The 112,346-nt window shown below is 64.9% G+C and carries 102 protein-coding genes, 2 tRNA genes and 1 riboswitch (1 of these 105 only partly in view); of the genes, 51 read left to right on the forward strand and 53 right to left on the reverse strand.

Features of this window, described 5'->3' with window-relative positions; genetic code table 11:
* Positions 1–79 precede the first annotated feature (79 nt).
* From F3J45_RS05930 to F3J45_RS05970, 9 genes are all read left to right on the forward strand, one after another.
* Entirely contained in the window at positions 80–391 is a 312-nt protein-coding gene (locus F3J45_RS05930) for a hypothetical protein (protein ID WP_167058818.1), read from the forward strand.
* On the forward strand, positions 388–1,122 hold the full coding sequence (locus tag F3J45_RS05935) for a YkgJ family cysteine cluster protein (RefSeq protein ID WP_167058821.1): 735 nt from the start codon (positions 388–390) through the stop codon (positions 1,120–1,122). The genes F3J45_RS05930 and F3J45_RS05935 overlap by 4 nt, the downstream gene beginning before the upstream one ends.
* Positions 1,123–1,822: 700 nt before the next feature.
* A complete protein-coding gene (locus F3J45_RS05940) occupies positions 1,823–2,986 on the forward strand; it encodes an efflux RND transporter periplasmic adaptor subunit (RefSeq protein ID WP_167058824.1) in 1,164 nt (387 codons plus the stop codon).
* Positions 2,983–6,075 (forward strand): multidrug efflux RND transporter permease subunit, encoded by a 3,093-nt coding sequence (locus F3J45_RS05945; protein ID WP_167058827.1) that lies wholly within the window; start codon positions 2,983–2,985, stop codon positions 6,073–6,075. Before F3J45_RS05940 ends, F3J45_RS05945 begins: the two co-directional genes overlap by 4 nt.
* A gap of 9 nt (positions 6,076–6,084) precedes the next feature.
* Positions 6,085–6,759: a heavy metal response regulator transcription factor gene (locus F3J45_RS05950; RefSeq protein WP_167058830.1), complete on the forward strand. Its 675-nt coding sequence runs from the start codon at positions 6,085–6,087 to the stop codon at positions 6,757–6,759.
* Positions 6,734–8,125, forward strand: a complete 1,392-nt coding sequence (locus F3J45_RS05955) for a heavy metal sensor histidine kinase (RefSeq protein ID WP_167058833.1) — start codon at positions 6,734–6,736, stop codon at positions 8,123–8,125. The genes F3J45_RS05950 and F3J45_RS05955 overlap by 26 nt, the downstream gene beginning before the upstream one ends.
* 241 nt (positions 8,126–8,366) lie before the next feature.
* Complete coding sequence (locus F3J45_RS05960; protein ID WP_167058836.1) at positions 8,367–8,588, forward strand: hypothetical protein; 222 nt, start codon at positions 8,367–8,369, stop codon at positions 8,586–8,588.
* A 204-nt stretch (positions 8,589–8,792) separates the two neighbouring features.
* The gene (locus F3J45_RS05965; RefSeq protein ID WP_167058839.1) at positions 8,793–10,127 is read left to right on the forward strand and encodes an OprD family porin; all 1,335 of its coding nucleotides are present in this window, start codon (positions 8,793–8,795) and stop codon (positions 10,125–10,127) included.
* A gap of 214 nt (positions 10,128–10,341) precedes the next feature.
* A complete protein-coding gene (locus F3J45_RS05970; RefSeq protein WP_167058842.1) occupies positions 10,342–11,838 on the forward strand; it encodes a diguanylate cyclase in 1,497 nt (498 codons plus the stop codon).
* On the opposite strand, the gene F3J45_RS05975 is transcribed toward F3J45_RS05970, so the two are convergent.
* Positions 11,835–12,311, reverse strand: coding sequence for a PA2169 family four-helix-bundle protein (locus F3J45_RS05975; RefSeq protein WP_167058845.1), 477 nt, complete (start codon positions 12,309–12,311; stop codon positions 11,835–11,837). The genes F3J45_RS05970 and F3J45_RS05975 overlap by 4 nt on opposite strands.
* 201 nt (positions 12,312–12,512) lie before the next feature.
* Here F3J45_RS05975 and F3J45_RS05980 point away from each other — a divergent pair, with 201 nt between their 5' ends.
* Complete coding sequence (locus tag F3J45_RS05980; protein ID WP_060512540.1) at positions 12,513–12,734, forward strand: DUF3820 family protein; 222 nt, start codon at positions 12,513–12,515, stop codon at positions 12,732–12,734.
* Positions 12,735–12,844: 110 nt separating this feature from the next.
* Here the strand turns inward: F3J45_RS05980 and F3J45_RS05985 are convergent, their stop codons facing one another.
* The 3 genes from F3J45_RS05985 to ptsP are packed head-to-tail and all read right to left on the reverse strand — an operon-like array spanning position 12,845 to position 18,372.
* Positions 12,845–14,575 carry a PTS fructose-like transporter subunit IIB gene (locus tag F3J45_RS05985; protein ID WP_167058848.1) on the reverse strand — a complete coding sequence of 577 codons (1,731 nt, stop codon included), beginning with the start codon at positions 14,573–14,575 and terminating at the stop codon, positions 12,845–12,847.
* On the reverse strand, positions 14,572–15,519 hold the full coding sequence (gene pfkB / locus F3J45_RS05990) for a 1-phosphofructokinase (RefSeq protein WP_167058852.1): 948 nt from the start codon (positions 15,517–15,519) through the stop codon (positions 14,572–14,574). Before pfkB ends, F3J45_RS05985 begins: the two co-directional genes overlap by 4 nt.
* Complete coding sequence (gene ptsP, locus F3J45_RS05995) at positions 15,520–18,372, reverse strand: phosphoenolpyruvate--protein phosphotransferase (protein WP_167058854.1); 2,853 nt, start codon at positions 18,370–18,372, stop codon at positions 15,520–15,522.
* A gap of 298 nt (positions 18,373–18,670) precedes the next feature.
* Here ptsP and cra point away from each other — a divergent pair, with 298 nt between their 5' ends.
* Both cra and F3J45_RS06005 read left to right on the forward strand, forming a co-directional pair.
* Positions 18,671–19,666: a catabolite repressor/activator gene (gene cra, locus F3J45_RS06000; protein ID WP_167058857.1), complete on the forward strand. Its 996-nt coding sequence runs from the start codon at positions 18,671–18,673 to the stop codon at positions 19,664–19,666.
* Between the two features lie 2 nt (positions 19,667–19,668).
* On the forward strand, positions 19,669–20,445 hold the full coding sequence (locus F3J45_RS06005; RefSeq protein WP_167058861.1) for a TatD family hydrolase: 777 nt from the start codon (positions 19,669–19,671) through the stop codon (positions 20,443–20,445).
* 87 nt (positions 20,446–20,532) lie between these two features.
* Here F3J45_RS06005 and F3J45_RS06010 read toward each other — a convergent pair whose 3' ends face one another.
* From F3J45_RS06010 to F3J45_RS06025, 4 genes are all read right to left on the reverse strand, one after another.
* The gene (locus F3J45_RS06010) at positions 20,533–22,545 is read right to left on the reverse strand and encodes a methyl-accepting chemotaxis protein (protein ID WP_167058864.1); all 2,013 of its coding nucleotides are present in this window, start codon (positions 22,543–22,545) and stop codon (positions 20,533–20,535) included.
* Between the two features lie 211 nt (positions 22,546–22,756).
* Positions 22,757–23,587, reverse strand: coding sequence for a regulatory signaling modulator protein AmpE (gene ampE, locus F3J45_RS06015; protein WP_167058867.1), 831 nt, complete (start codon positions 23,585–23,587; stop codon positions 22,757–22,759).
* A complete protein-coding gene (ampD, locus tag F3J45_RS06020; RefSeq protein ID WP_370526321.1) occupies positions 23,584–24,150 on the reverse strand; it encodes a 1,6-anhydro-N-acetylmuramyl-L-alanine amidase AmpD in 567 nt (188 codons plus the stop codon). Before ampD ends, ampE begins: the two co-directional genes overlap by 4 nt.
* Positions 24,151–24,245: 95 nt before the next feature.
* Positions 24,246–26,399, reverse strand: coding sequence for a DUF1631 domain-containing protein (locus F3J45_RS06025; protein ID WP_167058874.1), 2,154 nt, complete (start codon positions 26,397–26,399; stop codon positions 24,246–24,248).
* 244 nt (positions 26,400–26,643) lie between these two features.
* Between F3J45_RS06025 and nadC the strand changes: the two genes are divergently transcribed.
* Positions 26,644–27,492, forward strand: coding sequence for a carboxylating nicotinate-nucleotide diphosphorylase (gene nadC, locus F3J45_RS06030; RefSeq protein ID WP_167058877.1), 849 nt, complete (start codon positions 26,644–26,646; stop codon positions 27,490–27,492).
* Positions 27,493–27,648: 156 nt separating this feature from the next.
* Here the strand turns inward: nadC and trxB are convergent, their stop codons facing one another.
* Entirely contained in the window at positions 27,649–28,611 is a 963-nt protein-coding gene (gene trxB / locus F3J45_RS06035; RefSeq protein WP_167058880.1) for a thioredoxin-disulfide reductase, read from the reverse strand.
* 330 nt (positions 28,612–28,941) lie between these two features.
* Between trxB and cysZ the strand changes: the two genes are divergently transcribed.
* Positions 28,942–29,670, forward strand: a complete 729-nt coding sequence (cysZ, locus tag F3J45_RS06040) for a sulfate transporter CysZ (protein ID WP_167058882.1) — start codon at positions 28,942–28,944, stop codon at positions 29,668–29,670.
* A gap of 93 nt (positions 29,671–29,763) precedes the next feature.
* On the forward strand, positions 29,764–30,174 hold the full coding sequence (locus F3J45_RS06045) for a hypothetical protein (RefSeq protein WP_167058885.1): 411 nt from the start codon (positions 29,764–29,766) through the stop codon (positions 30,172–30,174).
* Between the two features lie 54 nt (positions 30,175–30,228).
* On the opposite strand, the gene F3J45_RS30370 is transcribed toward F3J45_RS06045, so the two are convergent.
* Entirely contained in the window at positions 30,229–31,545 is a 1,317-nt protein-coding gene (locus F3J45_RS30370) for a PAS domain-containing methyl-accepting chemotaxis protein (RefSeq protein ID WP_167058888.1), read from the reverse strand.
* A 177-nt stretch (positions 31,546–31,722) separates the two neighbouring features.
* Between F3J45_RS30370 and F3J45_RS06055 the strand changes: the two genes are divergently transcribed.
* Complete coding sequence (locus tag F3J45_RS06055; RefSeq protein WP_167058891.1) at positions 31,723–32,940, forward strand: glycosyltransferase family 1 protein; 1,218 nt, start codon at positions 31,723–31,725, stop codon at positions 32,938–32,940.
* Here the strand turns inward: F3J45_RS06055 and F3J45_RS06060 are convergent.
* From F3J45_RS06060 to F3J45_RS06075, 4 genes are all read right to left on the reverse strand, one after another.
* Positions 32,909–33,763, reverse strand: a complete 855-nt coding sequence (locus F3J45_RS06060; protein WP_167058894.1) for an RHS repeat-associated core domain-containing protein — start codon at positions 33,761–33,763, stop codon at positions 32,909–32,911. The genes F3J45_RS06055 and F3J45_RS06060 overlap by 32 nt on opposite strands.
* 93 nt (positions 33,764–33,856) lie before the next feature.
* Positions 33,857–34,960: an NADH:flavin oxidoreductase gene (locus F3J45_RS06065; protein WP_167058898.1), complete on the reverse strand. Its 1,104-nt coding sequence runs from the start codon at positions 34,958–34,960 to the stop codon at positions 33,857–33,859.
* Between the two features lie 165 nt (positions 34,961–35,125).
* Positions 35,126–35,608, reverse strand: coding sequence for a glutathione peroxidase (locus F3J45_RS06070; protein WP_167058900.1), 483 nt, complete (start codon positions 35,606–35,608; stop codon positions 35,126–35,128).
* A gap of 146 nt (positions 35,609–35,754) precedes the next feature.
* Positions 35,755–36,240, reverse strand: coding sequence for a peptidylprolyl isomerase (locus F3J45_RS06075; RefSeq protein WP_167058903.1), 486 nt, complete (start codon positions 36,238–36,240; stop codon positions 35,755–35,757).
* Here F3J45_RS06075 and F3J45_RS06080 point away from each other — a divergent pair.
* Together F3J45_RS06080 and pta are read left to right on the forward strand one after the other, a co-directional pair.
* The gene (locus F3J45_RS06080) at positions 36,239–36,541 is read left to right on the forward strand and encodes a DUF3565 domain-containing protein (protein WP_167058906.1); all 303 of its coding nucleotides are present in this window, start codon (positions 36,239–36,241) and stop codon (positions 36,539–36,541) included. The two genes, F3J45_RS06075 and F3J45_RS06080, sit on opposite strands and share 2 nt — an antisense overlap.
* A gap of 32 nt (positions 36,542–36,573) precedes the next feature.
* Entirely contained in the window at positions 36,574–38,661 is a 2,088-nt protein-coding gene (gene pta, locus F3J45_RS06085; RefSeq protein ID WP_167058909.1) for a phosphate acetyltransferase, read from the forward strand.
* A gap of 113 nt (positions 38,662–38,774) precedes the next feature.
* Here pta and F3J45_RS06090 read toward each other — a convergent pair whose 3' ends face one another.
* From F3J45_RS06090 to F3J45_RS06125, 8 genes are all read right to left on the reverse strand, one after another.
* A complete protein-coding gene (locus F3J45_RS06090) occupies positions 38,775–39,491 on the reverse strand; it encodes an OmpA family protein (RefSeq protein WP_370526322.1) in 717 nt (238 codons plus the stop codon).
* Between the two features lie 119 nt (positions 39,492–39,610).
* Positions 39,611–40,255 (reverse strand): MBL fold metallo-hydrolase, encoded by a 645-nt coding sequence (locus F3J45_RS06095; protein WP_167058915.1) that lies wholly within the window; start codon positions 40,253–40,255, stop codon positions 39,611–39,613.
* Between the two features lie 137 nt (positions 40,256–40,392).
* A complete protein-coding gene (locus F3J45_RS06100; RefSeq protein WP_167058918.1) occupies positions 40,393–41,085 on the reverse strand; it encodes a sensor histidine kinase KdpD in 693 nt (230 codons plus the stop codon).
* The gene (locus F3J45_RS06105) at positions 41,082–42,689 is read right to left on the reverse strand and encodes a tetratricopeptide repeat protein (protein ID WP_167058921.1); all 1,608 of its coding nucleotides are present in this window, start codon (positions 42,687–42,689) and stop codon (positions 41,082–41,084) included. Before F3J45_RS06105 ends, F3J45_RS06100 begins: the two co-directional genes overlap by 4 nt.
* A 163-nt stretch (positions 42,690–42,852) precedes the next feature.
* Positions 42,853–45,570 (reverse strand): LuxR C-terminal-related transcriptional regulator, encoded by a 2,718-nt coding sequence (locus F3J45_RS06110; protein ID WP_167058924.1) that lies wholly within the window; start codon positions 45,568–45,570, stop codon positions 42,853–42,855.
* Between the two features lie 386 nt (positions 45,571–45,956).
* Positions 45,957–47,321 (reverse strand): DUF1329 domain-containing protein, encoded by a 1,365-nt coding sequence (locus F3J45_RS06115; protein ID WP_167058927.1) that lies wholly within the window; start codon positions 47,319–47,321, stop codon positions 45,957–45,959.
* Between the two features lie 25 nt (positions 47,322–47,346).
* Positions 47,347–49,233, reverse strand: coding sequence for a DUF1302 domain-containing protein (locus F3J45_RS06120; protein WP_167058929.1), 1,887 nt, complete (start codon positions 49,231–49,233; stop codon positions 47,347–47,349).
* A 330-nt stretch (positions 49,234–49,563) separates the two neighbouring features.
* The gene (locus F3J45_RS06125) at positions 49,564–51,246 is read right to left on the reverse strand and encodes a fatty acid--CoA ligase (protein WP_167058932.1); all 1,683 of its coding nucleotides are present in this window, start codon (positions 51,244–51,246) and stop codon (positions 49,564–49,566) included.
* 165 nt (positions 51,247–51,411) lie between these two features.
* Here F3J45_RS06125 and F3J45_RS06130 point away from each other — a divergent pair, with 165 nt between their 5' ends.
* From F3J45_RS06130 to F3J45_RS06140, 3 genes are all read left to right on the forward strand, one after another.
* Positions 51,412–52,377 (forward strand): 2-hydroxyacid dehydrogenase, encoded by a 966-nt coding sequence (locus F3J45_RS06130; RefSeq protein ID WP_167058935.1) that lies wholly within the window; start codon positions 51,412–51,414, stop codon positions 52,375–52,377.
* A 64-nt stretch (positions 52,378–52,441) separates the two neighbouring features.
* Positions 52,442–53,440 carry a class I SAM-dependent methyltransferase gene (locus F3J45_RS06135; RefSeq protein WP_167058938.1) on the forward strand — a complete coding sequence of 333 codons (999 nt, stop codon included), beginning with the start codon at positions 52,442–52,444 and terminating at the stop codon, positions 53,438–53,440.
* Positions 53,441–53,481: 41 nt separating this feature from the next.
* A riboswitch (yybP-ykoY riboswitch) is annotated at positions 53,482–53,602 on the forward strand.
* Between the two features lie 89 nt (positions 53,603–53,691).
* Positions 53,692–54,276, forward strand: a complete 585-nt coding sequence (locus F3J45_RS06140) for a TMEM165/GDT1 family protein (protein ID WP_167058941.1) — start codon at positions 53,692–53,694, stop codon at positions 54,274–54,276.
* A gap of 76 nt (positions 54,277–54,352) precedes the next feature.
* Here the strand turns inward: F3J45_RS06140 and F3J45_RS06145 are convergent, their stop codons facing one another.
* The 4 genes from F3J45_RS06145 to F3J45_RS06160 form a co-directional block, all read right to left on the reverse strand.
* Positions 54,353–55,171 (reverse strand): M48 family metallopeptidase, encoded by an 819-nt coding sequence (locus F3J45_RS06145; RefSeq protein WP_167058944.1) that lies wholly within the window; start codon positions 55,169–55,171, stop codon positions 54,353–54,355.
* Between the two features lie 158 nt (positions 55,172–55,329).
* A complete protein-coding gene (locus F3J45_RS06150) occupies positions 55,330–55,950 on the reverse strand; it encodes an SOS response-associated peptidase (protein ID WP_167058947.1) in 621 nt (206 codons plus the stop codon).
* A 15-nt stretch (positions 55,951–55,965) separates the two neighbouring features.
* Complete coding sequence (locus F3J45_RS06155; RefSeq protein ID WP_167058950.1) at positions 55,966–56,226, reverse strand: putative signal transducing protein; 261 nt, start codon at positions 56,224–56,226, stop codon at positions 55,966–55,968.
* Positions 56,226–56,408, reverse strand: coding sequence for a CPXCG motif-containing cysteine-rich protein (locus F3J45_RS06160; RefSeq protein WP_010225771.1), 183 nt, complete (start codon positions 56,406–56,408; stop codon positions 56,226–56,228). Before F3J45_RS06160 ends, F3J45_RS06155 begins: the two co-directional genes overlap by 1 nt.
* Positions 56,409–56,531: 123 nt before the next feature.
* On the opposite strand from F3J45_RS06160, the gene F3J45_RS06165 reads away from it, so the two are divergent.
* Positions 56,532–57,698 (forward strand): 1-acyl-sn-glycerol-3-phosphate acyltransferase, encoded by a 1,167-nt coding sequence (locus F3J45_RS06165; RefSeq protein ID WP_167058953.1) that lies wholly within the window; start codon positions 56,532–56,534, stop codon positions 57,696–57,698.
* A gap of 99 nt (positions 57,699–57,797) precedes the next feature.
* Here F3J45_RS06165 and F3J45_RS06170 read toward each other — a convergent pair whose 3' ends face one another.
* On the reverse strand, positions 57,798–58,061 hold the full coding sequence (locus F3J45_RS06170; protein WP_240164545.1) for a hypothetical protein: 264 nt from the start codon (positions 58,059–58,061) through the stop codon (positions 57,798–57,800).
* A gap of 157 nt (positions 58,062–58,218) precedes the next feature.
* On the opposite strand from F3J45_RS06170, the gene F3J45_RS06175 reads away from it, so the two are divergent.
* A complete protein-coding gene (locus tag F3J45_RS06175) occupies positions 58,219–58,425 on the forward strand; it encodes a hypothetical protein (protein ID WP_167058956.1) in 207 nt (68 codons plus the stop codon).
* 62 nt (positions 58,426–58,487) lie between these two features.
* Here the strand turns inward: F3J45_RS06175 and F3J45_RS06180 are convergent, their stop codons facing one another.
* Positions 58,488–59,072 carry a YajG family lipoprotein gene (locus F3J45_RS06180; RefSeq protein ID WP_167058959.1) on the reverse strand — a complete coding sequence of 195 codons (585 nt, stop codon included), beginning with the start codon at positions 59,070–59,072 and terminating at the stop codon, positions 58,488–58,490.
* A gap of 145 nt (positions 59,073–59,217) precedes the next feature.
* Between F3J45_RS06180 and F3J45_RS06185 the strand changes: the two genes are divergently transcribed.
* Together F3J45_RS06185 and mqo are read left to right on the forward strand one after the other, a co-directional pair.
* Complete coding sequence (locus tag F3J45_RS06185) at positions 59,218–59,451, forward strand: hypothetical protein (RefSeq protein ID WP_167058962.1); 234 nt, start codon at positions 59,218–59,220, stop codon at positions 59,449–59,451.
* Positions 59,452–60,055: 604 nt separating this feature from the next.
* Positions 60,056–61,561: a malate dehydrogenase (quinone) gene (mqo, locus tag F3J45_RS06190; protein ID WP_167058965.1), complete on the forward strand. Its 1,506-nt coding sequence runs from the start codon at positions 60,056–60,058 to the stop codon at positions 61,559–61,561.
* 179 nt (positions 61,562–61,740) lie between these two features.
* Here the strand turns inward: mqo and F3J45_RS06195 are convergent, their stop codons facing one another.
* The 3 genes from F3J45_RS06195 to F3J45_RS06205 all read right to left on the reverse strand — a co-directional run bounded on the left by F3J45_RS06195 (position 61,741) and on the right by F3J45_RS06205 (position 63,181).
* On the reverse strand, positions 61,741–62,031 hold the full coding sequence (locus F3J45_RS06195) for a PA4642 family protein (RefSeq protein ID WP_167058968.1): 291 nt from the start codon (positions 62,029–62,031) through the stop codon (positions 61,741–61,743).
* A gap of 67 nt (positions 62,032–62,098) precedes the next feature.
* A complete protein-coding gene (locus tag F3J45_RS06200) occupies positions 62,099–62,569 on the reverse strand; it encodes a hypothetical protein (protein WP_167058971.1) in 471 nt (156 codons plus the stop codon).
* 54 nt (positions 62,570–62,623) lie between these two features.
* Complete coding sequence (locus F3J45_RS06205; RefSeq protein ID WP_167058974.1) at positions 62,624–63,181, reverse strand: hypoxanthine-guanine phosphoribosyltransferase; 558 nt, start codon at positions 63,179–63,181, stop codon at positions 62,624–62,626.
* Positions 63,182–63,341: 160 nt separating this feature from the next.
* Between F3J45_RS06205 and upp the strand changes: the two genes are divergently transcribed.
* Together upp and F3J45_RS06215 are read left to right on the forward strand one after the other, a co-directional pair.
* Positions 63,342–63,980, forward strand: coding sequence for a uracil phosphoribosyltransferase (upp, locus tag F3J45_RS06210; protein ID WP_011532223.1), 639 nt, complete (start codon positions 63,342–63,344; stop codon positions 63,978–63,980).
* 2 nt (positions 63,981–63,982) lie between these two features.
* The gene (locus F3J45_RS06215) at positions 63,983–65,257 is read left to right on the forward strand and encodes a uracil-xanthine permease family protein (RefSeq protein WP_167058975.1); all 1,275 of its coding nucleotides are present in this window, start codon (positions 63,983–63,985) and stop codon (positions 65,255–65,257) included.
* 116 nt (positions 65,258–65,373) lie between these two features.
* On the opposite strand, the gene hemH is transcribed toward F3J45_RS06215, so the two are convergent.
* Entirely contained in the window at positions 65,374–66,387 is a 1,014-nt protein-coding gene (gene hemH, locus F3J45_RS06220) for a ferrochelatase (protein WP_167058976.1), read from the reverse strand.
* 13 nt (positions 66,388–66,400) lie between these two features.
* Positions 66,401–67,306: a TIGR01777 family oxidoreductase gene (locus F3J45_RS06225; protein WP_167058977.1), complete on the reverse strand. Its 906-nt coding sequence runs from the start codon at positions 67,304–67,306 to the stop codon at positions 66,401–66,403.
* Positions 67,307–67,494: 188 nt separating this feature from the next.
* On the opposite strand from F3J45_RS06225, the gene F3J45_RS06230 reads away from it, so the two are divergent.
* The 5 genes from F3J45_RS06230 (at position 67,495) to F3J45_RS06250 (ending at position 72,570) form a co-directional block, all read left to right on the forward strand.
* Positions 67,495–68,481 (forward strand): NAD(P)/FAD-dependent oxidoreductase, encoded by a 987-nt coding sequence (locus F3J45_RS06230; RefSeq protein WP_167058978.1) that lies wholly within the window; start codon positions 67,495–67,497, stop codon positions 68,479–68,481.
* A 107-nt stretch (positions 68,482–68,588) separates the two neighbouring features.
* Positions 68,589–69,557, forward strand: coding sequence for a DUF523 and DUF1722 domain-containing protein (locus F3J45_RS06235; RefSeq protein ID WP_167058979.1), 969 nt, complete (start codon positions 68,589–68,591; stop codon positions 69,555–69,557).
* Positions 69,547–70,446 (forward strand): MerR family transcriptional regulator, encoded by a 900-nt coding sequence (locus F3J45_RS06240; protein ID WP_167058980.1) that lies wholly within the window; start codon positions 69,547–69,549, stop codon positions 70,444–70,446. Before F3J45_RS06235 ends, F3J45_RS06240 begins: the two co-directional genes overlap by 11 nt.
* Positions 70,437–71,870, forward strand: a complete 1,434-nt coding sequence (phrB, locus tag F3J45_RS06245; RefSeq protein ID WP_167058981.1) for a deoxyribodipyrimidine photo-lyase — start codon at positions 70,437–70,439, stop codon at positions 71,868–71,870. The genes F3J45_RS06240 and phrB overlap by 10 nt, the downstream gene beginning before the upstream one ends.
* A gap of 1 nt (position 71,871) precedes the next feature.
* Entirely contained in the window at positions 71,872–72,570 is a 699-nt protein-coding gene (locus F3J45_RS06250; protein WP_167058983.1) for an SDR family oxidoreductase, read from the forward strand.
* Between the two features lie 23 nt (positions 72,571–72,593).
* Here F3J45_RS06250 and murI read toward each other — a convergent pair whose 3' ends face one another.
* From murI to F3J45_RS06280, 6 genes are all read right to left on the reverse strand, one after another.
* Entirely contained in the window at positions 72,594–73,391 is a 798-nt protein-coding gene (murI, locus tag F3J45_RS06255; protein WP_167058985.1) for a glutamate racemase, read from the reverse strand.
* Positions 73,384–74,139, reverse strand: coding sequence for a molybdopterin-synthase adenylyltransferase MoeB (locus F3J45_RS06260; RefSeq protein WP_167058987.1), 756 nt, complete (start codon positions 74,137–74,139; stop codon positions 73,384–73,386). The genes murI and F3J45_RS06260 overlap by 8 nt, the downstream gene beginning before the upstream one ends.
* Positions 74,133–74,963, reverse strand: a complete 831-nt coding sequence (gene prmC, locus F3J45_RS06265) for a peptide chain release factor N(5)-glutamine methyltransferase (RefSeq protein WP_167058989.1) — start codon at positions 74,961–74,963, stop codon at positions 74,133–74,135. The genes F3J45_RS06260 and prmC overlap by 7 nt, the downstream gene beginning before the upstream one ends.
* Complete coding sequence (gene prfA / locus F3J45_RS06270) at positions 74,963–76,045, reverse strand: peptide chain release factor 1 (protein ID WP_167058991.1); 1,083 nt, start codon at positions 76,043–76,045, stop codon at positions 74,963–74,965. The genes prmC and prfA overlap by 1 nt, the downstream gene beginning before the upstream one ends.
* On the reverse strand, positions 76,042–77,319 hold the full coding sequence (hemA, locus tag F3J45_RS06275; protein ID WP_167058993.1) for a glutamyl-tRNA reductase: 1,278 nt from the start codon (positions 77,317–77,319) through the stop codon (positions 76,042–76,044). The genes prfA and hemA overlap by 4 nt, the downstream gene beginning before the upstream one ends.
* A gap of 192 nt (positions 77,320–77,511) precedes the next feature.
* On the reverse strand, positions 77,512–77,853 hold the full coding sequence (locus tag F3J45_RS06280) for a hypothetical protein (protein ID WP_167058995.1): 342 nt from the start codon (positions 77,851–77,853) through the stop codon (positions 77,512–77,514).
* Positions 77,854–78,121: 268 nt separating this feature from the next.
* On the opposite strand from F3J45_RS06280, the gene F3J45_RS06285 reads away from it, so the two are divergent.
* The 8 genes from F3J45_RS06285 to ychF all read left to right on the forward strand — a co-directional run bounded on the left by F3J45_RS06285 (position 78,122) and on the right by ychF (position 84,923).
* Positions 78,122–79,843, forward strand: a complete 1,722-nt coding sequence (locus F3J45_RS06285; RefSeq protein ID WP_167058997.1) for a tetratricopeptide repeat protein — start codon at positions 78,122–78,124, stop codon at positions 79,841–79,843.
* A 4-nt stretch (positions 79,844–79,847) separates the two neighbouring features.
* The gene (gene lolB / locus F3J45_RS06290; protein WP_167059000.1) at positions 79,848–80,465 is read left to right on the forward strand and encodes a lipoprotein insertase outer membrane protein LolB; all 618 of its coding nucleotides are present in this window, start codon (positions 79,848–79,850) and stop codon (positions 80,463–80,465) included.
* A gap of 3 nt (positions 80,466–80,468) precedes the next feature.
* Entirely contained in the window at positions 80,469–81,329 is an 861-nt protein-coding gene (ispE, locus tag F3J45_RS06295; RefSeq protein WP_167059003.1) for a 4-(cytidine 5'-diphospho)-2-C-methyl-D-erythritol kinase, read from the forward strand.
* 20 nt (positions 81,330–81,349) lie between these two features.
* Positions 81,350–81,424, forward strand: a tRNA-Gln gene (locus tag F3J45_RS06300).
* 48 nt (positions 81,425–81,472) lie between these two features.
* Entirely contained in the window at positions 81,473–82,414 is a 942-nt protein-coding gene (locus F3J45_RS06305; protein ID WP_003247410.1) for a ribose-phosphate pyrophosphokinase, read from the forward strand.
* Positions 82,415–82,535: 121 nt separating this feature from the next.
* Positions 82,536–83,135, forward strand: a complete 600-nt coding sequence (locus F3J45_RS06310; protein ID WP_167059006.1) for a 50S ribosomal protein L25/general stress protein Ctc — start codon at positions 82,536–82,538, stop codon at positions 83,133–83,135.
* 80 nt (positions 83,136–83,215) lie between these two features.
* A complete protein-coding gene (gene pth / locus F3J45_RS06315; RefSeq protein ID WP_009686183.1) occupies positions 83,216–83,800 on the forward strand; it encodes an aminoacyl-tRNA hydrolase in 585 nt (194 codons plus the stop codon).
* 22 nt (positions 83,801–83,822) lie between these two features.
* Positions 83,823–84,923, forward strand: coding sequence for a redox-regulated ATPase YchF (ychF, locus tag F3J45_RS06320; protein ID WP_167059009.1), 1,101 nt, complete (start codon positions 83,823–83,825; stop codon positions 84,921–84,923).
* Positions 84,924–85,065: 142 nt separating this feature from the next.
* Here ychF and F3J45_RS06325 read toward each other — a convergent pair whose 3' ends face one another.
* From F3J45_RS06325 to F3J45_RS06345, 5 genes are all read right to left on the reverse strand, one after another.
* A complete protein-coding gene (locus tag F3J45_RS06325) occupies positions 85,066–86,085 on the reverse strand; it encodes a transporter (protein ID WP_167059013.1) in 1,020 nt (339 codons plus the stop codon).
* Positions 86,086–86,370: 285 nt separating this feature from the next.
* Complete coding sequence (locus F3J45_RS06330) at positions 86,371–88,797, reverse strand: TonB-dependent siderophore receptor (RefSeq protein WP_167059016.1); 2,427 nt, start codon at positions 88,795–88,797, stop codon at positions 86,371–86,373.
* Positions 88,798–89,061: 264 nt separating this feature from the next.
* Positions 89,062–90,006 carry a FecR domain-containing protein gene (locus F3J45_RS06335; protein ID WP_167059021.1) on the reverse strand — a complete coding sequence of 315 codons (945 nt, stop codon included), beginning with the start codon at positions 90,004–90,006 and terminating at the stop codon, positions 89,062–89,064.
* The gene (locus F3J45_RS06340; RefSeq protein WP_167059025.1) at positions 90,003–90,506 is read right to left on the reverse strand and encodes a sigma-70 family RNA polymerase sigma factor; all 504 of its coding nucleotides are present in this window, start codon (positions 90,504–90,506) and stop codon (positions 90,003–90,005) included. Before F3J45_RS06340 ends, F3J45_RS06335 begins: the two co-directional genes overlap by 4 nt.
* 93 nt (positions 90,507–90,599) lie before the next feature.
* Positions 90,600–91,589, reverse strand: a complete 990-nt coding sequence (locus tag F3J45_RS06345) for a Fic family protein (protein WP_167059028.1) — start codon at positions 91,587–91,589, stop codon at positions 90,600–90,602.
* 193 nt (positions 91,590–91,782) lie between these two features.
* Between F3J45_RS06345 and F3J45_RS06350 the strand changes: the two genes are divergently transcribed.
* The 4 genes from F3J45_RS06350 to F3J45_RS06365 all read left to right on the forward strand — a co-directional run bounded on the left by F3J45_RS06350 (position 91,783) and on the right by F3J45_RS06365 (position 96,806).
* Complete coding sequence (locus F3J45_RS06350; RefSeq protein ID WP_167059032.1) at positions 91,783–92,172, forward strand: nuclear transport factor 2 family protein; 390 nt, start codon at positions 91,783–91,785, stop codon at positions 92,170–92,172.
* A gap of 94 nt (positions 92,173–92,266) precedes the next feature.
* Positions 92,267–93,766 (forward strand): cytosine permease, encoded by a 1,500-nt coding sequence (locus F3J45_RS06355; RefSeq protein ID WP_167059035.1) that lies wholly within the window; start codon positions 92,267–92,269, stop codon positions 93,764–93,766.
* A gap of 13 nt (positions 93,767–93,779) precedes the next feature.
* The gene (locus tag F3J45_RS06360; protein WP_167059038.1) at positions 93,780–95,210 is read left to right on the forward strand and encodes an aldehyde dehydrogenase family protein; all 1,431 of its coding nucleotides are present in this window, start codon (positions 93,780–93,782) and stop codon (positions 95,208–95,210) included.
* 378 nt (positions 95,211–95,588) lie between these two features.
* Positions 95,589–96,806 carry a DUF3422 domain-containing protein gene (locus F3J45_RS06365; protein WP_167059041.1) on the forward strand — a complete coding sequence of 406 codons (1,218 nt, stop codon included), beginning with the start codon at positions 95,589–95,591 and terminating at the stop codon, positions 96,804–96,806.
* A gap of 89 nt (positions 96,807–96,895) precedes the next feature.
* Here the strand turns inward: F3J45_RS06365 and F3J45_RS06370 are convergent, their stop codons facing one another.
* From F3J45_RS06370 to F3J45_RS06380, 3 genes are all read right to left on the reverse strand, one after another.
* Complete coding sequence (locus tag F3J45_RS06370; RefSeq protein WP_167059044.1) at positions 96,896–99,298, reverse strand: DUF3772 domain-containing protein; 2,403 nt, start codon at positions 99,296–99,298, stop codon at positions 96,896–96,898.
* Positions 99,299–99,354: 56 nt separating this feature from the next.
* The gene (gene ada / locus F3J45_RS06375) at positions 99,355–100,404 is read right to left on the reverse strand and encodes a bifunctional DNA-binding transcriptional regulator/O6-methylguanine-DNA methyltransferase Ada (RefSeq protein ID WP_167059050.1); all 1,050 of its coding nucleotides are present in this window, start codon (positions 100,402–100,404) and stop codon (positions 99,355–99,357) included.
* A gap of 149 nt (positions 100,405–100,553) precedes the next feature.
* Positions 100,554–101,180, reverse strand: coding sequence for a DNA-3-methyladenine glycosylase (locus F3J45_RS06380; RefSeq protein WP_167059054.1), 627 nt, complete (start codon positions 101,178–101,180; stop codon positions 100,554–100,556).
* 173 nt (positions 101,181–101,353) lie between these two features.
* Here F3J45_RS06380 and F3J45_RS06385 point away from each other — a divergent pair, with 173 nt between their 5' ends.
* On the forward strand, positions 101,354–101,869 hold the full coding sequence (locus F3J45_RS06385; RefSeq protein WP_167059058.1) for a sigma-70 family RNA polymerase sigma factor: 516 nt from the start codon (positions 101,354–101,356) through the stop codon (positions 101,867–101,869).
* A complete protein-coding gene (locus F3J45_RS06390; protein ID WP_167059061.1) occupies positions 101,856–102,812 on the forward strand; it encodes a FecR domain-containing protein in 957 nt (318 codons plus the stop codon). Before F3J45_RS06385 ends, F3J45_RS06390 begins: the two co-directional genes overlap by 14 nt.
* A gap of 120 nt (positions 102,813–102,932) precedes the next feature.
* On the opposite strand, the gene F3J45_RS06395 is transcribed toward F3J45_RS06390, so the two are convergent.
* The 3 genes from F3J45_RS06395 to F3J45_RS06405 all read right to left on the reverse strand — a co-directional run bounded on the left by F3J45_RS06395 (position 102,933) and on the right by F3J45_RS06405 (position 105,689).
* A complete protein-coding gene (locus tag F3J45_RS06395) occupies positions 102,933–104,093 on the reverse strand; it encodes an MFS transporter (protein WP_167059064.1) in 1,161 nt (386 codons plus the stop codon).
* 94 nt (positions 104,094–104,187) lie between these two features.
* Positions 104,188–104,325 carry a hypothetical protein gene (locus F3J45_RS06400; RefSeq protein WP_167059066.1) on the reverse strand — a complete coding sequence of 46 codons (138 nt, stop codon included), beginning with the start codon at positions 104,323–104,325 and terminating at the stop codon, positions 104,188–104,190.
* A 152-nt stretch (positions 104,326–104,477) separates the two neighbouring features.
* Complete coding sequence (locus tag F3J45_RS06405; protein WP_167059068.1) at positions 104,478–105,689, reverse strand: MFS transporter; 1,212 nt, start codon at positions 105,687–105,689, stop codon at positions 104,478–104,480.
* Positions 105,690–105,869: 180 nt separating this feature from the next.
* Between F3J45_RS06405 and F3J45_RS06410 the strand changes: the two genes are divergently transcribed.
* The gene (locus F3J45_RS06410) at positions 105,870–106,802 is read left to right on the forward strand and encodes a FecR domain-containing protein (protein WP_205300006.1); all 933 of its coding nucleotides are present in this window, start codon (positions 105,870–105,872) and stop codon (positions 106,800–106,802) included.
* 95 nt (positions 106,803–106,897) lie between these two features.
* Positions 106,898–106,974: transfer RNA gene (locus F3J45_RS06415), tRNA-Met, on the forward strand.
* A gap of 88 nt (positions 106,975–107,062) precedes the next feature.
* On the opposite strand, the gene F3J45_RS06420 is transcribed toward F3J45_RS06415, so the two are convergent.
* Positions 107,063–107,647: a D-Ala-D-Ala carboxypeptidase family metallohydrolase gene (locus tag F3J45_RS06420; RefSeq protein WP_205300422.1), complete on the reverse strand. Its 585-nt coding sequence runs from the start codon at positions 107,645–107,647 to the stop codon at positions 107,063–107,065.
* Between the two features lie 67 nt (positions 107,648–107,714).
* On the opposite strand from F3J45_RS06420, the gene F3J45_RS06425 reads away from it, so the two are divergent.
* Positions 107,715–108,872: a hypothetical protein gene (locus F3J45_RS06425; protein WP_167059071.1), complete on the forward strand. Its 1,158-nt coding sequence runs from the start codon at positions 107,715–107,717 to the stop codon at positions 108,870–108,872.
* A 575-nt stretch (positions 108,873–109,447) separates the two neighbouring features.
* On the opposite strand, the gene rimI is transcribed toward F3J45_RS06425, so the two are convergent.
* Both rimI and F3J45_RS06435 read right to left on the reverse strand, forming a co-directional pair.
* Complete coding sequence (gene rimI, locus F3J45_RS06430; protein ID WP_167059075.1) at positions 109,448–109,903, reverse strand: ribosomal protein S18-alanine N-acetyltransferase; 456 nt, start codon at positions 109,901–109,903, stop codon at positions 109,448–109,450.
* Positions 109,900–110,688: an energy transducer TonB gene (locus F3J45_RS06435; protein WP_167059079.1), complete on the reverse strand. Its 789-nt coding sequence runs from the start codon at positions 110,686–110,688 to the stop codon at positions 109,900–109,902. Before F3J45_RS06435 ends, rimI begins: the two co-directional genes overlap by 4 nt.
* 280 nt (positions 110,689–110,968) lie before the next feature.
* Here F3J45_RS06435 and mksB point away from each other — a divergent pair, with 280 nt between their 5' ends.
* Both mksB and mksE read left to right on the forward strand, forming a co-directional pair.
* Positions 110,969–112,246, forward strand: coding sequence for an Mks condensin complex protein MksB (gene mksB, locus F3J45_RS06440; RefSeq protein WP_205300423.1), 1,278 nt, complete (start codon positions 110,969–110,971; stop codon positions 112,244–112,246).
* A protein-coding gene (mksE, locus tag F3J45_RS06445) for an Mks condensin complex protein MksE (protein WP_167059083.1) crosses the window boundary here: on the forward strand, positions 112,236–112,346 show its 5' end (the start). It continues 597 nt past the right edge of the window; the window shows 111 of its 708 coding nt (coding positions 1–111); it begins with the start codon at positions 112,236–112,238; the stop codon falls past the right edge of the window. The genes mksB and mksE overlap by 11 nt, the downstream gene beginning before the upstream one ends.

Consider the following 112,346-nt stretch of genomic DNA (forward strand, 5'->3'; position numbering starts at 1 on the left):
AGCGACAAACTCCCTGGCTTGCCGCCAGGGATGACTCGGGCATAATTCGCGCCCCTCGGATAAATTCCCGGAACCGCGTATGAAGTTTCTTAGCTCCCTCCTGATCGCCTGCGCACTGTTCAGCGGTGCCGCCCAGGCTTCCAGCAGCCAGGCCTGGAACGAGCAGCGCCAGCAGATGCTCAAGGCCTGCCTGGCCGCCAGCCAGTTCAAGGACGCCCACGCCCGTGGCAAGCCTGCCGAGTTCGATGACCAGGTGGGTTTCAGCGCCCTGCTGATTGAAGGCGTGTACCCGCAAAAGCACATGCAGCAGCGCACTGGCACCGAGCTTTGCCTGTATGACCGTAAACAGCAGCATGCGTACGTCAGCGAATGGAACCCGGGCGCCCAGTGAACGACAGCCTGCGGTTTGCCTGTACCGGTTGTGGAAAGTGCTGTACCGGCCACCATGTGCCGCTGACCCTGGACGAAGCTCGCCAGTGGGCAGCTGCCGGTGGCCAGGTGGTGGTGCTGATCGAAGGCTGCGTGGCCGATGGGCCGGGCATGCCGCCAGCGCAGCGCGAGCACGTGCTGCGCCGCTCGCACCCGGTGCCCTGCGGCCAGGGTGAAATCCGTGTGTCGGTGACATTCGCGGCGTTCAACCCCGGGCGTTGCCGCAACCTTGACGACAACGACCTGTGTCGGATCTATGAGAACCGGCCGTTGGTGTGCCGTATCTACCCGGTGGAGATCAACCCACATATTCCGCTGCGGCCCGAGAACAAGGATTGCCCGCCCGAGGCTTGGGAGCAGGGGCCTGAGTTGATTCATGGGGCAATCCCAGTGGACCCGGCCCTGGCGGCGCTGGTGCAGGCCTCACGCCAGGCCGATCGGGATGACATTGCGGCCAAGGTTGCCGTTTGCCAGGCACTGGGGATGACCACCAGTGCGTTGAAGGGCGACGGGTTTACCGCTTACCTGCCGGACATGTCGGCTTTTGCTGCGGCGTTGGCCCAGATTTCGGAGGGGGCCGAGGGTGGCTGGACGCTGCATGTGGAGCGGCCTGAGCTGGTTGGCGAGTTGCGGGGGCTGGGCTTGCGAACCACCGCTGAGGCGCCGGTTTTTTATGCGTTCATTGGGTTTTAGGTAGGCCGGGGCGGTGCATGCCTTGAGGTTTGCGGCGGCGCTCGATCTCAAACCCAACCAACCTCTCAAGGCGAACACCCTTCAGGCGCCGCGATTCGTTCTCACGGATAGGGTGGCAGCCGTACGCGAGGTGAGAAAACCGCGCGCCATCACCGCGGCTCAGACCGAAGTCTGCACGCGCACGGCTGCCATGACTCGATGGCATTGAAATGGTCGCAACGCAGCTTCTCACAGCCGCTCGCCGTTGTTGGCGAACCATGAAGTTATCGCTGAAACAGTTCCCTGAATATCAGACGCCATCCGACAGAGTTCGTAGGATAATTCGTCATGGCCTGGGTCTTGAAGCGTTTGGTTTTAGATTCGGAATGTTCGTACAGGTGCATGCCTTGAAGCGGCGCATCGCGAGCTCCGCTCGCTCCTACGTTTTTTCGGGCCAATTACGCCTGCGCCATTGCGCGCGGTGGCCACATGAACACTGGCCCGAAACAGACGTAGGAGCGAGCAGAGCTCGCGATGCGCCGCGCGGGCGGCGCTCGATCTCAAACCCAACCAACATTTCAAGGCGAACACCCCGGCCCCACCCAGAACCCACCCCCAACCTGTCACCGCTGTCAGCCAGCCGTCACGCTCCCGACCCGTTCAAACCGCTATAAGCTTGCAATACACCCCTCCATCCCCCATGGCCAAGGTCCCCGCACCGATGCGACGTCCATCCCGCCCCCTCCTTCTCGCCGGCCTCACCCTGCTCGCCCTGGCAGCCCTGGGCGTGTGGTACGGCCAGCGCCGGGAGGCACCCGCCAACCATGCGCAAACCGCCATCCCGGTGCGCGTGGTCAGCGTCGCCCAACAGGACGTCCCGCGCTTTGCCAGCGCCATCGGCTCGGTGCTGTCACTGCACAGCGTCGACGTGCGCCCCCAGGTCGAAGGCGTGCTCACCCAGGTGCTGGTCAAGGAAGGCCAGTGGGTCAAGGAAGGCGACCTGCTCGCCACCCTCGACGACCGCGCCATTCGCGCCCAACTCGACCAGGCCCAGGCCCAGCTCGGCCAGAGCCAGGCGCAAATCCAGGTGGCCGGGGTCGACCTCAAGCGCTACCGCCTGCTCAGCACCGACGACGGCGTGTCAAAACAGACCCTCGACCAACAACAAGCCCTGGTGAACCAGCTGCAGGCCACGGTCAAGGGCAACCAGGCCGCCATCGCCAATGCCCAGGTGCAACTCTCGTACACGCAAATCCGCTCCCCCGTGACCGGCCGCGTGGGCATCCGCAATGTCGACCCCGGCAACCTGGTGCGTACCAGCGACACCCAAGGCCTGTTCAGCGTTACCCAGATCGACCCCATCGCCATCGAGTTCGCCCTGCCGCAACAGATGCTGCCCACCCTGCAAACCCTGCTCAAAGCCCCCACCCCAGCGCTGGTGCAGGCCTACATGGACGCCGACGGCGAGCGCAACCTGCTCGGCGAAGGCCACCTGGCGCTGATCGACAACCAGATTTCCGCCACCACCGGCACGGTGCGGGTAAAAGCCGAGTTCGACAACAAGGACGGCCGCCTGTGGCCCGGCCAGCTGGTGACCATTCGCCTGCGCACCGCCGTCGAGGAAAACGCCCTGGTAGTGCCGCCACCGGTGGTGCAACGCGGCATCGACGGACACTTCGTGTACCGCCTGGACGGCGACAAGGTGACCAGCGTGCCAGTCAAGGTGATCTACCAGGACAGCGACCAAACCATCATCGCCGGGGTCAAGCCCGGTGAACGCCTGGTGCTCGACGGCCAGTCGCGGCTCAAGCCCGGCGCCCGGGTTGAGGTAGCGCCCGACGCCCCGGCGCCTGCGCAAATGGCCGATGGCGGGAACCAGCCATGAACAGCCGCAACGGTGTTTCCGCCTGGTGCATCGACCACCCCATCGCCACCCTGCTACTGACTTTCGCCCTGGTGCTGCTGGGCGCCATCGCCTTCCCGCGCCTGCCAGTGGCGCCGCTGCCGGAAGCCGACTTCCCGACCATTCAGGTCACCGCCGCCCTGCCCGGCGCCAGCCCGGAAACCATGGCCTCGTCGGTGGCGACGCCCCTGGAGGTGCAGTTCAGCGCCATCCCCGGCATGACCCAGATGACCAGCAGCAGCGCCCTGGGCTCGACCACGCTGATTCTGCAGTTCACCCTCGACAAGAACATCGACACCGCCGCCCAGGAAGTACAAGCGGCGATCAACACCGCCACCGCGCGCCTGCCCCAGGACCTGCCCAACCCGCCCACCTGGCGCAAGGTCAACCCGGCTGACAGCCCGGTGCTGATCCTCACCGTCAGTTCCGCGCAAATGCCCGGCAACGACCTCAGCGACTACGCCGAAACCTTGCTGGCGCGCCAGCTCAGCCAGATCGACGGGGTTGGCCTGATCAACATCACCGGCCAGCTGCGCCCGGCCATTCGCGTGCAGGCGCAGCCTGAAAAACTAGCCGCCATCGGCCTGACCCTGGCCGACGTGCGCCTGGCCATCCAGCAAACCAGCCTGAACCTGGCCAAGGGTGCGCTGTATGGCGAGCACAGCGTGTCGACCATCGCGGCCAACGACCAGCTGTTCCACCCCGAGGACTACGCCCAGCTGATCGTCTCGTACCGCAACGGCGCACCGGTGCACCTCAAGGACGTGGCCAAGGTCATCAACGGCGCCGAGAACGCCTACGTCAAGGCCTGGTCGGGCGACCAGCAGGGGTTGAACTTGGTGGTGTTCCGCCAGCCCGGGGCGAATATCGTCGACACCGTCGACCGGGTGCTGGACGCCCTGCCCAGGCTGCAGGAAATGCTCCCGGCCTCGGTCGAGGTGTCGGTGCTGCAGGACCGTACCCAAACCATCCGCGCCTCCCTGCACGAGGTGGAGCTGACCCTGATGATCGCCGTGGCCCTGGTGATCGGGGTGATGGCGCTGTTCCTGCGCCAGTGGTCGGCAACCCTGGTGGTGTCCAGCGTGCTTGGCGTCTCGCTGATCGCCAGTTGCGCGCTGATGTACGTGCTCGGATTCAGCCTGAACAACCTGACCTTGGTGGCCATCGTCATCGCCGTGGGCTTCGTGGTCGACGACGCCATCGTCGTGGTGGAGAACATCCACCGCCACCTGGAAGCCGGCGACGACAGCCGCACCGCGGCGCTCAAGGGCGCCGGCGAGATCGGCTTCACCGTGGTGTCGATCAGCTTCTCGCTGATCGCCGCGTTCATCCCGCTGCTGTTCATGGGCGGCGTGGTAGGCCGGCTGTTCAAGGAATTCGCCCTCACCGCCACCTCCACCATCCTGATTTCGGTGGTGGTATCGCTGACCCTGGCTCCCACCCTGTGCGCGCTGTTCATGCGCCGGCCACCGGGTGAACACCAAGGCGGCTTCGGTGAGCGCCTGCTGAAACGGTACGAAAAAGGCCTGGACCGTGCCCTGGCCCACCGCCGCCTGACCCTCGGCGTGTTCGGCCTGACCCTGGCCCTGGCGGTGGCCGGCTACATTGGCATCCCCAAAGGCTTCTTCCCGCTGCAAGACACAGGCTTCATCCTGGGCACCACCGAGGCAGCGGCGGACGTGTCGTACCCGGCCATGGTCGAGAAGCACCTGGCGCTGGCCAAGATCATCGGTGACGACCCGGCGGTGCGCGCCTATTCCCACTCGGTGGGCGTCACCGGCAGCAACCAGACCATCGCCAACGGCCGCTTCTGGATTTCCCTCAAGCCCCCTGGCGAGCGCGATGTCACCGCCAGCGAGCTGATCGACCGGCTGCGGCCGAAACTGGCCCAGGTGCCGGGCATTGTCCTGTACATGCGCGCCGGGCAAGACATCAACCTCAGCTCCGGCCCGTCGCGCACCCAGTACCAGTACGTGCTCAAGAGCAACGACGGCGTGGCGCTGAACCTGTGGACCCAGCGCCTGACCGAGCGCCTGCGGGAAAACCCAGCCTTTCGTGACTTGTCCAACGACCTGCAACTGGGTGCCAGCGTCACCCGCATCGACATCGACCGCCAGGCGGCGGCGCGCTTCGGCCTGACCACCACCGACGTCGACCAGGCGCTGTACGACGCCTTCGGCCAGCGCCAGATCAGCGAATTCCAGACCGAAACCAACCAGTACAAGGTGATCCTGGAGCTGGACGCCCAGCAGCGCGGCAAGGCCGAGAGCCTGAACTTCTTCTACCTGCGCTCGCCGCTGACCAACGAGATGGTGCCACTGTCGGCCCTGGCGCATGTTGCGCCGCCCAGCACCGGGCCGCTGTCGATCAGCCACGACGGGCTGTTCCCGGCGGCCAACCTGTCGTTCAACCTGGCCCCCGGCGTGGCCCTGGGCGATGCGGTGCAAATCCTTGAGCGCACCCAGCGCGAGCTGGGCATGCCCGACTCGATCAGCGGCAACTTCCAGGGCGCAGCCCAGGCCTTCCAAAGCTCGCTGTCGAGCCAGCCATGGCTGATTCTGGCCGCGCTGGTGGCGGTGTACATCATCCTTGGCGTGCTCTACGAGAGCTTCGTGCACCCGCTGACGATCATTTCCACCCTGCCCTCGGCGGGCCTGGGTGCGCTGATTCTGCTCTGGGGCATGGGCCAGGACTTCAGCATCATGGGCCTGATCGGGGTGGTGCTGCTGATCGGCATCGTCAAGAAAAACGGCATCCTGCTGATCGACTTCGCCCTGGAAGCCCAGCGCCACCAGGGCATGACGCCCGAGCAGGCGATCCGCCAGGCGTGCCTGACGCGCTTCCGGCCGATCATCATGACCACCCTCGCCGCCCTGCTGGGCGCGGTGCCGCTGATGTTCGGCTTCGGCGCCGGCGCCGAGCTGCGCCAACCGCTGGGCATTGCCGTGGTGGGCGGGCTGCTGGTGAGCCAGGCGCTGACGCTGTTCACCACCCCGGTCATATACTTGGCCCTGGAGCGCCTGTTCCACCGCCGCCAGGCTGCCCGTGCGGCGGCGCCCAGTGCCAGTTAGGACAAGACCATGCGTGTGCTGATCATCGAAGACGAAGAAAAAACCGCCGACTACCTGCATCGCGGCCTCACCGAGCAGGGCTTTACCGTGGACCTGGCGCGCGATGGCATCGACGGCCTGCACCTGGCGCTTGAGGGCGACTACGCGGTGATCGTGCTCGACGTGATGCTGCCGGGCCTGGACGGCTACGGCGTGCTGCGTGCGCTACGGGCGCGCAAGCAGACGCCGGTGATCATGCTCACCGCCCGCGAGCGCGTGGAGGACCGTATCCACGGCCTGCGCGAAGGCGCCGACGACTACCTGGGCAAGCCGTTCTCGTTCCTGGAACTGGTGGCCCGGCTGCAGGCCCTGACCCGGCGCAGCAGCAGCCACGAACCGCTGCAGATCCAGGTGGGCGACCTGTGGATCGACCTGATGGCACGCAAGGCCAGCCGCAGCGGCCAGCGCCTGGAGCTGACCGCCAAGGAGTTCTCGCTGCTCAGCGTGCTGGCCCGGCGCCAGGGCGAAATCCTCTCCAAGACCGCCATCGCCGAGCTGGTGTGGGACATCAACTTCGACAGCGACGCCAATGTCGTCGAAGTGGCCATCAAGCGCCTGCGTGCCAAGCTCGACGGGCCGTTCGACAACAAGTTGCTGCACACCATTCGAGGCATGGGCTATGTCCTGGAAAACCGTGCCGGTTAATTCCATTGCCCTGCGCCTGTCGGCGCTGTTCATCCTGGTGGCGCTGGCGGTGTTCGTACTGATTGGCTCGGCGTTGTACCGCCAGGTCGACCGCAGCCTCGACCTGCTGCCCGAGGCCGAGCTGGATGCGCGCTTCAGCGTGCTCGAATCCACCCTCAACCGCTTCGGCACCCCCGAGCATTGGGCCAAGATCAACAACAAGCTCAACCTGCTCAGCGAGGAAGACAAGCGCATTCGCTTCTGGGTGGTCAGCAGCAACCCGGCCTACGAATACGGCCACCCCAGCGAACTGGTGCGCGCCTTTGGCGAAGGCCCGCAAGGCATGCGCGACCTGCGCCTGCCCGACCGGCCCTACCCGTACAAGGTGCTGGTCAGCGAGCTGCCGGCTCTGGGCGAGCGCCCGCCGCTGCGCTTTCTGATCGGCATCGACACCGAAACGTTCTGGCAGGCCCAGCACAGCCTGCTGGTGGCCATCGTCGGCCTTGCCGTGCTCGGCGTGCTGCTGGCCTCGGTGCTGGGTTACTGGGTGGCGCGCATTGGCCTGCGCCCATTGCTGGCGCTGTCGGTGGAAGCCCAGGCGCTGGCCCCGCCGCGCCTGGACGGGCGCCTGCAAACGGTGAACCTGGCGCCGGAACTGGCGCAGTTCGCCGGAGCCTTCAATGCCGCGCTGGACCGCGTGAGCCAAGCCTATTCGCGGCTGGAGGCATTCAACGCCGACGTGGCCCACGAACTGCGCTCGCCGCTGACCAACCTGATCGGCCAGACCCAGGTGGCCCTCACCCGGGGGCGCAGTGCCGAGCATTACTTCGAGGTGCTGCAGTCGAACCTTGAGGAGCTGGAGCGCCTGCGCAGCATCATCAACGACATGCTGTTCCTGGCCAACGCCGACCAAGGCAGCAAGGCCACGGCGCTGACCCAGGCGTCACTGGCCGAGGAAGTGGCCACCACCCTGGACTACCTGGACTACATCCTCGAAGACGCCCAGGTCAGGGTCAGCGTCAGCGGCGATGCCCAGGCGCCGATCGAAAAGGCCCAGCTGCGCCGGGCGCTGATCAACCTGCTGAACAATGCCGTGCAGCACACCGCGCCCAACCAGGTGATTCGCGTGCAGATCGAGGCGGCGCCGGAGCAGGTCAGCATTGCCGTCAGCAACCCGGGGCCGGCCATCGATGAGGCGCACCTGCCGCTGCTGTTCGAGCGCTTCTACCGCGTGGATGCGGCGCGCAGCAACAGCGGCGGCGGCAACCATGGGCTGGGGCTGGCGATCGTCAAGGCGATTGCCGTGATGCATGGCGGCGAAGTGTTCGTGCGCAGCGGCGCCGGGGCCAATACCTTTGGTATCCGCCTGCCGGCAAGCGCCCTGTAGGAGCGACCGGAGGTCGCGATCGGGACGCGCAGCGGCCCGCTTCCGTGCTGTGGCGAACATTGCTGGGGCTGCACGGCAGCCCATCGCGACCTACGGTCGCTCCTACCCGGGTGTGACCTGAGCCATCCTTACCTTTTGCGCAACAGTGCTTATCGCCAAAGAGGCTGTTTCCGCAGCACTTAACGGACTAACTTTAGCCCTGTCCTCATTCACACTTGCCCGCGCAAGAAGGTAGTTTCAAATGTCCAACAGTATGGGTATTGCCAGCGTTTTCGTCCTGTCGTCCCTGTTGTTGTCGCCCCTGGCCATGGCCGAAGAATCCCCGGCGTTCGTTGCCCGTAACGCAGAACTTGCCGCCGTTCATCAGGAATCGCGCGACGCTATCGCACACAAGGCCGACGCTGGCAAAGATGCAGAGCAGACTGCTTCGAAAGTCGCCAGCGACGCCAATGCCGACAGCTGATCGCACGCCGCTCCCGCTCCGTTTTTCCCTTGGCTACGCCATGGGCACCGTCGGTGCCGTTATGTTAGCCTTTTAAAGCCGCTGCCGATCAGCGGCTTTTTTTATGTGCCTTAACTCTCAGCCCGGCTGTACGTTCACCCATAAGAAAGCTGCACATTCAAAAATAAAAACTGCCCCACCGTCAGACCAAAGGAGCTAGTACCGGTGCCTTCCGCGTTCCGTTTTACCCCGCTGTTCATTGCGTTGACTGCAACGATCCCGTTCGCCGCCCAGGCAGATGAAGACAAGGCTGATGGCTTCATCGAAGGTTCGTCCCTCAACCTGCATTTTCGTAATGCCTACTTCAACCGCGACAGCCACAACCCCGGCGCCCGCGATACCCGCGAGTGGGGCCAGGGCGCAGTCGCACGCTTCGAGTCGGGTTACACCGCGGGCACCGTCGGCTTCGGCATCGACGCCCACGGCATCCTGGGCCTGAAACTCGACGGCGGTGGCGGCCATGCCGGCACCAGCATCCTGCCTGAGCACATCAAGGACGACGGCGAACTGGGCGCAGCCCCGCATTCGTTCTCTACCGCAGGCGCGGCGGTGAAGCTCAAGGCCTTCGACACCGAACTCAAGGCCGGTGACCTGTTCCTCACCAACCCGGTCATCGCCGGGGGTGAAACCCGCATGCTGCCGCAGACCTTCCGCGGCGTAAGCCTGACCAACCACAGCATCGACGGGCTGCTGCTCGAAGGTGGCCAGGTCAGTTTCACCCACCCCTACAACCAGAGTGGCCACCGCCGTATCGACACCTACTACGGCAGCCTGGACGAGCACGAAAAGAGCAAGCACCTGAGCTGGGCGGGCGCCTCGTGGAGCGGCACCGAGAACGTCACCACCAACCTGTATGCCGCCGAGCTCAAGGACATCTGGAACCAGTACTACGCTGACTTCGACTACACCTACGTGGTCAACGACCTGGTCAGCCTGAACCCGGGCGTGCACTTCTACCACACCCAGGACACCGGCCGGGCGCTGCTGGGCAAGATCGACAACAACACCTACAGCCTGCACTTCACGGTCAATGCCGGTTACCACAGCATCACCGCCGCCTACCAGCGGGTCAACGGCAACACGCCGTTCGACTACATCAACCTGGGCGACAGCATTTACCTGGACAACTCGCGCATGTACTCGGACTTCAACGCGCCGAACGAGCGGTCGTGGAAGCTGCAATACGAGTACAACTTCGCCGGCCTCGGCATTCCGGGCCTGAGCAGCAGCCTGTCGTACTCGCGCGGTGAGGCAGACCTGACCAAGGCCAGCCAGGACAACCCCCACTACAGCTACTACAGCGCCGATGGCAAGAACGCCATGCACTGGGAGCGCGACCTGGACGTGAAATACGTGTTCCAGGAAGGCGACCTGAAAGACCTGGCCGTGCAAGTGCGCTATGCCACCCACCGCGGCAGCCAAGGCTACGCCGCCATCGACGGCTCCAGCGACAACGACGAAGTGCGGGTGATCGTCGATTACCCACTGAACATCTTCTGATCCCTGCTGTAGAGCCTTTGTAGGAGCGGGCTTGCCCCGCGAACACCGGCACAGCCGGTGCCAAGCCTCGGGTTGCCTGCTTCGCGGGGCAAGCCCGCTCCTACAATTCGATGGGTAGGCTCCATACGATTCCGTCGGACAAATCTTGTCCGACAATCCGCGCTTCCCTAAAATGTCGCCCGCCGAAAATGGCCCTGCCTCAGCAGTAGCGCGCATGCCCACTTCAACCTCGCGTTTCGCACTCTACAGGTCGCACCCCGAGCTGTTCCTCAACCTGGGCAGTTGCCTTGCCGTGCTCGCCATCGTGGCCATCGTCAGCTATTTGCTGGGCCGCGAGCGCGATAATGTCGAACAGTCGGCCATACGCTCGTCCGGCAATATCGTGCAGCTGATCGAAAGCGACATCCTGCGCAACGTCGAGCTCTACGACCAATCCCTGCGCGGGCTGATCTGGGCGGTGCAGCACCCGGAGCTGCTGCAGGTCAGGCCACGCCTGCGCCAACAGATCCTGTTCAACCAGACCTTCGCCGCCCCGGTGCGCGGTGACATCCTCTGGCTCGACGCCAACGGCGATGTGGTGGGCGATTCGATCAGCGTGAAACCGCGCCAGGCCAATTTTGCCGACACCGAGGCATTTCGCGCCCACCGCCACAACCCGGGGCTGGGCCTGTTCATCAGCCCGCCATTCAAGGCGCGCCTGGGCAACCTGGACTGGTGCATCAGCTTCAGCCGGCGCATACCGGGGGCAGACGGCAGCTTTGCAGGCCTTGCCGCCGGTGCCCTGCGCCTGTCCTATTTCAACGAGCTGTTCCAGCGCCTGGACATCGGCGAGGAAAGCAGCATCAACCTGCTCAACACCGACGGCCAACTGCTGGCCCGGCAACCCACCCGCAGCCAAGACCCGCTGATCGGCACCAATTTCGCCGACCGCCCCAACTTCAAGCGCATCCTGGGCGAACACAGCGGCAGCTTCACCGCCCGCTCCAGCATCTATGGCACCCAACGCATGTACACCTTCGCCCGGGTGGCCGACCTGCCGCTGATTGTGCTGGTGGTGCATTCGGCCGATGAGGTGTTCCAGTCGTGGCGGCGCACGGCCATTGTGGTCAGCGTCGCCACCGGAACGCTGTGCATCGGTATCCTCTGGCTGACGTTGCTGCTGGGCCGCGAGCTGCGCCGCCGCCATGAAGCCGAGCAAGGCCTGGAAGCACTGGCCGCCACCGACAGCCTGACCGGGCTGGCCAACCGCCGCCGCCTCGACCAGGTGCTGCGCCAGGAATGGTCACGCGCCCAGCGCAATCGCAAGCCGCTGGCGGTACTGATGGTGGATGTGGATCACTTCAAGGCGTTCAACCAGCGCCACGGCCATGCCGGTGGCGACCATGCCCTGCGCGAGGTGGCCAAGGCCATGGAGCAGTGCATACGCCGGCCTGCGGACCTGGCGGCACGCTATGGCGGCGAGGAGTTTCAGGTGGTGCTGCCAGAAACCGAACAGCACGGTGCAGCCATGTTGGCCGAGCGCATTCGCGCGAGGGTGGAAGCCTTGGCGCCGTTTGCCGACGATGCCCACTCGGTGACGGTGAGCATCGGCATCGGCGTTTACACCCCCGGCACCCAGCAGGACCTTTCACGGCTACTGGGCGCCGCGGATGAAGCGCTCTACCGGGCCAAGGCCAATGGCCGCAACCAGGTAGAGGGGCCGCTGGCCTAGGACTGGGCGCGGGCCGCGTTACGCAGCGCCTTGACCTGGTCGTGGTTGCGCTGCACGCCTTGCAGCTGTTTTTCCACCAGTGCATAGCTGCTGTCGCTGGCCATGCGGCCCAGCTTCACCAGCTTCTCGCGGGCTTCCTTGTAGGCTTTCAGGGCATGGTCTTCACCACGCTCCACTTCGTTGAGCACCGCTTCTTCGTCCTTGCCGGTAACCATCGACTTCAGGTTCACCCAGCCTCGGTGCAGGTCACCGCTGATGCTGGTGGTGGTTTCCGGGTCGCCGCCCAGGCGACGCACTTCGCTTTGCAGCTCAGCGGCTGCGTTGGCGCATTCGCCGGCGCGCTGGACGAAGAACGCCTTGAGGCTGGGGTTCTTCACGTCATCGGCCGACGCCTTGAAGCCCTTTTCGCCGTCCTTGCTGTACTCGATCAGGTCGTTGAGTACGTCGATTACGTCTTTGTTGGGGTTGCTCATGGCACAGACTCCTAGGCAGGTGATAGTCATCTGTAATGGAGCAGCCTTCGTGCCAGGCTTGTATTTTTCAATAATTCTTTAAAAAACAATGACTTATAAAAAGCCTAACGAACACCGGAAGCGGTGTTATGCATGATTACCGCTTGGGTGCCCGTGCAGATTGCAGTATGGTCGGCGCTCATTCACTGCCAGGGCTGCGCGATGAAACCGGAAATGCTCGAACTGCTGGTGACCCGCACCATGCCATTTGGCAAATACCAGGGGCGGATCATTGCCGACCTGCCGGGGGACTACCTGGCCTGGTTTGCGCGCAAGGGGTTTCCAGCGGGGGAGCTTGGGGGGTTGTTGGCGTTGATGCATGAGGTTGACCATAACGGGCTGGCCGACCTGCTGGTGCCGTTGCGGCAGAAGCATCGGCGCTAGCCTGGGCCGGCCCTTTCGCGGGGCAAGCCCGCTCCTACAAGGACCGCCGGTGTTAATCCTGTAGGAGCGGGCTTGCCCCGCGAAAGGGCCGGCAAGGCCACCACAAACCGCTAACCTTTAACCGGCGCCACCGCCAACTCCACCCGCTCGCTCTTCTTGATCACCGCATACACCACCGCCGTCACCAGGCTCCCGGCCACGATCGCCAGCAAATACAACAACGCGTGGTTGATGGCATTGGGAATCAGCAACACGAACAGCCCGCCATGGGGCGCCATCAGCTTGCAGCCAAAGTACATCGACAATGCCCCGGTCAACGCGCCACCGGCGATGCTCGCCGGAATCACCCGCAGCGGGTCCTTGGCGGCGAACGGAATCGCCCCTTCGGAGATGAAGCACAGCCCCAGCGCCAATGCCGCCTTGCCCGCCTCGCGCTCGCTCTGGGCGAACTTGCGCCGGGCCAGGAAGGTGGCCAGGCCCAGGCCAATCGGCGGCACCATGCCCGCGGCCATGGTCGCCGCCATCGGGGCATAACTGGACGAGGCCAGCAGCCCCACCGAGAACGCATACGCCGCCTTGTTGATCGGCCCGCCCAGGTCGACGCACATCATGCCGCCCAGCAGCAGCCCCAGCAGAATGGCGTTGGTGGTGCCCATGCTGTCGAGAAAGTGCGTGAGGCCTTCGAGCATGGCCGCGACCGGCTGGCCGACCACGTAGATCATCACCAGGCCCGTGAACAGGCTGGCCAACAGTGGAATGATCAGAATCGGCTTGAGCGCCTCCAGGCTACTCGGCAGCTTGGCCCAGCGGGCAATGGCCTTGGCGCTGTAACCGGCAAGAAAACCGGCGACGATGCCGCCAATGAACCCGGCCCCGAGGGTGCTTGCCAGCAAGCCGCCGATCATCCCCGGCGCCAGGCCCGGGCGGTCGGCGATGGACCAGGCAATGTAGCCGGCCAGCAACGGCACCATCAGCTTGAACGCCGCTTCGCCGCCGATCTGCATCAACGCCGCTGGCAAGGTGCCAGGTTCCTTGTAGGCCTCGATGCCGAAGACGAACGACAAGGCGATCAGCAAACCGCCGGCCACCACCATCGGCAGCATGAACGACACGCCGGTCAGCAGGTGCTTGTACACCCCGGCCTTTTCCGCCTTGGCGCTTGGCGCAGCGGCTGCATCGCCTGCACTTTCCACCTTGGCCTCGGCCAGCGCCTTGCCCAAGGTCGCCTGGGCCTGCTTGAGGGCGATGCCGGTGCCGCAGCGGTAGATGCGCTTGCCGGCAAAGCGTGCCGTGGGCACCTCGATGTCGGCGGCCAGCAGCACCACGTCGGCTTCGGCGATGGCCTGGGCCGACAGTGGGTTGCGTGCCCCCACCGAGCCCTGGGTTTCCACCGTCAGTTGGTAACCCAGTTGCTGGGCGGCCTGCTGCAAGGCTTCGGCGGCCATGAAGGTGTGCGCCACGCCGGTCGGGCAGGCGGTTACCGCGACGATGCGTGTGGCGGCAGCGGGCGCCTGGGCGAGCGGCTCGGCAACCTGCACCTGGGCGTTGGCCGCCGCTTCATCAAGAAAATGCTCGCGGTCTGCCAGGGCCTGGGCCGGGCTGCTCTGGTACAAGCGCTTGCCGGTGAAACGGGCCAGGTCCACGGGGCCGGTGCTGACCACCAGCACCCAGTCGGCCTCGGCGATCTGCGCGGCGCTCAGCTGGCGTTCGGGGTGTTCGGCGTCCTGCACTTCAACGCAGGTCTTCCAGCCACGGCGCTGGGCGGCGGCCGACAACAGGCGTGCGCTGAGCACGCTGGACACCTGCCCATTGGGGCAGGCGGTGACAATGGCAATGTTCATCGGCAACCCTCTTGTTGTTCTGTCAGTTGCACGGCGGCTTCCAGCTGCGCCAATTGCGCGCGGTCGTTGATGCCGAAGCCCACCTGGGTCACGGCCTGGGCGGCAATGGCGGTGGCGTGGCGCAGGGTGTGTTGCGGGGCTTGCCCGGTGAGCAGGCCATGAACCATACCGGCCACCAGCGAATCACCGGCGCCCACGGTGCTGGCCACCTGCACGTGCGGCGGGCGTGCCTGCAGGGCAACGCCTGCGGCGAACCAGCTGACACCCTGCTCGCCCGCCGACACCACCACATGCTCGACGCCACTGCCCAACAGGCGCTCGGCGGCGGCACGCTGCGCGGCCAGGTCATGCACCGGCAGGCCAAGCACCTCGCCCAGTTCCTCGGTGTTCGGCTTCACCAGCCACGGCGCGCTCTGCAGGCCGGCACGCAGCGCCTCGCCGCTGCTGTCGAGGGCAACCTTCAACCCCAGTGCCTTGAGCTGCAGCAGCAAGTCACGGAACCAGGCGGCGCTGATGCCGCGCGGCAGGCTGCCCGCCACCACCACCGCCGCGTGCCCCGGCGCGGCCTGTGCCAGGCGTTGCAACAGCTCGGCGCGGGCAGCTTCGCCAACCTCCGGCCCCTGGCCGTTGATGTCGGTGACCCGGCCGTTGGCTTCGACCACCTTGACGTTGCTGCGGGTTTCGCCGGGCACGCGTACGAAGCAGTCGGTAAAGCCACGGCGGGCGATCAGCGCTTCGAATGGCTGCAGGTTGTCCTGGCCGAGGAAACCGGCCACGGTCACCTGGTGGCCCAGGTCGGCCAGCACCTGGGCGACGTTCAGGCCCTTGCCAGCGGCATGGCTTTGCTGGGCCTGGGTGCGGTTGACGTGGCCGGGGCGCAGGGTGTCGAGGCTGAGGGTGAGGTCCAGCGCCGGGTTCAGGGTCAGGGTGAGGATCTTGGCCATTCAGTAACGCTCCACCAGCGCGCGTACCGCTGCGGCGCTGTCTTGTTGCAGGGCCTCGCGCGCCAGGGCGCGGGCCGTCTGGTGATCGGCCTGGCGAACCAGGGCCTTGACTTCGGCAATGCTGCGGGCCGCCACGCTCAGTTCATCCACGTCCAGGCCCAGCAGCACGGCCACGGCCTGCGGGTCGGTGGCCAGCTCGCCGCACACGCCTACCCACTTGCCGTGGGCATGGGCGGCGCGCACGGTCATGTCGATCAGGCTTAGCACCGCTGGGTGCAGGCCGTCGGCCTGGGCCGACAGGCTCGGGTGGCCGCGGTCGATGGCCAGGGTGTACTGGGTGAGGTCGTTGGTGCCGATGCTGAAGAAGTCCACTTCACGGGCCAGTTGCGCCGCCATGAGCGCCGCGGACGGCACCTCGACCATGATCCCGACCTGCAGGTCGGCCACCGGAATTTCCTGGCGCAGGCGCTCGACCATGGCGCGTGCCTCGCGCCACTCGTGGGCCTGCCCAACCATCGGGAACATGATGCGCAGCGGGCGCTGGTCGGCCGCGCGCAGCAGGGCGCGCAGCTGGTCTTCCATGATCTGCGGGCGCTGCAGGGTCAAGCGCACGCCGCGCACGCCAAGGAAGGGGTTTTCCTCGGCCGCGATCGGCCAGTACGGCAGTGGTTTGTCGCCGCCGACATCCAGGGTACGCACCACCAGCGGCCGCCCGCCCAGGCCGTCGAGCACGCGGCGGTACTCGGCCTCCTGGGTGGCCACATCCGGCGCTTGCGGGTGGGCCATGAAGATCAGTTCGGTGCGCAGCAGGCCAACGCCTTCGGCGCCCTGCTCCACCACCTTGGCGATGCCGTTGCTGTCGCCAATGTTGGCGAACACTTCAACCGCATGGCCGTCGCGGGTGACGGCCGGCGCGTGGCGCTCGGCCCAGGCGGCCTGCAGGCGCTGCTCGCGCGCGTCGCGTTCGGCCAGGGCGCGTTGCAGCTCGTCTGCCGCGGGTGCCACCGTGACCTGCCCACGCTGGCCATCGAGCAACAAGGGCGTGCCAGGTTCGAGCAGCAGCACCGCGGCGCCAGCGCCAACCACTGCCGGAATGCCCAGGGCGCGGGCGACGATGGCACTGTGTGCGGTGGCGCCGCCATGGGCGGTGACGATGCCGGCGACCCGCTCCGGGTTCAGGCGGGCGACGTCGGACGGGCCAACCTCGCCCATCACCAGCACGTAGGGTTGCTCGGGTTCTGCCTGCGCCTGCACGCCGCACAGCTGCACCAGCACCCGGCGGCCGATGTCGCGCAGGTCGGCGGCGCGTTCGGCAAGCAAGGCGTCCTGCAGCGCTTCCTGTTGGCGTGCGGCAGCTTCGATCACCGCCATCCAACCCGCTTGCGCGCTCTCGCCCTGGGCCAGGCGCAGTTCCACGTCATCGCCCAAGGCCGGGTCGGCGAGCATTTCCTGGTGGGTGACGAAGATCTCGCCAATGGCCTTGTCGCTGCGCTGCACCAGCGCCTGCAGGTCGGCGTTCACCACGGCCAGGGCCTCACGCAGCTTGCGGCGCTCCGCTGCTGGCGATTCGCCGCGCAGCGGGTAGTCGATGTCGCGCTCGACACACACATGCGCAGGGCCACTGGCAATGCCTGGGGAGGCGCTTACGCCCTGGATGTGGCTGCCGGCGGGCGGTGCCTGCAAGGGCTGCGCGGCAACCTCGGCAACCGGGCTGGTTGCCGTGGGCAGCGGCTCGACGTCCTCGCCCAGCCCCGCCTCGATGGCCGCCAGCAGCACCGGCAGCGCATCAGCGGCAATCGACGGCTCGGCAATCAGTTCAAGTTCCTGGCCACGCCGGGCGCCGAGGCTGAGCAATTTGCTCAGGCTTTTCACCGACACCGCCGGCTGCCCGCTGTCGGGCAGGCGCAGGCGCAGCTCGCCGTCGAAGCCCTTGGCCAGCTGCGCGAGCACCTTGGCCGGGCGCGCATGCAGGCCATGCGGGTTGGCCAGCACGATGCGTGCACTCGGCCAGTCGGCCGGGGCCTCGCCACCGAGCACTTCGAGCACGGTGCGGCTACTGGTGGCCTGGTACAGGGTTTGCCCGCGGCCTTCGATCAGCACCTCGCACAGGCGTTCGAGCAGGGCCTGATGGGCGGCGCCCAGGCTTGCCAGGCAGAACAGGCCGTTAAGCGGCTGGTCGCGGTAACGCAGTGGCTGTTGCGGGGTGATGAACGCCAGGCCTGGCTGGCGCACCTGGCGTTCACTGTGCAACCACCAGAGGCCTTCACCTAGCGGCAGCGGCTCGGCCTGCTGCAACACGGCGGCAAAGCCGCTGTCCACGCATCCGGCGCGCTGCAACAGGCGTGCACCGCGCCAGGCCAGCTCGTCGAAATCTTCGGCGGGCAGGTTCAGGCCAACCAGCTGCGCGTCCAGCGCCAACGCCTGGGGCGCACCTTGCAGCAACTTGAGCAGGGCCTCGGCGGAGCTGGCCCGGCGCAGCGCCTCGGCCAGGTCGGTTTCGCCCAGGGCGCGGGTGAGCAGTTGCAGCAGGCGCAGGTGTTCATCGGACCGGGCAGCGATGCCGATGGCCAGGTAGACGATCTGGCCATCGCCCCAGTCCACGCCCTCGGGGAACTGCAGCAGGCGCACGCCGGTGGCATACACCAGGTCGCGGGTTTGCGGGGTGCCGTGGGGAATGGCGATGCCCTGGCCGAGAAAGGTCGAACCTTGCGCCTCGCGCGCCTGCAAACCCTGCAGATACCCCTCGGCCACCAGGCCGTCGGCGACCAACTGGTCCGCCAGCAGGCGCAATGCCTGGGCCTTGTCGGCGGCCTGCTGGCCCATGGCAATCTGCTCTTTGGCGAGCTCGAGCATGACCTTCTCCTTTTGCAGCCCCGGGCTTGGTTTTAGAGCCGGGTACTGAGGTATTGTTGTGATATTCACGCAATCAGCCAGTTCGGCAGCCGGGTATCGGCAGTTGTCGGGGCAGAAAATTTACTGGCTGAAACGTTTAATCTGACCAAGCGGCCACGTTACTCGATAATCTTCCAAGGAAAAAGCCCCATCCTGTCGGACAATTGCGACAATGGTCGCCTGCGCGTGGGGGCCAATCCGGGTCAAACTACCCGGTCCTGGTTCCGTAGCCAGTCCCGGTAATAACAAGGAAAATTCGGTGAAACTCAGCGATATCGCCCGCCTGGCCGGTGTGTCAGTGACCACTGCCAGTTACGTCATCAACGGCAAGGCCGAGCAGCAGCGCATCAGCAACAGCACTGTCGAACGGGTGCGTGCGGTGGTCGAAGCCCATGGCTTCACCCCCAACCCACAGGCCGCCGGCCTGCGCAGCCGCCACACCCGCACCCTGGGCTTCATTCTCCCGGATCTGGAGAACCCCAGCTATGCCCGCATCGCCAAGCAGCTGGAACAGGGTGCCCGTGCCCGTGGCTACCAGTTGCTGATCGCCAGCAGCGACGACCAGCCCGACAGCGAGCGCCAACTGCAGCAGCTGTTCCGCGCCCGGCGCTGCGACGCGCTGTTCGTCGCCAGCTGCCTGCCGCCGGAAGATGACAGCTACCGCGAGCTGCACGACAAAGGCCTGCCCGTCATCGCCATCGACCGGCGCCTGGACCCAGCCCACTTCTGCTCGGTCATCAGCGACGACCGCGATGCCAGCCGGCAACTGGCCGGCAGCCTGCTGGCCACCGCGCCGCGCAGCATTGCCCTGATTGGCGCACGCCCGGAACTGTCGGTCAGCCAGGCCCGTGCCGGCGGCTTCGACGAAGCCATGCAAGGCTTTGACGGCGTGGTGCGGCGTTACCAGGGCGAGGCCTTCAGCCGTGAGTGCGGCCAGCGCCTGATGCAGCAGTTGATCGATGACCAAGGCGGCCTGCCGGATGCCCTGGTCACCACCTCCTATGTGCTGCTGCAAGGGGTGTTCGATAACCTGCAGGCGCGCCCGGCCGATTCGCGCCAGTTGCACCTGGGCACCTTCGGCGACAACCAGCTGCTCGACTTCCTGCCGCTGCCGGTCAACGCCATGGCCCAGCAGCACGGTTTGATCGCTGCCACCGCGCTGGAACTGGCCCTGGCCGCCATCGAGGAAAAACGCTACGAGCCTGGGGTGCATGCCGTGGGCCGTACCTTCAAGCAACGCATCGCCTCGGCCTGACCATGCGCCTGATCGACACCCACACCCACCTGGACTTCCCCGAGTTCGACGCCGACCGCCCGCGCCTGCTGGCCAACGCGGCGGCGCGCGGGGTGGAGCGGATGGTGGTGCTGGGGGTGTACCAGGCGAACTTCCAGCGGGTGTGGGACCTGGCTTGCGCCGAAGGCAGCGTGCATGCGGCGCTGGGGCTGCACCCGGTCTACCTGGAGCAGCATCGGCCAGAGCACCTGGTGCAATTGCGCCAGTGGCTGGAACGGCTGCGCGGTGACCCGCGGCTGTGCGCCGTGGGCGAGTTCGGCCTGGACTACTACCTTGAAGACCTGGACAAGGAGCGCCAGCAGGCGTTGTTCGAGGCACAGTTGCAGATGGCCTGCGATTTCGAGTTGCCGGCCCTGCTGCACGTGCGCCGCAGCCATGCCCAGGTGATCGCCACGCTCAAGCGCTACAAACTGGCCAGAGGTGGGGTAATCCATGCCTTTGCCGGGAGCTTCGAGGAGGCACGGGAGTACATCAAGCTGGGCTTCAGGCTGGGTTTGGGTGGCGCGGCGACCTGGCCGCAGGCGTTGCGCTTGCGCAAGACGGTTGCGCGCCTGCCGCTGGAAAGCATCGTGCTGGAGACCGACTCGCCCGACATGGCGCCGGCGATGTTTGCCGGGGAGCGCAATAGCCCCGAGCATTTGCCGGAGATTGCCGGGGTGTTGGCCGAGCTGATTGGGGTTGAGGTTGCAGTGCTGGCTGAGGCCAGCAGCCGGAATGCCTGTGAGGTTTTTGGCTGGTAGTGCCGGCCCTTTCGCGGGGCAAGCCCGCTCCTACACAGGCTGTAGGAGCGGGCTTGCCCCGCGAAAGGGCCGGAACAGGCTACCTCCTCAAACCCTGAACGCCCCGATCAACCGCTTCAACTCCACCACCTGAACCGACAACGCCCGGCTGGCATCCTCGGTCTGGCAGGCCCCTTGGGTGGTGTCCTGGGCGGCTCGGTTGATCGCCACGATGTTGCGGTCGATATCATGGGCCACTGCCGTCTGCTGCTCCACCGCCGCCGCAATCTGCTGGTTCTGTTCGACGATGCCACCCACCGCCCCCAGGATGTTGCCCAACGCCTGCTGCACCTGGCGCGCTTCATCGACGGTACCCGCGGCCATCTGGTGGCTGCTGCCCATGGCCTGCACCGCCGCCCCCACACCTTCCTGCAGGCGCTGGATCATCTGCGCGATCTGCGCGGTGGAGTCCTGGGTACGCCTGGCCAGGGTACGCACTTCATCGGCAACCACGGCAAAGCCACGCCCCTGCTCGCCGGCCCGGGCGGCCTCGATGGCGGCGTTGAGCGCCAGCAGGTTGGTCTGCTCGGCAATGCTGCGAATCACCTCCAGCACCTGGCCGATGGCTTGGCTGTCAGTTGCCAGCTGGTTGATCGCCAGCACCGTCTGGTCGATTTCCGCCGCCAGCCGGCCGATGCTGCCCTGCTGGCTGTGTACCAGGGAGCGGCCCGTGGCGCTTTCCTGGTTGACCTGCTGCGCGCCTTCGGCCGCCAAGGCCGCGCTGCGTGCCACTTCCTGGGCGGTAGCGCTCATCTGGTTCATGGCCGTGGCCACTTGTTCGATCTGCTCGCGCTGGCCGCTCACGGCCTGGTTGCTGCGGGCAGACACCGCCAGCACCTGCCCGGCTTGTGCTTCAACCGCCACGACAGTGAGCCCCACTTGCTCGATCAGGCCACGGATGCGCCGCACGGTTTCGCTGAAGCCCTGGCCCAGGTCGCCGAGTTCATCGCGGCTGTGGGCCTTGAAGGTGACGGTCATGTCGCCCGCGGCAACCCGGTCCATAGCACCGCCAAGCCGGCGCAGGGTGGCCCGGGTCGAGGCATAGAAGCCGCCGTAGAGGTAGAGGATCAGCGCGAAGGCACCGGCAAGCGCTGCGCCAAGGCCAAGCATGCGCAGGCGCTGCTCGGCAAGGCGCGCCTGCAACTGGGCCTGCAGGTGGTCCAGGGTCGCGTCGTTCAGCCGGTAGGTGTGTGCCATCAACTCGCTGACGTGCTGGTAGAACGCCGGCCAAGGGGCATCGAGTGCTTGCGCCACCACCACCTGATCCTCGAAAAAGGCCGCCGCTTGTTTGAGCGTCGCCTGGCTGGCCTGGGCCACGTCCGCCAACCGGGCCTCGGCGCCGGGGTCGCTGGCCAGGGCGTCGTCCAGGCGCAATGCGTAGTCCGCCGCCAGGCGCTCCAGGCGCTGCAGCAGGTCTTCGAAGCGCGCACTGCCGGAGGAGTCGATGAAGCCGCGGCCCAGGGCCACCGCCCCCATCGCGCGGCCTTCGCCCAGGGCCTGGGTGACCTGTGCGGTGGCGACCGTGATCAATTCGCCCAGCTGGCGCACCGAGGCCTGGCTGTCCTGGCTCAGGCCCGCCTGGCTTGCCACTTGCTTGCCGAGCATCTGGGCCTGGGCCAGCAGCTTGTCGAACAGCGCGGTCTTGTTCTGCAAGGACGACTCGTTGCGCGCGCGGGTGAAGGCAGTGGCCAGTTCATCGAGTTTGGCCTGGGGCACCGCTTCGCTGCCCTGCAGCGCCTGCAACTGCGCCTGGACCTTGTCCTGCAGCGCGGCGATGCGCGGCTCCAGGTCACCGGGCTGGCCCGACTGGCCGAGCACGGCGTTGACCTGCAGCAGGTTGCCCAGGGCTTCCAGGTCGGCGCGCAGGGCCAGGCTGCCGGCCAGGGGCGCGATGCCGCGCAGTTCGGAACCGGTGCTGTGGAATTGCTGGTAGGCGTCACGCACCAGGTAGAAGCTGGTGGCCAGCATGGGCAGGAAGAACAGGACGCTGATGAGGCTGAACTTCTGGCCGAAGCTCAGGCGGTTCATCAGTGCGATGGCCGGGTAGAGCAGACGCTTCACGGGGGCACCTCCTTGGATTCTTGTTGTTCTGCGGGGATAGCACTAGGCCATCTGTATAACGCAGATCGAATCGGAGGTTTGTAACTTAAGGTTAACCGTTGGGGGCGCCGCTGGCGCGGCGCTTCGCGAGCTAGCGCTCGCTCCTACCGGGGCAGTGTTGGGCTTTGGTAGGAGCGAGCGAAGCTCGCGATGCGCCAGCGGCGCCCGCACATCAAACCAGCACCGTCCACAGGGCAAACCCGGCATACCACAGCACCGCACAGCGCAGCAGCAATTCCCACAGGCTGTCCAACCGCCCCAGCCCGCGCTGGGCATCTTCTTCCTCAGGAATATCGTCGGCAATGCGCCCAACCCGCGCCACCAAGTGCGCAGCGCTGATGTGCCCATTGAGCAATTCATGCAGCATCACCCGGGTAACCGCAACGAAATTGCCCACCAGCGCAAAGCTCACCGCCAGCACCCGCACCGGCAGCCAGTCCAGGATATGCCGCAGCTGTTCGGCACGGGCGCGCAGCCCCGGCTGCTTGCCGTGCTCGGCCGTCAGGGCCAGCAGGCGGTAGGCCAAGGCAGCACCGGGGCCAAGCACGAAATACCAGAAAATGACGGCGAAAAACCCTTGGTACACCTGCCACAGCAAGTGGCCCTGCACCCGCACCAGCAAGCCGTGGGGCTCCTCGGCCTGCAGGCCCAGGTCACGCTCGGCCACATGCAACGCAGCCTGGTCATCTCCCCGTCGCCAGGCGTCGCGAAACGGCCCCAGGGCAGCCTTGGCATCGCCGCGCCCCAGGCTGTAGACCAGCACCAGCAAGTGAACCGGCAAAGCCAGCAAGCCATAGGCCACCGGTTCCAGCACGTGCAACAGCAGCACCAGCACGGCCACCGGCGCCAGAATCAGAATCGTCAGCGTCCACCAGGGGTCGACCTTGCCACTGCGCTCCAGGCGCACCAGCTCGCCCAAGAAGAAACCATCGCGTTGAACCTGGTGGCGCAGGGCCGAAAACTTCTCCACCCACAGCGCCAGTAACAACACCAGAAAACTCATGCCTTGCCCTCATTGTGCGTCAGCGCATTGCGGTAGCGCGGCCAGTCGAATGCCGGGCCAGGGTCGGTCTTGCGCACCGGGGCGATGTCGCTGTGGCCCTGGATGCGGCCCAGGTCGATGGCCGGCCAGGCCGCGCGGATATGCCGGGTCAGTTGCTCCAGCACCTGGTACTGGGCATCGGTGTAAGGCAAATCGTCAGTGCCTTCGAGCTCGATGCCGATGGAAAAGTCGTTGCAGCCCTCGCGGCCATCGAAACACGACACCCCGGCGTGCCAGGCGCGGTCGAGCAGCGACACGAACTGGGTCACCGCACCGTCACGCTCGACGAACAAGTGGGCCGACACGGTCAGGTGCTGGATGCCGGCGAAGTACGGGTGTTCGTTTGGGTCCAGGCGGTTCTGGAAGAACTGCTGGACCTTGCCGGTGCCGAAACAGGCAGGCGGCAGGCTGATGTTGTGGATGACGAGCAGGGAAATGGCTTCGCCGTCGGGGCGGGCATTGAAGTTCGGCGAGGGGCAGTGGGTGATTCCGATTCCGTGGAACCAGCCCGTGGCACGGTCCAATTGCATGGGGCAGATCCTGAAAAACGCCGGGTACAGGGTTGCAGTATGCCTTGGGCTCGCACCGCTGTGCATGTGAATGATTGTAATAACGCCGCTCAGTGCACCTGCTGCTGGCGCAAGCCTTCGAGCACGGTTTCCAGCGCCCGTTCGAACAGCAGGCCGTCATCGAGCACTCGCACATCGCCCCGGCGCACCGCCCGGGCCAGGCCTGCGCTGTTCCATTCGCGCACCTTCATGCCGGTGCGGTTAGCGAACACCAGGCGGTCGCTGCTGTCGATGCGTGCCACCAGCTTGCAGCGTAGGGGTTCGTCGTCGTCGAGCACTTCGACCCAGGCGCCGATGCGCAAGCGCTGCACGCTGCGCAGCTCGGCCATGGGCTCATCGAGCGGCTGCAGCGGTGCACAGGCAGACTCATCAGCCACGGCCAGCACGATGTCCTCCTGCACCCAGACCCGCTCGATGTCATCGCCAGCAGGCTCGCCCGGGGCGCAGGCGCGCAGGTGCAGCTGCTCCAGCTGAAGGAAGAATTCACGGGTCGCCTGCGAGTCCAGCGCCACGCTGGCCAACCCTTCGCGCAGGGCCTTGAGCAACCCCGGCACCTGCTGCAAAAGGGCCTGGGCATCGGCCTGCGGGGCGATGCTGGCCAGCAGCGTGTCCATGGTCGCCAGGGCCTGCTGCCAGGCGGGCGATGCCTGCCCATGCTTGAGCCAGGCCAACAACAACACCTGGCTCCAGGCGTGCACCAGCATCTGCACCACGGCCTGGGGCAACAAGCGCCCGCGCAGGCGCAGGTTCAGGGCCTGCTGCACGTGCTGGCGCGCCTGCACGGCGCGGGCGCGGCCCTCTTCTGCGTCGCGGGTACGCTGTTCGAGCAATTCGTTGCGCCGGCGCTCGTCCTGGCTGAAGGCCAGGAAATCTTCCAGCAACTCGCTGAACAGCGCGGCGTCTTCGGTAAAGTCGTTGAGCAGCCGTTGCACCACCCGCTCCACCCGCAAATGCAGGCTGTCGCGCAGGCCTTCGCTGCCGGTTTCCCAACCAATGGCGGCACTGGCAATTTCATTGAGCAGGCGCCGCGCCGGGTGGCTGGCGCGGCTGAACAGGCTTTTGTCGAGCAGCGCCACCTTGAGCAATGGGATGTGCAGGCGCGCGATCAGGGCGCGCAGGCTCTGCGGCAGGTTGTCGTCAGTTTCCATGTAGGCGAACAGCAGCCCGACCAGGTTGATGATGTCTTCGTCCGCCATGGCGATGCGCCGGCGGGTGCCGCTGCGCACGCTGACCCGCAGCAGCAGCTGCTCAAGCTGCTGGCCCAGGTCGAAGTCGTCCTCGTCGATGGCCGCCGGCACGTAGTGCTGCAGGTGCGTCAGCAGGCGCAGCAGGTCGGCGGTGCTGATGGGCTGGGCGCTGGCCACCGCCTGCAGGCGCGGCGCCACACGCCCGCGCGAGGGCGCCAGCAACCCTTGCAGGGACTCGATGAAAGCCTGCCCGGCGCTGTCGGCGCCCAGGGCATCTTCAACCGCCAGGTTCGCCGAAACCCTGCGCGAATTCAGCCGACGGTCCTCGGCGCGGCGGCGTGGCGCTGGCTGTAGCTCCGACAGCACCCCGGCCGCAGCCAGCAACTGGTTGGCTTCGCCATAGAGCACGTCGATGTCACGCAACACGTAGCGTTCGAACAGCTTGAGCAACACCAGCTTGACCCGCGGGCCTACCCCCAGGTTTCGCCCGGCATCGAGAAAATACCCGCACAGGGCCGCGGGGCCGAGCGGGTTGTGCCGCTCGTCTACTCGCCGCTCCAGCAAGTTCTGCAGGCGCAAGCCCAGGTGGCCGAGGGCAATACCATCGCGTGACAGCACTCGCGCCAGCATGCCCTCGATCGCTGCCGCACGCTCGGGCTGCACATGGCCTGGCGCCGCCCCGGCCTGGCCCAGGGCGCCGAGCGGGTCGGCCTGGCCCATGCGGGCGAAGCTGTCGTAGAAAATATCCAGGAAGCCGCGCTCGATGCTCTTGCGCTTCAGGCGCAGGTCGCGCATGGCTTCGAAATAGAGGTTCTGGTCGAAGCGGTCACTGGCCCGGTCGGCCATTTCGAACAGGGTATCGTCGGCATTGTCGAACAGCGCCTGCAAGCCCTGGCGCAACTGCATGGCGGCCTTGTCACGCACTTGCAGGAGCAGCACCGGCAGGCAGGGCAAGGGCGTGCGCGCACCGCGCTCAAGGGCGGTTGCCAGGGGCACCACCTTGCCGTCTTTCTGCATCCCGGACTCCTTGCTGGGTAACTCGTTCGATAGGTCGAGAACAATCGTCAAAGCTATGACGCCAAATACTGGGCGCTATTATCGGTAAAAAAGCCTACTGCTGCTAGCACCTCTTACCAGGCGTGTTAATGACATTGGATTACAACGAATGCTCAATCGGCCTGACCAAAGGTCGGTCGGCAAGCGGCTGTACAGCGCCGCCCCCTGCCCTATAATCGCCGGCATCTAGCTTGTGGAGCCGACCATGCCGAACCTACGCCTTGCCGACCTGACTGCCGAGATCGAAGCCAACGTGCGCCGCGCACTGCTGGAGGACATCGGCAGTGGCGACATCACCGCGCAGCTGATTCCGGCCGAGCGCCTGGCCAAGGCCACCATCATCACCCGCGAAGACTGCGTAATTGCCGGCACCGCCTGGGTTGACGCAGTATTCCGCCAGCTCGACCCACGGGTAGCGGTGCACTGGCAGGTTGCTGATGGCGAGCGCGCCATGGCCAACCAGCCGCTGTTCCACCTCGAAGGCCCGGCCCGTTCGCTGCTCAGCGGCGAGCGCAGCGCGCTGAACTTCCTGCAGATGCTGTCGGGCGTGGCCACCCGCGCGCGCTTTTTGGCCGACCTGGTCGAAGGCACCCAGGTGCGCCTGCTGGACACCCGCAAAACCCTGCCGGGCCTGCGCCTTGCGCAGAAATACGCCGTGACCTGCGGTGGCTGCCATAACCACCGCATCGGCCTGTACGACGCCTTTCTGATCAAGGAAAACCACATTGCCGCCAGTGGTGGCGTGGCCGAGGCCGTGGCAGCGGCGCACCGCATCGCACCGGGCAAGCCGGTGGAAATCGAAGTGGAAAGCCTGGATGAGCTGCGCCAGGCGCTGGATGCCGGGGCCGATATCATCATGCTCGACGAGCTGACCCAGGATGAAATGCGCGAAGCGGTGCGCATCAACGCGGGCAAGGCCAAGCTGGAGGCCAGCGGCGGGGTTAACGAGAGCACCCTGCGGGTGATTGCCGAAACCGGCGTGGACTACATCTCGATTGGTGCGATGACCAAGGATGTGAAGGCGGTAGACCTGTCCATGCGCCTTAGCCTGTGAATAAATCGCGGGCATGAAAAAACCGGCCAGATGGCCGGTTTTCTGGGGCTGCTCTGCAGCCCTTCGCGGGCAAGCCCGCTCCCACAGGTTTTACCATTGTCCTGTGGGAGCGGGCTTGCCCGCGAAGGGCCGCAAGGCGGCCCAAACACTGCCGGATCAGAACGCGGCGTTGGCCAGGCCGTCCAGGTAGCGCTCAACGTCCAGGGCGGCCATGCAGCCGGCACCGGCCGAGGTGATCGCCTGGCGGTAAACGTGGTCGGCCACGTCGCCTGCAGCGAACACGCCTTCGACGTTGGTGGCGGTAGCGTTGCCTTCACGGCCGCCGTTGACTACCAGGTAGCCGTCCTTGAGGGTCAGCTGGCCTTCGAACAGCGACGTGTTCGGGGTGTGGCCAATGGCGATGAACACGCCGTCGACCTTGATTTCGTCGCTGCTGCCATCGTTGTTCTTCAGGCGCGCACCGGTTACGCCCATGTTGTCACCCAGCACTTCGTCCAGGGTGGCATTGAGCTTGAGCTCGATCTTGCCTTCGGCCACGCGGGCGTTGAGCTTGTCGATCAGGATTTTCTCGGCACGGAAGGTGTCGCGGCGGTGTACCAGGGTCACCTTGCTGGCGATATTGGCCAGGTACAGCGCCTCTTCCACGGCAGTGTTGCCACCGCCCACCACGGCCACCGGCTTGTTGCGGTAGAAGAAACCGTCGCAGGTCGCGCAGGCGGAAACGCCCTTGCCCATGAACGCTTCTTCCGACGGCAGGCCCAGGTAACGGGCGCTGGCGCCAGTGGCGATGATCAGCGCGTCGCAGGTGTAGGTGCCGCTGTCACCCTGCAGGGTGTAGGGCTTGTTGGCCAGGTCGACGGCGTTGATGTGGTCGAAGACGATCTCGGTCTCGAAGCGCTCGGCGTGTTCCTGCATGCGCTGCATCAGTGCCGGGCCGGTCAGGCCGTGGGGGTCGCCCGGCCAGTTGTCGACTTCGGTGGTGGTGGTCAGCTGGCCGCCGGCCTGCATGCCGGTGATCAGCAGCGGCTTGAGGTTGGCGCGGGCGGCATACACCGCGGCGCTGTAACCGGCAGGGCCGGAACCGAGGATGATGACGCGCGAATGACGTACTTCAGACATGTCGAACTCCTGTCGAGCGGGCCGCAGGGGCCGGCACGGTGTACCGGCTGCGCCAGCCGAGCATTAAAAAGGACCCACGCAGCACTTGGGGAAGGGCTACAACGCGCAGGTCCACAAACCGAACGTTGAGCGCACTGTAGCGAGGTGGCAGAGATTAAGGAAATATCCTTCGACAATCCACCTCATAGGTAACCTCTATTTGAGAATTTCACCCACCGCGCAGGCGTCGAAGCTTTTGTTACAGCCGGTTTCTTCATGCGCGGCCGCCTTTCGTCGGCGCGGCAAACTCGGTAAGGTCAGCGCGTTTTCCCTTCTCTGCGGAGTGTCCCGATGCAAGCCCCTGTCCTCTCCGGCCCCCAGTACCTGCGCGAAGGCCTGAAACTGGTGCTCAGCCCCAACCTGCGGATGTTCGTGCTGCTGCCGCTGGCGGTCAACCTGCTGCTGTTCGGTGGCCTGATCTACTTCGCCGGCCACGAGTTCAGCCTGTGGCTCGATGCGCTGATGCCCACCCTGCCGGGCTGGCTGAGTTTCCTCAGCTATATCCTCTGGCCGCTGTTCGTCGCCTTGCTGGTACTGATGGTGTTCTTCACCTTCACCCTGGTGGCCAACGTCATCGCTGCGCCGTTCAATGGCTTCCTGGCGGAAAAGGTCGAGGTGGTGGTGCGCGGTAAAGACCCGTTCCCGGCGTTCAGCTGGGGCGAGCTGGTGGCCATGGTGCCGCGCACCTTCAGCCGTGAAATGCGCAAGCTCGGCTACTTCCTGCCACGGGCCATCGGCTTGTTCATCCTGTCGCTGATCCCGGTGGTGAACGTGGTGGCTGCACCGCTGTGGCTGGTGTTTGGCGTGTGGATGATGGCCATCCAGTACATCGACTACCCGGCAGACAACAACAAGATGAGCTGGCAAGACATGCTCGCCTGGCTGCGGCAGAAGCGCTGGCAGTCGATGGGCTTTGGCGGGATTACCTACCTGGCGTTGCTCATTCCGGGGGTGAACGTGCTGATGATGCCAGCAGCGGTGGCGGGGGCTACATTGTTTTATGTGCGCGAGCGCACGTAGTACACATGTAGCGCCGGGCCCTGCCTCGTTTCATTTCCAATGGTCTCCCAAGGCCGCACTTGCGCGGCTTTGTCGGAAATCAGGAGATTGAAAATGGCAACATTCAAGGCAATCGAGTTCACCGACGTGAAGCCGAACGACTTCATCGAGCTGGCGGGTATCGAGGCTCATCGCCAAGGTACAGTGGTTGCAGAGCATCGCGCAAAGTGGCGCTTGCGCCAGCTGCTGGAAGCCAACGAGGTGCAACACCCCTACGATCAGATCTACTTCACCGGCCACCCTGTGGACGGCGTGATCGACTACAGCAAGTCGTTGGTGGAGATCATGACGCAAGCCGTGCTGGACAATGAGCGTGCTTCAACCCAGTTCGGCACCGGTGGTGGCTTCTACTCGGCCGCCTACACGACCAGCCGAGAAGCAAGCCTGGACCTTGATGCAGACCTTGTCAGCGCCGTGATGGGCTTCGTCTACGACCACATCAAGGAAACTGAAGCCAAGGGTTGAAGGTACAGGCCTGCGCTTGATCGGGGCCGGCCACGGCCCCTTTTGCGTGTTGGGTCAATGGCCCAGCTGGTTGGAGAACTGCCCAACCGCATCCACCACTTTCTTCGCCCCTTCCTGGATCTCTACGATCACTCCGCCGGTATCGGCTGCCAACGCCAACCCCTGCTCGGCCTGGCGTTTGCTGGTGTCGATGATGTCCACCGCTGCTTGCGCCAATTGCTCGTTCTGCTGCACCACCTTGGCAATTTCCTCGGTGGCGCTGCTGGTGCGCGAGGCCAGTTGGCGCACTTCGTCGGCAACCACGGCAAAGCCACGGCCCTGTTCACCGGCGCGGGCGGCTTCAATGGCCGCGTTGAGCGCCAGCAGGTTGGTTTGCCCGGCGATGTCGCTGATGGTCTTGATGATCGCGCCAATCACCTTGGACTGCTTGTCCAGCGCCTGAATACCTTCGGCGGCGTCCTGCATCGAGCCTTCCAGCCCGCGCATCACTTCCACGGTCTGGGTGACCACGTCGGTGGCCTTGCGCGCGCTGTCGTCGGTGGCAAGCGAGGTGGTGTAGGCGATGTCTGCCGCCTGGGCCACGGCCTGTTCCTGGTTGACCTGGTCGGTGATCACGGTGGCGAACTTCACCACCTTGTACAGCACGTCGTGGGCGTCGAAGATCGGGTTGTAGGAAGCTTCCAGCCACATCGTGCGGCCGTGGGCATCTACCCGCTTGAACCGGTCGGCCACGTACTCGCCGCGGCGCAGGCGCTCCCAGAACGCCTGGTAACCTGGCGAATTGGCCTCTTCAGGTTCGCAGAACATGCGGTGATGCTTGCCGCGCACCTGTTCCAGGCTATAACCGACGGCGTGCAGGAAGCGGTCGTTGGCGGTCAGCACCTCGCCATTGAGGTTGAACTCGATGACCGCGGTGGAGCGCATCAGCGCCTTGATCAGGCTTTCGTGCTCACGGGAGGTTTCGATGGTGCGGGTCAGGTCGCTGGAGTGCATGGTGAAGTGCTGGATGCGCCCGTCGGCCGCCTTCACCGGCTGCAGGATCGAGCGCAGCCAGGCTTCCTGGCCGTTGCCCCGCAGCAGGCGGAAGGCGCCGTTCAGGTGCTCGCCACGGCTGATGGCGCTTTTCATGCGCTGGTAGAAATCGAGCTTCTTCACATGCGCCGGCACGATGTCTTCGATGTTGCGGCCGATCAGTTGCTCGGCGCGGTAGAGCATTTCGCTCTCGAAGTTGCCATTGGCCTGTTCGATACGCCCCTGGGGGTCGAGCTGCAATACCAGCATTTCGCTGTCGAGGCTGTTCTTGACCTGCTCGACGGCCATCAGCTCTTCACGCAGTTGCTGGATTTCTTTCTTGAGCTTGCTGTTGAACATCACCGCTCTCCCCGAGCGCATCACCCGATTTCGATGCATCTTCATCGGCTGCTGGCCTTGGCTCTTGAGTGCGCTGCAAAGATTTATTCATGCAGGCCCGGTGCCGGGAATCAGGCGTCACCTGCGCGTCACATGGGTGTCACATAGGCGCAACCAAGCAGGCGGAGACTTTTTCTCATGAATACACCCGCCCTACGCATCACCCTTGTCAGCGAAACCTTCCCACCTGAAATCAACGGCGTGGCCAATACCCTTGGCCGCCTCAGCGAGGGCTTGCGACAGCGCGGCCATCGGGTAGAAGTGGTGCGGCCACGCCAGGCCAACGACTTGCCCGCGGCCGATGACCAGGACGTGCTGCTGTGCCGTGGCTGGGCCCTGCCCGGCTACCCGGGGTTGCAATGGGGCGAGGTGTCGATGCACAAGCTGCTGCGCCGCTGGCGCCGGCAGCGGCCCGACGTGCTGTACATCGCCACCGAAGGCCCGCTGGGGCTCAGTGCCCTGCGCGCCGCGCGGCGCCTGGGGGTTGCCGTGGTCAGCGGCTTTCACACCAACTTCCCGCAATACTCCGGCCAGTACGGCCTGGGCCTGCTGGCACGCCTGCTCACCCATTACCTGCGCTGGTTCCACCGGCGCACCGCCGCCACCCTGGTGCCCAGCGCCAGCCAACGCCTGGAGCTGGAGCGCCGCGGCTTCGAACGCCTGGCATTGATGGCCCGTGGCGTCGACGCCGGCCTGTTCAACCCGGCCCGGCGCAACCAGGCCTTGCGCGACAGCTGGGGGCTGGCGACGGACGACATTGCCGTGCTGCATGTCGGCCGCCTGGCCGCAGAAAAGAACCTGGCCCTGCTGCACCCTTGCCTGCAGGCGCTGCAACAACGTTATCCACAGCGGCGGCTGCGCCTGATAGTGGTGGGTGACGGCCCGCAACGCGCAACCCTTGAACAGCAAATGCCGGATGCGGTGTTCTGCGGTGCCCAGCGCGGCGAGGCGCTGGCTGAACACTACGCCAGCGGCGACCTGTTCCTGTTCCCGAGCCTGACCGAAACCTTCGGCAATGTGGTGCTCGAAGCCATGGCCTCGGGCCTTGCGGTGGTCGCCTTCGACGAAGCCGCCGCCGCCCAGCATATCCGCCCCGGCCACACTGGTGCACTGGCCATGCCGGGCGACCAGGCGGCCTTCATCGATGCGGCCTGCTGGCTGCTGGAGGAAGGCGAAACCCTGCGCAGGGTGCGCCTGAACGCCCGCCAGCACGCCAGCCGCCAGGGTTGGCCGGCGATTGTCGAAGAGTTTGAACATCACCTGATTGCTGCGACGCAAAGCGCTGGTTCACGGCAGGCGAACAGCGATGCGGCGCCCGTGAACATCAAACCCGGATCTCCTTCGACTCGCGTGTAGGAGCACCCGTGCCTTTACTCAAGTAATCCCTCGCGCTTTCGAGCCGTGAGATACGAACGCTGAGTGAGTGCATTTTATTTTCAATAATGAGTCCAGTATAACTCTCGGACTCATCAAAAATGATCTTACCTCCTAGTGGCGCGAGCGATTCTTTTGCAAGCGCGTTGTAAGATTCATGTGCGAACTTAAGTTCGTCTGTCACTATCCGCTTGCCAACCTTGGCCTCGGCGGCACTGAGTTCAATACCCCGTGGCCGCTTGGCTGGATCACCCAACGCCATGACTTTATTCAGAATGCCCTGCCCCTTCGTAGCTTTCACATATTCATAGGCCACGACTTTAACTGCTCTATTTGCAGCAGTATTGAATAATTTAATCGGGCTTTTGATATGCCCTGATGGATCACAGTTATTAATCGGGTCGCCTTTGCAATAGGCATAGGGGTTGATTCCCGCCTTTGCGAACGGGCTCCAGCTGTCCGGGGCTATGAAACGCATCAGGCTCGGGCTATAGAGGCGGTAGCCATTGCCTAAGAGATACCCACCTGTAACAGGCTCAGCAACCTGCCCGGTGAAACCGGGTAATGTGGGTTGTGGCGGCTGGTGGCCGTACGGCGTGTAGCGATGCAGTAGCACTTCACACTGCGAGTCACTTTGCAGAACCGAGCGCAACGTATCGCAGGCCAACAAAACGACGGGCTTCGTCTGGGCTGTGTTTACCAGCACTGCATGGGTTTGCACCTCACTGCCCATCAAGCGGCGCTGCTGCAAAACTTGCGCTATCAATGCCAGGCGTTCGTGCTGGTAAAACAGCTTACGTAGCATTTGCCAGTCTCCGCTTTTCGTTTACCCGGATTGCAGTTTGGCAACCCGGATACCCTGACCGCTACTGGCAAAAATATCAGCCCTCAGGGGAATTCAGGCCAACGTGGTCAGCGCCTCACGGCTGAACGGCAGCACGTCCGCCTCACGCCCATCACGCACCTTTTGCGCCCATTCGGCGTCCACCAGCAGCGCCCGGCCGACTGCCACCAGGTCGAATTCCTGGTCCCCCAGGCGGCGTAGCAAGCCATCGAGGCTGGCCGGCTTGGCTACCTTGTCGGTGTCGACCATGAATTGCAGGAACTCGCCGTCAAGGCCGACGCTGCCCACGGTGATGGTCGGCTTGCCGGTGAGGCGGCGGGTCCAGCCGGCCAGGTTCAGTTCCGAGCCATCGAACTCCGGCTCCCAGAAGCGCCGGGTCGAGCAGTGGAAGATATCCACACCCGCCTCGGCCAGTGGCTTGAGGAAGGCCGCCAGGGCCTCGGGGGTTTCCACCAGGCGGGCGCTGTAGTCCTGCTGTTTCCACTGCGAGAAACGGAAAATGATCGGGAAGCCCGGCCCCACCGCCGCGCGCACGGCCTGGATCAGCTCGATGGCAAAACGCGAGCGGCCGGCCAGGTCGCCGCCGTATTCGTCTTCACGGCGGTTGCTGGCGGCCCAGAAGAACTGGTCGATCAGGTAGCCGTGGGCGCCGTGGATCTCTACCCCGTCCATGCCGATGGCCTGGGCATCGCGGGCCGCCTGGGCGAAGGCGGCGATCACCTGGCGGATGTCGTCATGGCTCATGCCGTGCACCAGCACCTGGCCGTCCTTGACCTTCTCGCTCGGGCCAAAGCCCGGCACGCTGGCATCCGGCTCGGTGCCCAGGCGGCGTACCGCGCCCACGTGCCAGAGCTGCGGCACGATGCGCCCGCCTTCGGCGTGCACGGCATCGACCACCTGCTTCCAGCCGGCCAGGGCGGCTTCACCGTGGAACTGCGGCACATTGGCATAGCCGTTGGCGGCCTGGTGCGCGACCGTGGTGCCCTCGGTGACGATCAGGCCCACGCCGGCGGCAGCGCGGCGACGGTAATACTCCACCACACCGGCGTGCGGCACGCCGCCTGGGCAGAAAGTACGGGTCATCGGCGCCATGACGACACGGCTCGGCAACTCGAGCGCGCCAAGGGTGAAGGGCTGGAACAGGGGGTTGCTGGACATGGGGGGCGCTTCCGTCTGGGTGGGAAATGCGCCTGAGGTTAGGGGCTATGGGGGGCGTGGCGAAGCATTATTGATCTGGGTGATTCGCAGGTATCGAGATGGGAAACGGCTGCCTGAGATTGGCGCCTGCAGGAGCGGCCTTGTGCCGCTCCTGCAGGGTGTGCGTCAGCCCAGGGCCTTCTCGATGGCCTGCAGCACCGACGGATCGTCCGGGGCGGTACGCGGGGCGAAGCGGGCCAGCACCCGGCCGTCCTTGCCCACCAGGAACTTCTCGAAGTTCCAGGTGATGTCGCCGGGGAACTCCGCGCCCTCGCCCGCCAGCAGACGATACAGCTGGTGGCGGTCGTGGCCATTGACCTCAAGCTTGGCGCCCAGCGGGAAGCTGACGCCATAGTTCAGGCTGCAAAACTCCTGGATGTCCTTTTCAGTGCCCGGCTCCTGCCCGGCAAACTGGTTGCAGGGCAGGCCCAGCACATTGAAGCCTTTGCCCTTGAACTGCTGGTGGAGCTTTTCCAGCGACGCATACTGTGGCGTCAGGCCACACTTGGAGGCGACATTGACCACCAGCACCACCTGGCCCTTGAACGGCGCCAGGGGCAGGTCCTCGCCGTTCAGCGCCTTCAACGTCAGGTCGTGAAATGCACTCATGATGAATCCCCTCTCAGGTTCCCGGTTGCCGCCTGGGGCAAATCGCGCCCACTAAAAAGGCGCTCTTTCGAGCCCCGCACGCGCCTCCGAAGAGGGATGCCGGCTTGTCCGAGCGCCTGGCGACTTTCTGAGCTTAGCGCAGAAAATCAGTGGTGGTGACCACCTTCACCGTGGATGTGACGGTGAGCGATTTCTTCTTCGCTGGCGTCACGCACCTCGATGACCTTGACCTTGAAGTTCAGGCGCTGGCCAGCCAGTGGGTGGTTGCCGTCGACGGTGATGTCGTCGCCGTCGATGTCGCGGATGGTGACGATCTGCATCTGGCCGTCCGGCGCCGAAGCGTGGAACTGCATGCCCACTTCCAGTTGCTCGACGCCTTCGAACAGGCTGCGGTTCAGGGTGCTGACCAGCTCGGCCAGGTATTCGCCGTAGGCCTCTTCCGGCTCGATGGCAACTTCCAGCTCGTCACCGGCCTGCTTGCCTTCCAGGGCTTTTTCCAGGCCCGGGATGATGTTGGCGGCACCGTGCAGGTAAACCAGCGGCGCACCACCGGCGGAGCTGTCGATGGTCTCCCCGGCGTCGTTGGTCAGGGTATAGTCGATGGAGACTGCCTTGTTGGCGGCGATCAGCATGGGGCAAGACCTTTTGCAAAAGTATGTAGAGCCCATAAGTGTAACCAAGGCATCGCCCGATTGCGAACGCGGCGCGGGCTGCGGGCGGCCCATCAGTCGGATCCTCGCCTTCCACCAGGACGAGGACGGCCACTGGGTGGTCGAGCTGTCGTGCGGCCATACCCAGCACCTGCGCCACCAGCCACCCTGGCAGGCACGCCCGTGGGTGCTGGATGCCGAGCAGCGCGCGCAGCGCATCGGCCAGGCATTCGCCTGTGGCTGGTGCGCGCAGGGGGCCGATAGCGCTACCCTTGGCCGTTGAATTCATTGCACCGCTTATTTCGAGAAGCACGCATGCAGACATTTTTCATTGCGCCGACCGACTTCGGTGTCGGCCTGACCTCCATCAGCCTGGGCCTGATCCGCACCCTGGAGCGCGCCGGGCTCAAGGTGGGCTTCTTCAAGCCAATCGCCCAACCTCACCCAGGCGATACCGGCCCGGAGCGCTCCAGCGAACTGGTGGCGCGCACCCACGGTATCAGGCCGCCGGCGCCCCTTAGCCTGGCCCATGTCGAGCGCATGCTTGGCGACGGCCAGCTGGACGAGCTGCTTGAAGAAATCATCCGCCTGTACCAGCAGGCCTGCGTCGGCAATGACGTGGTGGTGGTCGAAGGCATGGTGCCGACCCGCCACGCCAGCTACGCCGCGCGGGTCAACCTGCACCTGGCCAAGAGCCTGGACGCCGAGGTGATCCTGGTGTCGGCCCCGGAAAACGAGGTGCTCAGCGAGCTGTCCGGGCGGGTGGAGCTGCAGGCCCAGCTGTACGGCGGCCCACGCGACCCGAAAGTGCTCGGGGTGATCCTCAACAAGGTACGCACCGACGAAAGCATGGCCGACTTCGCCGCACGCCTGCGCGAGCATTCGCCACTGCTGCGCGGCAACGACTTCCGCCTGCTTGGCTGCATCCCCTGGCAAAGCGAGCTGAATGCCCCGCGCACCCGCGACGTGGCCGAGCTGATGGGCGCCCAGGTGCTCAATGCCGGTGACTACGAGCAGCGGCGCATGAACAAGATCATCATCTGCGCGCGCACCGTGGCCAACACCGTACCGCTGCTGACACCCGGCACCCTGGTGGTGACCCCGGGCGATCGCGACGACATCATCCTCGCCGTCAGCCTGGCGGCGATCAACGGTGTGCCGCTGGCCGGGCTGCTGCTGACCAGCGACAGCAAACCCGATGCACGCATCCTCGGCCTGTGCCGCGGCGCCCTGCAGGCCGGCCTGCCGATCCTGTCGGTGAGCACCGGCTCGTTCGAGACGGCCAACCTGCTCAACTCGCTGAACCGCGAAATCCCGGTGGACGATCGTGACCGCGCCGAGTTCATCACCGACTTCGTTGCCAGCCACCTCGACGCCACCTGGCTGCACCAGCGCTGCGGCACGCCGCGTGAACTGCGCCTATCCCCGGCGGTGTTCCGCTACCAGTTGATCCAGCGGGCGCAACAGGCCAACAAGCGCATCGTCCTGCCCGAAGGGGCCGAACCGCTGCTGGTACAGGCCGCGGCCATCTGCCAGGCACGCGGCATCGCCCGCTGCGTATTGCTGGCCAAGCCCGAGCAGGTCGAAGCCGTGGCCCGCGCCCAGGGCATCAGCCTGCCGCCGGGCCTGGAAGTGCTCGACCCCGAGCTGATTCGCGGGCGTTATGTGGAGCCGATGGTCGACCTGCGCAAGAGCAAGAACCTCAACGCGCCCATGGCCGAACAGCAGCTGGAAGACCCGGTGGTGATCGGCACCATGATGCTGGCCCTGGACGAAGTCGACGGCCTGGTTTCGGGCCTGGTGCACTCTACCGCCAACACCATCCGCCCAGCCTTGCAACTGATCAAGACGGCGCCGGGCGCGAGCCTGGTGTCGTCGGTGTTCTTCATGCTGTTCCCCGAGCAGGTGCTGGTGTACGGCGACTGCGTGATGAACCCGCACCCGAGCGCCAGCGAGCTGGCCGAAATTGCCCGGCAGAGCGCCGAATCGGCGCATACCTTCGGCATCGCGCCACGGGTGGCGATGATCAGTTATTCCAGTGATTCGGCAAGCGACGAGGAAGTGGAGAAAGTGCGCGAGGCCACGCGCCTGGCACAGAGCGTGGAGCAAGGGTTACTGATCGACGGGCCGCTGCAGTACGACGCCGCCGCCAACCCCGAGATCGCCCGCCAGCTGGCGCCAGGCAGTGCGGTGGCCGGGCGCGCTACGGTGTTCGTGTTCCCCGACCTGAACACCGGCAACACCACCCACAAGGCGGTGCAGCGCAGTGCCGACGGGGTCAGCCTGGGGCCGATGCTGCAGGGGCTGCGCAAGCCGGTCAACGACCTGCCGCGCGGGGCGCAGGTGGACGATATCGTGCATACCATCGCGCTTACGGCGATCCAGGCCAGCGTTACCCGCTAGACCGCCACAACGTCCTGTAGGAGCGGGCTTGCCCCGCGAACACCGGCGCAGCCGGTGCCATGCACCGCGTCGCCTGCTTCGCGGGGCAAGCCCGCTCCTACAAAATCAGAGCATCAGGGATACTGCTGAACCTGCCCCTGCTGCTGGTCATACTGCTGGCCAGGAATCGGCTTGAGGTTGACCTCGACACGGCGGTTCTGCGCACGGCCATTGGCGTCGGCGTTGCTGGCGATCGGCTGGTCCGGGCCCATGCCGCGAACGGTCACGCGCGACGGGTCGACACCCTGGGAAGTCAGGTAGGTGCTGACGGCCTGGGCACGGCGCTGGGACAGGTCCATGTTGTGCTGGCGGCTGCCGGTGCTGTCGGTGAAGCCGACCACTTCGATGGTGTTCTGGTTGAACTGCTTGAACGAGTTGGCCAGGTTGTTCAACGGGTTGTAGAAGCTTGGCGAGATGTTCGCCGAGTCGGTGGCGAAGGTGATGTTGCCCGGCATGATCAGCTTGATCTGGTCACCCTGGCGCTGCACTTCAACGCCGGTGTTGGCCATTTTGGCGCGCAGTTCGGCTTCCTGCTTGTCGGCGTAGTAGCCGTAGCCCGCTGCTGCTGCACCGACCGCAGCGGCGCCAATCAGCGCGCCCTTGCCACGGTTATTGTGGTCGATGGCAGCACCGGCGATGGCGCCTGCCAGGGCGCCCAGGCCGCCGTACTTGGCGGTTTTGCTCATGCCAGAGGACTCGCCCTGAGCCTGGCCCTGGTTGTCATAGGGGTTTTGCCCGGCGCAGCCCGTCATCAGGGCGGCGGTGGTTGCGACGATAATCAGGCGACGCATGGTGAACATGGACGAGCTCCTACAAAAAATTCGAATATGCGGCAGACTACGGGTGGATGTATGCCAGCCTTGGATTACACGCGCCAGGAAAAATTCCGTGAAGCCTTTTTCATCAAGGCTCAAGCCCGTACGAACGGGTTCTCGCGCATTTCATCGCCCAGGCGGGTGTCCGGCCCATGGCCGGTGACCACCACGGCATCCTCGTCAAGGCAGTACAGCCGCTCCTTGATCGAACGAACGATAGCACGCGAGTCGCCACCCCACAGGTCAGTACGCCCAATACCCCGGCGGAACAGCGTGTCTCCGGCCACCAGCAGCTTGGCGTCGGCGAACCAGAAGCTCATCGAACCTGGGGTATGCCCCGGCGTGTGCAGGGCCACGCCGCAGCCGCAGGCCAGCTCCTCGTCATCGCCCAGCCAGCGGTCCGGTGACGGGACTGGGGTGTAGGGCACGCCGAACATCTGGCACTGCATTTCCAAGTTATCCCACAGCGGCTGGTCGTGCTTGTGCAGGTGCAAGGTGGCGCCGGTCAGCTCCTTGAGCTTGCCCGAGGCGAGGAAATGGTCGAAGTGCGCATGGGTGTGGATGATGCTCACCAGGGTCAGGCCATGGGCCTGCAGGCGGGCGAGGATCTTGTCCGGGTCGCCGCCGGGGTCGACGACGATGGCCTTTTTGCTGAGCGGGTCGCCGATCAGGGTACAGTTGCACTGCAGGGGGCCGACGGGGAAGGTTTCACGGATGAGGGTGGTGGGGGCAGCGTTCATGGGGGCTCCTGGCTACAGCCGGGATGGTAGCGTGGTCTTCGCTGCCAGGGAAATTGAGCGCCGCCTGCGCGGCGCATCGCGAGCTGCGCTCGCTCCTACCAGGCTTGCACAACCTTCCGTAGGAGCGGCGCTCGCCATTACGGCAGGAACAACCTGAACAACCCACCGCCCAACGCCCCGCCATTGGCGATCTCGATTCGCCCATGCACCCCATCGCGCTCATGCAGCCCGGCGATCCGCGCCGCGAAGTACAGCCCAAGCCCGGTGCTGCCACTGTGGGGCTCGATGCCCTGGGTGTAGTCTTGCTGGCGTTCGAGCATGCGCGCCGGGTACCCCGGGCCGTCGTCGTTGACGCTGATCACCAGGTGGTCGTCTTCCTCGGCAATGCTGATCAACAGCGCGTGCCCGGCATAGCGGGTGGCATTGGTCACCACGTTGGCGATCACCGAAGCCACCAGCTCGCGGTCGAAGAAGCCCAGCGGGTTGTCGCATTCGACGCGCCAGGTGGCGAGGATGTCGTTGTGCTGCAGCACCTGTTGGTGGGCGGCCAGTTGGGCTTCGATGAAGTCGTCCAGTTCATGGTAGTCCGGGCACACCGGCAGCTGGTTGGCACCGAGCTTGTACAAGCCCAGCAACTGCACCAGCATGCCGTTGAGGTGGCGAAACTCATGTTCGATCACCCCAAGTTCGGCACCGCCGCGCAGCTCCTCCGGCAGGCGCCCCAGCCACTGGTCGTGGGACTGGATCAGCGCGGAAAGCGAGTTCTTCAAATCGTGCACGGTGGAGGCAATCACCGTGGAAAAATCCAGCCCCTGGTTATCCTGACTCATGCGCCAAAGACCTTGATATGCAGTTTACGGTAGCGGTCAAAGCGGCTGTCGCTGGCGGGGATGCCGGCCACTCGGGTCAGGCAGTCGCGGCACTCCTGCAAGATCGCCGGCGGCGTTACCTCGCCACCGATGCGCAGCAGCGCTTGCGCGGTGTTCAGGGCAATACTGATGTTCTTCGGTTGTTGCGACAAGGCCTTGCGGAACATTTGCAGCGCTTCGTTGAGCTGCCCGGCCTGGTAACTGCGCACGCCTTGGCGGTTCAGGTCGACCGCCTCGGTCACCGCGTTGAGCACCATGGGGTCATCGGTCAGCTTGGCGACGCTCTGCATGACCTTGGGGTCGTCGCCATAGGTTTCCACGCAACCCTTGAGAATGGTGCCGCCGGCCCCTTCCTGGCCCAGCGACTGCAACTGCTTGGCCACGGTCAGGGCAGCCTCGACCGAGAAGAACTGGTCCATTTTGTCCAGCCGCTGCAAGGCCTGTTCGGTGAGCTTGGCCGCGGTGTCGGGATCACCTGCCTGCTGCAGGCTGGCAGCTTTCATCAAGCGTGCACGCACTTGCAGGCCCTGGTCATCGGCGTTGTCCTTGGCCACTTCGCTGAGCACGGTGTTGATTTCCACCCGCGCCCGCGCATCCAAGCCGAAGCCGGCATTCTTGCTCATCAGCGCCTGGGCCAGGCCCAGGTTGCTTTCGGCGTCCTTGTAGCGCGAGCTCTGGCCCTGGGTTACCGCATGGCGGAACGCCTTGGACGCACTCTCGTAGTCTTCGTTTTCCAGCGCCAGCTTGCCCAGTGCAGCCTGGCGCCGCACGGCCAGTGGCGACAGGCGCACGGCCTCTTCGAGCAAGGTCTGCGCGCGCTTGGTATCGCCTTGGGCCACCAGCACGTTGGCCATGCCATCGTACAGGCCCGGCATGATCGGGAAGGCCTTGAGCGCCTGCTCGTACACACCCTGGGCCTGGGTGTTCTGGCCACGCTTGTGCATCAGGCTACCGAGCGCCGCGTACACCCACGGCTGCGGGCGGCTGGCGAGAATGCCCTTGAGGAATTTTTCCAGTTCTTCGAAACGGTTGAGGTCACGCAGGGCGTCGGCGCGGTAGCGCAGGCACAGCGGCGCGAAGCGCGGGTCTTTCTTGCACAGCTCGGCGCAGGCGGCCAGCACTTCGCCCGGGCGGCCGCGGTCCAGGGCCTGCAGAATCGGCTTGAGCAAGGTCTTGCGCTGGGTGAGCTTGTCCAGGCGCTGGGCCAGGCCGACCCGGTTGAAGGGCTTGGTCAGGTAGGCGTCCGGCTCGTGCTCCAAGGCGCTCAGCACAATCGCCTGGCTGCTCTCGGCAGTGACCATGATGAACACACATTCATGGCTGATCAGCTTGTCGAGGATCAGGTCCTCAAGCACCTGCTGGCCGTTTTTCTTGCCATCACCCAGATGGAAGTCCTGAAGGATATAGTCGTAGCGCTTCTGCCCGCACATGCGCAGGGCCTGCTCGCCACTGTCGGCCGTGTCCACGTCACGCACGCCCAATTCGCGCAGCATGGAACGGGTCGACGTGCGAAAGTCGGTGAAGTCGTCGACGATCAGAAAGCTCTTTTGCCCATACTGCAGCATCAACACGACCTGTATTGGAATGATTGAAGAATGGCGTGAAGCGATGCACACCGCCGAAACCTGTATCGACCGACTGTCGGGAAAGATGAGGGCAGCAATCACAGCCACTTAACAGTGGCTCTGAGCCAGTATTCTAGCCAGCCCTGGGGCCGACTGCCAGGGATCAAGCCAGCAAACCCAGCGACTTGGCCCGCGCCACGGCCTGGGTGCGCCGCTCCACGCCCAGCTTGCTGTTGATGTGGCTGGCGTGGGTCTTGACGGTGTGCAGGGAAATGAACAGGCGCTCGCTGATCTGTTGGTTGGAACACCCCTGGGCGATCAGTTCGAGCACCGACAGCTCCCGTGCACTCAACGCCTCACCCGAGCCACTGCTTGGCACTGCCGGTTCCGGCAACCGCGCCAGCAACTCAACCTGCACCGCGCAGGCCGGGTGCGCCAGCAATTGCTCGCGCAGCCACACCGGATGCCGCTCGATCAGCCGCTGGAAAGGTTGCAGCACGCCGCCACGGGCCGCTTCCAACGCCTGGGGCAACAACCTGGCCGCCTGGGTTTCGTCGCCTTCTGCCAGTGCCTGGGCAAGCCATTGGCACAGCGCGTTCAAGGTCAGCATCATGCCGCCGCTGGCCTGGCCTTGCTCGACCAACCCGCGCAAACGCGCCACGGCCTGTTCGCCACGCCCCTGCACCTGCTCCAGCAGGGCCTGCTGCAGGGCAATGTGCAGGGGAAGCAGTGGGTGAAACTCAGGCGCCGCAGCGGGCTGCTCGCCGCCATAGGTTTGCCCCAGGCGCAACAGCCACGACTCGGCAAGGTCGGTACGGCCCTGGGCCAGCCACAGCTCGCACTTCACCAGGGTAATCATGGCCAGGTAGAAGATCGCAGGCACATCCCAGATATGCATCAGGCGCTCGGCCTCGGCCAGCTCGGCGAAGGCTTCGGCGTAGTGGCCTTCGCGGCCATCGAGCGAGGCAATTACGCAATGGCCGATCAGCACGCTGATGTCGCGGCAGGCACGCGCCTCACCGAGCCCCGCGCGCAGGCGAGCGCGCCCATGTGCCGGCTGCATGCGCGCCACCAGCAGGTAACCCTCATACAAGGTCAGCCGCGCCCGCACCGCATAAAGCCGCTGCCCGGAAAGCCCCTGCAGGCGTTGCAGGCCCTGGCGCACTTCCTCCAGGGCCCGCAGCACTTCGCCTCGGGCGTGCAGTACCCGGGCCCGGTCGTAATGGGCCAAGGCCTCGAACAATGGGTTGCCGACCCGCTGGGCCAGCTCCAGTGCTTCGCGGTTCCAGCCACGGGCGCGCCAGAAATCGGCATCGGCAATGGCCAGGTTGGACAAGGTCGACAGGCATACCAGGCGCTGGCCATAGCGCTTGCCCGGCAGGCTCTGCAGCGCCTCGGTGCAATAGGCCAGGGTTCGCTCGCGGTCGCCCCGGCCACGGGCGATCACCCCGCTCAGGGCCAGCCATTGGGCGAGCATGGACTTTTGTGCCGTGGCCGACGGCGCCGGCAGAAAGCGGCTGAGGTAGCTGGCCAGCTCCTCGGCGGCGTCCAGCTGGCAGGCCAGGCCCAGCGCCCAGCTGTACAGCACGATCAGCCGTGGCGTGCTGATCAGCAGGCTGTCGGGCAGGTCCATTTTCCAACGCAGCAGCATGCCGACGTTCTGTTCGGCCAGCAGTTGCTCTTCCGACAGGCTCTGCACCAGGTCGGCAGCCACATCCAGGTGGCCGGCGCGCAGGGCCTGTTCGACCGCCTCATCCAGCAGGCCTTGCGCCTGGAACCAGCGGCAGGCACGCAGGTGCAGGCGCGCCGGCGGCTCGCTGGCCTGGCGGCTGCGCAACAGGTCGGAAAACAAGTGGTGATAGCGGTACCACAGGCCGTGTTCGTCCAGCGGAACCAGGAACACCTGGTGCGCCTGCAGGAAGCTCAGGATCGCGGCGCTGTCGTGCCGCTCGCGCAGGGCATCGCACAGCGCCGCGCAAAAGCGCTCCTGGCAGGCGGTGTCGTAAAGGAAGGCCTGCACGTCAGCCGGCAGGATGTCGATGACTTCTTCAAGCAGGTAATCGCGGATCAGCCCCTCGCCACCGTGCAGCGCCTGGGGCAAGGCGTGTTGATCGCCGCACTCGCTGGCCGCCAGTTGCCAAAACCGCAGGCCTGCCACCCAGCCATCGCTGCGCTGGATGAGGTTGTCCAGGGCCTGGCCACGCAGCCCGGTGGGCTGGCGGCCGATCACCGCCAGCGACTCCTCTGCGGTCAGGCGCAGGTCTTGCTCGCCGAGTTCGACGAGCTGGCGCTGCAGGCGCAGGCGCGCCAAGTGCCAGTCCGGGCGCTGGCGGCTGGTGACCAGCAGCACCAGCCCAGGCGGCAGATGATTGAGGAAGAACTGCAGGCAACGGTCGAGCACCGCGCCCTGGGCCAGGTGGTAGTCGTCCAGCACCAGCAGCAAGGGCGAGTCGGTGTGCAGGTACAGCGCCAGCTCGTCGAGCAAGCCATCGAGCCATTCTTCGAAGGCAAAGGGCTGGTGGCGCTGGCGCATCTTCAGCAGGCCCATGGCCTGGCCGCCCAGGGCGGGGCAGTATTGTTGCAGGCCTTCGAGCAGGCGTTCGAGGAAACGGCCGGGGTCGGCATCGCGCTGGCTGAGGCCCAGCCACAGGCTGCGCCAGTGCTCGGGCAACGCCTCGCAAAACTCCATGGCGAGCGAACTTTTGCCAAAGCCTGCGGGGGCATTGACCAGCAGCAGGCGCCCGCCAAGGCCGGCCTGCAAGCGTTGGCACAAACGTGCACGCGGCACGTGGCCGTCCGGCAGTGGCGGCCGGAAGAAACGCCCGTCCAGCAGGCCCAGGGCCTGACTGGCGAATCCATGCGTACGGGACAGATCAGTCATGGCCGGCTCGTTCTGGTGGGAAGACTTCGGCATTACGGATGGTTGCGAGACTAGCGGGTAATGCCTCGCTTTTGAAGATGATGGGCGCCAATGCCTGGGAAAAGACTGCGACAAAACGCAACATGGCGAATGGATAGGGGCTGGCGCGGGGGTTTGGCGGGGTATTCACCGGCTTTATACGCAGCGCCGCCCCCTATGGAATAAACAGAGAACCCTGTAGGAGCGGACTTGCCCAGCGAAGCAGGCGACGCGGTGCATGGCACCGGCTTCGCCGGTGTTCGCGGGGCAAGCCCGCTCCTACAGCGCACGTCACGATCCCCTCCAACAGAAACGCCCCGGGCAAGCCGGGGCGTTCTGGGGATCACACGGAGTCAGGTTGTTTCAGCTCAACGCACCCCCGACTGGCGCAGGGCGGCGGGCTGGAAGTCGGCCTTGCTGGCACTGAAGCCAAAATCGTAAGCCCGCTTCTCCTCGTTCTTCATGCCCAGGGCCAGGTAACGCCCCGACTGCAGGTCGTAGATGGCTTCCAGGGTGTACCACGGCACCTGCACGTTGTAGTACGGCTGGGCATGGGCCTCGGACACGCGCCACAGCTGGCCACGGCCGTCGTATTGGTCGATCACCGCAGCTTGCCAGGTGTCTTCGTCGATGTAGAAGTCACGCTTGGCATAGATGTGCCGCTGGCCCGGCTTCAGGGTCGCGACCACGTGCCACACGCGGCGCAGCTCGTAACGGGTCAGGTCCTGGTTGATGTGCCCGGCCTTGAGGATGTCGGCGTACTTGAGCTTCGGGTCATCCAGCTTGAAGGCGTTGGAGGCGATGTACATCTCCTTCTTGCCCTCGAGTTTCCAGTCGTAGCGGTCCGGTGCGCCGTTGTACATGTCCAGGTTGTCCGAGGTGCGCAGGCCGTCGGCCGCGGTACCCGGGCCGTCATACGAAACCTGTGGCGCCTGGCGCACACGGCGCTGGCCGGCGTTGTAGATCCATGCCTTGCGCGGTTCCTTCACCTGGTCGAGGGTTTCGTGTACCAGCAGCACGGTCCCTGCCAGGCGCGCTGGCGCGGTCACTTCCTGCTTGAAGTAGAACAGGATGTTGCCCGGGTTGTTCGGGTCGTAGTCCTTCATGCGGTCGCGGAACACGAACTGGTCCTGGAAGTACACCAGGCTGTACGAGCCGTTCTGCTGTGGCGTGGCCTGGGTCACCAGGCGGGTCACGCTGCCGCCACGGTAGCGGGTGATGTGGTTCCAGATCACTTCCAGGCCGGTTTTCGGAATCGGGAACGGCACGGCGGTCTGGAAGTTGTTCAGGCCGTTGCCACCCTCGACCAGGGTGGTGGCGGTGGCGTTCTTCTTGATGGCGGCGAACACGTCGTCCGGCACGGTGGAGCCGCGGTGGGTCTTGAACACCGGGATCTTGAAGGTATCGGGGTAACGCTTGAGCATCGCCAGCTGGCCGGGCGAGAGCTTGTCCTTGTACTGCTCGGCATTCTGCGCGGTGATGGTGAACAGCGGCTTGTCACTGCCATAGGGGTCGGAGAGGAACCCCTTGGCATCGGCGCTACCGGCGGTTTTGGACAGCGGTTCCCACGCGCCGATGGAGCCATCGGCATTACCGGCCTTTTCTGCGCCCATCGGCGTCAGCGTAGTGCCCAGTTTGGCGGCCTCGTCGGCGGAAACCGCAGCCATGACGCTGGTCGCCAGCAGGGACAGGCCCAGCACACCGGCTTGCAGCAGACTTCTGGTCTTGTTCATGTCGTGTCGTCCTGGATCTGAATACTTAGAAGTTCACGCCGAAGCTGAGGGCGACGAAGTCGCGGTCATCCACGGTGCTGTACTTGCCGTCGAAGAAGTTGGTGTACGACAGGCTGGCGGTGTAGGTGTTCTGGTACTCGGCATCCACGCCCAGGCTGATCGCCTTGCGCCCTTCCTCGAAGTTGCCGCCAGGGCCTGGCGAGTAGCCGGAGACGTCGTGGGACCAGGCCACGTTGGGCTTGAGGTTGACCCCGGCGAAGACGTCGTTGTAGTCCCAGATCACCCGGGCGCGGTAGCCCCAGGACGTGCTGGTGGTGTAGCCGTCGTTCTCGCACTTGCGGTTGAGGTTGGTGGTCGAGGCACCGGCACCGGCGCCGGCAATGGTGCTGGCGTTGAGCGCCTGGCAGGTATTGGCGCCGCCGGTGGTCGGCAGCGGGCCAGGGCCGAACACCGGGTCACGGCCATAGCGCACGTCGTGGGCGCTTTCCAGGCCACCAACGTGGGTAATGCCCAGCTCACCGACCACGGTCATGCGGCTGGCGCCCATCACCTGGTCGAAGAAGTGCGTCAGGGTGGTCTGGAACTGGGTGATTTCCTTGCGGCGGTAGCCGTGCAGGTCTTCACCCGGGGTGCCGCTGAGCAACGAGGCGTTGGCCAGCGCGCCACCCAGCGGGCGCACGCCAGCGAACAGGATGTCGGTGGTGTTGAGCTGCACCGGGGCGTTCGGGCGGTAGCTGATTTCACCACTCCACGCGGTGCCGGTAGGCAGCGTGGTGGAGAAGCTCAGGCCATACAGGCGGATGTCTTCGGGGTATTCGACGAAGTACTTGGAGTTGCCCGCCACGATCAGCGGCGCCAGTGTGCGCAACTGCGCCGGCAGCGCGGCGATGCCCTGGAACACCGCTGGCGAGGCACCGGTGGCGCTGAAGATCGGCGCACGGCTGTGGTAGTTCATGAAGTAGGCACCGAATTCGGTGTCCAGCGGCTCGAACATGTAGCGCAAGGCCACGCCGAACTGGCCGCTGTCGCGGGCATCACGGTCGGCGCCACGGCCCACCAGCACGCCCTCCTCGTTGATATTCACGCCGCGGGTGGCGAGGAACTGCTGGGCCGCTGCCGGCACCGTGCGGCTGCTGTTGAGCACGCGCAGGTTGTCGGTGCAGCCATCGGCGATGATGTCCGGCTGGGAGAAGAAGGTGCCGCAGTTGTCGACGACGGTCTGGTCCCACTCCAGCTGGTAGAAGGCCTCGGCCGACAGGTTGTCGGTCAGGCTCTGGGAGATGTAGAACATGTTGACCGGAATCAGGCCTTCCTTGACTTCGGCCCCCGGGCGGCGGAACGCGGCCACGTCGATGGGGTTGATCGAGTTGATGCCCCCGCCGATGAAGGTGCTTTCACCCCAGCTCACCACCTGCTTGCCGAAACGCACCGAACCCGGCTGATCGCCAATCGAGTAGTTGTGGTAGATGAAGGCATCGAGCAGTTCGGCGCCCGACGACTTGGCGCCTTCCTTGCGGTTGGAATCGCTGATGTCCTTGAACGGGCGGCTTTCGTCCTTGAGCTCGAAGTCGTACCAGTACTTGCCCCGCACGAACACACCGGTATCGCCGTACTTGAGCTCAAGGTCATGGATGCCCTTGAAAATCTTCGAGAAGGTTTCGCCCTTCTTGAAGTTCAAGTGGCCGTCGTCGGAGGTCTGCGACAGGCCCTTGCCGCCGTTGTTGACCCCGATCAGGTTCTTGTTCGGGTTGGCAGTCGACCAGCTGGCACCGACGGAAAGCGATGAATCGAACTGACCTTCGATTTCCCCGATGTTGAAGCTGACGGCAAAAGCAGGACTTGCGAGCGTGGAAGCAAGGCTGACAGCCAGGGGCAGCTTGGCCCGGCGCCAGAACAGGTTTGCAGATTTCATCGACGCTACTCCATGTTCTTTTTTGTTATGGCAGTGAGTCCTTTCAAGAACGGCCCGAGCGACCGGTGTGCAGGCTTGCGCCCACGGCGACACGGCTTGCGCGTGCCGCCCTCCCCCATTCCTGAAAATCCCCTGGCCCGACTATAGCCAGCAGGCACAGGTGCTTGATCCCTCTAAAGTGTGATTTATGCACCGGCCGTCAAATCACCACCGACGTTTCCCTGGCGGCGCATTGGCCGTGCTGAAGCATGGCGTATTTTCGCCATTTGGCAAGGCGCCGCCCCCTCTAGCACGCGGGTCGCGTTCTGACGCGCACGACCCGCGGCCGGTTTACAGGGTGGAAAGGAACGCGCTGTTGCTGGCCTGCCACTGGACGATGTCCTGGCGGATGCGCTTCTTGTCGAGCTTGCCGACACTGGTCTTGGGAATTTCAGTAACAACGGCGATCTGGCTGGGGATTGCCCACTTGTTGATGTGCCCCTGCTCGACAAAGGGCTTGAGGTGATCCTTCAGCGCCTTGGCGTCGATGGCCTGGCCGTCGCGTAGCACCAGCAGGGCGAACGGGCGCTCGCCCCACTGCGGGTCGGCCACCCCCACCACGGCCACTTCGCGCACGGCTGGGTGGCGGCTGACCAGGTCTTCGAGGTCGAGCGAGGAAATCCACTCGCCGCCGGTCTTGATCACGTCCTTGATGCGGTCGCGGATGTCGATGAACCCCATGCCGTCGAGGGTGGCGACGTCGCCGGTGTGCAACCAGCCACCCTGCCACAGCTCCGCGCTCTTCTGCGCTTCCTTGAAGTAGCCCATGGTCAGCCACGGCGCACGCAGCACCAGCTCGCCCTGGGTTTCGCCATCGGCCGGAAGGAACCTGCCCTCGGCATCGACAATCGCCGCTTCCACCAGGGGCACCGGCACCCCGGCCTTGATCCGGTAGCTGACCCGTTCGTCCTCGCTGCCAGCCTGCAGCTCGTCGTTCAGGTGCGCACAGGAAATCAGCGGGCACGTCTCGGACATGCCATAGGCGGCGGTCAGCTGGATGCCACGGGCCTGCGCGGCCTTGTACAACGAGCTGTTCAAGGCGCTGCCGCCGATGATGATCTTCCAGCCGCCGAAGTCCTGGCCCTGGGCGTTGGGGCAGTTCAGCAACATCTGCAAGATGGTGGGCACGCAGTGGGAGAAGGTGACCTTCTCCTCGCGCCACAGCTTGACCAGCATGTCGGGCTCGTAGCGGCCTGGGTAGACCTGCTTCATGCCCATCATGGTGGCCGCGTAGGGAATGCCCCAGGCGTGCACGTGGAACATCGGCGTGATGGGCATGTACACATCGTCGCTGCCCAGCAGGCGCACGCTGTCGAGGCTGCCGAGCACCGAGGTTTCGGCCAGGGTGTGCAGCACCAGCTGGCGGTGGGTGAAGTACACACCCTTGGGGTTGCCCGTGGTGCCAGTGGTGTAGAAGGTGGTGGCCACCGAGTCTTCGTCGAAGTCGGGGAAGTCGTAGCGCGGGCTGGCGGCGGCCAGCAGTTGCTCGTACTCACCGACCAGGTTGGGCAGTTCGGCGGTCTTGGCCGGGCCGTCGGTCAGCAGCACGGTCTTGTCCACCGTGGTCAGCTGGTCGGCAATGCCCTGGTAGAGGCCGACGAAATCGCTGTTGACCAGCACGAAGCGGTCTTCGGCGTGGTTCATGGTGTAGAGAATCTGCTCGGGCGAAAGGCGCACGTTGATGGTGTGCACCACCGCGCCAATCATCGGAATGGCGAACATGCATTCGAGGTAGCGATGGCTGTCCCAGTCCATCACCGCCACCGTGTCACCGGCCTTGACCCCAGCCTCGGTGAGCACGTTGGCCAGGCGCGCGATGCGTTCGTTGAGCTGTGGATAGGTCAGGCGCAGTTGGTCGCGGTAGACGATTTCGCGGGTTTTCTCGTAACGGCTGCCCGACATCAGCAGGCGCTTGATCAACAGCGGAAAGGTGTAGGCGCCCTCGGCGGGCTTGATCACACGGGTCTGCAACATGGATATCCCTTCTATCTGCAAAGCGGGCCGGAAAAGAGTGAAACAACTGTAGTAGCTGAATGTGACGGTCAAATCAGCCGAAGGAATGATTTGGCGACGCAAGGTATGAGTGGCATTGTGCGGGTTGATGGACCAACCCCTGCCCTGCCACCGGAGCTTCCCCTGATGCCCAGCTTGCGCCGCGCCGTGTTTCTCGACCACCCGTCCCTCGACCTTGGCGACCTCGACCTGTCGCCCTTGCAGCAGCAGTTCGATGAGCTCGAACTGTTCGCCACCACCCGCCCGGAGCAGGTAGCCGAGCGCCTGCAGGGCGCGGTGGCGGTGGTCAGCAACAAGGTCATGCTCGACGCCGAGGCGCTGGCGGCCAACCCGCAACTGAAGCTGATCCTGGTGGCCGCCACCGGCACCAACAACGTCGACCTCGCTGCAGCCCGCGCCCAGGGCATCACCGTGTGCAACTGCCAGGGCTATGGCACGCCGTCGGTGGCCCAGCACACCCTGGCCCTGCTGTTGGCCCTGGCCACGCGCTTGTGCGACTACAACCAGGCCGTGGCCGCTGGCCAATGGGCCAAGGCCAGCCAGTTCTGCCTGTTGGACTTCCCCATCGTCGAGCTGGAAGGCAAGACCCTCGGCCTGCTCGGCCATGGCGAGCTGGGCGGCGCCGTCGCCCGCCTGGCCGAGGCCTTCGGCATGCGCGTGCTGAGCGGGCAGATACCTGGCCGCCCGGCGCGCGACGACCGCCTGCCACTGGAAGAACTGCTGCCCCAGGTCGATGCCCTGACCCTGCACTGCCCGCTGAACGAGCACACCCGGCACATGATCGGCGCCCAGGAACTGGCGCTGATGAAAAAGGGCGCGCTGGTGGTCAACAGTGCCCGTGGCGGCCTGATCGACGAACAGGCCCTGGCCGATGCCCTGCGCAGCGGCCACCTGGGCGGCGCCGCCACCGACGTGCTCAGCGTCGAGCCGCCGGTCAACGGCAACCCGCTGCTGGCCGGCGATATTCCACGCCTGATCATCACCCCGCACAGCGCCTGGGGCGCGGTGGAAGCACGCCAGCGCATCGTTGGCCAATTGGCCGAGAACGCCAAGGCCTACTTCGAAGGCGCCCCCCGTCGGGTAGTGAGTTGAGCGTCAGCTGAGCCCCAGGCCCGGCTCTGCTACACTGCGCGACTTTTTTCAGGAGGCGTCGTCCATGGACCCGCGCAGTGAAGTGTTGCTCCGCCAGGCGGAACTGTTCCAGGGCCCGCTGCTGGTCGCCGGCGCCCCCGCCGATGGCCTGCTCGGGCAGCTGCCCGGCGCCCACGGCTGGACCTGGCATGCCGGCGACCAGGCCATGCTCGACGCCCGCTTCGCCGGGCGCAGCCATTATGGCGTGGCGGTGCCGCCGGTGGCTTTCGAGGCCGCCGTGTTGTTCCTGCCCAAGTCCCGCGAGCTTGCGGCCTACCTGCTCAACGCCCTGGCCTCGCGCCTGGCCGGGCGCGAGCTGTTCCTGGTCGGCGAGAAGCGCGGCGGCATCGAGGGCGCGGCCAAGCAGCTGCAGGCCTTCGGCAAACCGCGCAAGCTGGACAGCGCGCGGCATTGCCAACTGTGGCAGGTCACTGTCGACAACGCACCTGAAGCCAAGGCGCTGGAAAGCCTGGCCGAGCGCTTCACCCTTGAACTCGATGATGGCCCGCTGCAACTGGTGAGCCTGCCCGGCGTGTTCAGCCACGGCCGCCTCGACCGCGGCACGGCGCTGCTGCTCAAGCACCTGGACAACCTGCCGCTGGGCCATGTGCTGGACTTCGGCTGTGGCGCCGGCGTGCTCGGGGCCACGGTCAAGCGGCGATACCCACAAAGCCGGGTGACGCTGCTGGACGTGGATGCCTTCGCCGTGGCGGCAAGCCGCCTGACCCTGGCGGCGAACGGCCTGGAAGGTGAAGTCATCAGCGGTGACGGTATCGACGCGGCGCCTGTCGACCTGAGCCTGATCCTGAGCAACCCGCCGTTCCACACCGGGGTGCACACCAACTATCAGGCATCGGAAAACTTGCTGAAAAAATCAGGCGAACACCTGCGAAAAGGTGGCGAAATGCGCTTGGTTGCCAACAGCTTCCTGCGTTACCAACCGCTGATCGAAGGGGCGCTTGGCAACTGCACCACCTGTGCCGAAGCCGACGGTTTCCGAATCTACCGCGCAACACGCGGTTAAAAAAACAAGGCTTGCCGAAAGCGTTTCGGCTAGGCAGAATCCGCACCGTCCTAGGGGAGTAGTCTCCCGCGAGCGCCTTGCTCGCCCGGTACGCGTCAACATACTTGGCCCACAGGCCATGGCGCGTGCGACCCAGCGACCTGCGCAGACAGGTCCCGGGTTTGACAAGACCTATGACACGCACACCTTACCCGGGGCGGGGAGGCTGTACGTGTCATAGCCGTGTCGACCCGCCCCCGTTAGGAAACCTGATGCTGGAATCTCTGTTGGTCCCCACCGCAATCGTTGCCTTGGCCGAAATCGGCGACAAGACGCAACTGCTCGCCCTCATTCTCGCCGCCCGCTTCCGCAAGCCCTGGCCGATCATTGCCGGCATCGTCGCCGCCACCCTGGCCAACCACGCCGCCGCCGGTGCCGTGGGTGCCTGGGTCAGTGGTTTCTTCACCGATACGGTGTTGCACTGGGTGCTGGCCGCCAGCTTCACCGCCACGGCCCTGTGGACCCTGGTGCCAGACAAGATGGACGACGACGAGAACCCGGCCCGGCGCTTCGGCCCGTTCCTGACCACGTTGATTGCCTTCTTCCTGGCCGAGATCGGTGACAAAACCCAGGTGGCCACGGTGATGCTGGCCGCCCAGTACCCCCACCTGATCATGGTGATTATCGGCACCACCCTGGGCATGTTGATTGCCAACGTGCCGGTGGTATTGGCGGGTAACTTCGCGGCAGACAAACTGCCATTGGCGCTGATTCGCCGGCTCGCGGCAGCTGCGTTCTTCGTGCTGGCCGTGGTGGCGGTGTATTCGGCCATGAAGACCAGTGGCTGGGTGGGGTAAGGCGAGAAGGGGCGCCGCCTTGGCGGCGCATCGCGAGCTTCGCTCGCTCCTACGGGGCGAGCGGGGCGCCCTGGCGTTATGACTTGCTTGCGGCCTGATACAGCGGCATTACCTTCGGAATCGCCGCCTGCAACGAGGCGATTCGGCTGCTGGATGCCGGGTGGGTGCTCATGAACTCGGGCGGGGCGCCTTCGGAGGCCTTGCTCATCTTGTTCCACAGGGTGATCGCGGCATTCGGGTCGTACCCCGCACGTGCCGACAGCTCCAGGCCGATCAGGTCGGCTTCGTTCTCGTTGGCACGGCTGTTGGGCAAGGTCATGGAGTAGTTCACCACGGTATCGGCCAGCGCCATGCTGTCCTGGCCCAGGCCCAACAGGGCGCCGGCACCCTGGCGCGCCATCTCCACGCCATAGGCCTTGGACATCGCTTCGCGGCTGTGCTCGCGCAGGGCGTGGGCGATTTCGTGGCCGACCACCGCGGCAATTTCCGCGTCGGTGAGCTGGAGCTGGTCGATCAGCCCGGTGTAGACGATGATCTTGCCGCCCGGGCCGCAGTTGGCATTGAGTTCGTCACTCTTGATGACGTTGACTTCCCAGTTCCATTGGGCGGCGTCGGGCCGCAGCTTCGGTGCCTGGGCGATCAGCCGGCTGGCGATGTTCTGCACCCGCTTGGCATCGGCACTGGTCTTGTCCAGCACGCCCTTGCTCGACGCTTCCCCAAGGGTTTGCTGGTAAGACTGGGCGTACATCTGGTTGACCTGGTCGGTCGACAGCATGCTGAACATGTACTGCTTGCGCTCGACGCCGACAGCACCGCCACTGGTGGTGTTCACCGCCTGGCAGCCGCCCAGCAGGATACCGGCGCTCAACAGGCTGATGACAAAAGACTTACGCATGAAAACACTCCCTTTTTGCATGCGCCGTATCCTAGGCCGAGTCGGCCTTTACCCGCCATAGCCGCAGGGAAGATTTTCTGTTGCAGGCCCATTCGCGGGGCAAGCCCGCTCCTACAAAACCATGCAACCCCCGCGAAAGGGCCGGCACAGGCACCCCATCAGGCAGGGGTAAGGCACTCCGGCGCATCCAGCTTCGGATCATTGACGAAATGCGCCAAGGCCCGCTCGCGTAATGCCCCGGCCGGGCTGGCCAACAGTTCGTGCAAACGCGCCAGGGGGGTGTCCGGGTCCAGCCAGGCCGCCTGCCCCGCGGCATCCAGAAGCAGTGGCCGGCGCTGGTTCATGGCCGCCTGGGTCACCACCGCGCAACTGAGCCAGACCTGGTCCTGCACCGGGTAGGCCTCCCAGATCGCGGCAAAGTACAGTGCAGCGCCCTCCCCCGGGGTCAGCCAGTAAGGCCGCTTGCGCACCGTGCCGCGCCACTCGTAGAAGCCGTTGGCCGGCATCAGGCAGCGCCGCTGGCGAAACGCCTCACGGAACATCGGCTGCTCGGCCAGGGTTTCGGCCCGGGCGTGAGCGGGGGTGCGCGACAAGTCGGTGAGCCACGCCGGGGTCAACCCCCAGCGCGCCTTGGCCAGGTGCTGCTGGCCATCGAGCTGGCGCTGGATCAGCACCGAGGCGCCGGGCGAGATATTCCATTGCGCCGGCTGGCCGGCGGGGAAGCCCGGCAGGCTGGTGAGTGCCTGGGGCCAGCGGAACAGGGCGTAGCGTCCACACATGGGCGAATTCAGAACCTAACAGATCAAGGTACCGGGATGGCTCTCCGGTTCGTCGCCGGCAAGCGGCTGGGCACCATTGTACGCATCGATCAGCTGCCGTGCGTACTCGGCCTGGTCATCCGGCACCGCCAGGCCGAGCAAACCCTGCAATGGCAACTCGCCCACCGCGCCCATCAGGTCACGCCCAGCCAGGTGCACCTCGATGCCCTCGCTGACCAGCATGCCCACCAGCATTTCGGCTTCCAGCAGGTTTTCCGGTTCGTAGATTCGCCGCATCAGTCATTCTCACCGTAAACATCCAGCATCCACTCCTCGCCATGCACCTGCAGCACGAAACGGATAGGCTTGCAGCATACCTGGCAGTCCTCGATGTACTCCTGGTCGCCACCGGACAGGTCCACCGTGGTTTCGACTTCCTCGCCACAATAAGGGCAATCGTAAATCGCAGTTTCCAGCATCGCGGCCTCCGGGGTGACTTGTGCGTATAATTGCCGGTCTGTTTACAGGGCCCGTGTGTGTCGAGCCGTTTTTCGGCCCCGCCCCTACCTTATTACCCTAGCCGTTTCCAACAAGAGAGCATGATGGGCGAATTCGATGCCATCCGACCGTACGACGACGCTGAGGTCCCTGCCGTTCTGGCACGCCTGCTCAGCGACCCGGCATTCCTCGATATCCTCACCCACTTCCGCTTCCCGCGCGCAGCCGGCACGTTCGGCTGGCTGCTCAAGCCGCTGATCGCCCGCCGCCTGCGCAAGGAATTCGCCGGCGTGACCTGCGTCTCTACCCTGCAGGACAAAGTCGAGTACTACGTCGATCACACCATCGAGCGCGCCACCGACGGCGTCACCTACTCCGGCGTCGAACAGCTCAAGTCCGGTACTGCCTACCTGTTCCTGGCCAACCACCGCGACATCGTGATGGACCCGGCCTTCGTCAACTATGCGGTGTACCACGCCGGCCTGCCCACGCCGCGCATCGCCATTGGCGACAACCTGCTGCAGAAGCCGTTCGTCAGCGACATGATGCGCCTGAACAAAAGCTTCATCGTGCACCGCTCGATCAGCGGCCGCCGCGAGAAGCTAGCCGCCTACCAGTTGCTGTCGGCCTACATCAACCACTCGATTCGCAACGACGGCACCTCGATCTGGATCGCCCAGGCCGAAGGCCGCGCCAAGGACGGTGACGACCGCACCGACTCGGCAATCCTCAAGATGTTCCACATGAGCCGCAAGGACGAACCCTTCGGCGCAGTGATCCAGAGCCTGAACCTGATTCCGGTGTCGATCAGCTACGAATACGACCCCTGCGACCAGGCCAAGGCCCGCGAGCTGTACATCCGCGCCACCACCGGCACCTACAAGAAGGCGCCGGGCGAGGACGACAACAGCATCGCCAAGGGCATCACCGGCTACAAGGGCCGGGTGCACATCAACTTCGCCCCGCCGGTGACCGAGTATTACGAGGACACCAAGCAGCTGGCCCAGGAAACCGACCGGCAGATTCTCGGCGGCTACCGCCTGTTCCCGGTGCACTACCTGGCGTATGCGATGTGGAGCGAAAAGGACGAAACCCTGCAGGTACCAAGCGCCGAGCAGGTGTTCCCGGCCGATGAGCTGGCCAAGGCCCGCGAAGAATGGCAACGCCGGCTGGATGCCTGCCCTGAGGAGCAGCGGCCTTACCTGGTGCTTCAGTATGCGACGCCGGTGCGTAACCAGTACCAGGTCAGGCAGCAGGCTTCGGTGGCCTGATGGGTTGGCGGGCCGCGTTGCGGCCATCGCGAGCTGCGCTCGCTCCTACGACGGGCATCCGCAGAGCCGGTAGGAGCGAGCGCAGCTCGCGATAGGGTTTCAGACCCAGGTGCTGAACCAAGACAGCAGCAGCGCCATGGCCAGGCAGGAAAAGCCGAGAATGTAGTAGTAGCGCGGCACTCGCTGGTCGATGGCATCCACCAGCCCTTCGTCCACCGCCAGGCTCTCGCGGGTGATTGCCTCGCGCCGCCGCGCACTCTGCAGCAGCAGGCCACCCGGGCAGGTCAGCAACAGCGCCAGCAGGTTGATCAGCTTGGTCGGGTGGGCGGCCAGGAACCCCCAGAGCACTTGCAAGGACAACACGCAACCTCGGTTAGAACGACAGCGAAGCCCGGCATTCTACCGAAGTCCGGCCTGGGCGCCCGGCCTGGGCGACAAAGTGTCACTAAATTTCATCTGTCACATGCTCGTCATTCAGGCAGGCCACTCTATCGGCCTTTTACCGTACCGGAGCTTGTCGATGTTGCACGCCGAAAACCAGGACCGCCTCTATCTCGTGGCTCAGAGCGATGAGCAGCAGGCGTTGATCGATGGTTTCGCCATCAATGTCCAGGACCGCCAATGGCTGGTGTACTGCGCGCTGGGCGGGCATGTGCATGAAGACTTGCCCGAAGTGGACATGAGCACAGGCGTCAGCCTGCTGGATTTCCATATAGAAGCCGCCTAGCTCTGCTCGCGCCTACCAGGCCTCATTGGCCCCGTAGGCGCAAGCGGCGCCCGATTGCTGCCTTACTCGCCCAACACCTGGCCAATGGTCGGGTCCTTGAACAGGCGGGTCAGCGCATCACTCAGCACATCCCCCACCAGCTTGGTGTTGGTTTCCTGGTTCGGCGCCATGCCGAAGCGCTGGTCCAGCGAAGCACCGTAGCGGCCGCTGTAACGGCGGTTGGCATTGGACACGTCGGCCCGGAAGGTGGCACCGATGGTGGCCTCGGTCACGTACAGGTTGTCCTTGGGCGACTGGTACTTCAGCTCCGCCAGGGTCACGGTCAGCTGCGGCGCGTTGTAGGCGTTCGGCGTCGGGGTGAAGCCGAGCAGACGCACGGCGGCTTCAGCCTGGGCCTGCAGCTTGGGTACCACATCGTTGCCATTGACGCTGATGGTGCTGGTTTCCGGGTACATGCCACCCCGGGTGCCCAGGGACTGCGAAGGCCGGCCATCAACTACCTTGACCACCACCGGCTGGCCATGGCCGACCGGGGCGAGCTGCGCCTTGAGCGTGGGTTGCGGGCTGAGTTGTTGCGGGCTGTGGGCACATCCGACCAGGCTCAGGCTGGCTACGGCGATCAAACCGAACAACAGACGTTGCAACATGCGCGTTTCTCCAGAAAATGCGTCAAAGGCCCACAGTATACCCAGCCAGGCACAAACCAGTCATCGCCTCGGCCCCCTTGTCACAATGGTTTCATCGCCTCACCCGTATCCTTGCGCCAAGCCCTCCCGCACAGGACTCACCGCCATGGCCTCGCTCTGGACCCAACTGTTCCAACGCCCGCGCCACCACGCCTATGCCCGCCTCGACAATGAAGGCAAATGCCTGGCGTTCAAGGAATGCAACGAGCCGCCAAGCGGCAGCGGCTGGGTGCGAATCAGCGAAGTGCGGCTGGCCTGGCTGGGCCGCGAGCTGCCCGCCGAAGCCCGGGTTTGCGTACGCGCAAGCCGCCGTTGGCACCAGCGCATCCTCGCGGCCTGACAAACGCTGCAATAAAAACCACGAATTACGACCTTTCTGCCCGCGACATCGTTATAATCTCCCCCCGATTATAAGGACGTCTCCTGATCGGGCCCCGCATCCGCCGATTGACCCCGGCACCGTCACCCGCTTCGCCCACAGAGAGCCTTCCACTCAGGTCTTGCATCGGCTGTCGTGCCTGCTTTTCCGGCCCTTCGCACTGCATGAACCTGTGGGTTGCCATCGCGCAGTCCCCTTTTGAGGTTCACGACTCCAAAAGAGCGTGAAAAAACGGTTTTCACAACTTCACGAGAGTGTGGCGAGCAAATGAACAGTCTGGCATGTGTAAAAGCGGCAGATGTGTCCCGAACAGCCCTGAACAGGCGGTCAACGCGCTCATTCTGGATGAGTGTCTGAGGCCGTTCCATAACGCACGCACGACACCTTGACCATAAGTCGAATTGCCGCACCCGTGGCAATCGGGGTTCAATAGCGCAACCCGAAGACTGATTGGCGGTGTCCGCGGAAGTTGCAAGAACTGCGAAGAGTCGGACATGGCGATCCTGGCAACCCCAGTGATGCTGTGCTGTCAATTAGGTAGCTGTAGATTGTGGAGACGCGTTAAATGGCGCAGAACGAATCGGTTGATGTGGTACTGGTAGGCGCGGGCATCATGAGTGCCACCCTGGCCGTACTGCTCAAGGAGCTTGACCCGACCCTGAAGCTTGAGGTCGTCGAGGCAATGGACTCCGGAGCCGCGGAAAGCTCCAACCCTTGGAACAACGCAGGCACCGGCCACGCTGGCCTGTGCGAGCTGAACTACACGCCCCAGGCCGCCGATGGCAGCATCGACATCAAGAAGGCCGTGCACATCAACACCCAGTTCGAGGTTTCGCGCCAGTTCTGGGCCTACCTGAGCAAGAAAGGCAACTTCGGCTCGGCCCGTGCCTTCATCAATCCGGTCCCGCACCTGAGCTACGTCGAAGGTGACAAGGGCGTGTCCTTCCTCAAGAAGCGCTTCGAGCTGCTCAAGCAGCACCACGCCTTCGCCGAGATGGAATACACCGAAGACCAGGCCGTGATGAAGGACTGGATGCCGCTGATGATGCCGGGCCGCCCGGCCGACCAGCGCATCGCCGCCACCCGCGTGATGAAAGGCACCGACGTCAACTTCGGCGCCCTGACCAACAAGCTGCTCAAGCTGCTGGGCGATGCACCGCAAGCCCAGGTCAAGTACAGCAAGAAAGTCGTCGGCCTGCGCCGCAACGGCAGCGGCTGGACCGTGAGCATCAAGGACGTCAACAGCGGCAGCAGCCGTGAAGTGGACGCCCGCTTCGTCTTCCTCGGCGCCGGTGGCGCGGCCCTGCCGCTGCTGCAGCTGTCGGGCATTCCGGAAAGCAAAGGTTTCGGCGGCTTCCCGGTCAGCGGCCAGTGGCTGCGTTGCGACAACCCGGAAATCGTCAAGCAGCACCAGGCCAAGGTGTACAGCCAGGCTGCAGTCGGCGCTCCGCCGATGTCGGTGCCACACCTGGACACCCGCGTGGTCGACGGCAAGAAGTCGCTGCTGTTCGGGCCTTACGCCGGCTTCACCACCAAGTTCCTCAAGCACGGCTCGTTCATGGACCTGCCGCTGTCGGTACGCATGGGCAACATCGGCCCGATGCTGGCCGTGGCGCGCGACAACATGGACCTGACCAAGTACCTGGTCAGCGAAGTGATGCAGTCGATGGAGCAGCGCCTGGAATCCTTGCGCCGCTTCTACCCGCAAGCCAAGGCCGAGGACTGGCGCCTGGAAGTGGCTGGCCAACGGGTGCAGATCATCAAGAAAGACCCGAAAAAAGGCGGCATCCTGCAGTTCGGCACCGAGCTGGTTTCGGCCCAGGACGGCAGCCTCGCGGCCCTGTTGGGTGCATCGCCTGGTGCTTCGGTGACCGTGTCGATCATGCTGGAGTTGATCGAGCGCTGCTTCCCGGAGCAGGCCAAGGGTGCCTGGGCGGCCAAGCTCAAGGAAATCTTCCCGGCCCGCGAGAAGACCCTGGCCGCCGATGCGGCGCTTTACCACAAGATCAGCGCCGACAACGACGTGGCGCTGGAACTGGTGGAAGACAGCCCGGCCAAGCATTACGCCTGAGCTGGCCTGTAACGAAAAAACGCCCCGCGGGGCGTTTTTTTGTGCCTGGGATCTATAGCAGCCTGTGCCGGCCTCTTCGCGGGCAAGCCCGCTCCCACAGGGACCGCACAAGTCTTCAGGCTTTTACAAGACCTGTGGGAGCGGGCTTGCCCGCGAAAGGGCCGGTACAGGCCTACTGATCAGCCACGGGCGTTGATGATGATCTCGATGTACTCCGGCGCATTGCGCTGGTCGGCGATCACTTCGGCAAAGGTCTTGCCGTGCTCGTCCTTGCCGTCGAGGTCCAGCCCGGCTTCGACGAAGAAGCCCACGAAGCGCTCGAAGTCATCGATGCGCAGCCCGCGGTAGGCCTTGATCAGCTTGTGATGGGAAGGCGAGGTCAGGCCATCGGCCGGCTCGAACTGTAGGAACGACTTGACGTAGTCATCGCTGATCTCGTCACCAATCACCTGCTTCTTGTCTTTGCGCATTGCCGGCTCCAACTGACCATCACGGAATTTCGAAGGCCGGCAGTTTACCCCCCACAGGCGCCGCGCCTCAACGCGAACGTACGGTGCCGGTGTGCAGGTCGGCCCAGACATGGCCGTTGGCGTAGGTGAGAAACTGCACATAGACGGTTTCGTTGCGCAGCAGGTCCATGACCACGCGGTAATCGCTCACCGGGTAGTTCAGGCTCAGGGTGCGGGTCTTGTCGTCGTACACCGGCTTCTTCAGGCTTTTGCCTGCTTCGCCGTCGAAGGTCAGCAGCACCTGGCTGATGGTCGCGCCCTTGCTCAGGGGCTTGCCCTTCAGGCGCATCTGCAGCGAGGCGGTGATCGGGATCGGTTGCTGGTCGGACTGGCGCTGGGCACCCACCACCACGGAGTAGTCGGTCACTTGCAGCAATTGCTGGCCGGTCGGCGCTTCCTGGCGCAGGGACTGGTCATCGGGCGGGAGGAACTGGCTGTGCAGCGGTGCGGCGGCGAGGGGCAGGCTCACCGCCAGCAGCAGGGGAAGAATCGCACGCATGTGAGGCTCCTTGGCATGAAGGAGCACTCTAGCACGCGGGGCGGCTACTGCCGATCACAGCCCCTTGACGGCAAAGATGCCGTTGGCGTTGCGCCAGTAGCCTTTATAGTCCATGCCGTAACCGAAGATGTAGCGGTCCACGCACGGCAGGCCGGCGTAGCTGGCCTTCAGGCCTGGGCTGGCCTTGCGGTCGTGGTCCTTGTCGATCAGCACGGCGGTGTGCACCGCACGTGCGCCGGCATGCTTGCAGAATTCGATGATGGCGCTGAGGGTGTGGCCCTCGTCGAGAATGTCGTCGACGATCAACACGTCACGGTCGATGAACGACACTTCCGGCTTGGCCTTCCAGAACAGCTCGCCGCCACTGGTCTGGTTGCGGTAGCGGGTGGCGTGGATGTACGAGACTTCCAGCGGGAACTGCAGGTGGGTCAGCAATTTACCGGCGAAAATCAGGCCACCGTTCATCACGCAGAACACCACTGGGTTCTTGTCGTGCAGTTCCTGGCTGATCTGTGCGCCAACCTTGGCGATGGCCGCTTCCACTTCGGCTTCGGGGTACAGGCAGTCTGCCTCGCGCATGACTTGATGAATGTGCTCGAGATCGGCGGACATGGCGCTCTCCGGGGGGGCATTTTGGAAAAGCGGGCAAAGGTACGCATCCGCTCGTCACAGATCAAGCATTTATGGACTAACGTGCAAAAGGACTACACGACAGCACAGGCTGAATAGATTAATCTAGCGCGGTTTTTTTGCCCGCCTTTCGGAGCCCCCCATGCCTACTCGTGAGATCCGCCATCCGCTGATCCGCCATAAGCTCGGCCTCATGCGCCGTGCCGACATCAGCACCAAGAATTTTCGCGAACTCGCCCAGGAAGTCGGCGCGCTACTGACCTACGAAGCCACCCAGGACCTGCCACTCGAAACCTACGAGATCGACGGCTGGTGCGGCAAGGTGCAAGTTGAAAAAATCGCCGGCAAGAAGATCACCGTGGTGCCAATCCTGCGCGCCGGTATCGGCATGCTCGACGGCGTGCTCAGCCTGATTCCGGGCGCCAAGGTCAGTGCCGTGGGCGTTGCCCGCAACGAGGAAACCCTCGAAGCGCACACCTACCTGGAAAAGCTCGCCCCCGACATCAACCAGCGCCTGGCCCTGATCATCGACCCGATGCTCGCCACCGGCGGCTCGATGGTCGCCACCATCGACCTGCTGAAAAAGGCTGGCTGCAAGGAAATCCGCGCCATGGTGCTGGTTGCCGCACCAGAAGGCATCGAGGTGGTGGAAAAAGCCCACCCGGACGTACAAATCTACACCGCCTCGATCGACCAGCGCCTGAACGAGCATGGTTACATCGTCCCAGGCCTGGGCGATGCCGGTGACAAGATCTTCGGCACCAAGCAGAAGGACGCCTGACCATGCAGGACGGCTTCAACGACCCGCTCTGGCGGCAGGTCCTCTCGGGCGCGCAGATGCTCTTCGTGGCGTTCGGCGCGCTGGTATTGATGCCCCTGATCACCGGCCTCGATCCAAACGTCGCGTTGTTCACTGCCGGCATCGGCACCTTGCTGTTCCAGCTGGTCACGGGCCGTCAGGTGCCGGTGTTCCTGGCTTCGAGCTTTGCCTTCATTACCCCGATCATTCTCGCCAAGGGCCAGTTCGGCCTGGCCGAGACCATGGGCGGGGTGATGGCCGCAGGCTTCGTGTACACCTTCATGGGCCTGATGGTGAAGATCAAGGGCACCGGCTTCATCGACCGCATGCTGCCGCCGGTGGTGATCGGCCCGGTAATCATCTCCATCGGCCTGGCCATGGCCCCGATCGCCGCCAACATGGCGATGGGCAAGGCCGGCGACGGCAGCGTGCTGCTGCCGTACAAGACGGCGATGATGATCTCCATGCCGGCCCTGCTCACCACCCTGATCGTTGCAGTGTTCGGCAAGGGCATCTTCCGCCTGGTGCCAATCATTGCCGGGGTGCTGGTGGGCTTTGCCCTGTCGTTCGCCTTCGGCGTGGTCGACACCGCCAAGATCGCCGCGGCGCCTTGGCTGGAGATTCCCAACTTCACCGCGCCCGCCTTCAACTGGCAGGCAATTCTGTTCATCGTTCCGGTGGCCCTGGCCCCGGCGATCGAGCACATCGGCGGGGTGATCGCGGTGGGTAGCGTCACCGGGCGCGACTACCTGAAAAAGCCTGGCCTGCACCGCACCCTGCTGGGTGACGGCCTGGCCACCACCGCCGCCGGCCTGTTCGGCGGCCCGCCCAACACCACCTACGCCGAAGTGACCGGTGCGGTGATGCTGACCAAGAACTACAACCCGAAGATCATGACCTGGGCGGCGGTATTCGCCATCTCCCTGGCCTTCATCGGCAAGTTCGGCGCGCTGCTGCAGAGCATTCCGGTGCCTGTGATGGGCGGCATCCTGTGCCTGCTGTTCGGCTCGATCGCCGCCGTGGGCATGAACACCATGATCCGCCACAAGATCGACCTGAGCGAGGCGCGCAACCTGGTGATCGTTTCGGTGACCCTGGTGTTCGGTATCGGCGGCGTGCTGGTTGGCAGCGGTGACGGCCCGGACGATTGGGGCCTCAAGGGCATCGCCCTGTGCGCCATCGTGGCCATTGCCTTGAACCTGATCTTGCCGGGCAACGATGGCTGGAAGCACAAGAAGCTGGACGACCAGTTGCCTTGATCCGGCGTTAGCCTGAGCCGGCCTCTTCGCGGGGCAAGCCCGCTCCTACAAGGAATCGTATGCTCTTGTAGGAGCGGGCTTGCCCCGCGAAGAGGCCAGCCCAGGCCACCCCACACTCAAACCGCTTCGCACATCCCCGCCAACACCCGCGCCCACTCCGGGTGGTCATTCAGGCATGGCACCAGCACCAGCTCCTGGCCGCCAGCCTCGACGAACTGCTCGCTGCCGCGCATGCCAATCTCTTCCAGCGTCTCGATGCAATCGGCCACGAACGCCGGGCACATCACCAGCAGTTTCTTCACCCCAGCCTTGGCCAGCTCATCAAGGCGCGCCTCGGTGTACGGCTCAATCCACTTGGCCCGCCCCAGCCGCGACTGGAACGACACCGACCACTTGCCGTCGGGAATGCCCATCTTCGCCGCGAACGCCTTGGCCGTTGCCAGGCACTGGCCGCGGTAGCACACCGCACGCATCTGGGCACTGGCGTCCTTGCAGCAGTCGGCTGCCTGGAAATCGTGCTTGCCGGTGGGGTCGAGCTTTTTCAGATGACGCTCCGGCAGGCCGTGGAAGCTCAGCAGCAGGTGGTCGTAGTCCTGCTGCAGGTGTGGCCTGGCGCTGGCCACCAGGGCATCGATGTACGCCGGGCGATCGTAGAACGGCTGCAACACCCGCAGCTCCAGCGGCAAGTGGCGCGCGGCCACGGTTTGCTGGGCCTGGGCCACCACCGTGGTCACCGTGCTGTCGGCGAATTGCGGGTACAGCGGCGCCAGGGTGACCTTGCGCACGCCTTGGGCGGCCAGGCGTTCCAACACCTCGGGCAGTGCCGGCTGGCCATAGCGCATGGCGATTTCCACCGGGCCATGGGGCCAGTGCTCGACCATCGCCGCCTGCAGGCGACGGGTCAGCACCACCAGCGGCGAGCCCTCGTCCCACCAGATCGAGGCATAGGCATGGGCCGATTGCTCCGGGCGCTTGACCAGTATCAGCGACACCAGCAGGCGCCGCACCGGCCAAGGCAGGTCGATCACGTAGGGGTCCATCAGGAACTGGTTGAGGTAACGGCGCACATCGGCCACCGAGGTGGAGGCCGGGGAACCCAGGTTGACCAGCAGCAGGGCGTGATCGGTCATGCAGCGTCCTATGTCAGAGGCGGCTGGACAAGTTGCCCAGGGCCGATTGCAGATCGTTGAAGCGGAAGGTGAAACCCGCAGCCAGCAAGCGCACCGGGCGTGCCCGCTGGCCACCGAGCAACAGCACCGACAGCTCGCCAAGCCCAGCCTTGAGCAGCAGCCGCGGCATCGGCATGAATGCCGGGCGATGCAGGGCACGGCCCAACTGCCTGGCGAACTCGCGGTTGCGCACGGGCTCTGGCGCGCAAGCATTATAAGGACCGCTGGCATCCTTGTGCTGCAAGAGAAAATCGATCAGGGCGACCTGGTCATCGATATGCACCCAGGGCATCCACTGCCGGCCATCGCCCAAAGGCCCGCCCAGGCCCAGCTTGAACGGCAGGCGCAGGCGCGACAAAAAGCCGCCATCACTGGCCAGCACCAGCCCGGTACGCACCAGCACCACACGCATGCCCAGGGCCTGGGCGCGCTGGGCGGTTTCTTCCCAGGCGATGCACAACTGGCTGGCGAAATCCTCGCGCACCGGCTGCGAGGCCTCGGTCAGCTCACGCTCGCCCCCGTCGCCGTACCAGCCCACGGCAGAACCGGAAATCAGCACCTCGGGGCGCTGCTCGCGGCTGCCCAGCCAGGCCAGCAGTTGCTCAGTCAGGGTGATGCGGCTGGCCCACAGCAGCTGCCGCCGGGCGGCAGTCCAGGGGCGGTCGGCGATGGGCGCACCGGCCAGGTTGACCACCGCGTCGAGGGCTTCATCGTCGGCAAGGTCCTCCAAACGCGCGATACCACGCACACCGCTGCCGCAGATTTTCGCCACCTGGTCAGGGCGCCGGCTCCACACCGTCAGGCGATAGCCCTTGCTCCGCCAGAACTGGCACAGGTGCTGGCCGATCAATCCCGTACCACCTGTCAGCAATATATGCATGGCTGTGTCCTCGCAGGGTGCGGCCATGGTCTATTTTTAAGATCAAGGCACTTTTCCAGACCAATCGCTCTCGGATAAACATAGGCCATGTGGCCCTATGAAGCGGAATAACCTTATACAAACTTTGTGCATTGTACAGGTTTGCCTGACAGCGTAGTCTGCCTACAGCAAGGTTCGAAGAGGCCATCATGACAGTACCTATTGCCATCATCGGTGCCGGTATCGCCGGCCTGTCCGCCGCCCAGGCCCTGCAAAAGGCCGGGCAAACCGTTCACTTGTTCGACAAAGGCCACGGCAGTGGCGGGCGCATGGCCAGCAAGCGCAGCGAGGCCGGCGCACTCGACTTGGGCGCGCAGTATTTCACTGCCCGCGACCGGCGCTTCGTGGAACAGGTGCAGCAGTGGGTGGCGGCGGGCTGGGCCGCACAATGGAAGCCTCAGCTGTACAACTGGCGCGATGGCGAACTCACCCCCTCCCCCGATGAGCAAACCCGCTGGGTCGGCGTGCCGCGCATGAGCGCCATCACCCGCGGCCTGCTCAAGGACGTAACGGTGAACTTCGGCTGCCGCATCGCCGAAGTGTTCCGCGGCAAGCAGTACTGGCACCTGCAGGACACCGAAGGCTGCAGCCATGGCCCCTACAGCCGCGTGGTGATCGCTGTGCCCGCGCCACAGGCCACGCCACTGCTGGCCGCCACGCCCAAGCTTGCGGCAGTGGCCGCAGGCGTGGTGATGGAGCCAACCTGGGCGGTCGCCTTGGCCTTCCAGGCGCCGCTGGACACGCCCATGCAGGGCTGCTTCGTGCAGGACAACCCACTCGACTGGCTGGCACGCAACCGCAGCAAGCCCGGGCGTGATGAACAGCTCGACACCTGGGTGCTGCACGCCACGTCCAACTGGAGCAAGCAGCATATCGACCTGGCCAAGGAAGAAGTGATCGAACAGCTGTGGGGCGAGTTCGCCGAGCTGGTCGGTTGCGTGGTGCCACCCCCGACCTTCGCCCTCGCCCACCGCTGGTTGTACGCACGGCCTGCCGGCAACCACGAATGGGGCGCATTGGCCGACGCCGACCAGGGCTTGTACGCCTGCGGTGACTGGTGCCTGTCTGGCCGGGTGGAAGGTGCCTGGCTCAGCGGCCAGGAGGCGGCGCGCCGGCTGCTGGAACATCTCGAATAGGGTTGCCGGAAAAGCTATACAGAAATTCTGGTTTGCATAACTTTCTGCCTGTGCTGGAATAGTCTTGTACACGTTTTCTTTTATGTACAAGTTTCCCGGAGGCAGCCATGCATGACCCATCCGCCCAGCGCAAGCCGCGCATCGCCATCAGCGCCTGCCTGATCGGCCAGAACGTGCGCTACAACGGCGGGCACAAGGCTTCCGAACTCTGCCGCGCGAAGCTCGAAGCCCACTTCGACTGGTTACCCGTGTGCCCCGAGATGGCCATTGGCCTGGGCACACCCCGCGACCCGATCCGCCTGGTCGGCGACCCTGGCCACCCCCGCGTGGTCGGCACCCGCCACCCCGACACCGACTTCACCACCCCCCTGCGCGCGTACGGCGAGCACATGGCCGCCGAACTCGACGACATCTGTGGCTACATCTTCATGCAGAAGTCGCCTTCCTGCGGCCTGGAACGGGTCAAGGTCTACCAGGACAACGGCCACCCCGCGACCCAAGGCGGCACCGGTGCCTATGCCGACGCCTTTTGCAGCCAACGCCCGGACCTGCCGGTGGAGGAAGAGGGCCGCCTGCACGACCCGGTGCTGCGCGAGAACTTCATCAGCCGTGTGTATGCCTATGCCGACTGGCAGCAGGTGCTGGCAGGTGGCTTGAGCCGCGGCGCGCTGGTGCGCTTTCACTCGCGCTACAAATACCTGCTGATGGCCAATAACCCCCAGGCCTACCGCGAACTGGGCCGCCTGCTGGGCACCCTGCGCCGCGAGGACGACCCCAACGAAGTCGGGCCACGCTACTTCAGCCTGCTGATGCAGGCCCTGCGCCGCTGCGCCAGCCGCGGCACCCACTGCAACGTGCTGCAGCACCTGAGCGGCTACTTCAAGAATGCCCTCAGCCAACAGGACAAAGACGAGTTGCAACAGTTGATCAGCCAATACCAACAAGGGGTGGTGCCGCTGGTGGTGCCGCTGACCTTGCTCAAGCACTACCTGCGCAAGCACCCCGACCCTTACTTGCAGCAACAGGCCTATCTGCAGCCGCACCCTGACGACCTGGGGCTGCGCAATGCTGTCTGAACACCTGCTGCCCATCGGCGAACTGGCCCGCCGTACCGGCGTCAACCCCGTCACCCTGCGCGCCTGGGAGCGCCGCTACGGCCTGCTCAAGCCACAGCGCACCGCCAAGGGCCATCGGCTTTATCCACAGGACCAGGTGGAACGGGTCAAGGCCATCCTGGCCTGGCTGGCACGCGGGGCCTCGGTAGGCCAGGTTCGCGAACTGCTCGACAAACCCCTGGCCATGGCCCCGCAAGGCGACTGGCAGCGGCGCCAACTGCAGCTGGTCGAGGCCATTGCCGGCTTGTCCCAACGCAGCCTCGACCAGCAGTTGAACCAGATGATGGCGCTGTACCCGGCCATCACCTTGTGCGAACAACTGCTGCTGCCGCTGCTGGACGTGCTCGCCCAGCGCTGGCGCAACCACTTCAATGCCGAACTGGAGCAGGCGTTCTTCGACACGTGGCTGCGCAGCAAACTCGGCGCACGGGTGTACCACGACAACCAGTTGCTGCAGGGCCCTGCCGTGCTGCTGGCGCAAGATTGCGAGCGCCCGTTCGACCCTCGCCTGTGGCTGTGCGCCTGGCTGCTGACCAGCAATGGCATTGCCGTGGAAGTGCTGGAACAGCCGGTCGGCGGCGCACAGCTGCAACGTGCGGTCACAGCGCTGCAACCGCGATCCCTGCTGCTGCACCTGGGCCCGCGCATCGACGCCAAGGCCCTGCAACGCACACTGCAGGGCATTGCGGTGCACAAGCTGCTCGGTGGCGGCACGCTGGCGCTGCACCAGGCCCAGCTGCACAGCTTCGAGCTGCCCGACCTGTTCTTTTTCGATTCCCCGCAGGCAGCATTGCGCTTGCTGCAGGGCAATGACCGCCGTCCTGTAGAAATGAGTGAACCATGCAATTGATCTGGCTGCGCAGCGACCTGCGCATCGACGACAACACCGCCCTCAGCGTGGCCACCCAACGCGGCCCCAGCATGGCCCTGTGGCTAGCCAGCCCTGGCCAATGGCTGGCCCATGACGACGCCCCGTGCAAGGTCGATTTCTGGCTGCGCAACCTGCGCCAGCTGCGGCGCACGCTCGACGCCCTGAATATCCCGCTGCTGATTCGCCAGGTCGATACCTGGGACGAGGCCCCCGCCACGCTGTTGGCGGTGTGCCGCCAGCACGCCATCGAGGCGGTGCACTGGAACGATGAATACGGCATCAACGAAAGCCGCCGCGACGCCGACACGCGCACGCTGCTGGAGGCTTCCGGCATCCGCGCCCACAGCTACCTTGACCAGCTGTTTTTCCGCCCCGGCACCATCCTCACCCGCAGCGGCGACTACTTCCAGGTGTTCAGCCAGTTCAAGAAGGTTTGCCTGGAGCACCTGCACCGCAGCCTGCCTTCGCTGGCTGCACGGGTAAAACCCCAGGCAGCGCTGGGCATCGCCAGCGACCCTATTCCCCAGCACATCGCAGGCTTCGACAAGCCGGCGCAGGCGCTGAGCGACCACTGGCCCGCCGGCGAAGACCAGGCCCAGGCGCGCCTGGCGCGCTTCGTCGACGAAACCATCGTCGACTACGAGCAGTTGCGCGACCTCCCGGCCAAGCCCGGCACCAGCCAGCTGTCACCCTACCTGGCCGCGGGCGTGATCTCGCCCCGTCAGTGCCTGCACGCAGCCCTGGCCGGCAACCACGGCGAATTCGACAGTGGCAGCCGCGGCGTGCAGACCTGGGTGAATGAACTGCTCTGGCGCGAGTTCTACAAGCACATCCTGTGCGGTTACCCACAGGTTTCACGCCACCGCGCGTTCCGCGCCCAGACCGAAGCCCTGCCCTGGCGCGACGCGCCGCACGACCTGCAAGCCTGGCAGGAAGGCCGCACCGGCTTCCCGATCATCGACGCGGCCATGCGCCAGTTGCTGCACACCGGCTGGATGCACAACCGCCTGCGCATGGTCGTGGCCATGTTCCTGACCAAGAACCTGCTGATCGACTGGCGCCTGGGCGAGCGGCATTTCATGCGCCACTTGATTGACGGTGACCTTGCGGCCAACAATGGTGGTTGGCAGTGGAGCGCATCCACCGGCACCGACGCCGTGCCTTACTTCCGTATTTTCAACCCGGTTTCACAGTCCGAACGTTTTGATCCAGAGGCGCGCTTCATTCGGCACTGGGTGCCGGAACTCAAGCAACAGGATGCCAAGTCGATACACCTTCCAGTGAAGTCCGGGGATCTTTTTGCCGGTCATCACTATCCGAAACCTATCGTCGACCTTGGAAGCAGTCGTCTGCGCGCACTCGAAGCCTTCAAACGTTTGCCGCGCAGGCAGGAGAAGCCATGAATTGAACACCTCGCGCACTTTCTGGGTTACCGGAGCCGGCCACGGATTGGGTCTGGCTTTAGTCAAGCGTCTACTCGAACAAGGGAATCGGGTTGCCGCAAGTAGCAAGGGAAGCGAGGCGTTTGAAGCATTGACGCAGCAATACGGCCACAACCTGTTGCACGTGCCCTGGCAAGTGCACGAGCAGGCGCACGCCGCCGCTGCGGCTGAACAGATAAGCCAGGCCTGGGGCGCGCTGGACGGCTTGATTATCAACGCCGGCAGCAACGATTACCTGGCCACCGGCCTTGCCCAGGATGACCTGTTCCAGGCCATCGTCAGCAGCAACCAACTGGCACTGGAGCATTGCCTGGACAACGCCTGGCCCTTGTTGGCCAAGGGTGATCGGCCCCAGGTGATGGCCGTGTTCAGCCGTTATTCTGCGCTGCAGTTGCATGCACCGACGCAGGAAACGGCGGGTTGGAACCAGGCGCCGCAATGGCTGCGTGAACAGCGCAGCGCATTGCAGGCCGAGGGCATCGACCTTACAGTGGTGGCGCCGCAGTCGCCCAAGACACCGGTCACCCCGGTGCTGGCCCTGGCGGATGAGTGGACAGCGCAAAGTGCGGCCGATGAGCTGGTGGCGCGGCTGGATGCGCGCGAGCCGGAGCTGGTGCTGGAAGTGCTGGATATCGCCAGCCTCTGGCCGTTGCCCCACTGACCTGGCGTTAGCAGGCCTGGGCTTTACAGCGGCAGGCCTTGCACAGGGTGCTGCCGGTGCCACAGCACTGGTAGCACGGCACTCAGCGCCTGTGGGTCGGCGCTGCTCCAGAACGCGGCCTCACGCGCCGGCCCTTCGGCCAGCAGCCCGCGTGCATCCAACAGCCGCTGCAACTGACGCGCCACCGCCGCACCGGTGTCGATGACCGCCACGTCAGCGGGCACCATGTCGGCCAACAGCGGGCGCAGGAAGGGGTAGTGGGTGCAGCCCAGAATCAGGGTGTCGCAACCGGCCGCCAGCAGCGGCTGCACATAGCCTTGCAGCAACTGGCGCAGTTGCGCGCTGCCCAGGTCGCCCGCCTCGATCCGCTCGACCAGCCCCGGGCAGGGCTGGGTCACAACCCGCACGTCATTGGCGAAACGGTCGAGCAAGGCCGCGAACTTGGCACTTTGCAGGGTGCCGGTGGTGGCCAGCACGCCGACCACGCCGGAGCGGGTAGCCGCCGCCGCTGGCTTGACGGCCGGCTCCATGCCCACCAATGGCCAGTCTGGGTAGAGCTCGCGCAGGTCAGCTACCGCCGCCACTGTCGCGGTGTTGCACGCCAAGACCATGGCCTTGGCGCCCTGGGCACGGAAGAACGCAGCAATGGCCCGGCAACGTTGGCGAATGTAGTCCGGCGACTTTTCGCCGTAGGGCACATGCCCGCAATCGGCCACGTAAAGCAGTGACTCATCGGGCAGCAGGCGCTGGATTTCGGCGAGCACCGACAAGCCGCCGACCCCCGAGTCCATCACGCCAACCGGCGCCGAACGCTCAGCCATCGCGCTTGCCGCACACGGCGCAGGCCGGGTCGCGCTTGACCCGCAGCTCGCGCAGGCGCGTGCCAAGGGCGTCGATCAGCAGCAGGCGGCCCACCAGCGGCTCACCAAAGCCGGCCAGCAGCTTCATCGCCTCCAGCGCCTGCAGGCTGCCGACCAGGCCCACCAGCGGGCCGATCACACCGGCTTCGCTGCAGGTCAGTTCGTCCTCGCTGCCGTGGCCGTACAGGCAGTGGTAGCACGGGCTGGTGTCACGCCGCGGGTCGAACACCGAGAGCTGCCCTTCCAGGCGAATGGCCGCACCGCTGACCAGCGGTTTGCCTTGGGCGAAACAGGCCGCGTTGACCGCCTCGCGGGTGCCGAAGTTGTCGGAGCAGTCGAGCACCAGGTCGACGGCCGCCACCGCAGCGGCCAGCGAATCTTCATCCAGCGCCTGGCGGTGGGCCACCAGGGTGACCTCGGGGTTGATCGCCTGCAGACGCTGCAGCGCAGAGTCCACCTTGCTCATGCCCACACTGCTGCTGTCATGGATGACCTGGCGCTGCAGGTTGGTCAGGTCGACGGTGTCGAAGTCGGCCAGGTGCAGCTCGCCCACGCCCGCGGCAGCCAGGTACAGCGCCACCGGAGAGCCGAGGCCACCGAGGCCGACGATCAGCGCCTTGCCGTGCTTGAGCCGCAGCTGGCCTTCGATGTCTACCTGGGCCAGCAGGATCTGCCGGCTGTAACGCAACAGCTCCTGATCGCTCAGCATGGCAGGCGCCCCAGGGAAATACGCTCATGGCCACCCAGGTCGACTCGGCTGGCCACGTCGGTGAAGCCTTGGGCACTGAGCAGCGCCCGCACATCCGCGGCCTGGTCGTACCCGTGTTCGAGCAGCAACCAGCCGCCGGGCAGCAGGTGGTGTGGCGCCTGGGCGACGATTACCCGCAGGTCGTCCAGGCCATCGGCGCCGGCCACCAGCGCGCTGCTGGGCTCGAAACGCACATCGCCCTCGACCAGGTGCGGGTCGGCGGCGCGAATGTAGGGCGGGTTGCTGAGTATCATGTTGAAGCGCTGGCCAGCGAGGTTGCTGAACCAGTGGCTGGCCAGCACCTGCACATTGCCCAGGCCCAAGCGCTGGCGGTTGCGCTCGGCCAGGGCCACGGCTTCGTCCACGCGGTCCACGGCCGTTACCTGCCAGGCCGGGCAGTCGCTGGCCAGGGCCAGGGCGATGGCACCGGTGCCGGTGCCGAGGTCCAGGACCTTGGCCAGGGCTGGCGCTTGCAGTTCCAGGGCGGTTTCCACCAGCAATTCGGTGTCCGGGCGCGGAATCAGCGTGTGTGGCGCCACCTCCAGGTCGAGCTTCCAGAAGCCCTGCTGGCCGAGGATGTACGCCACCGGCTCACCGGCGCGGCGGCGCTGCAGGTAGCCGGCGTAGGTGCTGGCATCTTCGCTGCTGACGATGCGCTCGGGCCAGGTGTGCAGGAAACTGCGCGATTTGCCGATGGCGGCAGCCAGCAGCAGTTCGGCGTCCAGGCGCTCAGTGGGCGAGTCGGGCAGTTGCGCGTTGCGCAACAGGCTGGCAATGATGGTCATCAGTCCCCCAGGGCAGCCAGTTGGTCGGCCTGGTATTCGGCCAGCAGCGGTTCGATCACCGCGTCCACGCCACCGGCAAGGATATCGTCGAGCGAGTAAAGGGTCAGGTTGATGCGGTGGTCGGTCACCCGCCCCTGTGGATAATTGTAGGTACGGATGCGCTCCGAGCGATCGCCCGAGCCCACCAGCAGCTTGCGCTCGCTGGCGATGGCGTTCTGCGCCGCGCTGGTCCGCATGTCGTTGAGCTTGGCCGACAGCCAGGACAGGGCGCGGGCACGGTTCTTGTGCTGGGAACGCTCCTCCTGGCACTCCACCACGATGCCGGTGGGCAAGTGGGTGATGCGGATTGCCGAGTCGGTCTTGTTCACGTGCTGGCCGCCGGCGCCCGAGGCGCGGTAGGTGTCCACGCGCAGGTCGGCCGGGTTGATCTCGATGGCGGCCTGCTCATCGGGTTCGGGCAGCACGGCCACGGTGCAGGCCGAGGTGTGGATGCGGCCCTGGGATTCGGTTTCCGGCACCCGCTGCACGCGGTGCGCGCCGGATTCGAACTTGAGCTTGCCGTACACGTTATCGCCTTCGACGCGGGCGATGATCTCTTTATAGCCGCCGTGCTCGCCTTCGTTCTCGGAGAGGATCTCCAGGCGCCAGCCACGCTTCTCGGCGTAGCGCGAATACATGCGGAACAGGTCGCCGGAGAAAATCGCCGCCTCGTCGCCACCGGTACCGGCGCGGATTTCCAGGAACACGTTGCGCCCGTCGTTAGGGTCCTTGGGCAACAGCATGCGCTGCAGTTGCGACTCCAGGCCCTGCAACTGCTCCTTGGCTTCGCGCACTTCCTCCACGGCCATTTCGCGCAGGTCGGGGTCGGCGTCCTTGAGCAGCGCCTGGGCGCCTTCGAGGTCGTCCTGCACCTTGCGCCACGCCACGTAGGCAGCGATCACCGGTTCGACTTCGGCGTATTCGCGCGAATAGGCGCGGAAGCGGGTCTGGTCGGAAATGACTTCGGCATCACCGAGCAGGGCGGTGAGTTCCTCGAAGCGGTCCTGGAGCGTGTCCAGTTTATTGAGCAGCGACGCTTTCATTGCGGGGATTTGTCCGTCGAGCCCTCATTGAGGGCAAAGAGTTCCTGGGCCATGGCCAGCGCATCGAGGCGGCCCTCGGCCGAGAGCTTTTTCAATTGCACGCTGGGGGCATGCAGGAGTTTGTTGGTCAGGCCCCGGGCCAGTTGCGCCAGTACGTCTTCGGGGTTGCCGCCGTTGGCCAGCAGGCGCTGGGCCTTTTGCAGTTCTTCGTCACGCAGGCGTTCGCTTTGCTGGCGGTAGGCGCGCAGCACGTCCACCGCGGCCAGCTCGCGCAGGCGCACCATGAAATCGTCCGCGCCTACCGAAACCAGCTCTTCGGCGGCCTGGGCCGCGCCCTGGCGGCTCTTGAGGTTTTCCGCGACCACTTCGTGCAGGTCGTCGACGGTATAGAGGTAGACGTCGTCGAGCTCGCCCACTTGCGGCTCGATATCGCGCGGAACGGCGATGTCGACCATGAAGATCGGTTTGTGCCGGCGCAGTTTCAAGGCGCTTTCCACCGCGCCCTTGCCCAGGATCGGCAACTGGCTGGCGGTGGAACTGATGACGATGTCGCTGTTGGCCAGTTCCTGGGGAATGTCGGCCAGCAGCACCGCGTGGGCGCCGAACTGCTCGGCCAGGATGCTGGCGCGCTCCAGGGTACGGTTGGCCACGACGATGCGGCGCACGCCCTGCTCGTGCAGGTGGCGCGCAACCAGGGTAATGGTTTCACCGGCGCCGATCAGCAGCGCCTGGCTGCGGCCAAGGTCGCTGAAAATCTGCTTGGCCAGGCTCACCGCGGCGAATGCCACCGACACCGGGTTCTCGCCAATGGCGGTGTCGGTGCGGACCTGCTTGGCGGCGCTGAACGTGGCCTGGAACAGGCGCCCGAGCAACGGGCCGATGGTGCCGGCTTCGCGGGCCACGGCGTAGGCGGACTTCATCTGGCCGAGGATCTGCGGCTCGCCCAGCACCAGCGAGTCAAGGCCGGAGGCCACGCGCATCATGTGCTTCACGGCATCGTGTTCTTCATGGACATAGGCACTGGCGCGCAACTCGTCCAGGCTCAGCCGGTGGTACTCGGCCAGCCATTTCAGCACGGCGTCGGCGGACAGGTGGTCCTGCTCGATGTAAAGCTCGCTACGGTTGCAAGTCGACAGGATCGCCGCTTCGCGGCTGGCGGTCAGCCGGCAGAGCTGCTGCAGGGCGTCGACCAGCTGCTCTGGGGTAAACGCCACGCGCTCGCGTACGTCTACCGAGGCAGTCTTATGGTTGATACCAAGTGCAAGAAAGGCCATGCAAGGTCGCTGGTTGTGACGAGGAGCCGATAATTGTCCTCTTTCGCAGGTTTTAGAACAACCACCGTTCGCTATTGTGTTGATAGGCTGTGCCGGCCCTCAATGGCAGTTTCATTCGCCTGGACGCACAGCGCCGCCGGAAAACCTCGGCGGCGCCTTGAACTGAAGCAGGGGTGTGCTTGCGCCGCCCTGTTACGGGGTGTTCTTGCCGACCTTCAGCGCCTTGAGGCTCAGTTCGCTACCCGCCCTGATCGCTTCGACCTGGGCAATAACGGCGTCCTTGACGATGGCTTCACCCAGGTCGGTGAGTTCCTGTGCCTTGACGTGCTCCACACTGAGGTACAGCAGGTGCATGGCGACATCCATCGCCTTCTGGAACGACAACAGGGTGTTATCGGCACCCAGTTCATCGACGACCTTGTCCCAACGGCGGTCCGACTCCTCCTGCAGTTGCAGGAACTCCTGCTTGGACACCTGGTCATCGGCATAGATGTTTTCCAACAGTGCCTGAAGCGATTTCGAAATGTTGGCCACGACTGTCTCCTTGGTAAATGGCTTAATGCCCAGTGACCATAGCGAGCACACAGCCCAGGAAAAATGAGCCGATTCGACCAATGGCCGAGGAAATGTTCCATACAGTTGTTTGCGGCCGCTGATAGGCGAAAGCTGCCGAACCGCTTGCCAACTGCACTGTCCGATACTTAGCTTCGTAACGTCTCAACCACGACCTTCGCAGGTGGGTTTGCCCCCGCGCTTGTGTCATCATGCCCCGACCGCCGGTTAGTCTTTGTTAAGCCACTCTATGAACAGACCCTACGCATTGCTGCTTGCCTTCGCCCTGCTCCAGGGTTGCCAGAGCCTGGCCCCGCATAATGCCGAGCCGCCCGCTGCCGAGGCCGGCAAAGGCGAGGCGCAAAAGCCCGTTGTGTATGGGTCGTTCACCCAGGACACCCTTTATAGCCTGCTGGTGGCCGAGCTTGCCGGGCAGCGCAACCGCTTCGACATCGCCTTGGCCAACTACGCCGACCAGGCCGAAAAAACCCAGGACCCGGGGGTTTCCGAGCGCGCCTACCGCATCGCCGAATATCTCGGCGCCGACGAACCGGCCCTGGACAGCGCGTTGATCTGGGCCAAGAACGACCCGCAGAACCTCGACGCCCAGCGCGCCGCGGCCATCCAGCTGGCCCGTGCCGGGCGCTATGACGATTCCATGAGCTACATGGAAAAGGTGCTACAGGGCCAGGGCGATACCCATTTCGACTTCCTCGCCCTGTCGGCCGCCGAAACCGACCAGAGCACCCGCGACGGCTTGATGCAGAGCTTCGACCGCCTGCTGGTCAAGTACCCGGACAACAGCCAGCTGATTTTTGGCAAGGCCCTGTTGCTGAACCAGGACGGCAAGGCCGAGGAAGCCCTCGACCTGCTTGAGGCGCACCCGGCGCAAAATGGCGAAATTGCCCCGATCCTGCTGCGCGCACGCCTGCTCCAGGCCCTCGACCGCGGCCCGGAGGCCCTGCCGCTGCTGCGTGGGGCGATCCGTGACAACCCCGATGACAAGCGCCTGCGCCTGACCTACGCGCGCACTTTGGTAGAGCAGGACCGCATCGCCGATGCCAAGGGCGAGTTCATCAGCCTGGTCCAGCAGTATCCCGACGACGACGAGCTGCGTTATTCCCTGGCCCTGGTTTGCCTGGAAAACAAGGACTGGGACGAAGCCGAAAGCTACCTGCGCGAACTGATCGAGCGCGACAGCAATGTCGACGCCGCACGCCTGAACCTGGGGCGCATCGCCGAAGAGCGTCACGACCCGGCCACCGCCCTGCGCGAGTACGCCCTGGTCGGCAACGGCCCGGACTACCTGCCGGCGCAGCTGCGCCAGGCCGATATCCTGATCGCCAACGGCCGCGACAGCGAGGCCTCGCGCCTGCTCGCCCAGGCCCGCGAAGCACAGCCGGACTACGCCGTGCAGCTTTACCTGATCGAATCGGAAAGCTACAGCAACAACAACAAGGACGCCCAGGCCGACCAGGTGCTGCAACAGGCCCTGACGCACTACCCGGACGACCTCAACCTGCTGTACACCCGGGCCATGCTGGCAGAAAAGCGCAACGACCTGCCGCTGATGGAAAAAGACCTGCGGGCGATCATTGCCCGCGAGCCGGAAAACGCCATGGCCCTCAATGCCCTCGGCTACACGCTGGCCGACCGCACCACCCGCTATGACGAAGCCAAGGCGCTGATCGACAAGGCCCACCAGCTGACCCCGGACGACCCGGCAGTGCTCGACAGCCTGGGCTGGGTCAATTACCGCCTGGGCAACCTCGACCAGGCCGAAACCTACCTGCGCCAGGCCTTCGCCCGCTTCCCCGACCACGAAGTCGCTGCCCACCTGGGTGAAGTGCTGTGGGCCAACGGCAAGCGCCGCGAAGCCCGCCAGGTCTGGGCCAAGGGCTTCGAAGCCCAGGCCGACAGCCCAATCCTGCGCAAGACCCTCCTGCGCCTGACCGGATCCGAGACCCTTTAACGCCATGTTCCTGCGCCATTGCATCACCTTCACCCTGATCGCCCTGCTGGCCGGCTGCGCCGGCTTCGGAAGCCGCGAGGCCCTGCAGGGCCACGGCGACCCGCAGCAGTGGCGCGCCCATAAAGAGCAGCTGAGCAGCCTCGACGGCTGGCAGATCAACGGCAAGGTCGGTATCCGTGCCCCACGCGACTCCGGCAGCGGCACGTTGTTCTGGCTGCAGCGCCAGGACTACTACGACATCCGCCTGGCCGGCCCGCTCGGCCGCGGCGCCGCACGCCTGACCGGCCGCCCCGGTGGCGTGGTGCTGGAGGTGGCCAACCAGGGCCGCTATGAGGCCACCAGCCCCGAAGCCCTGCTGGAAGAGCAACTGGGCTGGAAACTGCCGGTATCGCACCTGGTGTGGTGGGTGCGCGGCCTGCCTGCCCCCGACAGCAAGAGCCAGCTGACCCTGGACGGCGACAGCCGCCTGGCCAGCCTGGACCAGGACGGCTGGCAGGTGCAGTACCTGAGCTACACCAAGCAGAACGGCTACTGGCTGCCCGAGCGCCTGAAGCTGCACGGCAAGGACCTCGACGTGACCCTGGTGGTCAAGGACTGGCAGCCACGCCAGCTGGGGCACTGAGCCATGCCGACGCTGACCCTGCCCGCCCCGGCCAAGCTCAACCTCTGGCTGCACATCATTGGCCGGCGCCCCGACGGCTATCACGAGCTGGAAACCGTCTTCCAGTTCCTCGACTACGGTGACGAACTGAGCTTTGCCGTGCGCGAAGACGGCGTGATCCGCCTGCACACCGAAATAGCAGCAGTGCCCCATGACAGCAACCTGATCGTGCGCGCCGCACGCAAGTTGCAGGAACAGGCGGGTACGGCCCTGGGCGCCGATATCTGGCTGAGCAAGGTGCTGCCCATGGGCGGCGGCATTGGCGGCGGCAGTTCGGATGCCGCCACTACCCTGCTGGCGCTGGCCCACCTGTGGCAACTGGACTGGGACGAAGACCGCCTGGCGGCGCTGGGCCTGAGCCTGGGTGCCGACGTGCCGGTGTTCGTGCGCGGCCATGCAGCATTCGCCCAGGGCGTGGGCGAGCAACTGACCCCGGTCGACCCGGCCGAACCCTGGTATGTCGTGCTGGTGCCGCAAGTGTCTGTCAGCACAGTAGAAATTTTTTCACATCCACTGTTGACACGTGATTCCCTCCCCCTTAAGATGCGCCCCGTTCCCGAGGGAAACAGTCGAAATGACTGCCAACCGGTGGTAGAGCAGAATTACCCGGAAGTTCGCAACGCGCTGAATTCACTGGGAAAATTCACAGAGGCTCGACTAACCGGCACTGGAAGTTGTGTGTTTGGGGCCTTCCCAAGCAAAGCCGAAGCTGATAAAGTTCTGGCCCTTCTTTCAGCGACCCAAACAGGGTTTGTGGCGAAAGGAAGCAACGTTTCGATGTTGCATCGCAAGCTGCAAAGTCTGGTCAAGAAGTCGAGCGCATAAGCGTTCGCAGCAACAGATACAGGGGCGTCGCCAAGCGGTAAGGCAGCAGGTTTTGATCCTGCCATGCGTTGGTTCGAATCCAGCCGCCCCTGCCATTTTCCTTATACTCATCCAGGTATACCCTCAGCCTTCAGGTACTGCGCGTGTCCAAGATGATGGTCTTTACGGGGAACGCTAACCCCGATCTGGCTCGGCGTGTCGTACGTCAGCTGCATATCCCACTCGGTGACGTCTCTGTCGGTAAATTCTCCGACGGTGAGATCAGCACTGAGATCAATGAAAACGTTCGCGGTAAAGACGTCTTCATTATTCAGCCGACCTGTGCCCCGACCAACGATAACCTGATGGAACTGGTAGTGATGGCCGACGCCTTCCGCCGCTCCTCAGCATCCCGAATCACCGCCGTGATTCCCTACTTCGGATACGCCCGCCAGGACCGCCGTCCGCGTTCGGCACGTGTAGCCATCAGCGCCAAAGTCGTCGCTGACATGCTCACTGTCGTGGGTATCGACCGTGTACTCACCGTCGACCTGCACGCTGACCAGATCCAGGGCTTCTTCGATATCCCCGTCGACAACATCTACGGCTCGCCCGTACTGGTCGACGATATCGAAGACCAGCGTTTCGAGAACCTGATGATCGTCTCCCCGGACATCGGTGGCGTTGTGCGCGCACGCGCCGTCGCCAAGTCCCTGGGCGTCGACCTCGGGATCATCGACAAACGCCGTGAAAAGGCTAACCACTCCGAGGTGATGCACATCATCGGCGACGTCGAAGGGCGCACCTGCATCCTGGTAGACGACATGGTCGACACCGCCGGCACCCTGTGCCACGCGGCCAAGGCCCTGAAAGAACACGGCGCTGCCAAGGTTTACGCCTACTGCACGCACCCTGTCCTGTCGGGCCGTGCGATCGAGAACATCGAGAAGTCGGTACTGGACGAGCTGGTGGTGACCAACACCGTTCCGCTGTCCGCCGCTGCTCAAGCCTGTGACCGTATCCGCCAGCTGGATATCGCACCGGTTGTCGCTGAAGCGGTACGCCGCATCAGCAACGAAGAATCGATCAGCGCGATGTTCCGCTAACGCGGAACCCGTGTTGATGTGAAGCGCCCCGCCCCAGCATTCGTTGGGGCGGGGCTTTTTTGCCATCCCCGTCTGGCGCTGGTCGCAAACGCCTTACGGGAGGCTATTTTGGAGAAGCAAAATGACTGATTTCATCCTGAACGCCCAAGCGCGTACTGACCTGGGGAAAGGTGCGAGCCGCCGCCTGCGTCACTCCGCCAACATCCCAGCCGTTGTATACGGTGGCGATAAAGAAGCCCAATCCCTGACCATCGTGGCCAAGGAAATCGCCAAACTGTTCGAAAACGAAGCTGCCTTCAGCCACGTTATCGAGCTGAACGTCGACGGCGCCAAGCAAAACGTCGTGGTCAAGGCCATGCAGCGTCACCCAGCCAAAGGCTTCATCATGCACGCCGACTTCGTTCGCGTCGTTGCTGGCCAGAAGCTGACCGCTGTTGTTCCAGTGCACTTCATCAACGAAGAAGCACCGGTCAAGAAAGGCGGCGAGATCTCGCACGTTGAATCGCAGATCGAAGTTTCCTGCGAAGCCAAAGACCTGCCAGAGTTCATCGAAGTTGACCTGGCCAACGCCGAAATCGGCACCATCATCCACCTGTCGGACCTGAAAGCTCCGAAAGGCGTAGAGTTCGTTGCTCTGGCCCACGGTGATGACAAAGCTGTTGCCAACGTCCACGCGCCACGCGTTGCCGCTGAAGCTGCTGACGAAGGCGCTGCCGAGTAATCCACTCGCGCGCCGGTGTTGATCGGGTTACAGTGCGCCCCGCGCCCTGTAACCCCCAACTCCAAGGAAGAGCCCCTGACGTGACCGCCATCCAGTTGATCGTCGGCCTGGGTAACCCCGGCCCCGAATACGAACAGACCCGGCATAACGCAGGGGCTCTTTTCGTTGAACGCATTGCCAGCGCCCAGCGCGTTTCGCTGACCGCTGACAAAAAATATTTCGGCCTGACGGCTAAGTTCAGCCATCAGGGCAACGACGTTCGTTTGTTGATCCCCACCACCTACATGAACCGCAGCGGCCAGGCCGTGGCGGCGTTGGCCAATTTCTTCCGCATCAAGCCGGAAGCGATCCTGGTGGCGCACGACGAACTCGACCTGCCTCCGGGCGTTGCCAAGCTCAAGCGCGGCGGCGGCCATGGGGGGCACAACGGCCTGCGCGACATCATCGCGCAGCTCGGCAACCAGAACGACTTCCACCGCCTGCGGCTTGGCATCGGCCACCCGGGCGACGCCAAACTGGTTTCCAACTTCGTCCTGGGTCGCGCGCCGCGCGCCGAGCAGGAGAAGCTCGACGCCAGCATCGATTTTGCCCTCGGCGTGCTGCCGGACGTGCTGGCCGGCGATTTCGCCAAGGCCATGCGCGAGCTGCACAGCCAGAAGGCCTGATTTCCTAGAGAGGGGAATACCCATGGGTTTCAATTGCGGCATCGTCGGCCTGCCCAACGTCGGCAAGTCCACCCTGTTCAACGCCCTGACCAAGTCTGGCATCGCGGCGGAGAACTTCCCTTTCTGCACCATCGAGCCGAACAGCGGCATCGTGCCGATGCCCGACGCGCGCCTGGCGGCGCTGGCGGAAATCGTCAAGCCTAACCGCATCCTGCCAACCACCATGGAATTCGTCGACATCGCAGGCCTGGTGGCCGGCGCGTCGAAAGGCGAAGGCCTGGGCAATAAGTTCCTCGCCAACATCCGCGAGACTGACGCCATTGCCCATGTGGTGCGCTGCTTCGAAGACGAAAACGTGATTCACGTTTCCAACAGCGTCGACCCCAAGCGTGACATCGAGATCATCGACCTGGAACTGATCTTCGCCGACCTCGACAGCTGCGAGAAGCAACTGCAGAAGGTAGCGCGCAACGCCAAGGGCGGCGACAAGGACGCCCTGGCGCAGAAGGCGATCCTGGAAAAACTGATTCCGCACTTCACCGAAGGCAAGCCAGCACGCAGCCTGATGAAGAACATGGCCGACGACGAGAAGGCCGTCATCCGTGGCTTCCACCTGCTGACCAGCAAGCCGGTGATGTACATCGCCAACGTGGCCGAAGACGGCTTCGACAACAACCCGCACCTGGACGTGGTCAAGGCCATTGCCGAGGAAGAAGGCGCGGTGGTGGTGCCGGTGTGCAACAAGATCGAAGCCGAAATCGCCGAGCTCGAAGACGGTGAAGAGAAGGACATGTTCCTGGAGGCCCTGGGCCTGGAAGAGCCTGGCCTGAACCGCGTGATTCGCGCCGGTTACGAGCTGCTGAACCTGCAAACCTACTTCACTGCTGGCGTGCAGGAAGTTCGCGCCTGGACCGTGCGCGTGGGTGCTACTGCCCCACAAGCTGCCGGCGTGATCCACACCGACTTCGAAAAAGGCTTCATCCGCGCCGAAGTGGTGGCCTATGACGACTTCATTCAGTTCAAGGGTGAAGGCGGTGCCAAGGAAGCCGGTAAATGGCGCCTGGAAGGCAAGGACTACATCGTCAAGGACGGTGATGTGATGCACTTCCGCTTCAACGTGTAATCGCTGAATTGCGGTACTGAAAACCCCTTGAGGCCTATGGCTTCAAGGGGTTTTTTCATGGTTTCTTTCCCGTGTTCCGTGGCCCGTGCTGGCTCCCTCGCGAGGCAAGTCCGCGCCCACGATCGCGAAGAAAACCGGGCGATCAATACTCGCGCCGCTTGCTGAACGCCCAGCGCCCAGCCAGGAAGGTGAAGGTCGCCACCAGCGCCACCAGCAGCCAGAAACCGTTCGGGTCGTCCGCCAGCGGCACGCCACCGACGTTCATGCCGAAAAAGCCCGCGATGATGTTGATCGGCAGCGCCAGTACCGTCACCACCGTCAGGGTGAACAGGGTACGGTTGGTCTGTTCGTTGAGCTTGGCGGCGATCTCTTCCTGCAACAGCTTGATCCGCTCGCCCAGGGCGGTGAGGTCGCTGATCACCAGGGTGAACTCTTCGGTGGCCGCACGCAGCTGGCGCATGTCCTGGTCCTGTAGCCACTCCGGAGGGCGGTTGAGCAACCGCAACAGCGCCCCCGGCTCCAGCGCCAACAGGCGCTGCAGGCGCACCAGTACCCGGCGCATGCTGCTCAGCTCGGCGCGGTTGTCGCTCAGGCGCTGGGACAGCAGCTGGTCCTCGATGCGGTCGACGCTGGTGGTGGTTTCGCGCACGATCTGGGTCAGCAGGTCGCCCTGGTCGCGCAACAGGTGCACCAGCAGTTCGATGGGCGAATGGAAGCGTTCGCCGTGCTTCACCGACGAGCGCAGTTTATCCACAGAGTGCAGTGGCTGCAGCCGCGCGCTGACGAGCAGGCGGTTGCTGGCACAGGCCCACAAGGTGGACACGTCCGATGACACCATGCCGAAGTTGAACACCACATCGTTGACCACGGCCAGCAGGGTCGAGTCAGCATGCTCGATGCGCGTTGAGCGGGAGCCCTCGCGCAGGGTTTCGAAGAAGGCCTCCGGCAGCGGCAGGTGCGCGCGCAGCCAGCGCTCGCAGGCGGCGTGGGCCAGGTTCAGGTGCAACCAGAGGAATTCGTCCGGGGCCTGCGGTTCGCTGAGCTTGCGCAGCACCTGGGCCGAGTCGAGCTCGCGGCCAGGTTGGCCCGGCACGAAGGAAAAACCATAGAGCAGGCCGAACAGGTCGTGTTCCTGTTGGGGGTGAAGCGCGTGATGGCCCATTGGAACTCGCAATGCGGCAGCGGGGCGGAGATTTGCAGATTGCGCGATTGAGGTTGCAGTTCGATGACAGAATTTGTTGGCCCCTGATTGACCGCAGCCCCATGAATGAACGCAGGTCCCTGATTGAACGCAGGTCCCTGTAGGAGCGAGCGCAGCTCGCGATGGGCCGCAAAGCAGCACGCCGTGATGAGCCGCGAAGCTGAAACCCTAGGGCCGCTGCGCGCCCCATCGCGAGCTACGCTCGCTCCTACCAGGTGGGTGGGCAGGCCGATGTAACCGAGGCATCTACCAGCGGTAGGTTGCAGTCCCCAATACCGTGCGCCCGTTACCGTAGATACAACGGGTGGCGTCGTAGCAGCCGGCCACGTACTCCTTGTCGGTCAGGTTGCTGGCATTGACCGCAAACCGCCAAGGCCCGGTTTCATAATGCACGGTCGCATCCAGCAAGGTGTACGACGGCACGTTCAGCGAGTTATCCGGTGCCCCGGGGTTACGCCCGGTGTAGCGCACACCGGCACCGAAGCCCAGGCCCTTGAGCAGCCCGTCGTGCAAGGTGTAGTCGGCCCACAGCGAGGCGAGGTTGCGCGGCGTCGGGATACTGATCGGCGTCTTGCCGTCGCTCTCGTCGTTGGCCTTGGTCACCTTCACATCCTGGTAGGTGTAGGTGGCGATCAGGTTCAGCTCATTGGACAGGCTGGCCACCCCTTCCAGCTCGATGCCACGCGCACGCACCTGGCCGGTCTGCACATCGCTGTTGGGGTGGGCCGGGTCCGGGTCGGCAGTGAGCACGTCGTTCTGGGTGATCTCGAACACCGCAGCGGTCACCGAACTGTTCGAGCCCGGCGGCTGGTACTTGATACCGGCTTCGTACTGCTTGGCTTCGGTCGGCTCGAACGGCTTGCCGTGGAAATCAGTGCCGGCGTTTGGCGTGAAACCTTCGCTGTAGCTCAGGTAGGGAGCCAGGCCGTTGTCAGCCAGGTACACCAGGCCGACCCGGCCACTGAACGCCTCATCGCGGGTGCGGGCGCGGCTTTCGGAGGCCAGGCTCCAGTCATGGGTCCGGGACCGGGCCCAGTCATAACGGCCACCCAAGGTCAGCACCCAGTGCTCGTCGAAGTGCAGCTGGTCTTGCAGGTACAGGCCGGTCTGGCGGCTGCTCTGGTGGCTGTAGCTCCAGGTGTCGGGGGTGAACTGGCTGGCATCGACCGGGCCGTAGTCGGCGCCGCCATACAGGTCCACCGGCGTGGTCAGGATGTAGGCCTGGGGGTCGGAGGTCTGCTGGCGCTGCCAGTCCACACCGATCAGCAACGTGTGGCGAACATCGCCGGTGCTGAAGTCGGCCTGGGCCTGGTTGTCCAGGGTCCAGCGGCTGTACTTGGGGTTCTCGATGCCAGCGTAGCGCAGCAGGGTGCGGTCATCGCCATCGGGCATCTGGTAGTAGGCCGTGGTGCCTACGCCGAAGACCATGTTGTCGTTCAGGTCGAGGTGGGCATAGCGCAGGTTCTGGCGCAGTTGCCAAACGTCATTCAGGCGCGTCTCGAACTCGTAGCCGAGGCTGAACTGGGTCTTCTCGTACTTGGAGAAGTGCTTGTCGCCAGTGAAGGTATCTCGGCCGATCTTGCCGTAGGCCGAGTGCGACAGCGTACCGACTGCGGGCAGGAAGTTGTCCTGGGCGTTGGAGTCGTCGGCCAGGTAGCTGCCCAGCACGGTCAGCCGGGTTTCGTCGCTCGGTTGCCAGGTAAGTGCAGCCGAGAGTGCCTGGCGCTTGTCCTCCCAGGGCGTGTCGCGAATGTTGGCTTCGTGGCCGATGGCGGTGACGCGGTAACTCCATACGCCCTCCTCGTCCAGCGCCCCGGTGCTGTCGATGCCCAACTGGCGACGGGCATCGGTGCCGTACTGCACCTGGATCTCGTGGCTGCTGACCGTGCTCGGGCGCTTGGACACCTGGTTGATTACCCCACCGGGGTCGCCCTGGCCGTACAACACACCCGCCGGCCCGCGCAGCACTTCGACACGCTCAAGCATGTACGGGTCGACCATCCAGCTGGCCAGGTTCACCGTGCTGGGCAGTTGCAGGCCGTCGAGGTAGGTGGTGGGCGAAAAGCCGCGAACCACGGTGTACCAGTCAGAACGGTTGTTGGCGCCGTAGGACGACACGCCAGGGGTATAGCGCAGGGCTTCGTTGACTGACTGCGCCCCTTGGGCCTCCATGCGCTCGCGGGTCACCACCGAAATCGATTGCGGGGTTTCGTGGATTGGCGTGTCGGTTTTGCTGGCGGTGACGCTGCGCTTGGCCACGTAGCTGCCCACCGGGCCCAGCGGGTTTTCGTCGCCCAGTGCGGAGATGGTTTGCGCCTGCAGGGTCACCACGCCCTCAGGGCCCGTGCGTACCAGGCGCCAGCTGCCGTCACTGCTGGCTTCTGCACCCAGGCCGGTATTGCCCAGCAGCGTTGCGAAACCGATATCCAGCGGATAATCACCGGACAGGCCACGGCTGTTCAGGCCGCGGGTCAGTGCAGGGTCGAAACTCAGCAGCACCCCAGCCTGGCGCGCATAGGCGTTGAGCGCGGCTTCCAGGCTACCGGCCGGGACTTCGAAGTGGTGGCTGGGGGCGGCCATTGCCACGCTGGCCAGGGGCAGGCTGGTGCCGAACAGGGCCATGCGCAGGGCATGGGCGAGCACCGTGGTGCGGGGGCGCAGGAGCGACGCCATGGGGGATTCCTTGAGGTGATGAGTGGTGATTGCAAGGAGGCCGAACCACGGTGGAAAAACTGCAAAAAAAATTTGCCTTTGTGGGCCTGATCGCTTTGCTCATTCATGGAGCAAAGTGTAACTATCTGATTTAAAAGTGATTTTGTAGGCGCGCCGCAATTCCCCGTAGGAGCGGGCTTGACCCGCGAAGCAGGCACTGCGGTGCATGGCACCGGCTACGCCGGTGTTCGCGGGGCAAGCCCGCTCCTACATACGCGGCAGGGGTCAGGCAGGCTCCAGGCTCACCCACCACCGCGTCAAGTAACGCGCCCGCACCGGCAGGCTGCGCCCTAACGCTGCCAGCGCACGTTCAGGTTCATCCAGCGGAAACACCCCGGAAATCAGCAGGTCCGCTACTGCCGGGTCACAACGCAGAACGCCACTGCGATAGCGCCCAAGCTCAGCGCACAGCTGCGCCAGGCGCCATTGGCGCACCACCAGAAAGCCTTCACGCCAGGCCAAGGCATCTCGGTCCAGCGCCTGCACGGCGAACAGCCGCTGGCGGTCGAATCGCACCTGCTCGCCCGCCTGAATCACTGCCGCCGCGTGGGCCAGTGCCCCCGGGTGTACCGCTACGGCACCCTGCTCCACCGCCAGCAATGCACTGTCGTCGGCCAGCCGCACCGAGAAACCGGTGCCCAACGCCTGCAGGCTGCCCATGGGCGTCTCGACCCAAAATGGCCGCTCGGCGGCGTGCTTGCCGGTTTGCACCATGATTTCGCCGGCCAGCAGGCGAATGCGCCGCTGCTGGCCGTCGAATACCACGTCCAGGGCAGTGCCGCTGTTCATCTGCAGCCAGCCACCGTCAGGCAAGGGCAGGCGCCGTCGCTGCCCGGTGGCGGTGCGCTGTTCAGCCAGCCATGGCGAATCGCGCAAGCCCAGGTTAGCGCCGCCGATCAGCGCCGTACCGCCAAGCAGCACGGCCAGGCCCTTGAGCACGGTACGGCGATCTCGCTGGCGCAAGGTCCGGCTCACCTGCGGCAATGGCATCCCATCCAGACGCCCGTCGAACACCGCCAGGCGCTGCCAGGCCTGTTCATGGCTGGGGTGCTCGGCACGCCAGCGCACACAGGCATCGTGCTCATCGAGCGGTGCAAGGCCCGACGCCAGGCGCACCCGCCAGTCGATGGCCTGCGCCACCACATCGGCGCCAAGGTCGGCCTGGCTCATGCGTAGAGCACCCGGTAACAATGGCCGAACGCCTGGGTCATGTACTGCTGCACCGAGCTGAGCGAAATGTCGAGTTGCTCGGCGATCTGTGGATAAGTCAGCCCGTCGAGCTGTGACAGCAGAAACGCCGCCCGCACCTTTGGCCGCAGGCCATCGAGCATGCGGTCGATCTCCATCAGGGTTTCCAGCACCAGGGCGCGCGACTCCGCCGATGGCGATTCGGCCTCAGGCAACGCCGCCAGGCTGTCGAGCCAGGCACGCTCCAGGCTCTGGCGACGAAAATGATCGACCACCAGGCCCCGGGCCACCGTTGCCAGAAACGCCCGCGGCTCGCGCACGCCCTGCAAGGTATCGCGCCCCAGCAGGCGCAGGAACGTATCCTGCGCCAGGTCCGCCGCTTGGTGTTGGCACTCCAGGCGCTTGAACAGCCAGCCGCGCAGCCAGGAATGGTGGCCACGGTAAAGCTCGCCAACCTGGGCGTTGTGGGGAGAGGACGGCATGAGACACCTCGGAGCGGGTTACGCGAGGGGGGCGTTAATGCGAAGCAGTATTATTTACGGCCACACGCATTTCAATAGCCACGCCCCTCACGTTCATTTCACAACCCGCCGATAATGCTGGGCTGGACTACGTGGTGACGCAGGATCAGTCATTTCGATAAGACCCGCCGCCAGCGCTGGCTTGAGGTAGCTCTTGCTGAAAGTGGGCCTGTGCGAGAGCCCCAGGCACTGCATCAATTCGGTTGCTTTCAACGCCCTGCCTGGTGGCAAGACGTTTAACAAACGTGCTACTTGATCGGTTACTTGATCGGTTACTTGATCGGTCGAACTGGCTTCAACGAGCGCTTGGAGCAAAGCGTTCAACATGAACTCGACGAAAGGGGTTGCCTCTGCCGCCTGATCGGCAGCCGCAAGTGCTGCATAGTACCCCTCCTGTTGCTCTCGGATGACCGTTTCCACCGGCAAGTAAGCGAGCACGCTTCGCCATTGGCTGAGCAAGAGCGTCTGCCATAGCCGCCCCATGCGCCCATTGCCATCGGCAAATGGGTGTATGAACTCGAATTCATAGTGGAACACGCAACTGACGATCAACGGGTGCCATTCGCTGTGTGCTAGCCAGCGGAGCAAGTCTTGCACCAAGGTATGCACACGATTGGCCGGTGGGGCCATGTGGAGCAAGCGGGAACCTCGATAGATGCCTACCCCACACTTGCGGAAATGCCCGGCGTCGTCCATCAAGCCGTGCATCAGCAGCGCGTGGGCAGCCAGTAGATCTGCCTGGCGCTGCGGCTGCCACGAAGGCATCGCGTCATAGGTGGTAAACGCATTGCGCACCTCCTGTATTTCGCGCGGCAGGCCCAATACTCGTTTGCCCTCCAGCAAGGCTGTCACCTGCTCGACGCTCAGCGTGTTGTTCTCAATGGCCAGCGACGCCTGGATGGTGCGAATACGGTTACCTCGACGTAGCTGAGGCGTGAGGGCATCATCCCGGTAAGCCGTCAACTGCCCCACGTACTCACTGATCTCGGCGACCAGTGCGAGCATGCGTGGCGTCACCGTCAATGGCGGCTCGTATTTACTCATTGCTGTGCTCTCTGAATCAGGGTGGACGCCGACGTTTGAGGCCACCTTAGCCACTGCGCGAACCTGGGTAAAGCAAGCCCGGCGCTTGGTTTACAAATTCCTGAACTAATTATTTTCCCCCAGCGATTTTTCCCCTCGCCAACCACCACCAGAATCGCTTCACCACAATCACAATAACCGTGAGGCCACTCCCGTGGACCAGACACTCCAGGTACGGCAGGCCGCTGCCGACCTCGTAGCCGCCTTTGCCAGCAACGACACCGCCCGCTACTTCGCCTGTTTCAGCGAAGACGCCACCTTCCTCTTCCACACCCTCGCACAACCGCTGCTGTCGCGCCGTGCCTATGAAGACCTCTGGGCACAATGGCAGGCCGATGGCTTTGCCGTGCTCGGTTGTGAATCGAGCAACGTGCAGGTGAGCCTGCAGGGCGAGCTGGCGATCTTCATGCATGACGTGGCCACCCATATCCGAATTGCCGGTGAAACACACCAGCTGGCCGAGCGCGAAACCATCGTGTTCCGCCGCCACGGCGAGCGCTGGCTGGCGTGCCACGAGCACCTGTCGGTCGTGACTGCAGCCTGATTCGAATTCAAGCGGCCTTGCCGCACTGCCATCGCACCCACAAGAAGGCCCGCGCACCGCGACGGGCCTACAACAACCGCGCTGGAGCCTCACCATGAGCCAATCGACCGGTATCGAAACCAATGGCGTCGAACAGATCCCCGACGATCAACGCGACGCCTCCCCGCTGGACCTGTTCCGCCTGATATTCGGCGGTGCCAACACCTTCGCCACCGCCGTGCTGGGCAGCTTCCCGGTGCTGTTCGGGCTGTCGTTCCAGGCGGGGGTCTGGGCGATTCTGCTCGGCGTCGGCGTGGGCGCGCTGATCCTGGCGCCAATGGGCCTGTTCGGCGCGCTCAACGGCACCAACAACGCGGTGTCGTCGGGCGCGCACTTCGGTGTGCACGGGCGCATCGTCGGCTCGTTCCTGTCGCTGCTGACCGCAGTGGCGTTCTTCTCGCTGTCGGTGTGGAGTTCCGGCGATGCCCTGGTCGGCGGCGCCAAGCGCCTGGCCGGGCTGCCGGAAACCGACCTGACCCTGGGACTGGCCTATGGCCTGTTCGCGGTGCTGGTGCTGGTGGTGTGCATCTTTGGCTTCCGCTTCATGCTGTGGGTCAACAAGATTGCCGTATGGGCCTCCAGCCTGCTGTTCCTGCTGGGCATCTTCGCCTTTGCCGGGCCATTCGACGCGGGCTTTGCCGGTAGCGTCAACCTCGGCCAGGCGGGCTTCTGGGCGGCGTTCGTCGGCGCGGCGATCCTGGCCATGAGCAACCCGGTGTCGTTTGGCGCCTTCCTCGGTGACTGGTCGCGCTACATCCCGCGGCAAACGCCGAAGGCCCGCATCATGCTGGCAGTGATCGCCGCCCAAGTGGCGACGCTGATCCCGTTCCTGTTCGGCCTGTGCACCGCCACCCTGGTGGCCAGCCAGGCGCCGGACTACATCGCCGCCAACAACTACGTCGGCGGCCTGCTGGCGGTGGCGCCAAGCTGGTTCTTCCTGCCGGTGTGCCTGATTGCCGTGATCGGCGGCATGTCCACCGGCACCACCGCGCTGTATGGCACGGGCCTGGACATGTCCAGCGTGTTCCCGCGCCTGCTCAGCCGCGCCGGGGCCACCTTGCTGATTGGCGTGCTGGCGATCGCCTTCATCTTCATTGGCCGCTTCACCTTCAACCTAGTGCAAAGCGTATCGACCTTTGCCGTGCTGATCATCACCTGCACAAGCCCCTGGATGGTGATCATGATCCTTGGCCTGATCACCCGCCGCGGCTTCTACCACGCCGATGACCTGCAAGTGTTCACCCGTGGCCAGCGCGGCGGCCACTACTGGTTCAGCCACGGCTGGAACTGGCGCGGCATGGGTGCGTGGATTCCCAGTGCGATGGTCGGCCTGTGCTTCGTCAACCTGCCGGGGCAGTTCGTTGGCCCGCTGGGCGAACTGGCCGGCGGCATCGACCTGAGCCTGCCGGTCACCCTGGGCATCGCCTGCGTGCTGTACCTGCTGCTGCTCAACCTGTTCCCTGAACCTGCTGGCGTGTACGGCCCCAAGGGCCCGCGCTGGGTGCGCTGCAAAAGCGCCCCACGCACGCCGGTAACCTCTGCCGAAATGGCCTGACTGGATACCGACCATGACCACCTCCCACTACATTGCCGGCCGCTGGGTCGAAGGCCAGGGCAGCGACTGCATCAGCGTCAACGACCCGGCCCTGGGCCTGCCCTTCGCCGAACTGATGGCCGCCAGCGTCGCCCAGGTAGACCAGGCCGTCGCGGCCGCTCGTGCCGCACTGCCTGCCTGGAAGAACGTCAGCGCCAGCGAGCGCGCAGCCGTGCTGCGTGGCTTTGCCGAACAGCTCGGTGAGCGCCGTGAAGCGCTGATCACGCTGCAGATGCGCAACAACGGCAAGCCACGCCACGAGGCCGAAATCGACCTGGACGACGCAATCGCCACCTTCGCCTACTACGCAGGCCTTGCCGAGCAATTGCCCGGCAAGAACCGCGACGTGCCGCTGGCCGCGCCGGGCTTCAGCGCCCGCACCCGGCTGGAGCCGGTGGGCGTGGTCGGCCTGATCGTGCCGTGGAATTTCCCGCTGGTGACCAGCGCCTGGAAGCTCGCCCCCGCCCTGGCCGCAGGCTGCACCGTGGTGCTCAAGCCCTCGGAGGTGACCCCACTGATCGAGCAGGCCTACGGCCAGATCGCCGATGCCCTGGGCCTGCCCGCCGGCGTGCTGAACATCGTCAACGGCAAGGCGGAAACCGGCGCCGCACTGAGCAACCACAGCGGCCTGGACAAGCTGTCGTTCACCGGCAGCAACAGCGTTGGTAGCCAGGTGATGCGCAGCGCCTCGGCGCAGTGCCGGCCGGTGACCTTGGAGCTGGGTGGCAAGTCGGCGATTGTGGTGTTCGATGATTGCGACCCGGACCAGGCGGTTGAGTGGATCGTCGCCGGCATCAGCTGGAACGCCGGGCAGATGTGCTCGGCCACCTCGCGCCTGCTGGTGCAGGACGGCATTGCCGATGTGTTGCTGCCGCGCCTGCAGGCCGCACTGGACAACCTGCGGGTCGGCAACCCGCTGACTGAAGAAGTCGACATGGGCCCGCTGACCAGCCAGGCGCAGTGGCTGAAAGTGGCCAGCTATTTCGCCACGGCGCGTGAAGAAGGCTTGCAGTGCCTGGCCGGCGGCCAGGTGCTGGAGCGTGAAGGCTGGTTCGTCAGCCCCACGCTGTACGCCGATGTGCCGAAGGAGAGCCGCCTGTGGACCGAGGAGATCTTTGGCCCGGTGCTGTGTGCACGGCGCTTTGCCACCGAGGACGAGGCGGTTGCCGAGGCCAACGACAGCCGCTTCGGGCTGGTGGCCACGGTGTGCTCTGCCGACCTTGCGCGTGCCGAACGGGTGGCCGATGCGCTGGAGGTTGGCCATGTGTGGATCAACTCGGTGCAGGCGGTGTTTGTCGAAACCTCGTGGGGTGGTACCAAGGGCAGCGGCATTGGTCGCGAGCTGGGGCCTTGGGGGTTGTCGGCTTATCAGTCGGTGAAGCATGTGACGCGATGCCTGGGGTGATGGCCTAGGGGTGTCCGCCACGCCATCTTTGGCGCCTGTGAGATCGAGCGCCGCCCGCGCGGCGCTTCGCGAGCTGCGCTCGCTCCTACGTTTGTTTCGGGCCAGTGAGTCCTGGGGGATTGGCGCGCGAACGCCTTGGCGCATGGCGCGATATCGCGTCGTACCAACAAGGCGGTCGCGCGCGCCTGCCACAGGCGTTACTGGCCAAAAACAAACGTAGGAGCGAGCGCAGCTCGCGAAGCGCCGCGCGGGCGGCGCTCGATCTGCCAGGCGCTGAAGCACTCAAGACGAATATACAGCGCCCCCGTGACTTTCCCTCCCCCACCCAAAGTCCCACTCCCTGGTACCCCCACAATCACAACACCAGGCCGGACCACCATGCACCCTCAACGCACCGCCTTGCACAACGAGTTGCACGCCCGCCCGTCGCTGTACTTCGACGGCCCGGCGCATGTCTTCCACCTGGCCCTGCTCGGCGGCGATGCAGCGTGCGCCGCGCTGCTGCAACGCTGCTGCCCGGAGCCGATCGACGCCGGAGCCGCCCAGGGCATCACCCGCCTGGACGGCCACCCGTTCAAGTGGGAACGGCACACCGAGTTCTTCACCCTGACGCTGGTGGTGCCCTGCGCCGCCGACAACATCGACTGGCAAGCACTACCGCCAGTGCTGGCCGAGGCCATCGCGCCGCAGGCTGCCCAGGTGATCAACGCGGTTCAGGTACTGGTGCGCGGCGAACAGGCGCTCGACCTGCCCCACTACGGTTTCAAGGACCCCTGCGGCTCCTGCGTCGGCGGTGGCGATGCCACGGTGTGGAGCGATTTTCGCCTGACCGAGGACGGCACCAACCGCTTCCTGTTCATCAACCGCCGCCTCAATGCCTACCGCCAGGGCCGCATGATCCGCCGCCTGCTTGAAATCGAAACCTACCGCATGATGGCCTCGCTGACCCTGGCCACGGCCAAGGCCCTGAGCCAGGAACTGGACACCTTCGACAAAACCCTGGTGCAGCTCTCGGAACGCAGCGCCGGGGGCGATGGGCATGACTCCAAGGCCCTGCTCGAAGCCATCGCCCACCTGTCGCGGCAAGTGGTCAGCCGCACGGTGAAAACCCGCCACCGCTTCGGCGCCACCCAGGCCTATGCGCAACTGGTGTTCGAGCGCCTGGGCGAACTGCGTGAAAGCCACGTGGGTGACTGCCAGCGCCTGGGGGTGTTCATCGAGCGCCGGTTCAAACCCACCGTGCGTTATTGCGCGGCGACCGAGCAGCGGCTGGAACAACTGGCGAAGAACGTCGCCAACCTGGGCGACCTGCTGCAGGCGCGGGTGCAGGTGGAGATGGAAGAGCAGAATGCCGGGATCCTGCGCAGCCTCAATGCCCGGGCCGACGCCCAGGTGAAGATCCAGCGGGCGGTGGAGGGCCTGTCGATCATTGCCATCACCTACTACCTGCTGAACCTGTTCAAGCTGCTGTATGGCGGGCTGAATGTGCTGGGGCTGGAGTTGACGGCGCGCGATGCGCTGCTGGGGATGGCGCCGCCGGTGTTGCTGGTGTTGTTGGTGATATCGCTTAGGATTAGGCAGGCTAAGCAGCATTGAGGCGCAGGGCTGCTTTGCAGCCCATTCGCGGGGCAAGCCCGCTCCTACAGGGATTTGCATTCGCTTGTAGGTGCGGGCTTGCGCCGGCTTCACACCGGCTCGCCGGCCGGGCGCGTGCCGTCCTGCAACAGCACCATGCTCTGCGGCGAAGACAAGGCAATCCCCTCATCGCGCAAGCGCCCAAGAATGGTGAACAACAGGTCGCTGCGCGTGCTCGACACCTGCCGCGGCCCGGCCACATAACCGCTCACCGCGATCACCATGCCACTGGCCGTCAGGTCCTTGAACGACACCGAACAGGCCGGCGCATCCAGAATCGCCTCGTGCTCGTGGTACGCCGCCAGCAACAGCTCGCGCACCCGGTTGGCATCGGTTTCCAGTGGCAGGGTCAGGCTGATGCCGACCACGCCCAGGGCATTGCCCATGGTCACGTTGCGCACGTTCTGCGAAATGAACTGGGAGTTGGGCACGATCACCGTCGAGCGGTCGGACATCTGGATCTCGGTGGCCCGCACGTTGATGCGGCGGATGTCACCCTCGACCCCGGCCAGGCTCACCCAGTCCCCTACCTTCACCGGGCGCTCGGTGAGCAGGATCAGGCCGGAAATGAAGTTCTGCACGATCTGCTGCAAGCCGAAACCGATACCCACCGACAACGCACTGACCACCCAGGTCAGGCTGGTCAAGTTGATGTGCAGGGTCGACATCACCATCATGGCCAGGAACAGGAAGCCCAGGTAGCCCACCAGGGTCACCAGCGAGGCACGCATGCCGGCATCCATGTCGGTTTCCGGCAGCAGGCGCTCGCTGAGCCAGCGCTTGACCACGCGGATGCCGAACAGGCCACCGAGCAGCATCGCCAGCGCAACCAGGATGTCCTGGGGCACAATGTTGAGGTTGCCCAGCAGCTTGCCACCGGTGCCGTCCCAGTCGCCCAGGCTCAGCAGCAGTTCACCGGGGCTGGTGCCCGAGGGCATCAGCGCCAGCAGCACGGCCAGGAACAGCAGCACGGTGCGGCTGATACCGACCAGAATGGTGCTGGCCTGGGCCTGGTGGCGCGGCGCCAGGCCCAGGTTCGAGGCCAGCGCCAGGCCGCCCGGCTGGCGCGGCGACAGCAGCGCCTCGCAAAGGTCGCTGAGGAAGGTGGTGAGCAGGTAGGCGCACACCGCCACCACGCTGATCCACAGCAGCTTGGCGGTGAGGAAGTAGGCCAGGGTCAGGTAACCGGCCAGCAGCGTCAGCACGATCAGCCCGACCCACACCACGCTCACGAACGGAATCAACCCGGCCCACCCGGTCGGGCGTGCCAGTTCGTACTTGCGCCGGGTGCGCCGGTAGCGCAGCAAGGCTGTGGTGAAGATCGCCGACACCACCAGGGCGGTCAGGCCATTGGTGGCCACGGTCAGCGCCAGGCTGGTGCCAATCACGCTGTTGATGCGCTCCATGGTCAGCATGACCATCAACGCCAGTGCCAGCGCCTTGGGGAACCAGCCGAGCGCGTGGGCCACTTCGTCATGGATCGGCGGCAGGCGCCAGGACGGGCGCTGCAGCATCAGCATGGCGCGGCCAAGGCCGGTGATGAAGGCGCTGAACACCACCAGGGTAAGGATATGGTTGGTCAGGCTGGCAATGTCCGAGCCCAGTTCCGCGCTGCTTTCAAGGCCCCAGCGCAGTAACGACACGGAACCGGAAATGGTGCCCAGGGTAGCCAGGCTCACGCTCAGGGCCAGGGCGCTGCGGCGCAGCCTGCCCTCTGGCAGGCGGTGCACCATGGTGCTGGCCAGCAGCCGCTCGAGCAGGCCGCGCACCACGGTCCAAACCAGTACCGCCGCTACCAGGCTGGCGATGAACAACCAGCGGTGGTCGGCGCTGAAGGCGCTGGCCACGGCATCGGCGGCCTCGCCGCGCAGATCGCCCAGGCGTTGCACATCATCGCTGGTGGGACGGATCAGGCTCTGCCAGAAGGCCGGGCTCAGCGGGGTTTGCGCACGGCTGAGGATCTGCGAGTTGAACTGGCTGCGGCGCAGGTTGACGATCTGCGTGGACAGGTCACGGGCCGACTGCATCAGCTTGGTGGCCTGGTCCTGCTGGGTGACCAGGGCCTTTTTCTCGGCATCCAGTTGCTGGCGCTGGCGGGTCAGGCTCTCGGCTTCGTCCGGCTGCACCGGGCCGAGCACTTTGAGCTTGTCGTCGAGCTTTTCCACATCGGCGCTGCGCAGGGCACTCAAGGCATCGGCCTGGCGCTGCACCTGCACGGCGGCCATGCGCAACTGCGACAGCACGTCGTCGTTGGCGCTGCTGGTCACGCCCTGGCGGATCTGGTCGAGCCGGTCGCTCAACTGCTCATAACTGGCGTTTTCGTCCAGCACGGGCATTTCGGCTGCGGCAAGGCTGGACACCGGGGTGGCCGGCGCCGACCAGGCCGGGGTAACCACCACCAGCATCAGGGCTAGAAAGCCCAGGTAAAAACGGGCAAGGCTGACACGCCTCATCGAATGTTCCTCTTTACATCGCGATCAGGCGGGGGATTCTACGCGGCTTGCGCCGTTCAGGAGAGTGCCGTTTCTCGCGCCAGCAGTTGCCGCTTGCGCTCCACGCCCCAACGGTAGCCGCTGATGTCGCCGTCACGGCGCACCACGCGGTGGCAGGGTATGGCCACCGCAATGTGATTGGCCGCACAGGCCATGGCCACCGCACGCACGGCCTTGGGCGCGCCAATGCGCTCGGCGATGTCGGTGTAGCTGACCCGGCTGCCCACCGGCACTTCGCGCAGGGCCTGCCACACTCGCTCCTGGAAGGCGGTGCCTTGAACGTCCAGCGGCAAGTCCAGGCCCAGGGCCGGCGCCTCGACAAACCCCACCACTTCGGCAACGACGCGCTCATAGTCGGCATCGCCGCCGATCAGCCGGGCACTGGGGAACTGGTCTTGCAGTTGCTCCAGCAGCGGTTCGGGCTCGTCGCCCAACAGGATCGCGCAAATGCCTTTCTGGCTCTGGGCCACCAGGATGGCGCCCAGCGAGCACTGGGCAAGGGCGAAATGAATGGTCGCCCCCGCCCCACCGGCCCGGTATTCACGCGGGCGCATGCCCAGGCGTTGTTCGGCGCTTTCGTAAAAGCGGCTGTTGGAGTTGTAGCCGGCGTCGAAGATGGCATCGGTCACCGAGCCTGCATCGCCCAGGCGCTCACGCAGGCGCCGGGCACGGAAGGCGCTGGCGTAGGCCTTGGGGGTCAGGCCGGTTTCGGCCTTGAACAGGCGGTGCAGGTGGAACGGGCTGACGGCCAGTTGCGCACCGAGCTGGTCGAGGCTGGGTGGGGTTTCGGCGCTCTCCAGCAAACGGCAGGCGCGGGCGACCAGCGTGGAGCGGCGGCTTTCGTCGGGTTTGCCCTGGCAGCGGCGGCAGGCGCGGTAACCGGCGGCTTCGGCGCTGGCGGCATCGTTGAAGAATTCGACGTTTTCGCGCTTGGCCATGCGTGATTTGCAGCCGGGGTGGCAGTAGATGCCGGTGGTGCGAACGGCGTAGACGAAGTGGCCGGCGGCGCGAGTGTCGCGCGATTCCACGGCTTGCCAGCGTTGGTTGTCAGTGGTGAAAGCATTCATGGTGGTTTACCTCAACGCGTGTTTTGCCTGTTGCGGCCCTTTCGCGGGCAAGCCCGCTCCCACAGAGTCGGCGCAAGGCTTCGGCCCTGAGAGGGTCCTGTGGGAGCGGGCTTGCCCGCGAAAGGGCCGGCAATGCCGATGCATCAACATCAGGCCCGCCACAAGTACCAGGCAGCCACGGTCCGATAAGGGCTCCAAGCGCCCCCAAGCGAGCGCATCTGCGCCGGTGTCGGCGCCTTGTCCAACCCCTTGAGCCGGCGATACCCCTCGCGCACGCCAAAATCGTCCACCGGCAGGATATCCGCTCGCTCAAGGCTATAGATCAGCAACATCTCCACGGTCCAACGCCCAACCCCACGCAGCGCCACCAACCGCTGAATCAACACCTCATCGGCCAACCCCAGCGCCGCCTCACGGCTGGGCACCACCCCGTCCATCGCCGCCTGGGCGATGCCGTGCACCGTCGCCAGCTTGCTCGCGGAAAACCCGCACCCACGCATCACCTCGGGCGTCACCGCCAGCAACTGCGCAGGCGTCGGAAACGCCTGCTCAGGAAACAGCGCCAGCAACCGCCCCAGAATCGCCTCGGCGGCCCGCGCATGCAGCTGCTGGTAGGCAATCGCCCGTACCAGCGCCTCATACGGCTCGCGCCCAGGCGTCGTGCGGTGCAGACAGGGCCCGGTCAGCGCGATGTGCCGGGCCCAGTCCGGGTCCAGTGCAGCCAGGTAATCGCGGGCATCGCGGTAGGCGTCAGGCGCAAGTTCGGCAGGGCTCATCAAGGACTCCAGTGCATTCAGGGCAGGTCCAGCTTAGCGCAGCCGTTCATCGGACAAACCCCGGATCTTGCGCAGCTAATTTCTGGTATGCCATTGCCCCCTACCCGCGTCCCCGCCTAGAATTGAGAACCATTCACAAAAACGCACGCTCCAGGGGCCAGGCCTTCGCTACGATGCAGATCAACGACACGCTCAAGCCAACCGAGGTCGCCCTGCTTTATCAGTCTCACCACGCCTGGCTGCGCGGCTGGTTGGGCAGCCGGGTCGGCTGCCAGGAGCACGCCGCAGACCTTGCCCAGGACACCTTCGTGCGCCTGTTGCGGGCGCGCCAGGCATCACCGCTGAGAGAGCCACGCGCCTACCTCAGCAGCATTGCCCGCGGCCTGATGATCGACCAGTTCCGCCGTCGCGCCCTGGAGCGCGCCTATCAGGAAAGCCTGGCCCTGCTGCCCGAGGGCGAAGCGCCCAGCGAAGAACACCGGCTGGTCATTCTCGATACCCTGGAACGCCTGGACCGTGCCCTGCACCAGCTCAAACCCCGAGTGCGCCAGGCCTTCCTGCTGGCCCAGCTCGACGGCCTGAGCCTTGCGCAGATCGCCCTGCGCCTGGAGGTGTCCCGCGCCACCGTCGAACGCGACCTGGCCAAGGCCCTGGGCGTTTGCTACCGGTTGCGCTATGCCGAGTGCTGAGCGCGCCCCAGCGCAGGCCCAGGTCGACCAGGCCATCGAATGGCTGGTCAAGCTGCGTTTCGATACCCCAAGCCCGTGCACGGAGCAACAGTTCCAGCAGTGGCTGGCCAGCCACCCGCAGAATATCCAGGCCTGGAAAAGGGTCAGCGAACTGCGCGACGAACTGGCGGTGCTGCCCAGTGAACTCAGCCGGCGCACCCTCGACGCCAGCCAGCGCCAGCGCATCAGCCGCCGCGACCAGCTCAAGCTTTTGGCCGTGCTCGCCGTCGGCGGTGGCCTCGGCTGGGCGTCCCGCGAGCCCCTGGGCCTGTCGGCACTGATTGCCGACAGCAGCACCGGCACCGGGGAACGGCGCCAGCTGCAGGGCAGCGATGGCAGCCGCCTGCAACTCAACACCGCCAGCGCCATCGACCTGCATTTCAGCAGCGAGCAGCGTGAGCTGACGCTGATTCGCGGTGAAATCAGCCTGGACAGCAACGCCGACGACAACCGGCCGTTTCGCATCAACACCCGGGTTGGCGAACTCGATACCCGCAACGGCCAGGTGCTGCTTCGTGAGAACGACAAAGGCCTGCTGCTGGCCGTGCGCCGTGGTGAAGTGACGCTGTTTCCCTTTTCCCCCTCGGCGCGCCTGGTACAGGCCGGCGAGGTGTTGCAGGTGTCGCCAGGGGGGCGTTATGCGAGCGCCAGCCTGCATGGCGACCCGTGGGGGTGGACCGACGGCGTGCTCAGCGTTCAGCAGATGCCACTGGGCGAGTTCGTTGCCGAATTGGCGCGCTACCGCCCGGGGTTGCTGCGCTGCGCGCCGGAGGTGGCCGGGTTGAAGGTGTCCGGCACCTATCAGCTGGGGGACACTGAGCAGATACTGCACCTGTTGAGCCATAGCCTGCCGGTGCGGATCGACTACCGCACGCGGTACTGGGTAAACATCGGCGCGGCCTGACAGCGTGTTTTCCTGTGGTGGCCTCTTCGCGGGGCAAGCCCGCTCCTACGTCGAGATCACATTCCCTCTGTAGGAGCGGGCTTGCCCCGCGAAGAGGCCACCACCGGCAACCACCAAGCTTCAGTCCGCAACCGCCCGCAATTTCCCCACCCGCCGATACGACTGGCGGGCAAAGCACACGAACAGCCCTGCCATCACCGCCAGCGCCATCGGCAAACCATGGGGCGCCACATCCATCGCCGCGCCACTGACCAACGGCCCGATCAGGCTGCCCACGCCCCACAGCAAGCCGACGCTGGCATTGGCCGTGACCAGGTCCTGGCCTTTGAAGCGTTGCCCGATCAGCACCAATGCCAGGGTGTAGATCCCCCCCGCCACCGCGCCCAGCAGCACCAGCATCGGCCACAGCAACCCAGGCATCTGCAGCAACCACGGCAAGGCGATGCCTATGGCCATCGCCACCAACCCGCACACCAGGTGCAGCCCGGTACGTTCGACCCGGTCGGCCAGCCAGCCCAGCGGCAGCTGGAACACCATGTCACCGGCGAACACCACGGTCACCATCAGCGCCGCCACCGCCACCGCGTAGCCATGGCTGCTGGCGTACACCGGCAGCAGCGACAGCACCACGGCATCGAAGAACGAGAAGAACAGCACCGCCACGCACAGCGCCGGGGCTACGCGGAAGAAGCCAGCCAGGCCAAAGCTCTTTTCGCCCTCATCGCCATGCTCGACATGGTCGTTGGGCACGGTCAGCAGGATGCACAGCAAGGCCAGGCCGTAGCAGCAGGTAACCACGCCGATGATCCACGGGCTGTCTGCGCCAAGCAGCGCCAGCAGGGCCGGGCCAAGCACCTGGAATCCGGTGAAGCTGGTGGCGTACAGGGCCATGATCTTGCCGCGGTTGTGGTCCGGGCACAGCTCGTTGACCCACGACTCGCCAAGGATGATCGCGATGCCCATGCCGATACCCAGCCCCAGGCGCAGTACCGCCAACAGCCACAACGAATCGAAGGCAGCGTCGAGCAAGGCAACGCTCACCGTGCACAGGCTGAAGCTCAACAGGTAGATGGTGCGCCGGGTCAGGTGCCGGCAACAGGCGTCGACCAGGAACGCCGAAAGCATCATGCCCGCGGCGGGAATGGCCGAAATAACGCCGATTTCCAGGGTGCCGGCCCCCGCCTCGTGCAGGCGCAACGACACCAGCGGCAGGCTGGCCCCCAGGCTGAAGCCCACCACCGACACGGCGAACAGAAGGCCCGCCAGCAAACGCATGTTCATGTACCACTCCAGGTAAAAAACTGAAAAGACGCGAAAATACAGGCGCCCACGCGCACGCCATCAGGGCGGGCAACGCTGGGGCACGAAGGTCAGTTCAGGGCTGGTGTGGCGAGAAGGTGAAGGCGAACAGCACGCTGCGCCGGCGCTTGAGCACCGTATCGCTCGGCCACGCACGACGCATGGCCTGGAGGGCAGGCTGGCGGGTGTGTGGGAGGGATTGGCTACGGCGCATTGCTCTGGCTACTACGCAGGAGTTGGAAAGAGAGGCGGCACTCTAGGCCACCACAGGATCAGTCGTCAATTGCCCTGGGGCCTCTGCGAGGCCCATTCGCGGGGCAAGCCCGCTCCTACAGCGAATGGGCTGCAAGGCAGCCCCCCGCGATCTCAACGCTTACCGGTATTTGGCAGAAACACCGCCAACATCCCGAACAGCGGCAGGAACGAGCACAGGCCATACACGTACTCGATCCCGCGCAAGTCCGCTACATACCCCAGCAGCGCCGCGCCAATGCCGCCAAAACCGAACATCAGCCCGAAGAACACCCCGGCGATCATGCCGACGCTGCCCGGCACCAGTTCCTGGGCATACACCACGATGGCGGAAAACGCCGAGGCCAGGATAAAGCCGATCACCACGCTGAGCACGGTGGTCCAGAACAGGTCGGCATAGGGCAACGCCAGGGTGAACGGCGCGACACCCAGGATCGAGAACCAGATCACCGCCTTGCGCCCGATGCGATCACCGATCGGCCCGCCGAAGAAGGTACCGGCCGCCACCGCACCGAGGAACAGGAACAGGTGCAGCTGGGAACTGGCCACCGACAGGCCGAACTTCTCGATCAGGTAGAAGGTGAAGTAGCTGGTGAAGCTGGCCATGTAGAAGTACTTGGAAAACACCAGCAGGCCCAGCACCACCAGCGCCGCGATCACCCGCTGGCGCGAGATGCCATGGGTGGCCTGAACCGCCTTGCGCGCCTTGGCCTGGTTGAGGTGGGCCTTGTACCAGCGGCGCAGCAGCAGGGTTACGCCGAAGAAGAACAGCGCGGCCAGGCCGAACCAGGCCACGTGGGTCTGGCCGAACGGGATGACGATGGCCGCCGCCAGCAGCGGGCCGAAGGCGGAACCGGCGTTACCGCCAACCTGGAAGGTCGACTGGGCCAGGCCGAAGCGCCCCCCCGAGGCCAGGCGAGCAATACGCGAGGTTTCCGGGTGGAAGGTCGACGAGCCGATGCCCACCAGCGCCGAGGCCAGCAGAATCATCGGGAAACTGCCGACGAAGGCCAGCATGACGATGCCCACCAGGGTACACAGGGTGCCCAGCGGCAGCAGGTTCGGCGTTGGCCGGCGGTCGGTGAAGAAACCGACCCAGGGCTGCAGCAGCGAGGCGGTGATCTGGAAGGTCAGGGTAATCAGGCCGACCTGGGCGAAGCTCAGGTCGTAATTGGCCTTGAGCATCGGGTAGATCGCCGGCAGCACCGACTGGATAAGGTCGTTGATCAGGTGCGCCAGGGCGCAGAAGGTGATGATGCGCATCACCAGCGGGTTGGCCTGGCTGGCCGCCGAGGGGCTGGTGGTGGGGGTGCTGCTGATGGCCATGAACTTGAATCCCGTCCGCAGGTTTGGGATCCGATTATCAGGAAACAAATAGATACATAGCTACCTTTTTTAACCCCCGGTCGTCGCGTACTTGTAAATGGTTCTCAATATATTTAGCATCCTTGGACAACATCCCCGTAAATATTGGGCCAAACCGCCCTCTTGCGAGCACCCCGACCCATGAGCCCGATGCCCGCCACGCCGATTGAGGCCGACCCGCAGCAGGAAGCACTGGCATGGTTTGCCCGCCTGCGCCAACCCGGTTGCGACGAACGCGAACGCCAGGTGTTCGCTCGCTGGTGCCAGGACCCGCTCAACGCGCACGCCTACGCTGAGCTGGAGGCTCGCTGGCAACAACTGCAGGCCCCCCCTGCCCGCCCACGGCCGCGGCAGTTCAGCCTGCGTCGCAGCTCCCTGGGCAAGTGGCTGGCGCTGCTGTTCCTGCTGGTGCTGGGCGCCCTGGCCTACCTTTACTGGCCGCTGATGCAACGCCTGGCCTGCGAGTTGCACACCGACGTGGGCGAACGGCGCAGCACGCGCCTGGCCGACGGCTCGACCCTGCACCTGGACAGCGCCAGCGCGATGAATGTCGACCTGCGTGGCCGTACCCGCCAGCTGCACCTGGTGCAGGGCCAGGTGTACCTGGAGGTGATGCTCGATGGCCGCGCCATGGAGGTGCAGGTCGACGATGCCCGCATCCAGGTATTCGGCACGCGGCTGATGGTGGCGAGGTATGCCGACCATGACGAACTGGTGGTACTCAGCGGCAAGGCCATGATCAGCCAGGGCGGCGACCAGCGCATGGTGTCGGCGGGTGAGCGGGTGACCTTTACAGAGGCGCGGATCAACCCGGTGCAGAAGGCGGATGTGAAAACCGCAGACGCCTGGCGCAATGGGCAGCTGCACGCCAGCGACATGCCCCTGGGCGAGGTTATCCAGCGCCTGGCCAGCTACCAGGGCCGACGGGTCTGGTTGATGGACGAACAAACCGCCTACCGCCGCATCAGCGGTGACTTCAACCTCGATCGCCCAGGCCAGACGCTTGAGGCACTGGCTGGCGAGCAGCATTTGCAGCTGCACGGCGTGCTCGGGCAGTGGCTGATCGTGCGCTGAAACCGGGGTCGGCCGCTAAGTTTTTGAAAGGCGTGCAATTTTTTTTGAAATGAGTGTTGACACAGGCCCATCACAAGGGAATAATGCGCCCCATCGGCTACATAGCTCAGTTGGTTAGAGCATAGCATTCATAATGCTGGGGTCCGGGGTTCAAGTCCCTGTGTAGCCACCAAACAAGACGAAGGGCTTACCGCAAGGTAAGCCCTTTTTCTTTGCCTGCGAAAAAGATCTTGCCCTTCATCAACGCACGCCCAGCCTGATCAACTGGGCTTGCTGCAAAACGACGAGCCACTGCTGCCATCCCCACCCCAGGTGCGATAACCCGCGGTATCGATATGAATGCGCCCACTCGGGTAACGCCCCAGGCCCATGTTCCAGTCCTGGCCATGCTGCTGCCAGAAGCGGCAGAGCGGGTTAGGGTCAGCCCACGCCGGCAGCAGCACATCGACCGCGAAGGCGCGGGTGTGGGCGCTGCCTGCTGCGCCACCGGCGCAGCGGTTGAGCGCCGGGTCACGGTAAGCCGACACCACCTCGAACTGGCGCAGAATGCCCTGCTCACCCAAGGCAGCGAGCAACGACAGCGTGGAGCGTACCGCAGGCCAGTTCGCCGCTGGCGGCACGGCAAACGGCGAGGCATGGCACAGCTTCCAGTCCGACGCCGAACGCAGCAGTTGATGGATAGGCACCACGCCATATAAACGCGCCTGCACCAGCATCTCGCGAAACGGCCGGGTCTGATGGTCACCCGCCCACTGGGCGAACATCCACAGGTCACGCTCGTCCGCCAATGCCATTGTGCTCGACAGCACACCTGCAGCCAGCAACAGCCTGCTTGCTCTTCTCATTCCCCTGCCCCCTGCCCCAGTATGAGCACGGCCACCAGCCCTGGCGGCCACTGACAAGGAGTTAAGCATGCACAAGATTGCCCTATCCAGCCTGGCCGCCCTCGCCTGCAGTGGCCTGGCCCTGGCCGACGCACGCATCGACCTGGGTGATGCCCAGCGCGTCACCCGCCTGTTCGCCTTTCCCAACAACTGCCACGTGATCTGCTATCGCAACTGGACACTTGAACAAACGGTCGAGCACTACCTGACCCAGAGCGTACAGCGCGACGGCCACGCCAACGCCAAGGTGACGGTCAGCCGCGAGCATGAGCGCCTGCATGCCACCATCAGCGAAGTGCCAGCCAGCTACGCCGAGCCCCTGCGCCAACTGCTCGACAGCGGCGAGCTGGCCTATGAAGGCGCCCGCCGCTTGAACCAGGACGGCAAGTGGGCCTATGACTGGTACCTGTTCCTGCCCCTGGGCATGGCCCTGCAGAACCGCCGCAGCATCGAGCTGCTGCACTTCCCGCCAGACTACTCGCTGACCCAGGCCCAGGACTACCTGCGCTCCAACACCACCGACCGCTGGGCCGAACTGCTGACCTTCAACGGCATCGAGGCCAGCCAGACGCCGGCCTACCAGACCATCATCGACATCGCCCCGATCGCCGCCCCTGCAAGCGCCGGCGCCACACTCACCGACACCTACAGCTACTTCCAGGATTACCAGGTGCGCATGGTCCGGGAAATGACCGACGCTGGCGCTGCCAAGCCGTTGCCGATGGTCGCCTTCGGCGCGCCGGTGCGCAGCTGGATCCAGCAGCAGTACGGGCCGAAGGTGGACGTGCTGGGCTTGGCCAGCATCAGCCCGCAACCCGGTGCACAGGTGCCGGTACTGGGCTCCAACCACCCCAGCGCGATCTGGTACACCGCCGACAAGGCCAACCATGGCGGTGACGAGGACGCAGCCGATGCAGCGGGGTTGAAGATGATGGGGCAGGATTTGACGGCAGCCTGCTGGCAGGCGGGGATGGGCAGCAACCCGGAGGCCGACCCGAAAGAAACGCTGCAGGCCTGCTCGAATAAATGGCAGGTGACGCAGAAGAAGCAGACGTGCGAGCTGTTCTTCCGCACAGTGCGCTCGTTCACGCCGGAGCAGGCGGCGGCCAAGTGCAATACCGGGGAGACGAGCCGAAGCTTGCGGGACCTGAAGAAGCCGGTCGAGGTTGTGCCGCGCGAGTTGTGATCGGTTTGCCGGCGTAGCAAGCGATGCGGTGAATGGCACCGGCTCCGCTTGTGTTCGCGGGCAAGCCCGCTCCTACAGGTTCTTCGTTAAATCAGATAGTTATGATTTGTTCCATGAGAGTCTACCCAGCCCTACGGGCTGCGCTGTCGCGCAGGGAACCGTGCCAGCAGTCGCGCCGCAATGCGTGAGTGCCCAAAAATGCGATACGCGAACACCAGCGCTTGACCTACACCACAACCCTGGGCTGCCGATCAAGCGCCCACTTCCAGCCCCCGGTAGGAGCGAGCGCAGCTCGCGATGGGGCGCGCAGCGGCCCCAGGGTTTCAGCCTCGCAGCTCATAGTGCTGGGGCTGCTTTGCAGCCCATCGCGAGCTGCGCTCGCTCCTACCGGGTCCTGTGGGAGCGGGCTTGTCGAGGCGTCGAACCGCCGCGAAGCAGGCGACGCGGTGCATGGCACCGGCTTCGCCGGTGTTCGCGGGCAAGCCCGCTCCTACAGGATTCTCTGTTAAATCAGATATTTGCAATTTGTTCCATGAGAGCGGGCTTGCCCCGCGAAAGGGCCGGTACAGGCTTACTCAATCTTCAAGCAGGGTACAGGCCATCACCAGGGCATCCTCACGCCCCCCGGCAACCGGGTAGTAATCACGCCGCCGACCAATCTCGTTGAAGCCATAACGCTCGTACAAGCGATAAGCCGACTGGTTACTGGCCCGCACCTCAAGGAAGCACTCCCGCCCATTGAGCTGGTACGCGCGCGCCATCAGGTGTTCGAGCAGCTTCAAGCCCAGCCCGCAGCCCTGGTTCTCGGGCTTGACGGTGATGTTCAGCAGGTGCGCCTCGTCGATGATCACGTTGATCACCCCATGCCCCACCTGCTGCTGCCCGTCGAACATCAACCACACCTCGTAGGACTTCAGCGCGTCCTGGAAAATGCCGCGGGTCCAGGGGTGGCTGAACGCGGCATATTCGATCTTCAGCACGGCATCCAGATCCGCCTCGGTCATTGGGCGGAAACTGATCGACTCACTCATTCAACGCTCTTCCAGCGCGCCATCAGCTGGCGCATCGCTTGCCAGACGTGCGCCTTGCGCTGCGGCTCGTCCATCAACAGTTCAAGGCCCGGCAGCGCCCAGGCATCGCCCAGGCCGTCGACCTTGAGCACTTGGTAGTAGGCGCCCGCGTCGGCATTGGCGGCAAAGCGCAGGGCCGGCAGGCCGACCAGCCAGAGCACGCTGCTGGGCACTTCTTCCAGGCGGGCCTGGATAAAGCCCTGAACGAAATCACGCGCGGCATCCGGGCCCTGGTCCATGTTGCCGCGCACCAGCAGCGGCCAGCGCACCGGTTCGCCGATGATCTGCGGGGCATCTGGCAGGCCGGCGGCGCGCAGCATGTCCTTGAGCAGCAGGTAGGACGGGTCGCGGCTCTGGAACGGCTGGCCGGTGGCCAGCTCGACCAGCAGCAGGCAACTGCCGGCACGCAGCAGCTGCAGGGCGAAACGCGGCGGCGCCACCGGGGCCGGGCGCGGCGCGGGGGCAGCCTGCTCGGGCTCTGCGGGCTTGGCGGCAGGTTTGGGCGCCGTGCCTGGGCGCGGGATTTCGATTTTTGGCCGCTCGCCGGAACGGGCCTGCGGCGCGACAGGTGCGTCGCTGGCGCTCGGCGCAGCCGGGCGGGCCTCGAATTCGATGTCTTCGACCGGCGCTTGCGGCAGCAGCAGCTCGGGGCGCGAGGGCGCAGCGAACGGCAGTTCGGCACGCGGCAGCCAATGCACCACTTGCATGGCGGAAAGGTAGGCGCGGCGGCGGGGTTCGGTCAGCAAGGCTCGGGGGTCCGGAAGGCGGGCACAAAGAGAGGGGGCATTCTAACGTAGGCATGGTTTTTTTTGCATCGCCCGTGCGACCGAGCGCAAACCCCGTAGGCGCGCGCAAAGCTTTGAGATCGGGCACCGCTTGCGCGCTGCATCGCGAGCTTCGCTCGCTCCTACCGGATTTGTGCAGGCCTGCATGCCGCAAAAACCTCATTACAGACCAAGGGGTGAAATCCTCCCCTCCGGATGAAGTACAATCGCCCCCTTTTTACTTGGCAACGAGTAGACGCCAATGATCGAACCCAAGCGCGTCCTGCGCGCCCTAGCCGAACACTGGGCCCTGATCGAGCCGCTGTGCGAGCGTTTCGACCAGGGCACCCTGAGCCTGGTGGAACTGCGCCAGCAACTGGGCCGCCAGCAGGTGGAAAGCACGCCGCAGGACATCACCCAGCTGCTCGACGTGTGGATCCGCCTGGATATCCTGGTGCCGGTGGCCAAGAGCCCGAACCGTTTCGAGCTCAACGCCCAGATCCACGACTTCCTCGCCTACCTGCGCCGCGAGCACCGGCTGGGCCTGTGCCTGGAGATCGAGGCCTACCTGCGCCACCTGGAGCGCCTTGCCGGGCATATCCAGGATGCCTTCGACAACCGCGACAGCGACGACCTGGCCCGCCAGCTGCGCCTGCTCGACATGCGCGTGCGCGACGTGCTGAAGAAGCTCGACAACGACGAGCAGGCCCTGGTGGCCGTGGCCGAACGGGCCAAGACCAGCAACCGCCAGATTCCGCTGCGCCAGCGTTACGCCGAAGTGCTGGCGACCTGGGACGAATACGTCGAGCCGATGATCCAGCTGGTGAACGCCGACGGCGCCTTCGAACAGGGCGTGCGCAAGGTCGAGACGGTGCTGCTCAAATTGCTGGGCGAACAGGCGCGCCTGGGCCACCTGGTCGACGACGACATGCTGCTGCGCACCCACGCGCGCATCCTCGAAATGCAGACCAGCGCCCAGCTCACCCTGCGCCACGCCCGGGAACTGCTGCTGCCGCTGCGTGAAGAAGCGCGCCGGCACAACGCCGTGACCCGCGGCGCCGCCCTGGCCCTGTCGGTGATCCGGCGCAAGGGCCTGGACGCCGTGCCGCAAGCGGCCATGCCGCTGTTCACCCGCCCGCAAAGCACCTTCCTCGGCAGCGCCAGCCAGGTCGAGGCCTACGTCTATGCCCTGGCCCGCTTCGAGCCCAAGCCTGCCAAGTTCCCCAAGGCGCACAAGACCCACAAAGGCCCGCTGCCGCGCGCACCGCGCACGGTCAAGGAAATGCTCGAGCGCTGCGAAGACGCCCTGCCGCTGCCCGACCTCATGGTCTGGCTGCTGGACCAGGAGCCCGACGGCGCCACCGACGAATTGCTGTACTGGTTCTCGCGCCTGTCGCGGGAGAAGCGCTTCAAGCGCGAACGCCTGGAACGGCGCGAGTACACCACCCAGGAACACCTGGTCAGCCTGCGCTCCTTCGCCCTGACATCCAGCCGCGAAGCGCAACCTGAAACCAACGCGAGCCCAGCCAATGCATCTTGATCTTTCCGAACTGTCCCAGCTCGCGCCGATCTTCCGCGAGCTGTTCAAGGGTTTCCACGTCAGCCGCCGCGACCCTGAAATGTACGCCCAGCTGTCGAAC

This window comes from Pantoea sp. Ap-967 (assembly GCF_011752565.1).
Classification (GTDB): Bacteria; Pseudomonadota; Gammaproteobacteria; order Pseudomonadales; family Pseudomonadaceae; genus Aquipseudomonas.

What these genes read in the sequence shown, in the direction of transcription:
- ada (WP_167059050.1), bottom strand. Translation starts at nt 100,404, where the DNA reads ATGAATGCTTTCACCACTGACAACCAACGCTGGCAAGCCGTGGAATCG.
- F3J45_RS05985 (WP_167058848.1), bottom strand. Translation starts at nt 14,575, where the DNA reads ATGAACATTGCCATTGTCACCGCCTGCCCCAATGGGCAGGTGTCCAGC.
- F3J45_RS06105 (WP_167058921.1), bottom strand. Translation starts at nt 42,689, where the DNA reads ATGCTGCAGTATGGGCAAAAGAGCTTTCTGATCGTCGACGACTTCACC.
- F3J45_RS06080 (WP_167058906.1), top strand. Translation starts at nt 36,239, where the DNA reads ATGGGGCAAGACCTTTTGCAAAAGTATGTAGAGCCCATAAGTGTAACC.
- F3J45_RS05945 (WP_167058827.1), top strand. Translation starts at nt 2,983, where the DNA reads ATGAACAGCCGCAACGGTGTTTCCGCCTGGTGCATCGACCACCCCATC.
- F3J45_RS05980 (WP_060512540.1), top strand. Translation starts at nt 12,513, where the DNA reads ATGAAACCGGAAATGCTCGAACTGCTGGTGACCCGCACCATGCCATTT.
- F3J45_RS06365 (WP_167059041.1), top strand. Translation starts at nt 95,589, where the DNA reads ATGCACCCTCAACGCACCGCCTTGCACAACGAGTTGCACGCCCGCCCG.
- F3J45_RS06285 (WP_167058997.1), top strand. Translation starts at nt 78,122, where the DNA reads ATGAACAGACCCTACGCATTGCTGCTTGCCTTCGCCCTGCTCCAGGGT.
- F3J45_RS06155 (WP_167058950.1), bottom strand. Translation starts at nt 56,226, where the DNA reads ATGCGGCGAATCTACGAACCGGAAAACCTGCTGGAAGCCGAAATGCTG.
- F3J45_RS06225 (WP_167058977.1), bottom strand. Translation starts at nt 67,306, where the DNA reads ATGCATATATTGCTGACAGGTGGTACGGGATTGATCGGCCAGCACCTG.
- F3J45_RS05970 (WP_167058842.1), top strand. Translation starts at nt 10,342, where the DNA reads ATGCCCACTTCAACCTCGCGTTTCGCACTCTACAGGTCGCACCCCGAG.
- cysZ (WP_167058882.1), top strand. Translation starts at nt 28,942, where the DNA reads ATGCAAGCCCCTGTCCTCTCCGGCCCCCAGTACCTGCGCGAAGGCCTG.
- F3J45_RS06360 (WP_167059038.1), top strand. Translation starts at nt 93,780, where the DNA reads ATGACCACCTCCCACTACATTGCCGGCCGCTGGGTCGAAGGCCAGGGC.
- F3J45_RS06150 (WP_167058947.1), bottom strand. Translation starts at nt 55,950, where the DNA reads ATGTGTGGACGCTACGCCCTGTTCCGCTGGCCCCAGGCACTCACCAGC.
- F3J45_RS06070 (WP_167058900.1), bottom strand. Translation starts at nt 35,608, where the DNA reads ATGAGTGCATTTCACGACCTGACGTTGAAGGCGCTGAACGGCGAGGAC.
- F3J45_RS06195 (WP_167058968.1), bottom strand. Translation starts at nt 62,031, where the DNA reads ATGCGCAAAGACAAGAAGCAGGTGATTGGTGACGAGATCAGCGATGAC.
- F3J45_RS06370 (WP_167059044.1), bottom strand. Translation starts at nt 99,298, where the DNA reads ATGAGGCGTGTCAGCCTTGCCCGTTTTTACCTGGGCTTTCTAGCCCTG.
- F3J45_RS06045 (WP_167058885.1), top strand. Translation starts at nt 29,764, where the DNA reads ATGGCAACATTCAAGGCAATCGAGTTCACCGACGTGAAGCCGAACGAC.
- F3J45_RS06075 (WP_167058903.1), bottom strand. Translation starts at nt 36,240, where the DNA reads ATGCTGATCGCCGCCAACAAGGCAGTCTCCATCGACTATACCCTGACC.
- prfA (WP_167058991.1), bottom strand. Translation starts at nt 76,045, where the DNA reads ATGAAAGCGTCGCTGCTCAATAAACTGGACACGCTCCAGGACCGCTTC.
- F3J45_RS06160 (WP_010225771.1), bottom strand. Translation starts at nt 56,408, where the DNA reads ATGCTGGAAACTGCGATTTACGATTGCCCTTATTGTGGCGAGGAAGTC.
- F3J45_RS06385 (WP_167059058.1), top strand. Translation starts at nt 101,354, where the DNA reads ATGCAGATCAACGACACGCTCAAGCCAACCGAGGTCGCCCTGCTTTAT.
- F3J45_RS06115 (WP_167058927.1), bottom strand. Translation starts at nt 47,321, where the DNA reads ATGAACAAGACCAGAAGTCTGCTGCAAGCCGGTGTGCTGGGCCTGTCC.
- F3J45_RS06055 (WP_167058891.1), top strand. Translation starts at nt 31,723, where the DNA reads ATGAATACACCCGCCCTACGCATCACCCTTGTCAGCGAAACCTTCCCA.
- F3J45_RS06340 (WP_167059025.1), bottom strand. Translation starts at nt 90,506, where the DNA reads ATGCCGTCCTCTCCCCACAACGCCCAGGTTGGCGAGCTTTACCGTGGC.
- prmC (WP_167058989.1), bottom strand. Translation starts at nt 74,963, where the DNA reads ATGACCATCATTGCCAGCCTGTTGCGCAACGCGCAACTGCCCGACTCG.
- F3J45_RS06215 (WP_167058975.1), top strand. Translation starts at nt 63,983, where the DNA reads ATGCAGGACGGCTTCAACGACCCGCTCTGGCGGCAGGTCCTCTCGGGC.
- F3J45_RS06425 (WP_167059071.1), top strand. Translation starts at nt 107,715, where the DNA reads ATGCACAAGATTGCCCTATCCAGCCTGGCCGCCCTCGCCTGCAGTGGC.
- ychF (WP_167059009.1), top strand. Translation starts at nt 83,823, where the DNA reads ATGGGTTTCAATTGCGGCATCGTCGGCCTGCCCAACGTCGGCAAGTCC.
- F3J45_RS06230 (WP_167058978.1), top strand. Translation starts at nt 67,495, where the DNA reads ATGACAGTACCTATTGCCATCATCGGTGCCGGTATCGCCGGCCTGTCC.
- F3J45_RS30370 (WP_167058888.1), bottom strand. Translation starts at nt 31,545, where the DNA reads ATGTTCAACAGCAAGCTCAAGAAAGAAATCCAGCAACTGCGTGAAGAG.
- F3J45_RS06175 (WP_167058956.1), top strand. Translation starts at nt 58,219, where the DNA reads ATGTTGCACGCCGAAAACCAGGACCGCCTCTATCTCGTGGCTCAGAGC.
- F3J45_RS06345 (WP_167059028.1), bottom strand. Translation starts at nt 91,589, where the DNA reads ATGAGTAAATACGAGCCGCCATTGACGGTGACGCCACGCATGCTCGCA.
- nadC (WP_167058877.1), top strand. Translation starts at nt 26,644, where the DNA reads ATGCCGAACCTACGCCTTGCCGACCTGACTGCCGAGATCGAAGCCAAC.
- F3J45_RS06125 (WP_167058932.1), bottom strand. Translation starts at nt 51,246, where the DNA reads ATGTTGCAGACCCGTGTGATCAAGCCCGCCGAGGGCGCCTACACCTTT.
- F3J45_RS06395 (WP_167059064.1), bottom strand. Translation starts at nt 104,093, where the DNA reads ATGAACATGCGTTTGCTGGCGGGCCTTCTGTTCGCCGTGTCGGTGGTG.
- F3J45_RS06005 (WP_167058861.1), top strand. Translation starts at nt 19,669, where the DNA reads ATGCGCCTGATCGACACCCACACCCACCTGGACTTCCCCGAGTTCGAC.
- F3J45_RS06410 (WP_205300006.1), top strand. Translation starts at nt 105,870, where the DNA reads ATGAGCCCGATGCCCGCCACGCCGATTGAGGCCGACCCGCAGCAGGAA.
- pta (WP_167058909.1), top strand. Translation starts at nt 36,574, where the DNA reads ATGCAGACATTTTTCATTGCGCCGACCGACTTCGGTGTCGGCCTGACC.
- F3J45_RS06120 (WP_167058929.1), bottom strand. Translation starts at nt 49,233, where the DNA reads ATGAAATCTGCAAACCTGTTCTGGCGCCGGGCCAAGCTGCCCCTGGCT.
- F3J45_RS06130 (WP_167058935.1), top strand. Translation starts at nt 51,412, where the DNA reads ATGCCCAGCTTGCGCCGCGCCGTGTTTCTCGACCACCCGTCCCTCGAC.
- hemA (WP_167058993.1), bottom strand. Translation starts at nt 77,319, where the DNA reads ATGGCCTTTCTTGCACTTGGTATCAACCATAAGACTGCCTCGGTAGAC.
- F3J45_RS06260 (WP_167058987.1), bottom strand. Translation starts at nt 74,139, where the DNA reads ATGCTGAGCGATCAGGAGCTGTTGCGTTACAGCCGGCAGATCCTGCTG.
- F3J45_RS06380 (WP_167059054.1), bottom strand. Translation starts at nt 101,180, where the DNA reads ATGAGCCCTGCCGAACTTGCGCCTGACGCCTACCGCGATGCCCGCGAT.
- F3J45_RS06405 (WP_167059068.1), bottom strand. Translation starts at nt 105,689, where the DNA reads ATGGCCATCAGCAGCACCCCCACCACCAGCCCCTCGGCGGCCAGCCAG.
- F3J45_RS05930 (WP_167058818.1), top strand. Translation starts at nt 80, where the DNA reads ATGAAGTTTCTTAGCTCCCTCCTGATCGCCTGCGCACTGTTCAGCGGT.
- F3J45_RS06400 (WP_167059066.1), bottom strand. Translation starts at nt 104,325, where the DNA reads ATGCGCCGTAGCCAATCCCTCCCACACACCCGCCAGCCTGCCCTCCAG.
- F3J45_RS06185 (WP_167058962.1), top strand. Translation starts at nt 59,218, where the DNA reads ATGGCCTCGCTCTGGACCCAACTGTTCCAACGCCCGCGCCACCACGCC.
- mksB (WP_205300423.1), top strand. Translation starts at nt 110,969, where the DNA reads ATGATCGAACCCAAGCGCGTCCTGCGCGCCCTAGCCGAACACTGGGCC.
- murI (WP_167058985.1), bottom strand. Translation starts at nt 73,391, where the DNA reads ATGGCTGAGCGTTCGGCGCCGGTTGGCGTGATGGACTCGGGGGTCGGC.
- F3J45_RS06180 (WP_167058959.1), bottom strand. Translation starts at nt 59,072, where the DNA reads ATGTTGCAACGTCTGTTGTTCGGTTTGATCGCCGTAGCCAGCCTGAGC.
- F3J45_RS06355 (WP_167059035.1), top strand. Translation starts at nt 92,267, where the DNA reads ATGAGCCAATCGACCGGTATCGAAACCAATGGCGTCGAACAGATCCCC.
- F3J45_RS06140 (WP_167058941.1), top strand. Translation starts at nt 53,692, where the DNA reads ATGCTGGAATCTCTGTTGGTCCCCACCGCAATCGTTGCCTTGGCCGAA.
- ptsP (WP_167058854.1), bottom strand. Translation starts at nt 18,372, where the DNA reads ATGCTCGAGCTCGCCAAAGAGCAGATTGCCATGGGCCAGCAGGCCGCC.
- mqo (WP_167058965.1), top strand. Translation starts at nt 60,056, where the DNA reads ATGGCGCAGAACGAATCGGTTGATGTGGTACTGGTAGGCGCGGGCATC.
- rimI (WP_167059075.1), bottom strand. Translation starts at nt 109,903, where the DNA reads ATGAGTGAGTCGATCAGTTTCCGCCCAATGACCGAGGCGGATCTGGAT.
- F3J45_RS06135 (WP_167058938.1), top strand. Translation starts at nt 52,442, where the DNA reads ATGGACCCGCGCAGTGAAGTGTTGCTCCGCCAGGCGGAACTGTTCCAG.
- F3J45_RS06240 (WP_167058980.1), top strand. Translation starts at nt 69,547, where the DNA reads ATGCTGTCTGAACACCTGCTGCCCATCGGCGAACTGGCCCGCCGTACC.
- phrB (WP_167058981.1), top strand. Translation starts at nt 70,437, where the DNA reads ATGCAATTGATCTGGCTGCGCAGCGACCTGCGCATCGACGACAACACC.
- trxB (WP_167058880.1), bottom strand. Translation starts at nt 28,611, where the DNA reads ATGTCTGAAGTACGTCATTCGCGCGTCATCATCCTCGGTTCCGGCCCT.
- F3J45_RS06095 (WP_167058915.1), bottom strand. Translation starts at nt 40,255, where the DNA reads ATGAACGCTGCCCCCACCACCCTCATCCGTGAAACCTTCCCCGTCGGC.
- F3J45_RS06420 (WP_205300422.1), bottom strand. Translation starts at nt 107,647, where the DNA reads ATGAGAAGAGCAAGCAGGCTGTTGCTGGCTGCAGGTGTGCTGTCGAGC.
- upp (WP_011532223.1), top strand. Translation starts at nt 63,342, where the DNA reads ATGCCTACTCGTGAGATCCGCCATCCGCTGATCCGCCATAAGCTCGGC.
- F3J45_RS06390 (WP_167059061.1), top strand. Translation starts at nt 101,856, where the DNA reads ATGCCGAGTGCTGAGCGCGCCCCAGCGCAGGCCCAGGTCGACCAGGCC.
- hemH (WP_167058976.1), bottom strand. Translation starts at nt 66,387, where the DNA reads ATGACCGATCACGCCCTGCTGCTGGTCAACCTGGGTTCCCCGGCCTCC.
- F3J45_RS06065 (WP_167058898.1), bottom strand. Translation starts at nt 34,960, where the DNA reads ATGTCCAGCAACCCCCTGTTCCAGCCCTTCACCCTTGGCGCGCTCGAG.
- F3J45_RS06235 (WP_167058979.1), top strand. Translation starts at nt 68,589, where the DNA reads ATGCATGACCCATCCGCCCAGCGCAAGCCGCGCATCGCCATCAGCGCC.
- F3J45_RS06310 (WP_167059006.1), top strand. Translation starts at nt 82,536, where the DNA reads ATGACTGATTTCATCCTGAACGCCCAAGCGCGTACTGACCTGGGGAAA.
- F3J45_RS05975 (WP_167058845.1), bottom strand. Translation starts at nt 12,311, where the DNA reads ATGAGCAACCCCAACAAAGACGTAATCGACGTACTCAACGACCTGATC.
- ispE (WP_167059003.1), top strand. Translation starts at nt 80,469, where the DNA reads ATGCCGACGCTGACCCTGCCCGCCCCGGCCAAGCTCAACCTCTGGCTG.
- F3J45_RS06325 (WP_167059013.1), bottom strand. Translation starts at nt 86,085, where the DNA reads ATGGGCCATCACGCGCTTCACCCCCAACAGGAACACGACCTGTTCGGC.
- F3J45_RS06165 (WP_167058953.1), top strand. Translation starts at nt 56,532, where the DNA reads ATGGGCGAATTCGATGCCATCCGACCGTACGACGACGCTGAGGTCCCT.
- ampE (WP_167058867.1), bottom strand. Translation starts at nt 23,587, where the DNA reads ATGAGTTTTCTGGTGTTGTTACTGGCGCTGTGGGTGGAGAAGTTTTCG.
- F3J45_RS06330 (WP_167059016.1), bottom strand. Translation starts at nt 88,797, where the DNA reads ATGGCGTCGCTCCTGCGCCCCCGCACCACGGTGCTCGCCCATGCCCTG.
- F3J45_RS06200 (WP_167058971.1), bottom strand. Translation starts at nt 62,569, where the DNA reads ATGCGTGCGATTCTTCCCCTGCTGCTGGCGGTGAGCCTGCCCCTCGCC.
- F3J45_RS05950 (WP_167058830.1), top strand. Translation starts at nt 6,085, where the DNA reads ATGCGTGTGCTGATCATCGAAGACGAAGAAAAAACCGCCGACTACCTG.
- F3J45_RS06110 (WP_167058924.1), bottom strand. Translation starts at nt 45,570, where the DNA reads ATGACTGATCTGTCCCGTACGCATGGATTCGCCAGTCAGGCCCTGGGC.
- F3J45_RS05960 (WP_167058836.1), top strand. Translation starts at nt 8,367, where the DNA reads ATGTCCAACAGTATGGGTATTGCCAGCGTTTTCGTCCTGTCGTCCCTG.
- F3J45_RS06025 (WP_167058874.1), bottom strand. Translation starts at nt 26,399, where the DNA reads ATGCAGAAAGACGGCAAGGTGGTGCCCCTGGCAACCGCCCTTGAGCGC.
- lolB (WP_167059000.1), top strand. Translation starts at nt 79,848, where the DNA reads ATGTTCCTGCGCCATTGCATCACCTTCACCCTGATCGCCCTGCTGGCC.
- F3J45_RS05955 (WP_167058833.1), top strand. Translation starts at nt 6,734, where the DNA reads ATGTCCTGGAAAACCGTGCCGGTTAATTCCATTGCCCTGCGCCTGTCG.
- F3J45_RS06205 (WP_167058974.1), bottom strand. Translation starts at nt 63,181, where the DNA reads ATGTCCGCCGATCTCGAGCACATTCATCAAGTCATGCGCGAGGCAGAC.
- F3J45_RS06090 (WP_370526322.1), bottom strand. Translation starts at nt 39,491, where the DNA reads ATGCGTCGCCTGATTATCGTCGCAACCACCGCCGCCCTGATGACGGGC.
- F3J45_RS06100 (WP_167058918.1), bottom strand. Translation starts at nt 41,085, where the DNA reads ATGAGTCAGGATAACCAGGGGCTGGATTTTTCCACGGTGATTGCCTCC.
- F3J45_RS05940 (WP_167058824.1), top strand. Translation starts at nt 1,823, where the DNA reads ATGCGACGTCCATCCCGCCCCCTCCTTCTCGCCGGCCTCACCCTGCTC.
- F3J45_RS06060 (WP_167058894.1), bottom strand. Translation starts at nt 33,763, where the DNA reads ATGCTACGTAAGCTGTTTTACCAGCACGAACGCCTGGCATTGATAGCG.
- pfkB (WP_167058852.1), bottom strand. Translation starts at nt 15,519, where the DNA reads ATGGCCAAGATCCTCACCCTGACCCTGAACCCGGCGCTGGACCTCACC.
- F3J45_RS06335 (WP_167059021.1), bottom strand. Translation starts at nt 90,006, where the DNA reads ATGAGCCAGGCCGACCTTGGCGCCGATGTGGTGGCGCAGGCCATCGAC.
- F3J45_RS06145 (WP_167058944.1), bottom strand. Translation starts at nt 55,171, where the DNA reads ATGCGTAAGTCTTTTGTCATCAGCCTGTTGAGCGCCGGTATCCTGCTG.